This window comes from Galbibacter sp. L-19, from assembly GCF_056857615.1.
Genome location: NZ_JBSXNL010000065.1, coordinates 1 through 115,343, shown reverse-complemented (window position 1 = coordinate 115,343; position 115,343 = coordinate 1). Strand labels below are relative to the sequence as shown.

Annotated in this window: 109 protein-coding genes (1 of these 109 running past the window's edge); 76 read left to right on the top strand and 33 right to left on the bottom strand. The window is 33.7% G+C overall.

What is annotated here, in order from left to right:
• A protein-coding gene (locus tag AC13CQ_RS13125) for an outer membrane beta-barrel protein (RefSeq protein ID WP_474507064.1) crosses the window boundary here: on the top strand, positions 1-2,712 show its 3' portion. Its footprint begins 33 nt before the window's first position; only the last 2,712 of its 2,745 coding nucleotides appear in the window; the start codon falls outside the window, past its left edge; its stop codon occupies positions 2,710-2,712.
• A 305-nt stretch (positions 2,713-3,017) separates the two neighbouring features.
• On the opposite strand, the gene AC13CQ_RS13120 is transcribed toward AC13CQ_RS13125, so the two are convergent.
• The 6 genes from AC13CQ_RS13120 to AC13CQ_RS13095 all read right to left on the bottom strand — a co-directional run bounded on the left by AC13CQ_RS13120 (position 3,018) and on the right by AC13CQ_RS13095 (position 6,926).
• On the bottom strand, positions 3,018-3,566 hold the full coding sequence (locus tag AC13CQ_RS13120; RefSeq protein WP_482882934.1) for a hypothetical protein: 549 nt from the start codon (positions 3,564-3,566) through the stop codon (positions 3,018-3,020).
• A gap of 28 nt (positions 3,567-3,594) precedes the next feature.
• Positions 3,595-4,395: a TPM domain-containing protein gene (locus tag AC13CQ_RS13115; RefSeq protein ID WP_337899725.1), complete on the bottom strand. Its 801-nt coding sequence runs from the start codon at positions 4,393-4,395 to the stop codon at positions 3,595-3,597.
• Between the two features lie 6 nt (positions 4,396-4,401).
• Positions 4,402-4,845: a TPM domain-containing protein gene (locus tag AC13CQ_RS13110; protein WP_474507065.1), complete on the bottom strand. Its 444-nt coding sequence runs from the start codon at positions 4,843-4,845 to the stop codon at positions 4,402-4,404.
• A 64-nt stretch (positions 4,846-4,909) separates the two neighbouring features.
• A complete protein-coding gene (locus tag AC13CQ_RS13105; protein WP_337899724.1) occupies positions 4,910-5,512 on the bottom strand; it encodes a LemA family protein in 603 nt (200 codons plus the stop codon).
• A 107-nt stretch (positions 5,513-5,619) separates the two neighbouring features.
• Positions 5,620-5,949, bottom strand: a complete 330-nt coding sequence (locus AC13CQ_RS13100; RefSeq protein WP_008613681.1) for a MerR family transcriptional regulator — start codon at positions 5,947-5,949, stop codon at positions 5,620-5,622.
• Positions 5,949-6,926 carry a M23 family metallopeptidase gene (locus AC13CQ_RS13095; RefSeq protein WP_008613679.1) on the bottom strand — a complete coding sequence of 326 codons (978 nt, stop codon included), beginning with the start codon at positions 6,924-6,926 and terminating at the stop codon, positions 5,949-5,951. The genes AC13CQ_RS13100 and AC13CQ_RS13095 overlap by 1 nt, the downstream gene beginning before the upstream one ends.
• A 117-nt stretch (positions 6,927-7,043) precedes the next feature.
• Between AC13CQ_RS13095 and alaS the strand changes: the two genes are divergently transcribed.
• Together alaS and AC13CQ_RS13085 are read left to right on the top strand one after the other, a co-directional pair.
• On the top strand, positions 7,044-9,662 hold the full coding sequence (gene alaS / locus AC13CQ_RS13090; RefSeq protein ID WP_474507074.1) for an alanine--tRNA ligase: 2,619 nt from the start codon (positions 7,044-7,046) through the stop codon (positions 9,660-9,662).
• A gap of 145 nt (positions 9,663-9,807) precedes the next feature.
• A complete protein-coding gene (locus AC13CQ_RS13085) occupies positions 9,808-10,275 on the top strand; it encodes a hypothetical protein (RefSeq protein WP_474507066.1) in 468 nt (155 codons plus the stop codon).
• A gap of 64 nt (positions 10,276-10,339) precedes the next feature.
• Here AC13CQ_RS13085 and hemL read toward each other — a convergent pair whose 3' ends face one another.
• The 4 genes from hemL to AC13CQ_RS13065 form a co-directional block, all read right to left on the bottom strand.
• A complete protein-coding gene (gene hemL / locus AC13CQ_RS13080) occupies positions 10,340-11,623 on the bottom strand; it encodes a glutamate-1-semialdehyde 2,1-aminomutase (protein WP_008613670.1) in 1,284 nt (427 codons plus the stop codon).
• Positions 11,624-11,729: 106 nt separating this feature from the next.
• Positions 11,730-12,554: a glucosaminidase domain-containing protein gene (locus tag AC13CQ_RS13075; protein ID WP_474507067.1), complete on the bottom strand. Its 825-nt coding sequence runs from the start codon at positions 12,552-12,554 to the stop codon at positions 11,730-11,732.
• A complete protein-coding gene (locus AC13CQ_RS13070) occupies positions 12,551-13,447 on the bottom strand; it encodes a 1-aminocyclopropane-1-carboxylate deaminase/D-cysteine desulfhydrase (protein WP_474507690.1) in 897 nt (298 codons plus the stop codon). Before AC13CQ_RS13070 ends, AC13CQ_RS13075 begins: the two co-directional genes overlap by 4 nt.
• A 40-nt stretch (positions 13,448-13,487) precedes the next feature.
• On the bottom strand, positions 13,488-13,814 hold the full coding sequence (locus tag AC13CQ_RS13065; protein ID WP_335588291.1) for a hypothetical protein: 327 nt from the start codon (positions 13,812-13,814) through the stop codon (positions 13,488-13,490).
• A 146-nt stretch (positions 13,815-13,960) separates the two neighbouring features.
• On the opposite strand from AC13CQ_RS13065, the gene AC13CQ_RS13060 reads away from it, so the two are divergent.
• The 3 genes from AC13CQ_RS13060 (at position 13,961) to AC13CQ_RS13050 (ending at position 16,867) form a co-directional block, all read left to right on the top strand.
• Positions 13,961-14,113 (top strand): C1orf53 family protein, encoded by a 153-nt coding sequence (locus tag AC13CQ_RS13060; RefSeq protein WP_335588292.1) that lies wholly within the window; start codon positions 13,961-13,963, stop codon positions 14,111-14,113.
• Between the two features lie 36 nt (positions 14,114-14,149).
• Positions 14,150-16,141 carry a urocanate hydratase gene (locus tag AC13CQ_RS13055; protein WP_335588293.1) on the top strand — a complete coding sequence of 664 codons (1,992 nt, stop codon included), beginning with the start codon at positions 14,150-14,152 and terminating at the stop codon, positions 16,139-16,141.
• Positions 16,142-16,303: 162 nt separating this feature from the next.
• Positions 16,304-16,867, top strand: a complete 564-nt coding sequence (locus tag AC13CQ_RS13050; RefSeq protein WP_008613663.1) for a DUF4136 domain-containing protein — start codon at positions 16,304-16,306, stop codon at positions 16,865-16,867.
• A gap of 85 nt (positions 16,868-16,952) precedes the next feature.
• Here AC13CQ_RS13050 and AC13CQ_RS13045 read toward each other — a convergent pair whose 3' ends face one another.
• Entirely contained in the window at positions 16,953-18,497 is a 1,545-nt protein-coding gene (locus AC13CQ_RS13045; protein ID WP_474507691.1) for a sulfatase family protein, read from the bottom strand.
• Between the two features lie 178 nt (positions 18,498-18,675).
• Between AC13CQ_RS13045 and AC13CQ_RS13040 the strand changes: the two genes are divergently transcribed.
• Positions 18,676-20,430 (top strand): aromatic amino acid hydroxylase, encoded by a 1,755-nt coding sequence (locus AC13CQ_RS13040; protein WP_008613661.1) that lies wholly within the window; start codon positions 18,676-18,678, stop codon positions 20,428-20,430.
• Between the two features lie 52 nt (positions 20,431-20,482).
• Positions 20,483-22,162, top strand: a complete 1,680-nt coding sequence (locus tag AC13CQ_RS13035) for an XAC2610-related protein (RefSeq protein ID WP_474507069.1) — start codon at positions 20,483-20,485, stop codon at positions 22,160-22,162.
• On the opposite strand, the gene AC13CQ_RS13030 is transcribed toward AC13CQ_RS13035, so the two are convergent.
• The 5 genes from AC13CQ_RS13030 to AC13CQ_RS13010 form a co-directional block, all read right to left on the bottom strand.
• Positions 22,159-22,794, bottom strand: coding sequence for a DUF4230 domain-containing protein (locus AC13CQ_RS13030; protein WP_456867772.1), 636 nt, complete (start codon positions 22,792-22,794; stop codon positions 22,159-22,161). The two genes, AC13CQ_RS13035 and AC13CQ_RS13030, sit on opposite strands and share 4 nt — an antisense overlap.
• A gap of 1 nt (position 22,795) precedes the next feature.
• The gene (locus AC13CQ_RS13025; RefSeq protein ID WP_456867770.1) at positions 22,796-23,743 is read right to left on the bottom strand and encodes a GSCFA domain-containing protein; all 948 of its coding nucleotides are present in this window, start codon (positions 23,741-23,743) and stop codon (positions 22,796-22,798) included.
• Positions 23,744-23,908: 165 nt separating this feature from the next.
• Positions 23,909-25,948: a M3 family metallopeptidase gene (locus AC13CQ_RS13020; protein ID WP_456867768.1), complete on the bottom strand. Its 2,040-nt coding sequence runs from the start codon at positions 25,946-25,948 to the stop codon at positions 23,909-23,911.
• 639 nt (positions 25,949-26,587) lie between these two features.
• A complete protein-coding gene (gene purE, locus AC13CQ_RS13015) occupies positions 26,588-27,073 on the bottom strand; it encodes a 5-(carboxyamino)imidazole ribonucleotide mutase (RefSeq protein WP_008613642.1) in 486 nt (161 codons plus the stop codon).
• 86 nt (positions 27,074-27,159) lie between these two features.
• Positions 27,160-28,314 carry a 5-(carboxyamino)imidazole ribonucleotide synthase gene (locus AC13CQ_RS13010; protein WP_008613641.1) on the bottom strand — a complete coding sequence of 385 codons (1,155 nt, stop codon included), beginning with the start codon at positions 28,312-28,314 and terminating at the stop codon, positions 27,160-27,162.
• A 395-nt stretch (positions 28,315-28,709) separates the two neighbouring features.
• On the opposite strand from AC13CQ_RS13010, the gene hpt reads away from it, so the two are divergent.
• The 12 genes from hpt to AC13CQ_RS12950 all read left to right on the top strand — a co-directional run bounded on the left by hpt (position 28,710) and on the right by AC13CQ_RS12950 (position 39,808).
• Positions 28,710-29,240: a hypoxanthine phosphoribosyltransferase gene (gene hpt / locus AC13CQ_RS13005; RefSeq protein ID WP_008613640.1), complete on the top strand. Its 531-nt coding sequence runs from the start codon at positions 28,710-28,712 to the stop codon at positions 29,238-29,240.
• Positions 29,241-29,243: 3 nt separating this feature from the next.
• Positions 29,244-29,816 (top strand): adenylate kinase, encoded by a 573-nt coding sequence (locus AC13CQ_RS13000; protein ID WP_008613639.1) that lies wholly within the window; start codon positions 29,244-29,246, stop codon positions 29,814-29,816.
• A 232-nt stretch (positions 29,817-30,048) separates the two neighbouring features.
• Complete coding sequence (gene obgE / locus AC13CQ_RS12995) at positions 30,049-31,062, top strand: GTPase ObgE (protein WP_337899707.1); 1,014 nt, start codon at positions 30,049-30,051, stop codon at positions 31,060-31,062.
• A 41-nt stretch (positions 31,063-31,103) separates the two neighbouring features.
• Positions 31,104-31,625: a DUF4136 domain-containing protein gene (locus AC13CQ_RS12990; RefSeq protein WP_337899706.1), complete on the top strand. Its 522-nt coding sequence runs from the start codon at positions 31,104-31,106 to the stop codon at positions 31,623-31,625.
• Between the two features lie 13 nt (positions 31,626-31,638).
• Positions 31,639-32,535, top strand: coding sequence for a tetratricopeptide repeat protein (locus AC13CQ_RS12985; RefSeq protein WP_474507070.1), 897 nt, complete (start codon positions 31,639-31,641; stop codon positions 32,533-32,535).
• Positions 32,536-32,667: 132 nt separating this feature from the next.
• Positions 32,668-34,029 (top strand): UDP-N-acetylmuramate--L-alanine ligase, encoded by a 1,362-nt coding sequence (locus AC13CQ_RS12980; protein ID WP_456867763.1) that lies wholly within the window; start codon positions 32,668-32,670, stop codon positions 34,027-34,029.
• A gap of 194 nt (positions 34,030-34,223) precedes the next feature.
• Complete coding sequence (gene radC, locus AC13CQ_RS12975; RefSeq protein ID WP_008613625.1) at positions 34,224-34,922, top strand: RadC family protein; 699 nt, start codon at positions 34,224-34,226, stop codon at positions 34,920-34,922.
• Positions 34,923-34,924: 2 nt separating this feature from the next.
• Complete coding sequence (locus tag AC13CQ_RS12970) at positions 34,925-36,235, top strand: polysaccharide deacetylase family protein (protein WP_418887127.1); 1,311 nt, start codon at positions 34,925-34,927, stop codon at positions 36,233-36,235.
• Positions 36,219-36,914 carry a YjjG family noncanonical pyrimidine nucleotidase gene (locus AC13CQ_RS12965; protein ID WP_008613621.1) on the top strand — a complete coding sequence of 232 codons (696 nt, stop codon included), beginning with the start codon at positions 36,219-36,221 and terminating at the stop codon, positions 36,912-36,914. Before AC13CQ_RS12970 ends, AC13CQ_RS12965 begins: the two co-directional genes overlap by 17 nt.
• Positions 36,915-37,010: 96 nt before the next feature.
• On the top strand, positions 37,011-37,511 hold the full coding sequence (locus tag AC13CQ_RS12960; protein ID WP_474507071.1) for a hypothetical protein: 501 nt from the start codon (positions 37,011-37,013) through the stop codon (positions 37,509-37,511).
• The gene (locus tag AC13CQ_RS12955) at positions 37,501-38,922 is read left to right on the top strand and encodes a DUF5723 family protein (protein ID WP_474507072.1); all 1,422 of its coding nucleotides are present in this window, start codon (positions 37,501-37,503) and stop codon (positions 38,920-38,922) included. Before AC13CQ_RS12960 ends, AC13CQ_RS12955 begins: the two co-directional genes overlap by 11 nt.
• 88 nt (positions 38,923-39,010) lie before the next feature.
• Complete coding sequence (locus AC13CQ_RS12950) at positions 39,011-39,808, top strand: hypothetical protein (protein WP_474507073.1); 798 nt, start codon at positions 39,011-39,013, stop codon at positions 39,806-39,808.
• Between the two features lie 808 nt (positions 39,809-40,616).
• On the opposite strand, the gene AC13CQ_RS12945 is transcribed toward AC13CQ_RS12950, so the two are convergent.
• Complete coding sequence (locus tag AC13CQ_RS12945) at positions 40,617-41,894, bottom strand: replication-associated recombination protein A (protein ID WP_474507615.1); 1,278 nt, start codon at positions 41,892-41,894, stop codon at positions 40,617-40,619.
• Positions 41,895-42,014: 120 nt separating this feature from the next.
• Here AC13CQ_RS12945 and AC13CQ_RS12940 point away from each other — a divergent pair, with 120 nt between their 5' ends.
• Complete coding sequence (locus AC13CQ_RS12940) at positions 42,015-42,776, top strand: rhomboid family intramembrane serine protease (protein ID WP_008613609.1); 762 nt, start codon at positions 42,015-42,017, stop codon at positions 42,774-42,776.
• A 424-nt stretch (positions 42,777-43,200) separates the two neighbouring features.
• Here AC13CQ_RS12940 and rlmB read toward each other — a convergent pair whose 3' ends face one another.
• From rlmB to AC13CQ_RS12915, 5 genes are all read right to left on the bottom strand, one after another.
• Positions 43,201-43,935 (bottom strand): 23S rRNA (guanosine(2251)-2'-O)-methyltransferase RlmB, encoded by a 735-nt coding sequence (gene rlmB / locus AC13CQ_RS12935; protein WP_474506809.1) that lies wholly within the window; start codon positions 43,933-43,935, stop codon positions 43,201-43,203.
• Positions 43,936-44,126: 191 nt separating this feature from the next.
• Entirely contained in the window at positions 44,127-45,590 is a 1,464-nt protein-coding gene (locus tag AC13CQ_RS12930; protein ID WP_474506810.1) for a RagB/SusD family nutrient uptake outer membrane protein, read from the bottom strand.
• A gap of 16 nt (positions 45,591-45,606) precedes the next feature.
• Positions 45,607-48,822, bottom strand: a complete 3,216-nt coding sequence (locus AC13CQ_RS12925; RefSeq protein WP_474506811.1) for a SusC/RagA family TonB-linked outer membrane protein — start codon at positions 48,820-48,822, stop codon at positions 45,607-45,609.
• A 327-nt stretch (positions 48,823-49,149) separates the two neighbouring features.
• A complete protein-coding gene (locus AC13CQ_RS12920) occupies positions 49,150-50,592 on the bottom strand; it encodes a SusD/RagB family nutrient-binding outer membrane lipoprotein (RefSeq protein ID WP_474506812.1) in 1,443 nt (480 codons plus the stop codon).
• A 10-nt stretch (positions 50,593-50,602) separates the two neighbouring features.
• Positions 50,603-53,824 (bottom strand): SusC/RagA family TonB-linked outer membrane protein, encoded by a 3,222-nt coding sequence (locus tag AC13CQ_RS12915; RefSeq protein WP_474506813.1) that lies wholly within the window; start codon positions 53,822-53,824, stop codon positions 50,603-50,605.
• Positions 53,825-54,495: 671 nt separating this feature from the next.
• Here AC13CQ_RS12915 and rpsL point away from each other — a divergent pair.
• The 34 genes from rpsL (at position 54,496) to eno (ending at position 74,150) form a co-directional block, all read left to right on the top strand.
• Positions 54,496-54,870 (top strand): 30S ribosomal protein S12, encoded by a 375-nt coding sequence (gene rpsL, locus AC13CQ_RS12910; protein ID WP_008613603.1) that lies wholly within the window; start codon positions 54,496-54,498, stop codon positions 54,868-54,870.
• A gap of 22 nt (positions 54,871-54,892) precedes the next feature.
• On the top strand, positions 54,893-55,369 hold the full coding sequence (rpsG, locus tag AC13CQ_RS12905; RefSeq protein ID WP_008613602.1) for a 30S ribosomal protein S7: 477 nt from the start codon (positions 54,893-54,895) through the stop codon (positions 55,367-55,369).
• Positions 55,370-55,381: 12 nt separating this feature from the next.
• Positions 55,382-57,511, top strand: coding sequence for an elongation factor G (fusA, locus tag AC13CQ_RS12900; RefSeq protein WP_008613601.1), 2,130 nt, complete (start codon positions 55,382-55,384; stop codon positions 57,509-57,511).
• Positions 57,512-57,522: 11 nt separating this feature from the next.
• A complete protein-coding gene (gene rpsJ, locus AC13CQ_RS12895; RefSeq protein WP_008613600.1) occupies positions 57,523-57,828 on the top strand; it encodes a 30S ribosomal protein S10 in 306 nt (101 codons plus the stop codon).
• 191 nt (positions 57,829-58,019) lie between these two features.
• Entirely contained in the window at positions 58,020-58,637 is a 618-nt protein-coding gene (rplC, locus tag AC13CQ_RS12890; RefSeq protein ID WP_008613599.1) for a 50S ribosomal protein L3, read from the top strand.
• Positions 58,637-59,266 carry a 50S ribosomal protein L4 gene (rplD, locus tag AC13CQ_RS12885; RefSeq protein WP_008613598.1) on the top strand — a complete coding sequence of 210 codons (630 nt, stop codon included), beginning with the start codon at positions 58,637-58,639 and terminating at the stop codon, positions 59,264-59,266. The genes rplC and rplD overlap by 1 nt, the downstream gene beginning before the upstream one ends.
• A gap of 7 nt (positions 59,267-59,273) precedes the next feature.
• The gene (gene rplW, locus AC13CQ_RS12880) at positions 59,274-59,564 is read left to right on the top strand and encodes a 50S ribosomal protein L23 (protein WP_008613597.1); all 291 of its coding nucleotides are present in this window, start codon (positions 59,274-59,276) and stop codon (positions 59,562-59,564) included.
• A 13-nt stretch (positions 59,565-59,577) separates the two neighbouring features.
• Positions 59,578-60,402: a 50S ribosomal protein L2 gene (gene rplB / locus AC13CQ_RS12875; RefSeq protein ID WP_337899692.1), complete on the top strand. Its 825-nt coding sequence runs from the start codon at positions 59,578-59,580 to the stop codon at positions 60,400-60,402.
• 11 nt (positions 60,403-60,413) lie between these two features.
• The gene (gene rpsS, locus AC13CQ_RS12870) at positions 60,414-60,692 is read left to right on the top strand and encodes a 30S ribosomal protein S19 (RefSeq protein WP_008613595.1); all 279 of its coding nucleotides are present in this window, start codon (positions 60,414-60,416) and stop codon (positions 60,690-60,692) included.
• A 9-nt stretch (positions 60,693-60,701) separates the two neighbouring features.
• Positions 60,702-61,109 carry a 50S ribosomal protein L22 gene (gene rplV, locus AC13CQ_RS12865; RefSeq protein ID WP_008613594.1) on the top strand — a complete coding sequence of 136 codons (408 nt, stop codon included), beginning with the start codon at positions 60,702-60,704 and terminating at the stop codon, positions 61,107-61,109.
• Between the two features lie 8 nt (positions 61,110-61,117).
• Positions 61,118-61,843: a 30S ribosomal protein S3 gene (gene rpsC / locus AC13CQ_RS12860; RefSeq protein WP_008613593.1), complete on the top strand. Its 726-nt coding sequence runs from the start codon at positions 61,118-61,120 to the stop codon at positions 61,841-61,843.
• Between the two features lie 20 nt (positions 61,844-61,863).
• The gene (gene rplP, locus AC13CQ_RS12855; protein WP_008613592.1) at positions 61,864-62,283 is read left to right on the top strand and encodes a 50S ribosomal protein L16; all 420 of its coding nucleotides are present in this window, start codon (positions 61,864-61,866) and stop codon (positions 62,281-62,283) included.
• Between the two features lie 15 nt (positions 62,284-62,298).
• Positions 62,299-62,490 (top strand): 50S ribosomal protein L29, encoded by a 192-nt coding sequence (gene rpmC / locus AC13CQ_RS12850; RefSeq protein ID WP_008613591.1) that lies wholly within the window; start codon positions 62,299-62,301, stop codon positions 62,488-62,490.
• A 17-nt stretch (positions 62,491-62,507) separates the two neighbouring features.
• On the top strand, positions 62,508-62,765 hold the full coding sequence (gene rpsQ, locus AC13CQ_RS12845) for a 30S ribosomal protein S17 (RefSeq protein WP_008613590.1): 258 nt from the start codon (positions 62,508-62,510) through the stop codon (positions 62,763-62,765).
• A 2-nt stretch (positions 62,766-62,767) separates the two neighbouring features.
• Positions 62,768-63,136 (top strand): 50S ribosomal protein L14, encoded by a 369-nt coding sequence (gene rplN / locus AC13CQ_RS12840; RefSeq protein ID WP_008613588.1) that lies wholly within the window; start codon positions 62,768-62,770, stop codon positions 63,134-63,136.
• A gap of 11 nt (positions 63,137-63,147) precedes the next feature.
• Positions 63,148-63,462 carry a 50S ribosomal protein L24 gene (rplX, locus tag AC13CQ_RS12835; protein ID WP_008613587.1) on the top strand — a complete coding sequence of 105 codons (315 nt, stop codon included), beginning with the start codon at positions 63,148-63,150 and terminating at the stop codon, positions 63,460-63,462.
• Between the two features lie 2 nt (positions 63,463-63,464).
• Positions 63,465-64,016, top strand: coding sequence for a 50S ribosomal protein L5 (gene rplE / locus AC13CQ_RS12830; protein ID WP_008613586.1), 552 nt, complete (start codon positions 63,465-63,467; stop codon positions 64,014-64,016).
• Position 64,017: 1 nt separating this feature from the next.
• Positions 64,018-64,287, top strand: a complete 270-nt coding sequence (gene rpsN / locus AC13CQ_RS12825; protein ID WP_008613585.1) for a 30S ribosomal protein S14 — start codon at positions 64,018-64,020, stop codon at positions 64,285-64,287.
• 61 nt (positions 64,288-64,348) lie between these two features.
• The gene (rpsH, locus tag AC13CQ_RS12820) at positions 64,349-64,747 is read left to right on the top strand and encodes a 30S ribosomal protein S8 (RefSeq protein WP_008613584.1); all 399 of its coding nucleotides are present in this window, start codon (positions 64,349-64,351) and stop codon (positions 64,745-64,747) included.
• A gap of 20 nt (positions 64,748-64,767) precedes the next feature.
• A complete protein-coding gene (rplF, locus tag AC13CQ_RS12815; RefSeq protein ID WP_008613583.1) occupies positions 64,768-65,310 on the top strand; it encodes a 50S ribosomal protein L6 in 543 nt (180 codons plus the stop codon).
• 11 nt (positions 65,311-65,321) lie between these two features.
• Entirely contained in the window at positions 65,322-65,678 is a 357-nt protein-coding gene (rplR, locus tag AC13CQ_RS12810; RefSeq protein ID WP_008613582.1) for a 50S ribosomal protein L18, read from the top strand.
• A gap of 6 nt (positions 65,679-65,684) precedes the next feature.
• Positions 65,685-66,209: a 30S ribosomal protein S5 gene (rpsE, locus tag AC13CQ_RS12805; RefSeq protein ID WP_008613581.1), complete on the top strand. Its 525-nt coding sequence runs from the start codon at positions 65,685-65,687 to the stop codon at positions 66,207-66,209.
• Between the two features lie 12 nt (positions 66,210-66,221).
• A complete protein-coding gene (gene rpmD, locus AC13CQ_RS12800; RefSeq protein WP_008613580.1) occupies positions 66,222-66,401 on the top strand; it encodes a 50S ribosomal protein L30 in 180 nt (59 codons plus the stop codon).
• A gap of 13 nt (positions 66,402-66,414) precedes the next feature.
• The gene (gene rplO / locus AC13CQ_RS12795; RefSeq protein WP_008613579.1) at positions 66,415-66,867 is read left to right on the top strand and encodes a 50S ribosomal protein L15; all 453 of its coding nucleotides are present in this window, start codon (positions 66,415-66,417) and stop codon (positions 66,865-66,867) included.
• 13 nt (positions 66,868-66,880) lie between these two features.
• On the top strand, positions 66,881-68,236 hold the full coding sequence (gene secY / locus AC13CQ_RS12790; RefSeq protein ID WP_008613578.1) for a preprotein translocase subunit SecY: 1,356 nt from the start codon (positions 66,881-66,883) through the stop codon (positions 68,234-68,236).
• Positions 68,237-68,238: 2 nt separating this feature from the next.
• A complete protein-coding gene (gene infA, locus AC13CQ_RS12785; protein WP_008613577.1) occupies positions 68,239-68,454 on the top strand; it encodes a translation initiation factor IF-1 in 216 nt (71 codons plus the stop codon).
• Positions 68,455-68,459: 5 nt separating this feature from the next.
• Positions 68,460-68,576, top strand: coding sequence for a type B 50S ribosomal protein L36 (ykgO, locus tag AC13CQ_RS12780; RefSeq protein ID WP_007094966.1), 117 nt, complete (start codon positions 68,460-68,462; stop codon positions 68,574-68,576).
• 3 nt (positions 68,577-68,579) lie between these two features.
• Complete coding sequence (rpsM, locus tag AC13CQ_RS12775) at positions 68,580-68,954, top strand: 30S ribosomal protein S13 (protein WP_008613573.1); 375 nt, start codon at positions 68,580-68,582, stop codon at positions 68,952-68,954.
• Between the two features lie 14 nt (positions 68,955-68,968).
• Complete coding sequence (gene rpsK / locus AC13CQ_RS12770; protein ID WP_008613572.1) at positions 68,969-69,361, top strand: 30S ribosomal protein S11; 393 nt, start codon at positions 68,969-68,971, stop codon at positions 69,359-69,361.
• A gap of 83 nt (positions 69,362-69,444) precedes the next feature.
• Complete coding sequence (rpsD, locus tag AC13CQ_RS12765) at positions 69,445-70,050, top strand: 30S ribosomal protein S4 (RefSeq protein WP_008613570.1); 606 nt, start codon at positions 69,445-69,447, stop codon at positions 70,048-70,050.
• A 21-nt stretch (positions 70,051-70,071) separates the two neighbouring features.
• Positions 70,072-71,064 (top strand): DNA-directed RNA polymerase subunit alpha, encoded by a 993-nt coding sequence (locus AC13CQ_RS12760; RefSeq protein ID WP_040879703.1) that lies wholly within the window; start codon positions 70,072-70,074, stop codon positions 71,062-71,064.
• Between the two features lie 63 nt (positions 71,065-71,127).
• Complete coding sequence (rplQ, locus tag AC13CQ_RS12755) at positions 71,128-71,649, top strand: 50S ribosomal protein L17 (RefSeq protein ID WP_335587935.1); 522 nt, start codon at positions 71,128-71,130, stop codon at positions 71,647-71,649.
• A 93-nt stretch (positions 71,650-71,742) separates the two neighbouring features.
• Positions 71,743-72,864, top strand: a complete 1,122-nt coding sequence (carA, locus tag AC13CQ_RS12750) for a glutamine-hydrolyzing carbamoyl-phosphate synthase small subunit (protein ID WP_008613565.1) — start codon at positions 71,743-71,745, stop codon at positions 72,862-72,864.
• Positions 72,861-74,150, top strand: a complete 1,290-nt coding sequence (gene eno / locus AC13CQ_RS12745; RefSeq protein ID WP_008613564.1) for a phosphopyruvate hydratase — start codon at positions 72,861-72,863, stop codon at positions 74,148-74,150. Before carA ends, eno begins: the two co-directional genes overlap by 4 nt.
• A gap of 92 nt (positions 74,151-74,242) precedes the next feature.
• Here eno and AC13CQ_RS12740 read toward each other — a convergent pair whose 3' ends face one another.
• Genes AC13CQ_RS12740 through AC13CQ_RS12730 form a run of 3 tightly spaced genes read right to left on the bottom strand, consistent with a single transcriptional unit; the run spans position 74,243 to position 76,656 of the window.
• On the bottom strand, positions 74,243-75,106 hold the full coding sequence (locus AC13CQ_RS12740; RefSeq protein WP_474506814.1) for an ATP-binding protein: 864 nt from the start codon (positions 75,104-75,106) through the stop codon (positions 74,243-74,245).
• 42 nt (positions 75,107-75,148) lie between these two features.
• Complete coding sequence (locus AC13CQ_RS12735; protein WP_474506815.1) at positions 75,149-76,033, bottom strand: sensor histidine kinase; 885 nt, start codon at positions 76,031-76,033, stop codon at positions 75,149-75,151.
• Positions 75,949-76,656: a tetratricopeptide repeat protein gene (locus tag AC13CQ_RS12730; RefSeq protein WP_474506816.1), complete on the bottom strand. Its 708-nt coding sequence runs from the start codon at positions 76,654-76,656 to the stop codon at positions 75,949-75,951. The genes AC13CQ_RS12735 and AC13CQ_RS12730 overlap by 85 nt, the downstream gene beginning before the upstream one ends.
• A 335-nt stretch (positions 76,657-76,991) precedes the next feature.
• On the opposite strand from AC13CQ_RS12730, the gene AC13CQ_RS12725 reads away from it, so the two are divergent.
• From AC13CQ_RS12725 to AC13CQ_RS12690, 8 genes are all read left to right on the top strand, one after another.
• Entirely contained in the window at positions 76,992-78,608 is a 1,617-nt protein-coding gene (locus tag AC13CQ_RS12725) for a glycogen synthase (protein WP_008613561.1), read from the top strand.
• A gap of 768 nt (positions 78,609-79,376) precedes the next feature.
• A complete protein-coding gene (locus AC13CQ_RS12720; RefSeq protein WP_008613560.1) occupies positions 79,377-80,660 on the top strand; it encodes a citrate synthase in 1,284 nt (427 codons plus the stop codon).
• A gap of 127 nt (positions 80,661-80,787) precedes the next feature.
• Positions 80,788-81,702, top strand: a complete 915-nt coding sequence (locus AC13CQ_RS12715) for a dimethylarginine dimethylaminohydrolase family protein (RefSeq protein WP_008613559.1) — start codon at positions 80,788-80,790, stop codon at positions 81,700-81,702.
• Between the two features lie 79 nt (positions 81,703-81,781).
• Positions 81,782-82,714, top strand: coding sequence for a citrulline utilization hydrolase CtlX (gene ctlX / locus AC13CQ_RS12710; RefSeq protein WP_335587932.1), 933 nt, complete (start codon positions 81,782-81,784; stop codon positions 82,712-82,714).
• Between the two features lie 40 nt (positions 82,715-82,754).
• Complete coding sequence (locus AC13CQ_RS12705; protein WP_474506817.1) at positions 82,755-83,180, top strand: RrF2 family transcriptional regulator; 426 nt, start codon at positions 82,755-82,757, stop codon at positions 83,178-83,180.
• Positions 83,181-83,290: 110 nt separating this feature from the next.
• The gene (locus AC13CQ_RS12700) at positions 83,291-83,902 is read left to right on the top strand and encodes a phosphoadenosine phosphosulfate reductase domain-containing protein (protein WP_474506818.1); all 612 of its coding nucleotides are present in this window, start codon (positions 83,291-83,293) and stop codon (positions 83,900-83,902) included.
• 190 nt (positions 83,903-84,092) lie between these two features.
• Positions 84,093-84,749 carry an N-acetylmuramoyl-L-alanine amidase gene (locus AC13CQ_RS12695; protein WP_474506819.1) on the top strand — a complete coding sequence of 219 codons (657 nt, stop codon included), beginning with the start codon at positions 84,093-84,095 and terminating at the stop codon, positions 84,747-84,749.
• A 6-nt stretch (positions 84,750-84,755) separates the two neighbouring features.
• Positions 84,756-86,225 carry a M14 family metallopeptidase gene (locus tag AC13CQ_RS12690; RefSeq protein ID WP_474506820.1) on the top strand — a complete coding sequence of 490 codons (1,470 nt, stop codon included), beginning with the start codon at positions 84,756-84,758 and terminating at the stop codon, positions 86,223-86,225.
• 129 nt (positions 86,226-86,354) lie between these two features.
• Here AC13CQ_RS12690 and AC13CQ_RS12685 read toward each other — a convergent pair whose 3' ends face one another.
• Positions 86,355-87,839 (bottom strand): BCCT family transporter, encoded by a 1,485-nt coding sequence (locus AC13CQ_RS12685; protein ID WP_474506821.1) that lies wholly within the window; start codon positions 87,837-87,839, stop codon positions 86,355-86,357.
• A gap of 21 nt (positions 87,840-87,860) precedes the next feature.
• Positions 87,861-88,286: a hypothetical protein gene (locus tag AC13CQ_RS12680; RefSeq protein ID WP_008613535.1), complete on the bottom strand. Its 426-nt coding sequence runs from the start codon at positions 88,284-88,286 to the stop codon at positions 87,861-87,863.
• Positions 88,287-88,423: 137 nt separating this feature from the next.
• Here AC13CQ_RS12680 and argS point away from each other — a divergent pair, with 137 nt between their 5' ends.
• On the top strand, positions 88,424-90,208 hold the full coding sequence (argS, locus tag AC13CQ_RS12675; RefSeq protein WP_474506822.1) for an arginine--tRNA ligase: 1,785 nt from the start codon (positions 88,424-88,426) through the stop codon (positions 90,206-90,208).
• Between the two features lie 323 nt (positions 90,209-90,531).
• On the opposite strand, the gene AC13CQ_RS12670 is transcribed toward argS, so the two are convergent.
• A complete protein-coding gene (locus AC13CQ_RS12670) occupies positions 90,532-90,882 on the bottom strand; it encodes a DUF6686 family protein (RefSeq protein WP_008613525.1) in 351 nt (116 codons plus the stop codon).
• A 103-nt stretch (positions 90,883-90,985) separates the two neighbouring features.
• The gene (locus AC13CQ_RS12665; RefSeq protein ID WP_474506823.1) at positions 90,986-91,885 is read right to left on the bottom strand and encodes a DUF6607 family protein; all 900 of its coding nucleotides are present in this window, start codon (positions 91,883-91,885) and stop codon (positions 90,986-90,988) included.
• 111 nt (positions 91,886-91,996) lie between these two features.
• On the opposite strand from AC13CQ_RS12665, the gene AC13CQ_RS12660 reads away from it, so the two are divergent.
• From AC13CQ_RS12660 to AC13CQ_RS12630, 7 genes are all read left to right on the top strand, one after another.
• The gene (locus AC13CQ_RS12660; RefSeq protein ID WP_474506824.1) at positions 91,997-94,117 is read left to right on the top strand and encodes a TonB-dependent receptor plug domain-containing protein; all 2,121 of its coding nucleotides are present in this window, start codon (positions 91,997-91,999) and stop codon (positions 94,115-94,117) included.
• A gap of 6 nt (positions 94,118-94,123) precedes the next feature.
• Positions 94,124-95,509 (top strand): HmuY family protein, encoded by a 1,386-nt coding sequence (locus AC13CQ_RS12655; protein ID WP_474506825.1) that lies wholly within the window; start codon positions 94,124-94,126, stop codon positions 95,507-95,509.
• Between the two features lies 1 nt (position 95,510).
• The gene (locus tag AC13CQ_RS12650; protein WP_474506826.1) at positions 95,511-95,957 is read left to right on the top strand and encodes a DoxX family membrane protein; all 447 of its coding nucleotides are present in this window, start codon (positions 95,511-95,513) and stop codon (positions 95,955-95,957) included.
• Positions 95,958-96,091: 134 nt separating this feature from the next.
• The gene (locus tag AC13CQ_RS12645) at positions 96,092-96,868 is read left to right on the top strand and encodes a membrane metalloprotease (protein ID WP_456867725.1); all 777 of its coding nucleotides are present in this window, start codon (positions 96,092-96,094) and stop codon (positions 96,866-96,868) included.
• Positions 96,869-96,912: 44 nt separating this feature from the next.
• On the top strand, positions 96,913-98,277 hold the full coding sequence (locus AC13CQ_RS12640; RefSeq protein WP_335588497.1) for an MATE family efflux transporter: 1,365 nt from the start codon (positions 96,913-96,915) through the stop codon (positions 98,275-98,277).
• A 191-nt stretch (positions 98,278-98,468) separates the two neighbouring features.
• Positions 98,469-99,797 carry a signal recognition particle protein gene (ffh, locus tag AC13CQ_RS12635; RefSeq protein WP_008613515.1) on the top strand — a complete coding sequence of 443 codons (1,329 nt, stop codon included), beginning with the start codon at positions 98,469-98,471 and terminating at the stop codon, positions 99,795-99,797.
• 118 nt (positions 99,798-99,915) lie between these two features.
• On the top strand, positions 99,916-100,800 hold the full coding sequence (locus AC13CQ_RS12630) for a bifunctional 5,10-methylenetetrahydrofolate dehydrogenase/5,10-methenyltetrahydrofolate cyclohydrolase (RefSeq protein WP_456867723.1): 885 nt from the start codon (positions 99,916-99,918) through the stop codon (positions 100,798-100,800).
• A 150-nt stretch (positions 100,801-100,950) separates the two neighbouring features.
• Here the strand turns inward: AC13CQ_RS12630 and AC13CQ_RS12625 are convergent, their stop codons facing one another.
• Entirely contained in the window at positions 100,951-101,988 is a 1,038-nt protein-coding gene (locus tag AC13CQ_RS12625) for an AI-2E family transporter (RefSeq protein WP_456867721.1), read from the bottom strand.
• 189 nt (positions 101,989-102,177) lie between these two features.
• Entirely contained in the window at positions 102,178-103,110 is a 933-nt protein-coding gene (locus AC13CQ_RS12620; RefSeq protein ID WP_008613512.1) for a mechanosensitive ion channel family protein, read from the bottom strand.
• A 158-nt stretch (positions 103,111-103,268) separates the two neighbouring features.
• On the opposite strand from AC13CQ_RS12620, the gene AC13CQ_RS12615 reads away from it, so the two are divergent.
• Entirely contained in the window at positions 103,269-104,990 is a 1,722-nt protein-coding gene (locus AC13CQ_RS12615; protein ID WP_474506827.1) for a BCCT family transporter, read from the top strand.
• A 218-nt stretch (positions 104,991-105,208) separates the two neighbouring features.
• On the opposite strand, the gene rho is transcribed toward AC13CQ_RS12615, so the two are convergent.
• A complete protein-coding gene (gene rho, locus AC13CQ_RS12610) occupies positions 105,209-106,918 on the bottom strand; it encodes a transcription termination factor Rho (protein WP_474506828.1) in 1,710 nt (569 codons plus the stop codon).
• Between the two features lie 191 nt (positions 106,919-107,109).
• On the opposite strand from rho, the gene AC13CQ_RS12605 reads away from it, so the two are divergent.
• Together AC13CQ_RS12605 and AC13CQ_RS12600 are read left to right on the top strand one after the other, a co-directional pair.
• Positions 107,110-107,520: a DUF4293 domain-containing protein gene (locus tag AC13CQ_RS12605; RefSeq protein ID WP_335588500.1), complete on the top strand. Its 411-nt coding sequence runs from the start codon at positions 107,110-107,112 to the stop codon at positions 107,518-107,520.
• A 375-nt stretch (positions 107,521-107,895) separates the two neighbouring features.
• Entirely contained in the window at positions 107,896-109,779 is a 1,884-nt protein-coding gene (locus tag AC13CQ_RS12600) for a hypothetical protein (RefSeq protein WP_474506829.1), read from the top strand.
• A gap of 108 nt (positions 109,780-109,887) precedes the next feature.
• Here the strand turns inward: AC13CQ_RS12600 and AC13CQ_RS12595 are convergent, their stop codons facing one another.
• Complete coding sequence (locus AC13CQ_RS12595; RefSeq protein WP_008613506.1) at positions 109,888-111,477, bottom strand: peptide chain release factor 3; 1,590 nt, start codon at positions 111,475-111,477, stop codon at positions 109,888-109,890.
• Between the two features lie 311 nt (positions 111,478-111,788).
• Here AC13CQ_RS12595 and AC13CQ_RS12590 point away from each other — a divergent pair, with 311 nt between their 5' ends.
• Positions 111,789-114,425 (top strand): PA14 domain-containing protein, encoded by a 2,637-nt coding sequence (locus tag AC13CQ_RS12590; protein WP_008613505.1) that lies wholly within the window; start codon positions 111,789-111,791, stop codon positions 114,423-114,425.
• Between the two features lie 324 nt (positions 114,426-114,749).
• A partial coding sequence (locus tag AC13CQ_RS12585; RefSeq protein ID WP_482882928.1) for a hypothetical protein occupies positions 114,750-115,343 on the top strand: 594 nt, incomplete at its 3' end.

Genomic DNA, 115,343 nt, shown 5'->3' with positions numbered 1-115,343 from the left:
ATGAGTGCAATTTCATTTTCGCAAGAATATGAGGTTACAGGAAAAGTAATTGACGAAACTACAAAGGAGCCTCTCGAAGCTTCTACTGTTTATGCTGAAAGTATTCAAGATAGTACCATGGTGTCTTACACAATTTCCGATCAAACGGGAAACTTTGTACTAGACTTAAATTCTGCTCAAGAAAAACTTAATTTATTTATAACCTATAATGGCTATACGCCTGTTAAGAAAGTAATTACTCTTAGCAAGAAGAGCATTGCTTTAGGGGAAATTGCTCTTGCTTTACAAGCAGAGCAATTAGAAGGGGTTAGCGTAGTTGGAGAGCGTGTTCCTATTAAAATTTCTAAAGATACCTTAGAATTTAATGCTAATTCTTTTAAAACTCGTCCAGATGCTAATGTGGAGGACGTTTTGAAAAAACTTCCTGGGGTTGAGGTTGATACCGATGGTAAAATTACCGTGAATGGAAAAGAGGTTAATAAGGTATTGGTAAACGGACAAGTATTTTTTAGTGATGATCCAAAGGTTGCTACCAAAAGTTTGCCAAAAGAGATTATAGATAAAATTCAGATTTCCGATACAAAGTCCAAAACACAAGAATTTACTGGAGATGATGGGGATGGAGAAACAAAAACCATCAACATAACAATTAAAAAGGATAAGAATAAAGGCTATATGGGGCGTGCTTCATTAGGTTACGGAACAGATGAACGCTACCAAGTAAACGGTTTGCTTAATTATTTTAAAGATAAAGAACGGATTAGTTTTATAGCCAGTTCTAATAATATCAATAATGCAGGTTTTTCTTTTGACGAAATATATGATATGGTTGGGAATACTCGTGGTGGGTATGATATTGCCAATAGCAACGGACTCATAAATAATTACGGAAGAGGAATTACAACGTCATCTACCATTGGAGCAAGTTATGCCAATGCTCAAAAGGATGCTTATGAGTTGAGTGCTAATTATTTCTTTGCTTATAGCGATTCTTATAACGATCAAAAAACATCTAGAGAGAACTTATTGCCAGAGGGGAGCTTCTTTACCAATAGTGTGTCCCGATTTGATGGTTCTACAAATTCTAATAGCGGATCTGCAGATTTAGAGTTTGATATTGATGAAACGCTTCGTGTTTCTATAGAACCTTCTTTGAATGTTACTAGAGCTAACTCTATGGATACAAGTAACACAACTTCAACAAATGTGGATGGAGAACTTTCAAACAGTAACGATGTACAAACTTTAGATGATGGCTTACAAAGGAATTTTTCTAATAGCTTAAATATTATTAAGAAACTCGATACGCTTGGTAAATTTGTAAGAGTTACTTTTTCAAATAATAATTCTAAAAACGAAAATGAATCAAATTTTCAGTCTACAAGAGAGATTTTTGGAGATGATGCAAGTGTTGAGTCTGTAAACCAATTTACCACAACTAATAATAGAAATGATACATATGAAATAGGGGTTTCGTACAGACAGCCACTTGGAAATAAATTCTTCTTGGATTTCGGATATGGTTATGAAGATATGAAGCAGCGAAATGAGAATGATGTTTTAGATTTTAATGAAAATACATCGAGTTACGATAATTTTAATGATGCATTAAGTACCGATTTCGAATTTAGTAACACTCAACAAACGCCTTCTCTCGGTATCCGTAGAGATGGGGAGAAATGGCGTTGGAGAGTTGGAGCAGATTATGCATTAACCGATATAAATAATGATGATTACTTACATCAAGGAACTTTTGAAAGAAGTTATGAGAATTTGTTGCTTAATGCATCGTCATCATACAGATTTAATCAAAATATGCGTTTTCGAATAAATTATCGTACTAATATTCAAGTGCCTTCGGTTGGGCAGTTGCAACCTGTTATAAATATCAACAACCCATTAAATATTAGACAGGGTAATCCAGATCTAGATGTGTCCAAAACACATCGTTTGTCGTTAAATTTTAATAATTATAATTGGAGAGAACGCACAGGTTTGTTTTTGTATGCTGGTGGAGAAATTCAAGACGATAAAGTAGTAAGTGTAACAACTACCGATGAAAACTTTTTAAGAACTACCACCTTCACAAACGTAAACGGAAACTATAATGCGTATTTGGGCTTTGGATATTCTAAGCAAATAAAAAAAGATACTACTTATACTGTAAAACTTAATTTCCATCCGAATATTAATTATAATAAAGACGTAAGCTTTAATAACGGACAGGAATTAATTTCAAAACGGTTTAGTGTTAGTCCAAGAATTAGTACCACTTTTAATTATTTAGAGCTGGTAGAGATTGAACCAGGGTATAATATTTCTTATAATAACACAAAATATAATATTGATAGGTTTGATGATATTGAGTTTATATCGCATACAGCTTCGTTAAGAACTACAACGTATTGGCCTGGAAATGTAGTATGGGGTAATGATATCAATTATAATTATAACGGAAATGTATCTGACGATTTTGATAAAGATGCTCTTTTTTGGAACATGAGTTTAGGGTATCAATTCTTTAAAAAGAAAGCAACTTTTAAAGTATTAGCTTACGATTTGCTAAATCAAAACAATAATGTAAGCAGAAGTACTGGAGCCGATTATATTCAAGATTATCAAAGTACCGTACTAACACAATATTTTATGGCTAGTTTTAGCTATAAATTTGATCAGTTTGGAGGGAAAGCGCCAGGTAGAAGAAGAAGATAAAAAATAACTCATTCCGCCCCAAGGCGGAATGAGTTATTTTTTATCTTCTTGCCACTGCTGTTTCCTTGATTTTCAATGTTTTTAGCATAGGCCATAACCAAATCAAAAACAATGGAATTTTATTAAAACCTCAACAAATTCAGTACGTTTAAAGAAATTAATAAAAACGTTTTGGACGCTATTAATTTTGTATATTAATTAGCTTTGACAAGTGCCTTTAGATTTGTATAATAGATTTTTACATAAATTTAGAAAGAGAAAAGAAGTAAAAGTAAACTAAGGCAAGAGACATCTACTTTGAGATTTTAGTCTTTTGTGTTATATAATTCGATAGCCTTTACATAATCTTTAGCCCCCTGCGCATTTATATTATTAATAAAACCATCTAGTTCGGGGTGATTTAATTTGACCCAATTAACTAAAGAATCTCTTTCTTTTTGCCATAGCTTCCAGTTTACGTCAATACAATCTAAATTTTCTATTTTGATTATTTTTCCTGAATTAAATGCAAACTTATATTTACAGATAAGAGGATCGTTTTTTAGGAATTTAAACCTTATAGAGCTTACAGAGACAGTAGTAGTGATTGTATTATCCTGACTTTCTATGGCAACCAAATTATAAGTTGGTTTGAAGGTTGAGTCCCATTTAAAATGGTCGTAATAGTTATCTGGTGAGTAGGTCATTATATAGTCACCTTCAGTAATTATAAGTGTATCAGATACTGTACTCCGTATTTGGTTAAAGTCAGAGTTTTTAAACCCTTCATAATATTGAGATATTAGCCTAGACTTTTTATTTTCTGTACAACTGTAGGTGATGAATAAAATGAAAATGAATAATATTTTTTTCATAGAGGTAGTTTTCTTAAGCTCAGTATAGCTACCAACTACCGCCAGCGCCGCCACCACTAAAACCACCGCCGCCGAAGCCTCCACCAAATCCGCCTCCACCGAAGCCACCTCCAGAAGAACCTCCGCCGAAGCTTCCACCACCACGACCAAGATTACTAAGTATAATCATGTCCATTAAATCGAAACCGCCACCTCTACGACCACGGTTTCCACCTCCACGATTGTTTCTAGAAAGAATAATCATAATAATTATAAAGATGATAAAGAGGAAAATAAATCCGCTACCGCCACCTCCAGAAGATTTTCCACTTCTTGGCTTTGGAGTGCCTTTATAAGTACCTGCAAAAAGGTCGATAAGGGCATCTGTTCCTTTATTTAATCCGCTGTAATAATCGCCTTTTTTAAACTCTGGAATAATTATATTTCTTATAATCTCTCCATTAATTCCAGCGGTTAGCTTTTGCTCTAAACCATACCCTGGAGAAATCCATATTTTACGTTCTTTTTCAGCTAATAAAATAAAAACGCCATTATCTTCTTTGGATTGTCCTACTTTCCATTCGTGTGCCCATTTAGGAGCAAGCATACCTATATTTTCACCATTTATTGTAGGAACCGTAGCAATTACAATTTGCGTACTAGTAGTATCAGCATAATTAATAAGCTTTTGTTCTAATGCTGTTTTTTCTGAAGCAGAAAATACGTTTGCATAGTCATAAACACTAGTTTGTTTTTCGGGTAATTTTGGAATATCAAATTGAGCATATATCGATTGTAAAGAGATACATGCTAAGAAAAATAATAGAAAGGCGAATTTTTGTTTTTGCATCAAAATTTAGCTTTTGGAGATTTGGTCTGATAATTCATTTACATCGTCGTGTTGCCATGGAAAATGCTTTTGCAATTCTACTCCAGCTTTTAAAATTCCTTCAACAAGCCCATCCTTAAAATGGTTATTTCGAAAGTGTGTTTGTATAATGTCTTTGGTGCTATCCCAAAAACCGTTAGGAACTGCCTTGTCAATTCCTTTGTCTCCGTATATGGCAAAGGTTTTATCGTCTGTGGCAACATAAATCAAAACTCCATTTTCATCCTTAGTATTGTCCATTTTTAGCATATGAAAAATTTCATTGGCTCTTTTTAAAGGATCTTTTTTACTAGAAGCTTCTATATGAACACGAATTTCTCCAGAAGTTTCTTTTTCTGCTTGTCGGATGGCATCTACAATCTCTTTCTCTTCTTCGGAAGAAAGGAATGCTTCTACTTTAGATGATTTCATGTGTTAATAACTTAAATGAGTTTATTATAAAAAAGGTGCTGTTGTTACACAGCACCTAAATGTTTTATTTGTCAAAATCAAATTCAACATCAACAGGTTTTTCTGCGCCTGCTTCAGCATCAAAATATGGTTTGCCTTCAAAACCAAACCAGCCAGCTAATATAGAATTAGGGAAGGTTTTTACATGGTTGTTATAAGGCTTGATAGCTTCATTGAATCTAACTCTAGCAGTTTGAATACTGTTTTCAGTACTGGTAAGTTCGTCTTGTAATTTCAAAAAGTTTTGGTTTGCCTTTAGCTCTGGATAGCGCTCTACACTTACTAAAAGTCTACTTAAAGCACCACTCAATCCACCTTGAACTTGGTTAAATTGTTCTAGCTGTTCTGGAGTGATATTCTCTGGGTTAATATTTACTGAAGTAGCTTTTGCTCTGGCTTCAATAACATCGGTAAGTGTATTTCTTTCAAAATCTGCTGCTCCTTTTACGGTATTAACTAAATTTCCGATAAGGTCATTTCTACGTTGGTAAGCAGTTTGTACATTACCCCATGCCTCAGAAACATTTTCATTTAAATTAATGGCTTTGTTATTAAAACCTACAGCCCAGTTGTAGACTCCAAAACCTATTATAGCCAATACAATTAAACCAATAATCCACTTTTTCATTTTTCGATATTTTATTAAGTTGTTAATTTTTGTTGTAGCTGGGGATGCTCCTCTCTTAAAAAAGATTCTTCAAAATTCAGCAATAAAATCGGAATAGAGAAATAATTTTATAATTGATCTTTAATTTTAGTGAGCTCAGCTTTAACTCCTTCTAATTTACGAATAATCTCATAATTAGAAAGTGCTTTTTGTTTTTGCTCTTTTAAGTGAAGTTTTGCACCTTCCAGAGTAAAGCCTCGTTCTTTTACTAAATGGTAAATAAGACTCAAGTTTTTTAAATCTTCTTGAGTAAACTTTCTGTTTCCTTTTGCGTTTTTTTTTGGTTTTAGAATATCAAATTCTTTATCCCAAAATCTAATTAAGGAAGTGTTTACATCAAAGGCTTTTGCAACTTCTCCAATGCTGTAATATAATTTTTCTGGAAGATTTATATGCATTAGTCAAGAGATTGGTTTTCTTGTGATGCAGCATGTAATAAAGCTTCGTATTCATCCGCAGATAAACTTCCGTAGTAGAAATTAATCGGATTAATTCGGTTGCCGTCTTTCCAAACTTCATAGTGGCAATGAGGTGCTTGAGATCTTCCTGTGCTTCCAACAAGGCCAATTAAATCACCTCTTTTTACTTTTTGCCCTGGACGAACTTTATATTTACTTAAATGCCCATAAAGACTCATATAGCCAAAGCCATGGTCAATTCTAATATGTTCTCCATAACCCGAAGACCTGTTGTCTGCACGAGTTACAACCCCGTCTCCAGTTGCATAAACTGGAGTTCCTCTTGGCGCAGTAAAATCCATTCCATAATGCATTTTTCTAACTTTAGTAAATGGGTCGGAACGCCAACCATAACCAGAAGCCATTCTTGTAAGATCTTCGTTGCTTACTGGTTGAATTGCTGGAATTGCTGCCAATAGTTTTTCTTTTTCTTTAGCAAGACTAGTTATCTCATCTAAAGATTTAGATTGGATTACTAATCTCTTTTGTAATTTTTCAAGTTTCTCGGTAGCGTCTATTATTAAATCAGAATTATTAAATCCTTCTAAATTTCTATATCTATTAACTCCTCCAAAACCAGCGGTTCGTTGTTCTTTTGGAATCGGACTTGCTTCAAAGTAAAGTCTGTAAATATTATTATCTCGATCTTCAATATTTGCTAGCACTTCTTCCATTTGAGTCATTTTATTTTCTAATAGCTCAAATTGAAATTCATAATTTTTTAATTCTCTAGCTTGGGAGAGTTCTTTTGGAGTGTTTACCAAATTAGTATTTAATAGAATAAGTAAACAAATTCCACCAAATAAAAAGGCAGCGAGTACAAACAAACTAATATTTACAACCTTTTTACCTTTTTTAGGTTCAATCCTTCTGTAAGATAATGTTTCAGAATCGTAATAATATTTTACCTTCGTCATTAGTTTAAAAATTCTATTTTTGCCACATAAATTGTTGTAGCAACTAATTGTGTAACGAGCAAATATATAAATTGTTTTTCAGTTAGTGTAATTTTTAGAAAAAGTTAAGATTTTATGATGAACTCCAGAGAGATAAGAAAGCAGTTTTTGAAGTTTTTTGAAGATAAGAGTCACGAAATTGTCTCTTCTGCGCCCATGGTAATTAAGGACGATCCAACCCTGATGTTTACCAATGCGGGGATGAATCAATTTAAAGAGTATTTTTTAGGAAATAAAGTACCTAAAAATCAACGAGCTACAGATGCCCAAAAATGCCTTCGTGTAAGTGGAAAACATAACGATTTGGAAGAAGTAGGAAAAGATACCTACCACCATACTATGTTCGAAATGTTGGGGAATTGGAGTTTTGGAGATTATTTTAAAAAAGATGCTATTAAATGGGCTTGGGAATTATTAACCGAAGTTTATAAAATAGATAAGGACATTCTTTATATCACAGTTTTTGAAGGAGCTGATGCTGAAGGGCTTCCTATGGATCAAGATGCCTACGATTTTTGGAAAGAAATTGTTCCAGAAAGCCGAATTATTCTAGGGAATAAAAAGGATAATTTTTGGGAAATGGGAGATCAAGGGCCTTGTGGACCTTCATCAGAAATACATGTAGATATTCGTTCTGCAGAAGAAAAGGCTAAAATTCCAGGTGCAGATTTAGTAAATCAAGACCATCCTCAGGTTGTGGAAATTTGGAATCTAGTTTTTATGGAATTTAACCGTAAAGCAGATGGTTCTCTAGAAAAACTACCAGCACAACATGTGGATACTGGAATGGGATTTGAGCGTTTGTGTATGGTTTTACAGGATAAGAAAAGTAATTATGATACCGATGTTTTTACTCCAATTATTAGAGAAATTGAAACAATTACCAATTCCAAATACGGAGTTAAAGAGGAAATAGATATCGCTATTCGTGTAATTGCCGACCATGTTAGAGCGGTTTCTTTTGCTATTGCAGACGGACAATTACCAAGCAATACTGGAGCTGGATATGTAATACGTAGGATTTTACGTCGTGCTATTCGTTACGGATTTACATTTTTAGACCAAAAAGAAGCCTTTATTTACAAGTTGGTGGATACGCTTATTAAGCAAATGCATGAGTTTTTTCCAGAACTTAAAAAGGAAAAAAATATTATTATCAATGTTATTAGAGAAGAGGAAAATTCTTTCTTGAGAACTTTGGCGCAAGGATTAGTGTTGTTAGATAATATTATCGGGGCAAATACAGATAAGGTTATTTTTTCTGGAAGTAAAGCTTTTGAATTATACGATACTTACGGTTTTCCTATCGATTTAACAGCTCTTATTTTAGATGAAAAAGGATTTCAGTTAGATGAAAAAGGATTTCAGGAGGAGTTAGAGAAGCAGAAAAATAGATCCAGAGCAGCTACAAAAATAGAAACTGGAGATTGGGAAGTTTTAATAGACGATCCAATTGAAGAGTTTGTTGGTTATGATACGTTGGAAACTCAAGTTAGAATTACACGCTACCGCAAGGTGGAAAGTAAAAAAGATGGGGAGCTGTATCAATTAGTATTTAATATTACTCCTTTTTATGCAGAAGGAGGAGGTCAGGTTGGAGATAAAGGATATTTAGAGTCTACTAATGGAGACGTTATTTATATAATAGATACAAAGAAAGAGAATAACCTAATTATTCATTTTTCTAAGAATTTACCAAAAAATCTAAACGATCCTTTTAGAGCAGTTGTAGATGAGAAACAACGTAATAGAACTGCTGCTAATCATACCGCAACACATTTGTTGCATCAAGCATTGAGAAGTGTGTTGGGAACGCATGTAGAGCAAAAAGGAAGTATGGTGCATAGTGGGTATTTGCGTTTTGATTTTTCGCATTTTGCAAAAGTTACTTCAGAAGAACTTATGCAGGTGGAAGATTTTGTAAACGCTAGAATTCGTGAGCAATTACCATTGCAAGAAAATAGACATATGCCATATCAAGAAGCTATCAAGGAAGGTGCGGTTGCTTTATTTGGAGAGAAGTATGGAGATTTGGTGCGTGCTGTAAAGTTTGGAGAGAGCATGGAGCTTTGTGGAGGTACGCATGTAGCAAATACAGGAGATATTTGGCATTTTATTATTACTAATGAGAGTGCAGTTGCAGCAGGGGTTCGAAGAATAGAAGCAATTACTTTTGATGCTGCTAAAGAATATTTTGCAAACCAAACGGAAGCTTTTAATAAAGTAAAAGCGGTATTGAAAAATAATGCTGCCGATCCAATAAAAGCTATTACCGCTCTTCAGGAAGAAAATACTGCGATGAAAAAACAAATTGAGCAGTTGCTAAAAGATAAGGCAAAAGGCTTAAAGGGAGAATTGAAGGCGGAACTAGAAGAGGTAAACGGAGTTAGATTTTTAGCTAAAAAAGTAGATTTAGACCAAGGAAGTATAAAAGATTTAGCTTTTGAGTTAGGAAGTGAGTTTAAAAACTTATACTTATTATTTGCTTCAGAAAATGACGGAAAAGTAATACTGACTTGTTATGTTTCTAAGGAAATTGTGAAAGAAAAAGAGTTGAATGCTGGACAAATAGTGAGAGAGCTTGGAAAATTAATCCAAGGAGGCGGCGGAGGTCAGCCTTTCTTTGCAACTGCTGGGGGTAAAAATCCTGAGGGAATACCCGAGGCTTTATTAAAGGCAAAAGATTATATTGGATAGATAAGATAAGAACTAAATAAAAAAGCTCATAACAGTTTTGTTATGAGCTTTTTTTATTTCTGAATTTAGTTAAAAAACTCCCAACAATTAAACCATAGCTTTGAATTGCAGTCTTATTATTATAACAAATTAAAACAGTATAAAGATGAAAAAGACACTAAGCTTATTATTACTTGTATTTATTGTGGGAACAACATTTGCTCAAGATAGACCAAGAGAAAAACGTGGAGATCAAGATAGAAAGGAGCGAAGAGAAGATTTTAGAAAAGCATATGCAAATTTAACTCCAGATCAAATTGCGACGTTAAAGACAAAAAAAATGGCGTTGGCTTTAGACTTAACAGATACGCAACAAAAAGATATTCTTGCTATAAACAAAGATTTAGCTACAAAGCATAAAGCTAAGATGGAGTCTTTCAAAGAAATGAAAGAAAAAGAAGAGAAGCCTACAGCTGAAGAGCGTTTTGAAATGAAGAACGCTATGTTAGATGAGCAATTGGCTGTTCAGACTAAAATGAAAAATATTTTAGATGAAGATCAATATAAAATGTGGAAAAGAAGTCAGCATAAAAAGCACGGAAAACGTAATCATAGAATGGCTGCTAGAAAATAATAGGTTGGTTAGTTAGTTTTATAAAAGCCTCGAAACTTTGTTGAGTTTCGAGGCTTTTTTGGTTTTATAATGATTTGATAACCTTGGTTGCGGCATCAATAGTTTTGTCTAAATCTTCGTAAGTTAAGGCATTATTTAAGAACCAACTTTCAAAAGCGCTAGGAGGAAGGTAGATTCCTTCGTTTAACATTCCGTGGAAAAACTTTTTGAAATAGCTGTTATTCCCTTTAGCTGCAGTTTCAAAATCGTATACCTCTTCTGTAAAGTGCACAGAAATCATAGATCCTAGTCGGTTTATAGTATATGTTAATTCCGACTCTTCAAGAGCTTTTTCAAGACCTTGGTGTAAATAAGCAGTTTTATCGGCTAAGCTTTTAAAAATATCTTCATGCTCGAATAATGTTTTTAGCATTGTTAATCCAGCTGCCATAGCAAGCGGATTTCCACTTAAAGTTCCTGCTTGATAAACAGGACCTAGCGGCGCCAAATAATCCATAATTTCATTTCTAGCTGCAAAGGCCCCTACTGGAAGTCCGCCACCAATAACCTTTCCAAAAGTAACAATATCTGCTTTTATGTTTAGTAACTCTTGAGCGCCTCCTTGTGCAAGCCTAAACCCCGTCATTACTTCATCAAAAATGAGGAGTATTTTATGGTCGTCGCAAAGTTTACGCAAGCCCTCTAAGAAACCTTTTTTAGGAATAATACATCCCATATTTCCAGCAACAGGCTCGATAATAATTGCAGAAATTTCATTTTTATTTGCTTCAATTAAAGCTTTTACACTTTCTAAGTCGTTATATCTAGCAAGCAAAGTGTCTTTTGCTGTTCCTTGAGTTACTCCAGGGCTATTTGGACTTCCAAAAGTTACAGCACCGCTTCCTGCTTGGATTAAAAAAGAGTCTGAGTGTCCATGATAACAACCAGCAAATTTGATAATTTTATCTTTTCCTGTAAAACCTCTAGCCAATCTAACGGCGCTCATACAGGCTTCAGTTCCACTATTTACAAAACGAATTTTATCAACATTAGGAACCATAGAAACTGCTAGTTTAGCAATTTCTGTCTCTATTTGAGTAGGCATTCCGAAGGAAGTACCAAGTTGTGTTTTTTCAATAACCGCATTCACAACAGGCTGGAAAGCATGACCTAAAATCATTGGTCCCCAAGATGCGATATAATCTATTAATTTATTTCCGTCCTCATCATATAGATAGGCGCCTTTTGCTTGCTTCACAAAAATGGGCTCTCCACCTACAGCATTAAATGCTCTAACAGGAGAATTTACTCCTCCTGGAATGTATTTTTTGGCTTCAGCAAAAAGGGCACTACTTCTTTTATATTCCATGTTTTTTATTTTAATCCCTCATAGAGGGTTTAATTTTACCGACGCTTTGCGTCGAAATGAGTTAAATTTGTTTCGTTTGACTACCTCGGGCTTGCCCCGATGTAGTTTAATTTAGATATAATATCTGTCCAATTTTAATATTATTATTTCTTAATCCGTTTTTTCGTTTTATAGCATCTACAGAAACATTATAGCGTTTTGAAATGGAATACAGGGTGTCTCCTTTAGAAACGCGATACGTTTGTTCTGCTACTTGCTTTCTTCTAGCAGGATTTGTACCTAAAACCGCTGCATCATATCTGTAAAGTTGATATTTTTCTATTAAACTTATTAATTTATCTGGATACCGTCTATCGGTTGCATAACCTGCACTTCTAAGTCCTTTTGCCCATCCACGGTAATCGTCTTTATCTAAATCGAATAAAAAAGCATACCTACTTCTGGTGGTTAGGAATTCCGAATGGTCTTCATAGGAAAGTTCTGGGTATCTATATTTTCTAAAACATTCGCCTTTGGCATCATCATCATGGTACGCTCTTTCTCCAGTCCATCCAGTATGGCATTTTATCCCAAAATGATTATTTGCTTTTCTAACCAATTCTCCTTTTCCTGCGCCACTTTCTAAAATTCCTTGCGCTAAAATTATACTAGCTGGAATTCCGTGACTTTGCATTTGGCGTTCAGCAATCGGACTAAAAACATCAATATATTCCTCTACAGTAGCTGTATAAACTGTAGTTCTGGAAGTAGATTCTAAAGTTTCGGTAGTTCTATTATTGTTTGTTTCAATATCATTTTTGTTATGCGTAGTCCGTGTATTTGTAGTAGGATACTTTCTAGAATTTTTTTTAGACGAAGAAGCCTTTTTTTTAGCGCCACAACTTACTAAAAGTAGTATAAGAAAAGTATAAATAAGCCGTTTTATAATCATTTTATAAGGGGTAAATTCTTTTGTTTTAAGCGAATATTCATTCCAGAAATACCTTGTAGACCTCCGGTATGAATCGCTAAAATTTTTGTATTCTCTTTAAAATAACCTTTTTTTATCAAGTCTAGTATTCCAAACATCATTTTTCCAGTGTAAACTGGGTCTAAAGGAATGTCTGTTTTTTCTTTAAAGCAATTTAAGAAATTTACTAATTCTTTGTCAGCTTTTGCGTACCCGCCAAAATGATAATCTGTATGTAAATTCCAATTAACTTGATGTGCAAATTTACAAATTTCTGTTTGTAAAAAATTGCCTTTCAAAGCGGGAAACCCTAAAACTTGTTGACGGAGTTGTGAACAATTTATGAGTCCTGAAATAGTGCCTCCTGTGCCTACAGCTACACAAATGAAATCAAAATCAAAATCTTCTTTTTCCAAAATTTCTTCACAACCTTTAACAGCAAGTTCATTGGTGCCTCCTTCTGGAATTATGAATGAATTGTGGTAGGTGTTTTTTAAAGATGCTATAAAAGCAGGTTCCTCTTTCCTTCTGTAGTCGGATCGACTTACAAACTTGAAAGACATTCCGTGTTTTTTGGCAAAAGAAAGTGTAGGATTTTCTTCAACTTTATCTAAAAGTTCTTCCCCTCTAATAACTCCAATTGTTTTTAGATTGTTTTCAAAACCAGCATATGCAGTAGCAGCAATATGGTTGGAATAGGCGCCTCCAAAAGTTAATAAAGTATCATGATTTAGTCTTTTGGCTTCTGCAATATTGTATTTTAATTTCCTAAACTTGTTTCCAGAAATAAACGGATGGATTAAATCTTCACGTTTGATGAAAAGTTGAACGTTGGCATTTTTTGTTTCTTCTAGAACAATTTCTTGGTTGTACAAAACTATCTCTCTTTATAGAATTCAAAGATAAGAGGAACGTTTAAAATAGGTAGCTTAAAAAGCCCCAAAATGGTCGCTCTTTTATGTAATTTAAGTTTCGCTCATTTTGATAGGCTTCTTTTTCAAAACTTATATTTCTGTAAGCTTCATTAAAATTTCTAAATCGCATTACGCCAATAAGCCATTCTATTAGATACCAAATGTAAAAAGGGAGAATAAATAATTCTAATTGTTGCTTTAGGTGAATTCGCTCATGGTTAATAAGCACATCGTCTTCTTTTAGTCTATTTTCTTTTAAGATAATTACAGGCCAAAGTGTAAGGCCAACATATCTTTTAGGAAAAATGTATTTAAAAATTAGAATCATAAAGCAGCTTTTAGTAGAGCTGTAGTTTTCTGTTATCTTTGTAAAGATAATAGGATTTGCTGTTATAAAAATTTATAACGGTTATTTTTAATCTTAATTTAAGAAAAGCATAATTTTTATAACTTTTTTTGAGAATAGTACAATAGATGAAAAAAATTTTAAAGCCTGAAGAAGGCGATTATTATTTGTCGCCTGAGGGCTATCGGGTTTTTACAGAACAATATCATTTAAAGAGAGGATATTGTTGTGAGAATGGATGTAGGCATTGTCCGTATGGTTTTAAAAAGAATAGAAGATAACGAATTGAAAATTTCAATTTTATAAAAAATAGATTGATGATTGATACCCAAAATACTTTTGAAAACGAAATTTTAGTTGGGATTCCAGAGGTGCTTCCTGTTAAAAAGGAATATGATAAAAATGTGAATCATGCTCCAAAGCGAAAGAATATTTTAACTTCAGAAGAAAAGAAATTAGCACTTAAAAATGCATTACGATATTTTGATAAGAAGTTTCATGCAGAATTACTTCCAGAATTTAAAGAAGAGTTAGAAACTTACGGTCGTATTTACATGTATCGACTTCGTCCAGATTATAAAATGTATGCACGGCCTATTGATCAATATCCAGCAAAGTCAAAACATGCTGCTGCAATTATGTTGATGATTATGAATAATCTTGATCCAAAAGTGGCGCAGCATCCGCATGAGTTGATTACTTATGGAGGGAATGGAGCTGTTTTTCAAAATTGGGCACAATACCGATTAACGATGAAGTATTTGGCCGAAATGAATGATGAGCAAACCTTGGTAATGTATAGTGGGCACCCAATGGGGTTATTTCCGTCACATAAAAATGCGCCAAGAGTGGTGGTAACAAACGGGATGATGATTCCAAACTATTCAGCACAAGACGATTGGGAGAAATTTAACGCGCTTGGAGTTACTCAATATGGACAAATGACTGCTGGAAGTTATATGTATATTGGTCCGCAAGGAATTGTTCATGGAACAACAATTACGGTTTTAAACGGATTTAGAAAAATTAAGAAAGACCCTAAGGGAGGTGTTTTTGTAACTTCTGGCTTGGGAGGAATGAGTGGAGCTCAGCCAAAAGCAGGAAATATTGCAGGATGTATAACTGTTTGTGCAGAGGTAAATCCGAAGGCAACAGAGACAAGGCATTCTCAAGGATGGGTAGATGAAGTGATTTCTGATTTAGATGAATTAACAAAAAGAGTAAAGGAAGCACAGGTCCAAAAACAAACTGTTTCCATAGCTTATCAAGGAAATGTAGTAGATGTTTGGGAGAAATTTGATAAAGAAAATATTTATATTGATTTAGGTTCCGATCAAACTTCTTTACACAATCCATGGGCTGGAGGGTATTATCCTGTGGGATTATCTCTTGAAGAATCGCAATCCTTAATGGCAAATGATGCCGAAACCTTTAAAGCTAAAGTTCAAGAAAGTTTATGCCGACATGCAGCAGCTATAAACAGACATGCAGAAAAAGGAACGTATTTTTTTGATTATGGGAATGCTTTTTTATTAGAGGCTTCACGTGCAGGTGCAGCGGTGATGGCAAAAAATAATATCGATTTTAAATACCCAAGTTATGTGCAAGATATTATGGGGCCTATGTGTTTTGATTATGGTTTTGGTCCTTTTAGATGGGTGTGTGCTAGTGGAGATCCTCAAGATTTAAAAAAGACAGATGCTATAGCTTGTCAAGTACTGGAGCGTATAAAAGCAACAGCTCCAAAGGAAATTCAGAAACAATTAGAGGATAATATAAAATGGATTAAATCTGCTCAAGAAAATAAGCTTGTAGTTGGTTCTCAAGCACGTATTTTATATGCAGATGCAGAAGGAAGAATAGAAATTGCCAAAGCTTTTAACAAGGCAATAGCAAATAATGAAATAGGTTTTGTAATTTTAGGGAGAGATCATCACGATGTTAGTGGAACGGATTCTCCATACAGAGAAACCTCTAATATATATGATGGTTCTAGTTTTACAGCAGACATGGCTATTCATAATGTAATTGGTGATAGTTTTAGAGGTGCCAGCTGGGTGAGTATTCATAACGGTGGTGGCGTTGGATGGGGAGAAGTTATAAATGGAGGTTTTGGTATGATTCTTGATGGTACTATAGAAGCAGATAAACGTTTACAATCTATGTTATTTTGGGATGTAAATAATGGAATAGCTAGAAGAAGCTGGGCAAGAAATGAAGAAGCTGTTTTTGCAATAAAACGAGCAATGAATGCTGAGCCTAATTTAAAAGTAACACTTCCAAATTTTGTAGATGAAGATTTGCTATAGTAATTAGAATACCTTTTTTATCTAGTTTTAGATGAAATTTTTAAATAAACGAAGAACTTTAAAGTGAAATAAAATGAAACATTCATATTTAATTTAAGTCGCTTAGGAGGCTAATTATTTGGATGTTTTATGTGGCAATTAAAAACAATAAAAAAATAAACCATGAGAACAATAAAACTCCTTTCTGGAATGTTGCTTGTTACACTCCTTATGAGCGCTTGCTCTAGTGTAAGTGTTGCAACAGATTACGACCGACACGTAGATTTTAGTAAGTATAAAACTTTTGCGTTTTATAAACCTGGTATTGATAAAGCAGAAATTTCTGATCTTGATAAGAAAAGAATCTTACGCTCAATACAATACGAACTACAGAATAGAGGCTATAGATTGTCTGAGAATCCAGATATTTTAGTAAGTATTTTTACTAAAGAAGTGGATCGTGTTAGTGTTTATAATAACGTTGGTTGGGGTTGGGGTTATTACGGTTACCCATATTGGGGTGGCGGTTACAATTCTGTGTCTACGGAAACCGAAGGCTCACTTTATATTGACTTAATTGATGCTGGTAAAAAAGAATTAGTTTGGCAAGGTAAAGGAACTGGTTATTTGGTTACCAATGGAAATCTAGCTAAAAAAGAGGAACGTATAACCGAATTTGTTAAAGAAATTTTAGAACAGTTCCCTCCAGTTTCTACACAAGTAGCTGTAGTTCAAAACGGACAATAAAATAGTACTTATAAAATATTTTAAACTGAGTTAGCCTCACAATTTTGAGACTGACTCAGTTTTTTTTGGTGATTATTTTTTTAGATTAATTATATCGGATCAATTCATACTTCTCCTTTAATTCCTTTAATTTTTCTGGATATTTGCTAGCTACGTTTTCTTGCTGACCGAAATCTTCTTTTAAGTTATATAATTGATCTTCTTTAGAAATTCCAGTTTCAATTTTTACGGTTTCTATAAAAGAGGGCGCTGTGTCATTTTTTGGAATCATTACCCATTCATTTTCTCTTATAAAAGTTCCATAAGACCCTTGAAGTATGATGTCTTCTCTTCCTACTTCTGAGTTTCCTAAAAATTCAGCTAATAAGTCTACACTATCATTGGTTTTTTCACTGCTTCCAATCAACTTAGCAATCGAAGAAAAAATATCAATCTGACTTACTATTGCGTCAGAAACTCCAGGTTTTATTGTTCCTTTCCAATATGTAAAAAATGGGACTCTAGTTCCAGCTTCATAAAGGCTATATTTTCCTCCTCTTAATCCTGCTGTTACGTTATGATTTCCAATTTTTTCTTCTGCTTCATCATAATAACCATCATTTATAACAGGGCCATTATCACTAGAAAAAATAATAAGAGTGTTTTCTAATATTCCTTGTTCTTCAAGGGTTTTTACAAATTCTCCCACACACCAATCCGCTTCAAGGATAACATCTCCTCTTGGTCCCATTCCAGATTTTTCTACAAAGCGTTTATTTGGAGTTCTTGGAACATGAGGTTGTTGCAGTGCGTAGTATAGAAAAAAGGGTTTTTCTTTATGTTCTTTTACGTAATTTTTAGCTTCATTTAAAAAATTATCAGCCATATCTTCATCAATCCATTTGGCTTTTTCACCACCTTTCATAAAACCGATTCTAGGAATTCCATTTACAATACTATTATTATGTCCATGGTGCCATTTCATTTTTGTCAATTCCGGATTTTCTTTTCCTGTTGGTTCCCCATCAAAGTTTTGTTCATAACTAACTTCAATCGGGTCTTCTTTCTCTAGTCCAACTACATCTCCGTTTTTTATATAAACAGTAGGAACTCTATCTTGAGTTGCTGCCATTATATAAGAATAATCAAAGCCAACTTCATTAGGGCTGGGTTTTATTGTTTCATTCCAATCTATAATTCCTGTGCCTAATCCTAGATGCCATTTCCCTACAATTCCTGTATGATATCCTTTACTTTTAAGTATTTTAGGAAGTGTAACTTGATTTGGTTTTATAAGTAATGGCGCTGTTCCTGGTAATATTTTAGCATCTTTTTCTCGCCAAGGATATACTCCTGTTAATAAAGAATACCTACTTGGGGTACATGTTGAAGCAGCAGCATATCCATTGGTAAATATAACTCCATTATTAGCAAGTTTATCCATGTTTGGAGTGTGTATAGTTGAAGCGCCATTAAAACTAACGTCTCCATATCCTAAATCGTCCATATAAATAATTACAACATTAGGACTTTTAGTACTTTCTATTTTTTCTACTGAAGTTTCTTTTTTACAACTTATAAGAAATATAGAAATAAAAACGTAAATAAATACAGTGTTAAAAATAAGTTTTGTTCTTTTATTAGCTTTCATTTTATAAATTTTGGTAAAGTTTGATAAATGTAATAATTTTTAGATTAGGTTGAGAATTTTTTTTAACAAACTAATTTTAAGTCTAATAGCATTATATAAGTTGAAAAATATCTTTGTGTTCATTTTAAGACAACGTTTTCGTAAGGTTTTGTATTTTTAAAAATCTAAAACAAAGCATATGCAAACCGGTTATAAAAGCAATCCATTATTAGATCGTTTACCAAAACATTTAAAGCAATTTATAAAGCCTCAGAACTATAACGATTACACTTCTATAAATCAAGCGGTGTGGCGTTATGTGATGCGTAAGAATGTGAATTATTTAAGTAAGGTTGCGCATAAATCATATACAGAAGGTTTGCAAAAAACAGGGATTTCTATCGATCGAATTCCAAGTATGTATGGAATGAATAGAATATTGAAAGACATAGGATGGGCAGCCGTTGCAGTAGATGGTTTTATCCCTCCAAATGCTTTTATGGAGTTCCAAGCTTATAATGTGTTAGTAATAGCTTCGGATATTAGACAGCTTGAAAATATAGAATACACCCCTGCACCAGATATTATTCATGAAGGGGCAGGACATGCACCTATTATTGCAAATCCAGAGTATGCAGAGTATTTAAGACGTTTTGGAGAGATTGGATGTAAAGCAATTTCTAGTGCAAAAGATTATGAAATGTATGAGGCTATACGCCATCTTTCTATTATAAAAGAAGCCGATGGAACTACTGCTTCCGAAATTGAAAAAGCTGAAAAGCGAGTGGAAGATTTGCAGCAGAATATGGGAGAGCCTAGTGAAATGTCTTTAATCAGAAATTTACATTGGTGGACGGTTGAGTATGGTTTAATTGGAACATTTGATAATCCAAAAATTTATGGTGCTGGTTTATTGTCTTCTATTGGAGAAAGTAAGTGGTGTATGACGGATGCTGTAAAAAAAGTACCATATAATATGCAGGCGGCATACCAAGATTTTGATATTACAAAACCACAACCGCAGCTTTATATTACTCCAGATTTTGCATATCTAAGTTTGATTTTGGAAGAATTTGCTAATACAATGGCGCTCCGAAAAGGAGGCTTGAAAGGGATGCTAAAACTAATAAATTCTAACGCTTTAGGAACGGTGGAATTAAGTACTGGAATTCAGATTTCAGGAACTTTTTCAAATGTAATCGAGTTTGAAGGGAAGCCTATTTATTTTCAAACAGAAAAAGAGACAGCGCTTTCTTACAGAGACAAAGAATTGGTTGGGCACGGAATAGAAAAGTATCAACAAGGATTTGGGAGTCCGTTAGGAAAACTTAAGGGGATAAACCTAGCTATTGAAGATATGAGCCCTAGAGATTTAAAGGCGTATAATATTTATGAAGGACATCAAGTGGATTTGGAGTTTGAAGGCGGTGTAACTGTTTCTGGAACTATTATTACTGGAACTCGGAATTTAATGGGTAAAATTATACTTATTAGTTTTGATAATTGTACTGTAAAACATAAAGGCGAAGTTTTATTTGAACCTTCACAAGGTATTTATAATCTTGCTGTTGGGAAAGAAGCAATCTCCGCTTATAATGGCCCCGCAGATGTAAATAGTTTTGATTTAATAACACATAGCCATTCTGAAGAAACAAAAAAGCAAAAAAATAATAATACCAAGATGCTTGAAACGTTATATTTACAAGTGCGCGAATATAGGGAAGGGGAAAATAAAACGATTTCAAGACATAAGGTTTTTGAGCAATTACAAGAATTTTATCCAGAGGACTGGTTGTTGTCTGTTGAGCTTTATGAACTTGCAAAAAATAATGGAGATGATGATTTTTCTGAGGAAATTCTGAATCATCTCGAGTCGGTAAAAAGAAACCGACCTACAGTAGGGCATTTAATAGACGATGGGATTTCATTAGTAAACGATGCATTGGTGAAATAGGTCGCTTTAAAAAGATTTTATATTTTTATCCAAATTCAATTACTTATTCAGTTTGAAAAAATACTTATTTATTATCGGTTTCATTTTGGCTAATGTAGCATGTAAAAATGATGACACTCATAAAACTAGACTGGCTACAGAAGCCGATTCTCTAAGACTTCTTCAAAAGAAAGAACGAGTAATTACAGATGAGCAGCGGGTTAAAGATATGTTGAGAGCTAAGAATAACCAACTCTCAACAGAAGACTCTATTTACTATCTGGCAAAAATAAAAAGACCAAAAGATTCTGCTTTTATAGTGATGAATCTCTACGGAAAAGTAAAACATTTAGGAAAATTACAAGAGTTTAAACAAACTGCTATTATTAAGGATAATAAAACAATTACTTCTCGAATTGATGGAAATGTTTTTAGAATAGATAAATCTTCTAAGAATCGTTATAAAATATACACACACAGTGTAACAAATGCTAATTTTAGTGCCTACGATATTGATTTTGGAGACACCCCAATTTCTATAAGAAAAGCAACACGCACCGCAAATTTTTACTACGATTTGTTACCAAAAAAAGAATTTAAATATACTGTAGAGAATAAGAATAAGTTTTTTACCATTAGAAAAGATAGGTTAATTAAAGGAGATTCTATTTTAGATACCTTGGCTAGCGGCGCTAGAATTTATCGTTCAAATGGGTTGTTAGATATACAAGATGCTACTGCTTTAAACACCTATTATTTTGTGGACAGTACTAGTGTGCTCGAAAAATTAATTATTCAAGATACTGTAAGTGTATTAACTAATATTACGCTTAGTGGAAAAAGTGAATCTATAGATAAAACTACCAAATATTCTAGTGCATTTGTCAATGATTCGGTTTTTAAAACTTTTGAAGTTTCAGAAAAACAAGACAAAAATTCTAAGCATGTAGTGGCATATAACATAGATTCAATAATTAAGCAATATCATTATAATAAGGACTTTAAATTTACGCTAAAAGCAATAGATTCTTTTAACCTTGAAAACACCTATCCTCAGTATTATAGGTCTTTAATAGATACTACATTTTTTGTTTATAGTAAGCCTTTTTCTATTAATAAAATGGATACTAAATGGCGATATTCGGTCCGGTATACGCGAAAAACAAATGCCAATCCAACTACTATTGAAGTTTCTGTGTCAAAGAAGGAATTGATAAAGGTTGAAGATACTACTTTTGTTTTTGAAGCTCCTCTTTCGCCTATTAAAAAGCCAATTAATATTGGCGATTTATCTGAGCAAGATTATAAGGTTTCCGATTTCGATATAAACTTTGATGGGTATACAGATTTGAGTTTTCCAGAAGGGTTTGATTTAAATAGAAATGCTACGTATGCTGTTTATTTGTACAATCCTGAGTCGAATACTTTTGTCAAAAATGAAGCTTTTACAGGTCCTTCAATGGCACCGTATATTTTAATTGATAAAGATAATAAGTCGGCTATTTATACTTCTAAAACTGGAGGAGGTAATTATAGTGCCCGAATTGTTAAAATTGGAGATAACGGCATGATTTTATACAAAGAAACCTACTGGAGTACCTCTTCTGACGGAAAAATTAGTATTCATTATCAGAAAACCGAAAATAATTCGGTTGTAGAAAAGAGTAATGATATGGCTAAAGGAAAATCTTGGGATGTAAAAGATTTTAAAAACGAATTTTTGAATTGGGTGAAGGAAAGAATCAAAAATTAATTTTCAATTCTTTGTGAATTTATCTCGAGGGAGTTAATTTGTTGAGGTTCTGTAATTGTTTGTTTATTGTAAACCAATTTCCATCCTAAAGAATTTGTGAGAACATAGAAGCGAGATAATTCGCTAATTAATCTGTTTTCAGCATTTTCTTTTAGGTTAGAATTATCAATTCTTTTTCCAATGGCAATATGGACTTCATCTTTTATTTTATTAAAATCGTTTGCGTTAAACGGATTCAAATAATCTCCAGAAATATCGTAGTATTTTAAGTCGGGGAAAATTTTAATTTCAGGAGCTGGGATGTCGGTAATATAAAGAGTTTGATGTTCTTCATCTACATCAAAATTTATTTTACTGAGGTCGTAAGCAACAGTTACTTCTGCATTTACTACTACCAATGCCTTTTTTTCGGTAGTTAATAAATTAGCAAATATTTTTTCTGATTGTTTGTAATTATATACTTGTGAAAAGTGTCCTTCAGTAACAATTAATTTGCTAACATTTTTTATTTCTTGCTGAATTAAAGCGGTATTTTCTTTTAGGTATTTAGAACGTTCATCATAGCGTTTGTACAATTGATACGTCCATAAAATAAGTAAAGTGATGATGATTCCGAAAAGAACTTTTCGCATGTTAGAATGTTATATGTGGATGTTTTTCTGAAAGATACACAATTTTCTGCTGAAGTTTTTCTTGAAATTTTTTAAATTCATCACTTTCCGTATTGAAAGGACGATGTGATAATCCGCTTTGAATTTTTTCAACCTCCTTCATCGTATTTGTACAAGAAGAAGCAACGGCTGTTTCTTTAAACTTTTCCCAAATGTAATTTATGGCCGTTTTGTTAGGATGTATCATGTCTTCTGCATAAAAACGATAATCTCGTAATTCATCCATCATAATTTCGTAAGAAGGAAAGTAAGAAATGGAAGTATCCTTTTCTATAATTTGGTGAACTGCAGTTATTAAATGCGCTTTACTACGTTGATTTTCTATAAAACCGTCTTTAAGGTGTCTCACTGGAGAAACCGTAAATAGTATAGCAGCTTTAGGGTTGATTTCTTTTATTAAACGGGTAATTACTTTAAGAGATGCTTCAATCTCAATTGCATTAAAAAGTACTTTATTAAAGTTTTTTTGCGGTACCTTATGGCAGTTAGCAACTAAATTAGCACTTTCTTTATTCTCATAACCCCAAGCAGTACCCAAAGTAAAAACTATATGAGAGGCTGTTTTTAAAAAAGAAAATGACTCTTCTAGAATTTCATTGAGCTTGTTTAAAAATATTTCTTCGGATGGATTACTCAATACTGAATGAACTTCAAAACAGTGCCAGCGTTCATTTAAAAAGAAAACATCTTCTTTGGTGAACTTTTTTTGCTGAATTATTCTGGAAATTAAATTTTCAATCGCTTTTGGATGAAAAATAATTCCAAATGAATTGACAAGCGATTGAAATTTATAATACGAAAATTTTTTTCCAATATTCTCTACAAAACAAGATCCCATTAAAAACACTTTAGCATTATAATCTATTGAGTTTTCTAGTGGTTTTAATGGAATTTGTGTTTGTAGTTTCATGCGAATTATTCTATGATAAATAATTGATTTTTAATATCTTATATAGTTATGTGAGAAATCAGAACCTTTTAACACCTTTGCTTTATTGATCCACTCATGTGGAAGTGATTTTTAGCTAAGCTAAACACAGGCTATGCTCATAATAAAATCCCTCAATGAGGGGCTTTATTTTTTCTCAATCAATCCTGCTCTACGTAATAAAGCTTCTGGTTGTGGCTCTTTTCCTCTAAAACGTTTGTACAACTCCATTGGGTTTTCTGTCCCTCCTTGAGAAAGTACATTTTCTTTAAATTTCTGAGCTACTTCTTTGCTAAAAATACCTTTTTCTTTAAAAAACTCAAAAGCATCGGCATCTAAAACTTCTGCCCATTTGTAGCTGTAATACCCTGCAGAATAACCACCTTGAAAGATGTGTGAAAAAGCTGTACTCATACATGTTTCTGGAGTTTCTGGATATAAACTCGTTGCTTCAAAAACCTTACTTTCATGCGCCTTTACATCTTCAATAGTACTTGGGTCAATACCGTGCCAACTCATGTCTAGCATTCCAAAACTTAATTGGCGTAGCGTTTGCATTCCTTCCATAAAAGTAGCCGATTCCTTTATTTTTGTAACAAATTCCATTGGAATAACCTCATTAGTTTGGTAATGTCTTGCAAAAATTTCTAAAGCCTCTTTTTCATAACACCAGTTTTCTAAAACTTGGCTAGGAAGTTCTACAAAATCCCAATAAACACTAGTTCCACTTAGGCTAGGATAGGTGGTATTTGCTAGCATTCCATGTAAGGCGTGTCCAAATTCATGAAATAATGTAGTTACTTCGTTAAAAGTAAGTAATGAAGGTTTAGAAGTGGTAGGTTTAGTAAAATTGCAAACAATAGAAATATGAGGACGAGAGTTGTCGTTATTTTTCTTCCATTGCGATTTATAAACGGTCATCCAAGCGCCATTTCTTTTTCCAGGACGTGGGTGGAAATCCGCATAAAAAATAGCGGTTAATTCGCCGTTTTCGTCTAAAACTTTGTACGTTTTTACGTCTTTATGATAGGTGTCTACTTCCTTAGTTTCTTCAAATTGAAGACCATATAATTTTTCAGCAACCGTAAAAACACCATCAATAACATTTTCTAATTTAAAATAAGGCTTGAGTTTTTCATCATCTAAATTAAAAAGCTTTTGTTTTAGCTTTTCTGTATAAAAAGCCCCGTCCCATTTTTCGAGCTTTTCAAGTCCGTTTTCTTCTTTGGCAAAGTTTTCTAATTGTTTAAATTCTCGTTGCGCCGCAGGCTTTGCTTTTTCTAAAAGCTCTTCTAAAAAAGTAGTTACTTTTTCTGGAGATTTTGCCATGCGTTCTTCCAAAATAAAATGCGCATGGGTTTTATAACCTAATAATGCTGCTCTTTGCTGTCTTAATCGAACAATTTGTTTTACATTTTCTCGGTTGTCATACTCGTTCCCTTGAAATGCTTTGCTTCCAAATGCTAACGACATTTTTTTGCGGAGTTCTCTGTTTTCAGCATACGTCATTAAAGGAATATAGCTAGGGTAATTGAGTGTAAAAACCCATCCATCTTTATTGCGAGATTTAGCTTCGTCGGCAGCTGCTTCCAACGTACTTTCTGGAAGTCCTTTTAATTCTTCTTCATTAGTAATATGAAGTTCAAAAGCATTGGTTTCTGCTAGTACATTTTCGCCAAATTTTAGACTTAGTTGGGATAATTTCTTATCGATATCTCTTAAAATGGATTTCTTTTCTTCAGGGAGATTTGCTCCATTTCTAGAAAAACCTTTATACGTTTTTTCCAAAAGCATTTGCTGTTCTTTAGAAAGCGTAAGTTCTTTACGAGCTTCCCAAACCGCTTTTACTCTTTTAAAAAGTTGTTCGTTTAAACGGATGTCATTTCCAAATTCCGATAAAAGAGGAGAGATTTCTTGTGCTAATTTCTGAATTTCCTCATTGGTTTCGGCGCTGTTCAAGTTAAAAAAGATGGAAGTAACTCTATCTAATTGAGCTCCCGAAAATTCAAGAGCTTCAATAGTATTTTCAAAAGTAGGAGTTTCCGAATTTGATGTAATCTCATCAATTTCGGATTTTGTTTTTTTAATCTCTTCTTGAATTGCAGGAAGAAAATCTTCGTTTTTTATTGCTGAAAAAGGAGCCGTTTGATAAGGCGTTGTAAATGTATGATTAAGCAAATTTGCCATGTTCTAATTTTTATAAGATAATTGAATTCCTCATAGAGGATTTTTATTTTCCCAAAGTCCGTCCAGAGTTAACCAATGTACTCTACCTCGAAATGGGTTAAATTTGTTCTGTTTGAATACCCCCATGTGCTTGCACCGAGGTTCTTTTATTTACAAAGTAATAAACTTTCTCTAAAATAGAGAGGTCGCTTAAAGAATGATTAACATTTTTTAAAACAACAAAATATAAAATTTTGAATACTTTAAAAGTAATTAAAGTTGTTTTGTAGGACTCTCTCTTCAAGGGAACTAAGTTATAAATCTGAATATCCGAGTAAAAATACAAGACCACTTCGCTATAAGAAAAAAGACTAAATATTATAAAATTAGCAGTTTAAAAAAAAAGTATTACTAAAATCCTCTTTTTATCCATTTTCATCATTACAACGTATTAATTAAGACATAATCGATTTTAGTGAAACTTTTTTCAAATAAAAAAACCATAAGAAATACAGCTTCGTAGGTGAGGTTGTTGAAGAGGAATTTAAAGTTAAAATAATAATATAAGATACACACCAAACCTACTTTTAATACGCTGTGTAAATCCCCTAAACAGTAATGTATTGGATTTTTAAAAAAAAATAGGCTTACCCTCAGAGCCTATTTTTTTATTTCTTCTGCACCTTTTATAACTTTCTCTTTTAAAGATTCTTTGTAGGCTACTATGTTGTTTTGAACAGAAAGGTCTGCAGAGCCTATAATTTGAGCGGCTAGAATACCAGCATTTTTAGCTCCATTAAGCGCTACAGTGGCAACAGGAACGCCTCCAGGCATTTGAAGTATAGAAAGCACAGAATCCCATCCGTCGATAGAGTTACTACTTTTTACAGGAACCCCAATTACAGGAAGCGGAGATAGCGAAGCTACCATTCCTGGTAAATGCGCAGCACCACCAGCACCAGCAATAATTACAGAAATCCCATTTTTATGAGCATTCTTACCGAAGTCGTACATTTTTTCTGGCGTGCGGTGTGCAGAAACTATATCTACCGTTACTTCAATTCCTAATTCTTTTAAAACATCTATTGCGTCTTGCATTACTGGGAGGTCACTCGTGCTCCCCATGATAACTGCTACTTTTGCCATTTTTTAAAATTTGTATTCTTAATTTAAAATTATAAATTGCCTATTGCCTATTGCCTATTGCCTACTGCCTATCGTCTAAAATAATTTTATTCAGCAATAACCCTAATACTTTTCTTTACCTGTTCTGCTATTTCTCTAGCTTTGGCTATATCTTTATTTACAATAGTTACGTGTCCCATTTTTCTAAACGGACGTGTTTCTCGTTTTCCGTAAATATGTGGTGTAACCCCTTCCATTGCCATAATTTTTTCAATGTTTTTGTATACAACAGAACCAGTATAGTTTTCATCCCCTACCAAATTAACCATAATACCTGCTACCTTACTTTCTGTGTTGCCCAATGGAAGTCCTAAAATAGCACGAATTTGTTGTTCAAATTGATTGGTATAGCTGGCTTCAATACTGTAATGTCCACTGTTATGAGGGCGTGGAGCTACTTCATTTACTAAGATTTCATCGTTTTCTGTTTGAAACATTTCAACAGCCAAAAGTCCCACATGTTCATAAGCTTTAGAAACTTTTAAAGCAATAAGTTGTGCTTTTTTTGCAACTTCTTCACTAATACGAGCTGGACAAATTACATATTCCACTTGGTTGGCTTCTGGATGAAACTCCATTTCTACTACTGGATATGTTTTTACATTCCCTTTGCTATCACGTGCCACAATTACTGCCAATTCATTTTTAAAAGGAATCATTTTTTCAGCAATACACTCACCCTCTGGTAAACCTTCCAAATCAGAATAAGTTCTAATTACTTTTACACCCTGACCATCATAACCAAAACGAGCGCTTTTCCATACAAAAGGAAAGGCTAGAGATTCGTTTTTAACGGCATTTAGTATTTCATCAGGATAAGCAAAGCGTTTAAAATCGGCTGTTGGAATTTGGTGATCAACATAAAACAGCTTTTGTGTAGCTTTATTATTGATGGTTTTTAATGTTTTAGCAGAAGGAAAAACAGTTTTTCCTTCTTTTTCTAATTGTGCTAGTGCGTCAACGTTTACATTTTCAATTTCAAAAGTTAAAACATCTACTTTTTTTCCGAACTCATAAACTGTGTCGTAATCCATTAAATCGCCTTGGAAAAATTCATTACAAGCTATTCTAGAAGGAGCATCATTACTTGGATCTAGCACAAGGGTTTGGATATCATACTTTCTTGTTTCGTAAAGCATCATTTTACCAAGTTGTCCACCGCCTAAAATACCAAGTTTAAAATCTGATGAAAAGTAGTTCATGTTCTTATATTTTTAAAACTGACTGTATGTTTCTGCTACAAATTGTAAATACAAATTTGATTTTGCAAAAGTATGGCTAAATATGAAATCTACATAATTAATCCCTCACAGAGGGTTTAATTCTCCGATTTGCTGTGTCTAAATAAATTAAGGTTGTTTTGTCTGATACCTCATGGGCTTGCCCTGAAGTAGTTCATTAGAGCGTAAGAATACATTTTTGTTTGAGAGGCTTTTAAAAATTAAGTTTTAAGCAATTAAATGCTAACTATTTGGTTATAACTATATAAAAGAGCGATTTTTTTGTGAAAAAAGTGTAATTATTGCTGAAAACGATTAAATTTAAAGGAAAACAAAAATCTAAATGGTATCTTTGCAACTTTATAATTTTTAGGAGATTGATTAAGCTTCACGATAAATATTTTGAACCTTTTATTTCTGCAGAAGAAATAGATGCTGCCATAAAAAAGATGGTGGAAAAGGTAAAAGCCGATTTTAAAGATGAGACACCTATTTTTATATGTGTGTTAAATGGTGCTTTTATGTTTGCCTCAGACTTTATGAAGCATTACGACCAAGATTGTGAGATTACTTTTGTTAAATTAAGTTCTTACCGAGGGATGTCGTCTACAGGAATAGTAAAAACACTTTTAGATGTTCCAGATACTGTAGAGGAAAGAAGTGTTGTTATTTTAGAGGATGTTATTGACACTGGAAATACCGTAAAAGAACTGGTCTCTATGTTTTCTCAAATTAATGTAAAGAGGTTTAAAATAGCATCTATGTTTTACAAACCAGAAATATATAGCGGGGAGTATAATATTGATTATGTTGGGATTGAAATTCCCGACAAGTTTATTGTAGGTTATGGGCTTGATTATGACGAATTAGGAAGAAATTTACCAGAAGTATATAAAATAAAAGAATAAAATATGATCAATTTAGTACTGTTCGGAAAACCAGGAGCAGGTAAAGGTACACAAGCTAATTTTTTAAAAGAGAAATACAATTTAAAGCATATATCTACCGGCGATGTTTTCAGATTTAATATTAAAAACGGCACTGAATTAGGTACACTAGCTAAGTCATATATTGACAAGGGAGAGTTGGTTCCAGATGAAGTAACTATTAACATGCTTAAGGCTGAAGTAGAGAAAAATCCGGACGCTAGTGGTTTTATTTTTGACGGTTTTCCAAGAACAAATGCACAGGCAGAAGCTCTAGACGATTTGTTGGAAGAAAAAGAAATGAAAATTGATGCAACAATAGCGTTAGAGGCAGATGATGAAGTTTTAATCCAACGCCTATTAGAACGTGGGAAAGTAAGCGGAAGAAGTGATGATCAAGACGAAAGTAAAATTAGAAATCGTTTTGACGAATACAACGAGAAAACAGCTCCTTTGATGCAGTATTATAAGAAGCAAGATAAATTCCATAGTGTAAACGGAATTGGATCTATTGAAGATATTACAGAGCGTTTGAGTAAAGTTATTGCTACGCTTTAATGATTGTAACTACCTTGAGTTTGTTTAAACGAGGTTGACTAAATAAGTCATGAGGTATTATAATATTACATCAAAATGTAAACTCCTTCAAAGAGTTTATTAAGCTTTATATATAGTGAGCGCTCTCTGAATTTAAGAATTATGAGAGCGTATTTTTTTGAAAAACTTAGTGAAGAATTTTTAGTATAAAATTGGACAGCTAATCAATTTTACAATACAAAAACATATTTAAATGACAGAAGGGAATTTTACAGATTATGTAAAGATTAGAGTGACATCTGGTAAAGGTGGGCAGGGATCCGCACATTTACGCAGGGAAAAATATGTAGCTTATGGTGGGCCAGATGGTGGAGATGGTGGTCGTGGAGGTCATGTAATAATTCAGGGAGATAAAAATCTTTGGACACTTTTTCATTTTAAATTTAAAAGAGTGTACCAAGCAGGGCATGGAGAACATGGGAGTAAACAAACCAGTACAGGTGCCGATGGAGCAGACGTTTATATGAAAGTTCCTCTGGGGACTCAAGTAAAGGATGCCGAAACTAATGAGGTTTTGTTTGAAATTACCGAAGATGGGGAAGAAAGAATCATCGCTAAAGGTGGAAAAGGTGGTTTAGGTAATAATCATTTTAAATCGGCTACCAATCAAACCCCTCGATATGCTCAGACGGGCTTGCCTGGAGAAGAGCGAGAAATTTTATTAGAGCTAAAATTATTAGCCGATGTTGGTTTAGTTGGTTTTCCAAATGCAGGAAAATCTACCTTACTTTCTGTAATTACTTCAGCAAAACCAAAAATTGCAGACTATGAGTTTACCACGCTAAAACCTAATTTAGGAATTGTTCAGTATAGAGATTTTAGGACTTTTGTAATGGCAGATATCCCTGGAATTATAGAAGGAGCTTCCGAAGGAAAAGGTTTAGGGTATTACTTTTTAAGGCATATTGAGCGGAATTCAACCTTGTTATTCTTGGTTCCAGCAGATGCAAAAGATATCTATAAAGAGTATGAAATTCTTTTAAACGAACTTCAAAAATACAATCCAGAATTACTAGATAAGGAACGTTTGGTAGCTATTTCAAAATCGGATATGTTAGATGATGAGTTAAAAGCAGAAATGAAAATAGAACTCGATAAAAATTTTAAAGAAATAGATTATATGTTTATTTCTTCTGTAGCTCAACAAGGGATTCAGCAATTAAAAGATAAATTGTGGATTATGTTGAATAAAAATGAAGAAGACTAGATACAAGTTTTTTTTGCTTAATTTTAGCAAAAAAGAAGGCTATGTATTTCAAATCTTTAGGATTTTTTTGTTGCTTGATCTTGTGTGCTTGTGGAAGCGTTCAAGTAGCGTATGATTACGATAAGAAAAAAGATTTTTCCAATTATAAAAGCTACGATTATTACCCAGAAATGGAAAGTGGCTTAAGCGATCTAGATAATAAACGACTGTTTAGACATATAGATAGTTTATTGCAAACACGTGGTTTTGAGTATTCTACAACGCCAGATATTTATATCAATATTAAAACTTCAACCCGACCAAAACCTAGCAATAGTTCGGTAGGAATTGGGATTGGAGGTACAGGAAGAAATATTGGTGGAGGCGTTTCTGTAGGACTTCCCGTTGGTGGTGCCGAGCAGTATAGAGAAATTATATTTGATATAGTAGATGCCACTGAAGACGAGTTAATTTGGCAAGCAGTAAGTGAAGGAACTATTTCTGAACAAATGACTCCAGAAATACGTGATGCCAAACTAAAAGCAGTTGTAGATAAAGTGTTTTCTAATTACCCTCCACAGTAATAATTTCTTACAAATGATTGTTAACAATAAATCCTTAGGACTACTTTTTTTATTGATTGGATTTATTGTTTCTGCTCAGCAGTCGAGTTTGGAGAAGGCAAATTCTTTTATAAAGTCTAATAAAATTGCTCAAGCAAAAGAAGTATTGCTTTTAGCTTCCCAAAAAAATCCAGACCCGAAAATAACAGAGCGTTTAGGCGATGTCTATGGAATTGAAAAAGATTGGGATGCTGCAGCAAAGTATTATAAGATTTTAGTTGATAAAGATCCTAAAAATGCCAACTACCATTTTAAGTATGGCGGTGTTTTAGGGATGATTTCTTTGGAAAGTAAAATAAGAGCGTTAACACTTCTTGATGATGTAAAGGAGCATTTTAAGATTGCTTGTGCGTTGGATGAAGAGCACCTTGATGTGCGTTGGGCTTCTATAGATTTATACCTTAAGCTTCCAGGAATATTAGGCGGGAGTAATAATAAGGCGTATCAATATTCTGAAGAATTATCTGCAATTGCTCCTATAGAAGGCTATTTATCTAAAGGCTTTATTGAAGCTGAACGGAATAATGAAAAATTGGCTACAACCTATTATCAAAGAGCTTTGGATGTGGTGGCAAAAAATAGTTTTCCTGATAAAAATTATAGAAGAAAAGATATTCATTATCAAATAGGAGATATTGCTTATCAATATAAGTATCAAATAAAAACTGGAATTGACCATATGTTGGTATATAAAAATCTTCATACCCCAGAAAGTATAATTCCGTTAGAAGATGTTTATTATAGGTTGGCTGTGCTGTACCGTTACCAAAAAAATAAGGACAAAGCCAATTATTATATTGAAGAAGCTATAGTGCGAAACCCAAATTCAAAAGATTTTATTTCAGAAAATAAAAAAATTAAAGCCCTGTAATTTTTAAGCTGATTTATATTTTTACTCGGATATTAATGGTTTTAAATGAATTAATATATTCTGCTGAAGGTTTGTCTATAGCAAATTGTCCTTTTATCTTTACAGTCTGAATACGATTTAAAAATTACTACATTGAAAATACATTTCATTGCCATTGGTGGAAGTGCTATGCACAACTTGGCACTTGCTTTACATAACAAAGGATATAAAATAACTGGAAGTGACGATGTTATTTTTGAACCTTCCAAATCTCGTTTGGAGGCTAAAGATTTATGTCCAGAAAGTTTTGGTTGGTTTCCAGAAAAAATTACAGCAGATTTAGATGCTGTAATTCTTGGAATGCATGCAAAAGCAGACAATCCAGAGCTGGAGAAAGCAAAGGAAATGGGATTGAAAATATATTCGTATCCAGAATTTATTTACGAGCAGAGTAAATACAAAACCCGAGTTGTAATAGGTGGGAGTCACGGAAAAACCACTATAACTTCTATGATTTTGCATGTGTTGCATTATCATGATATTGATGTGGATTACATGGTAGGAGCTCAACTTGAAGGTTTTGATACCATGGTGAAACTTACCGAAGAAAATGATTTTATTGTATTAGAAGGAGATGAGTATTTGTCTTCTCCAATAGATAGGCGACCAAAATTTCATCTTTATCAACCAAATATAGCGTTGTTAAGCGGGATTGCTTGGGACCATATTAATGTGTTTCCAACTTTTGAGAATTATGTAGAGCAGTTTAAAATTTTTGTTGATTCAATTGTTGAAGGGGGAAGTATTACCTATAATGAAGAAGACGCTGAGGTGGTAAACGTAGTGGAAGCTTCTGAAAATCAAATTCGAAAAATTCCATATTCTACTCCAGAGTTTACTGTTGAAGACGGTGTAACCTATTTAGAAACTCCAGAAGGCGCTATGCCGATTGAGGTTTTTGGAAGGCATAATTTAAATAATTTGGCAGGAGCCAAATGGCTTTGTCAGCACATGGGGGTAGATGAAGACGATTTTTATGAGGCTATTGCAAGTTTTAAAGGAGCATCTAAACGTTTAGATAAATTAGCAGAAAAAGGAGACAGTGTTATTTATAAGGATTTTGCCCATGCTCCAAGTAAGGTTGTGGCTACTTTAACTGCTGTTAGAGAGCAATTTCCAGAGAGAAAAGTGGTTGCTTGTTTAGAGTTACATACTTACAGTAGCTTAAATGCAACATTTTTAAAAGAATATAAAAATACACTTGATAATGCAGATATAGCAGTGGTGTTTTTCTCCCCAGAAGCTGTTAAAATTAAACAATTAGAAGAAGTTTCTGCGTCTCAAATTGAAGAGGCTTTTAACCGAGAAGATTTAATTGTCTACACAAATCCTGCTAGTTTTAAAGAGTATTTATTTAATCTGAAATTAGAAAATTCAGCTTTATTGCTAATGAGTAGCGGAAATTATGGAGGTCTTGATTTAGAAGAAGTTAAGGCTTTAGTACATCCGCTTTAGCTTCTAAAACTTATTATACGCCACGAATACACGAATATATATTGGTTTGCATTTTAAAATCATATGTGTATTCGTGGCAAAACAGACTTTCAGGCTATATCAAACCTATGGACTTTGAGTCCATAGTGGTTTAGTTTATAGTATTATTATTCATTATAAGTTACATTTTTGAGATAATTTACTATATTTAATTCATGAAAGAAAAACCCTCTTCCTTTTCGATTAAAAACTGGAGTGTAGACGATCGACCTAGAGAGAAGTTGCTCTCTAAAGGAAGGCAAGCACTATCCGATGCCGAGTTGATAGCTATATTAATAGGAAGCGGAAGTAGAGATGAGAGTGCAGTACAGTTGTCCAAGAGAATTTTAGCTTCGGTAGCTAATAATTTAAATCAATTAGGTCGGTTAAATGTTAATCAGCTTATGAAATTTAAAGGAATAGGAGAGGCCAAAGCTGTAAGTATTGTTGCATGTTTGGAATTAGGAAGGAGAAGGAGGGGAGAAGAGGTACAAGAAATTAAAAAGATTAAAAGCAGTAAACATGTTTTTGAATTAATGCAACCCAAAATAGGAGAGCTTCAACATGAAGAATTCTGGATTTTATATTTAAATAATTCAAACGCTATAATTCAAACATTGCAGTTAAGTAAAGGTGGAATTACTGGAACTTTAGTGGATGTGAGGCTCACTCTTAAAAAAGCTTTGGAACTTAATGCTACCGCTTTGATATTGGTTCATAATCATCCGTCGGGAACGTTAATAGCTAGTGAAGCAGATAAAGAAATTACTAATAAAATAAAAAATGCGGGTGCAGGAATGGATATTAAGCTCTTAGACCATCTTATTGTAACTGAAAAATCTTACTTTAGCTTTGCAGACGAAGGACTTTTATAAAAATGCTACTAGTTTACACCTACAAAGTTACACCGAGATTGACTTATATTATGAGGCACATTTTTACAAAAATGTTGTTGATAGATATAAGTATCACAACCAAAGTGGAAGATTTTATAGCCCACAAAGGGCCTAAGATTACGTATACAAAACAACCACTACAAAGCGAATTTTTTATTAAAAGTCATGAGTTATTATTCGATCAAGGAATCTCTGACGTGGAAATTAACATCCATAAATGGGATGGAATTCCGAGTTTCTTTCCTACAAATGACAAGTGTGCAATTCCATTTGATATTTTTGCAGCGAGTTTTTATTTGTTAAGTAGGTACGAAGAGTATTTGCCGCATGTAAAAGATGAGCATGGGAGGTTTCCGGTGGAGGAAAGTTTGGCTTTTCAGCAAGGATTTTTAGAAATTCCAGTAGTAGATTTGTGGGTTAAGAAATTAAAAGAAGCCCTTCAAGAGAAATTTCCAGAAATTAATTTCCCTAAAAAAAGCTATAACCAAACCTCTATAATGGATATTGCTGTTGCATATGCCTATTTAAAAAAGGGATTTGTAAGAACAATGGGAGGGACATTGTTGGATCTTGTAAACCTTAGATTAAAAAAGCTAGTGGAAAGATATTTGGTGCTTTTGCGTTTCCGAAGAGATCCATATGATTTCTTTGATGATGTAACCTTACTTCATAAAAAATATAAAGTTCCTGCTATATTTTTCTTTTTAATGGCAGATTATTCTACCTACGATAAAAATATATCTGTTATCAACCCTACGTTTCGGTCTTTGGTAAAATCTGTAGCCGATTATAGTATTGTTTCTTTAATGGCTTCTTACAAATCGTTGTCAGATTTGACAACTTTAAAAAAAGAGCGAAAAAGACTTATAAATTTTATTAACAGACCAGTAAAAAGAGTACGTCAACGCTTTAATAGGTTGAATATTCCAGATGCATATAGACTCATGGTGGATGCTGGTTTTAATGAGGATTATTCCATGGGATACACTGGAAAAACTGGATTTAGAGCTGGTACTTGTAGTCCTTTTTATTTTTACGATATTAGCTTTGAAGAACAAATACCTATTCAGATAAATTCATTTTGTATTCAGTATACAGCCTTATATAAGTTTAAAAATATTTCTCAAGTAGAAGAAAAGATAATAGAACTTTCCAATAGAATTAGAGAAGTTGATGGCGATTTTAATATTGTTTTTTCTAATGAAGTATTAAATCTGAATGAAAGAAATGCCTGGAAAGAATTATATGTTAATTACCTAAAAATGAGTGCTAAAAATGATATTGAAGAATGAAGGGATTACAGATGTTTTCTTTGATTTAGATCACACCTTATGGGATTTTGAAAAGAATTCTGAACTTACTTATAAAAAAATATTTTCTGAAAATAAATTAGAAATCGACCTCGTAGATTTTTTTAAACTATATGTGCCGTATAATATTGAACTTTGGAAACTTTATCAAGAAGATAAAATCTCCAAAGAAGATTTGCGTTACAAGCGTTTAAAAACAATTTTTGACCAATTGAATATAAAAGTTGATGAGGAGATGATTCATAAACTCAGCGACGATTATATTGAAAACTTAGCAACATTTAATCACCTTTTTGTAGATACTATAGAGATCTTAGATTATTTAAAGCCTAACTATAAACTACATATTATAACTAACGGGTTTGCAGAAGTGCAGCTAAAAAAACTCAAAAATTCTAAAATTGATCATTATTTTCAAGTAATTATGGATTCTGAAACTGCTGGCGTAAAAAAGCCTAATGCCATAATATTTGAGAAAGCATTGGAGCAAGCAAATGCAAAGCCCGAAGTTTCTGTAATGATTGGCGATAGTTATGAAGCAGATATTTTAGGAGCTAAAAATATAGGAATGCATACTCTTTTTTATACTCCAAAAGAAGATTATGTAAAAGTTAAGTCTCATAAAATTAACAAATTAAAGCAAATAAAAAACTATCTTTAAAGGGCAATAGTTTCTTGTTTATTTCGTTTTAATTAAATGCTACTACTAACCAAAAAATATAGCCCTTATTTTTTATTTATCCTCAGTAGCTTTTTTATGCTTTCTTGTGTTAAGGATGTAGATTTTGATCAGGCTGAAACTCTAAAAATAGAACCTGTTGTAGACGTAAGTTTACTTTATTTTGATTTGCAGGCTTCACAAGTTGGGTTTATACCTAACAATGATGTAAATCCATATAGTGTTCAAGACACTACCAAATTAGAAATATTCTCAAAGCCTTTTTTAGAGGAAAACTTAAAGGAAGCTACATTTGATTTTGAGTTTTTAAATTCTATTCCGCGTATTTTTAATGCTAAAATTGTGTTGTATGATAATGCATACAATGAATTGGACGAAATAGAAATTTTAGTGGATTCACCAAAAACAACAAATACTACATCTTATAATGAAACAGAAATCCAAAAGATAAAAAATATGGCGTATATGGGAATTGAGTTAATGCTCATGCCTGGAACTCCTATGCTCGACCCAAACTCAAGTGGAGAGTTATTGTTAAAATCTTCTGGAACCTTTTTTATGTCTATAGATGCGGATTAATCAGGTAATACTATACCTGTTATTATTTTTAGGCGTTTTTATAAATGCTCAGAACAAGCAATTACTTTATAATTTTACAGACATTCCGCAGTCTTTAATGGTGAATCCTGGGGCTACTATTCAAAATAGAGCCTATTTTGGAATTCCTGCATTGTCTGGGATTTATGCAAATGTTGGGACTAGTGAGATTTCTCTTTATGACCTTTTTTCTGATGATGGAGTTGACTTCAATGCCAAAGTTCGGAATGCTGTGTATAGTTTAAATAATAACGATATTCAACGTGTAAATGAACAAGTTGAAATTTTAAATGTAGGTTTTAAAATAGGAGGTTTATTTAGTAAAAACTATGTGAGTTTTGGAGTTTATCAAGAGTTAAATGTATTTAATTATTGGCCAGAAGACCTCGCTTTTTTGGCTTATGAAGGGAATTCTACAAATATTGGTCGCCCTTTTAATTTATCTCATTTAAACGTTAAAGGAGAATTATTAACTGTTTTCCATATAGGTTTTCATAGAAAAGTGAATGAATATTTTAGCTACGGAATACGAGGGAAATTATATTCAGGAATTATAGATATTTCTTCCACTAAAAATAGCGGGTACTTTGTTACTTCAGAAGGAACAAATAATATTTACACACACACCTTGCTTTCCGATGTAAAGGTGCAAACATCGGGTTATTCAGGGTTGCGCGAGGAAGATGTAGACGGTGCCGCCGATGTTTTGAATATTTTAAAAAACAGAGCGCTGCTCGGTGGGAATATAGGTTTAGGGGTTGATTTTGGGATAACATATACACCGAGTGATCAATGGACACATACAGCCAGTATTCAAGATTTAGGTTATATAGCGCAAAAGAAAGATGTGGAAACCTACACCTTAAATGGGGCTTATTCTTTGGAAGGAATAAACCTACCATTTGATGCTATTATAACAGGAGGCGGCTTGTCTGATAATTGGCAAGAATTGATTGATGAAATAGAAGCAGCCTTTCCCCGAGATACAATTTATAATTCATATACCACAATGCGTCCAGTAAAGCTCAATGCCGCTACTATGTATAATTTTGGTACTAAAAGAAGAAGCAATGACTGTAATTGTACTTCAGGGAAAAACGATTATGTAAATTCTGTAGGATTGCAGCTTTTTGCTGAAAGTCATTCTAGATACCCTCAAGCTGCGCTTACAGCCTTTTATTACAGAAAATTAGGCAGTGCTTTACGTGTAAAAACAACCTACACCGTTGATAAATTTTCGAAAACCAACATCGGACTTGGATTATCAACACATTTTGCTAACTTTAACTTCTATTTACTAGCTGATAATTTGCTGGAATATTATAATTTAGCGGATGCTAATAATGCATCTTTACAGTTTGGATTTAATTATATATTTCCGATTAAAGATTAACGTATTCAAGGTAATATCCACTATATAATTTACTAAAGGAAAAGTGATAGGGATGTTTCATTTGACAACATAAAACAAATATAAACACATGAAAAAATTATTATTTCTGGGATTGTTTTTAATAGCAATTTCTATGTCTGCTCAAGAAAATGTAAACAATTATAAATATATAATAGTTCCTAAAAAATTTGATTTCTTAAAAGAAGAGAATCAATATCGAGTAAATACATTTACTAAATTTTTATTCGAAAAACAAGGTTTTACTGCAATATATGATGATCAAAAGCCAGCCGATCTTCAGGCGAATCCTTGTTTGGGACTAAAAGCAAATATTCTTGATAATTCAAATTTGTTTACCACAAAACTTAATGTTACTCTAGAAAATTGCCAAGGAACTATAGTTTATACATCCGATGAAGGAAAGAGTAAAGAAAAGGATTACGAAAAAGCATACCAAGAAGCTATAGAAAATGCTTTTGTGTCTGTAAGAGGGTTAAATTATAAATATGAGCCTGTTGCTAACACACAAGTACAAATGCCAACTCAAGTTGCAACAGTTCCTGCGGCCGCGGCTACTACCTCTGTGGCGGTGGCTTCTTCGAGTGTGAATTCTACTGTAAATCAGGCTCAAGAGCAAGTTACTCCAGTAGCTGCAACTACTGTAGACACAGATGCTAAAACCTTATTTGCACAACCAACTGCAATAGGATTTCAATTAGTAGATATGACTCCAAAAGTTGTTTTTAAAATTACTAAAACAACGCAACCTAACTATTATCTTATTAAAGATAAGAACGGATTTCTTTATCAAAAAGATGGAAAGTGGATTGCAGAATATTATGAAGGGGATGTGCTAAAACAAGAAACTTTAAATATTAAGTTTTAATCTTTCTGCAAATTGTTTTATGTAATATAAATTTTAGCCACAAATTCACGGATAAATCATTGCCTTCTCTTGAAAGAGTTATTTTATAGACAGAGTGTAAGAGAAATATTTGTGAATTCGTGGCAAACGAACTTTGTTTTTCGAGTGTTGTGTTATACATAAAATGTTGTATTGACTCAGCCTGACAAACACAATACCCAAAAGTAAGTACAGCATATTCCTAGTAATTATAGTTTTTAAAAATTCAGCAATAAATTCACGGATAAATCACTGCCTTCTCTTGAAGGAGTTATTTTATAGATAGGTATAAGAGAAACATTTGTGAATTCGTGGCAAACGAACTTTGTTTTTCGAGTGTTGTGTTATATATAAAATGTTGTATTGGTTCAGCCTGACAAACGCAATACCCAAAAGTAAGTACAACATATCTCTAGCAATTATAGTTTTTAAAATTTTAGCAATAAATTCACGAATAAATCATTGCCTTCTCTTGAAGGAGTTATTTTATAGATAGGGATTAGATAAACATTTGTGAATTCGTGGCAAACGAACTTTGTTTTTCAAGTGTTGTGTTATAAAATGTTGTATTGGCTCAGCCTTACAAACGCAATACCAAAAAGTAAGTACAGCATATTTCTAGTTACTATAGTTTTTAAAATTTTAGCCACAAATTCACGAATAAATCATTGCCTTCTCTTGAAGGAGTTATTTTATGGATAGGGATTAGAGAAATATTTGTGAATTCGTGGCAAATAGACTTTCAGTTAAATAGAAATTTGTGCTTCTTTACATAAAAATTTAGTCTGTTTTAATAATTGTATTTTCCGGACCATCTGTTTTTTAAGAATTCTCTCAAGGCATTTTCTCTTTGATTATTTCCTGGAGTATAAAAAGTATTGTTTTCTAAGGAATTTGGAAGAAACTCTTGCTGTACAAAATTATTAGGGTAGGAGTGAGAATACTTGTAGTCTTCTCCGTAGCCTAAATCTTTCATTAATTTTGTAGGTGCATTTCGTAAATGTATCGGCACCGATAAGTCGCCAGTTTGTTTTACAACCGAAATAGCCTTATTAATAGCTTCGTAAGAAGCATTGCTTTTTGCGGAAGTAGCCAAATAAATAGCACACTGACTTAAAATTATACGAGCTTCTGGATATCCAATAGTAGTAACACTTTGGAAAGTATTGTTTGCAATAACTAGGGCTGTAGGATTTGCGTTTCCAATATCTTCAGAGGCAGAAATAATCATTCTCCGAGCAATAAATTTAACATCTTCTCCACCTTCAATCATTCTGGCAAGCCAATATACCGCACCGTTTGGGTCGCTTCCTCTAATAGATTTTATAAAAGCTGAAATAATATCATAGTGTTGCTCGCCAGTTTTGTCATATAAAACAGTGTTTTTCTGCACTTTCTTCATTACCAAATCGTTTGTAATAACAACGGTATCGGTAGCTTCAGAATTTATAACTAGCTCAAAGATATTGAGTAGTTTTCTCCCGTCTCCGCCAGAAAGACGGAGTAAGGCCTCTGTTTCTTTTAATTCAATATTTTTTTTTGAAAGAAGAGAATCTTCTTTCAATGCTCGATGTAATAATGCTTCTAAATCATTTTTATCAAAGGCATTTAAAATGTAAACCTGACATCTAGAAAGTAGGGCAGGAATAACCTCAAAACTCGGATTTTCTGTAGTAGCACCAACCAAGGTAATCCAACCTTTTTCTACAGCAGCTAAAAGAGAATCTTGTTGCGATTTACTAAATCTATGGATCTCGTCAATAAATAAAATAGGATTTTTAGCAGTAAAAAGTCCACCGCTTTGCTTTGCCTTTTCAATAACCTCCCTAATGTCTTTAACCCCACTGTTAATAGCGCTTAAAGTGTAAAACGGACGCTTGCTTTCATTGGCTATAATGTTTGCTAATGTTGTTTTTCCAGTCCCTGGAGGTCCCCATAAAATTAAGGACGGGATGGTTCCTCTTTTTATTTGAGCCGTTAAAGAGCCATCATCTCCAATAAGATGTTTTTGACTTATGTATTGCTCTAAGTTTTTAGGACGGATACGTTCTGCTAAAGGTTCATTCATGCCTCAAAATTACAAAATTTATACTGCTCAATTGTTCAATTTTATGCCAGATTGTTTTTTCTTTCTTCTGACAAATTATCAGTACTTTTAGTTTGGAGTTAATTTTGATGAAGCCTTACTATGCAAAAAAACGATTCTTTAGATTTTTCTCTTTGGATGCTTATCTATCCATTGTTTTTTGGATTGACTATCTGGACTGTATATTGGTTTGAGCTAACTTTCGGTCATGATTTTAAAGAATTTGGTATCTATCCTCGCACTTTTAGTGGTTTAAAAGGTGTTATATGTAGTCCTTTTATACACAGTAACGTAGAGCATTTATATAGCAATACGCTCCCGTTAATGTTTTTGAGCGCTGCTCTATTTTATTTTTATAATAAGATTAGTTGGAAAGTATTAGTGTTAGGAATCTTATTTAGCGGTTTTTTCACCTGGTTAATAGGTCGTCCAGCCTACCATATAGGTGCTAGCGGACTTATATATGTATTAGTTAGCTTTATATTTTTTAAAGGTGTTTTTACTAAAAATAGACGCTTAGTAGCACTTTCCTTAGTTACTGTTTTTGTCTACGGAAGTATGTTTTGGTTTATTTTTCCAGTCGAAAATAAAATTTCTTGGGAAGGACATCTATCAGGGTTTATAGTTGGGCTTGTATTGGCATTGGTTTTTAAAACTGAAGTGCTTCGCAAAGAAAAATATGAATGGGAGCGCCCAGATTATAATGAAGCAGAAGATCCTTTTTTACAACATTTTGATGAAAATGGAAATTTTATTGAAAAACTCCCAGAAGAAGATACCTCTGAAGCAGAAATGCATCCACTAGAAATAAAATACCATTATTACGAAACTAAAAGAAATCCTTCATCTGGAGAAAAAGCCTAGAAATAGTTATTCGAGTAAAAATACAAGATCGCTTTGCAATAAGAAAAAAGAACAAAGACTAAATCTTAACTATCATAAAGTAAGTAGTTAAAAGAAATAGAAAATCTGCTAAATAATATTGCATTCTTTTTTCTCGTAGCGCAGTGACGCAGCGTTTCGGTTACGGTTTTTCGACCCCGTTGTTAAAAAAAAAATCATTAGATAAGGCGTCTTTTTCTTTGTTTCGTTACTTTTGGGCGAGCAAAAGAAATGAAAAACATGAAGTCACTATATTTTGAATTGATATTGAAGCCAGCAAATAATCAACGTAATTTTAAACTAGAGCCTTATGTTTTTGTAAGTGTCTTATTTACATAAAGTTAAATATTATGTCCTTGTTCTCGTAGCGTAGCGGTCTAATATCTTTATTTTTGGGGAATTAATTTTACATTCGTTGCCTAACAACTTCATATAAAAAAGCACCACAAGCTACCGATACATTTAAAGACTGGATTTCTCCCAATAATGGAAGCTTCGCTTTTTGATCTACAACCTTCAAGATGGAAGGGGAGATTCCTACATCTTCAGATCCCATAATGATTGCTGTAGGCAATGTAAAATCGGCATCGTATAAGGTGTTTTCGGTTTTTTCAGTAGCAGCAACCACTTGAATTCCGGAAGCTTGCATATGGAATACAGCATCTTTTATATGGTGAACTTTACAAATAGGAACTTTAAAAGCAGCACCAGCCGAAGTTTTTACAGTATCTGCAGTTACAGGAGCAGCTCCTTTTTTCTGAATAATGATTCCGCTTACGCCTGTGCATTCTGCAGTTCTAATAATTGCTCCAAAATTTCGGACATCAGATAGTTGGTCTAATAGCAAAAATAGTGGCTTAGCTTCAGATTCCAATACATTAGAAATAAGGGTTTCTATTTCGTGAAACTCTATTGGAGAAATATTTGCAACTACCCCTTGATGGTTATTTTTTGTGAGTCTATTTAGCTTTTCAACCGGAACATAAGAAGTGTTTATTTGTTCTTTTCTTAAAAGGGTATCAAGCTCTTGAAATAAGCTTCCTTTTAAGCCTTTTTGAATAAATACTTTGTCAATAGTTTTTCCTGCTTGAACCGCTTCAATAATAGCTCTGATTCCAAATATTTGGTAGTTGTTTTCCATGTTGCAAAAGTACATGAATTTTTTTATTGAATGCTTAGGAGTTAACCCAATTAAATAAAATCTTCTGCTTTATTGAAGTAAAATTAAAATTTATACTTTTTGGAATTGAATTATAGTTCTACAGAAGAATGGAGTATAAAAAAACCACCTCGAAGGGAGGTGGTTTATTGTTTTATAATATCAATAATTTATTAGTTGATATTAGGGTTGTTTTGGATTTCCAATTGAGGGATTTCAAGGGTTAATCTATCATCATCATATGAAAACGATTGCCCTGGAAACGATAAGTGGTTAGGACCTCTAGTAATAGTTGCTTTATTACGTTTCATAGCCAAATAACTTTTACCTTCTCCCCAAAGTTCAATTCTAGTTTGTAGGTAAATTTCATCTAACAATGCTTGTCCAGATAATGCATCAACATATGAAGCATCCTCAACTCTTTCGTTAAGAAGTACTTTTAACATTGTGATAGCGTTTCCTTCATCTCCTGTTTTTGCAGAAGCTTCAGCGTTTAATAAGTACATTTCAGCAATTCTCATATAAACATAATCTGTTTCGATGTAACGTTGCCCTTGGATTTCTCTAGCTGGATCATAAAATTTACCAGTAGGAGCTTTTTGTCCTATTTCATATACATCTGTAAATTGTTCTCTACGAATATCATCCTCGCGCATTGCGTCGTAAAGGTCATTGTCAATAGACTTTACATCTCCAACAGATGCATAGCTATAGGTGTAAACATCAACCTGTCCCCACCAAGAAACAAGATCAAGACCATTATCAAGAGTTAAATCCATACCCCACATCCAACCTGGTTGTGTAATGTTGTTGAATCCTCCTAAAGCCTCTTCTGCAGTAGCGATAGGGAACTTTCCTGTGTCGATAATTTCTTTAGTGATTGTTTTTACTTTATCATTATCACCTATTGCGGCATAAGCATATGCTAGTAACCCTTTGGCAATATCCTGATCGATTTCACTTTTATCGGTACGAGAAAAAGTGTTTAATAGGCTAACAGCATCTTCTAAATCACCTATAACTAAATCATATACATCCGATGCAGGGGAAAGCGGTTGGTTTGGTGCTTCTGTATCCGTATAAATTGGTAGAATTGGAGTGGAAGCCTCATACCCTTCAGAATATAAGTTTGCTAAATAAAAGTATGCATAAGCACGCATAGCTTTGGCTTGTCCCATAAAGTGTTTTGCTTCATCAGTTTCTGGAACAACATCGTTTCCTCCAAAAGCAGTAATTACATTATTTGCACCAAAAATAATTCTATAATAATACCTCCAAGGCTTATAATTGTCGGTATCTGTAAAGTCAATTGTTGATTGTAATTGTGCAATACCAGAGTACCAACCGTAATTTAATGCACCTAAAACCATATCTCCAGATAACATATCTGAATAGATATCATATCCTTTTTGACCGAAATCATCATGATCTAGATCTGTTCCGCCAGATCCAGTGGTGTACATTGTTGAGTACAAACCAGCAACATTGGCAGCTTGTAACCCTGGGTTTAATTCAGAAGCATCAGCAATTTGATCTGAAGAGATGAACTCGGTAGGCTCTGTCTCTAAAAAGTCATCGCTACAACTTGCAAGAGTAATCACACCTGCAAGTGCTGTTAAATATATTTTAGATTTCATTTTCATCATTTTTTAATTAAAATTTAGCTCTAATACCAAATGTTACAGTAGATAATGGTGCGTATTGATACCAACCTGTTCCACCGTCTTCACTAGCAGTTGGATTGAATCCGTCACGTTCAGAGAATAAGAATAAGTTGTCTCCACTTATCCAAAATTCCATGTCTGCAAGACCTATTTGATCAATGTAGTTTCTAGGAATTTGGTATCCTAAACGGATATTATTTAGACTTAAGTAATCTGCTTTTGTTAAGAATCTTGTTGAAGCAGAGGCGAAGTTTGTATCTCCATCTGCATTACTAGACAATCTAGGGACATTAGTTATATCACCAGGTTGTTGCCATCTGTCTAAGATATCAACATGATAATTAGCATTACCTATTTGGTCATTGCTCATTAATTGAGAATAAACGAAGTCATAAGAATAACCACCAATACCATATAAGAATTGTGCGCTTAAACTAAATCCTTTGTATCCTGTTGATAATCTGAAGGCTCCACGTACATCTGGAATAGCCGATTTGCCAATGTATTTTTGAGTAGAATTTTGGTAAACGGTAGTAGTCGTTTTCCCAATAGCATTAGCTCTATCCGGATTTGCAGCTAAATAATCAGTCATAGAGTTGATTGTTTCTTCATCTGCTTGTAACTGACCGTCGCCGTTTGCATCATAAAAATATTGATTCCACATTGCAGATCCTGTATCTGGATCAACACCAGCCCATTCTCTCATATAAAAATCGTATATAGAGTGTCCTTGAGATTGTCCAAAATAACCGTCAATATTCAATACTTTTTCTTGTCCTGTAGCAGGATCGATAGGCATCTGTGTTAACTCATTGGTTAATACCTCACCGTTTACGCCAAAGTCTAAGTAAAAATCTTTTGTTTGAACAATATGTGCTTGTACATCAAATTCTAAACCACTGTTTCTTAATTGACCATCGTTTACTTTAATAGTAGCATACCCTAGAGAAGGTCCAACTCTTCTATCAAATATTAAATCGTCTGTATTTTTTACATAGTAATCAACAGCTACGTCAAGGAAGTTTCCAATACCCATTTCAACACCTGTTTGGAACATTTTAGATGTTTCCCAAGTTAAATCTGGATTCCCTTTAGAGTCAAAAGATAATGAAATGTTGCCATTTAAATTGCTAGACTCATATAAGTCGTACCCAGGGTAGAAACCTACACCACCTTGCTCACCAATGATACCGTAACTAGTTTTTACTTTTAGGTTGTTAAATACATTTTGGTTTTGCATGAATTCTTCGTTTGATAAAACCCATGCTGCACCAATAGACCCAAAAGTTCCCCATTTATCGTTTAAGAATCTAGAAGATCCATCTCTACGAATTGTACCAGAAATAAAGTATTTCTTATCAAAGTCATAATTAATCTGACCGAAATAACTTTCTAAAGTATAGTCGTCTGTATATGAAGTTGGAGGATTGGATCCTACTGCATTGTTAAATTCATTTCCATCAGGGTCAACTAAATTAAATTTAGACGCTGAAAGGTATTTACGCTCCCAAGAGTTAGCTTCATGAGCTATTAAAGCTTGAAAACTATGATTACCCCATTTATTTTGGTAACGTAGTAAATTTAAAATATTGTAACTAAAAAATTCAGTTTTAGATTTGAATATAGATCCATTTTGACTAGCACTAGATCCATAAAAAGGGTTTCCTAGACTGTCATAACCACTGTTGTAATACTGAAGTCCTAAACGATTTTCAAATGTTAAATGATCTGAAAATTTAAAATCTAAATTTGCACTACCATTAATTTCATGACGTTTAGTTTTACTAGTGCTATAGTATGAATCTGCAATTGCATTTGTTAATGCTCCAAATCCACGACCATCTTCACCGTAATCATATTGAGGTCCGCCATAGATAGGATCTTGAACGATGTTTCCATTTCCATCTCTTAAAAATAAAGGGTATATAGAAGGAATGTTATCTACAAACCAGAATATACTTCCAGAATCTTCCGATTGCCCATTGTTGTTTGCATCTGTAATTGCATATCCTAAATTTACAGATCCAGATAACCAATCGCGTACTTGGTGAGTTAAATTTAAACGAGTAGAGATACGTTCAAAATCTGAATTGATTGAATAACCTTGATCTTTTAAGTATCCAAAAGAAGTATAGTAACTTGTTTTATCATTACCACCACCTATTTTTAAATTTGCTTCGATACGGTTAGCAGGTTGAAACGCATAATCTTCCCAGTTTTCTGGGTTGTATTTTCTTGTAACGCCTTCTCTTACTTGTCTGGTAGCGGGGTCTATTAATTCTCCCCCATCAGCAACATTCCACATATTATAAAATGGAGAAATACCATTGTTACTAAATAAATTAGCATTAGCATAAGCCTCAGGATCAACTCCATTTATATTTCCTTTATTGTAAAGACCTTCCCATGCAAGACCGATGTATTGCTCTGGAGATTCAATGGTTTTAGCACGAGGGATTAAGCTCATGTTTTGGCCAGTTTTAGTTTCTACTTCAATATAAGAATCTTCACCTCTACCATTTTGCGTTGTAATTACAACAACTCCATTTGCTCCTCTTGCACCATAAATAGCAGTTGCAGATGCATCCTTCAGAATAGTGGTAGATTTAATATCTGCTGGATTTATAGAACTAATATTTCCAACATAAGGAACTCCATCAACAATATATAATGGATCTCTATTCCCGTTCACAGAACCATATCCACGAATACGAATTGTAGCCGCTTGACCTGGTTGTCCAGTAGTGTTAATAACTCTTACCCCTGCAGCTTCTCCTGCAAGTGCTTGTGAGATATTAGAGACACTTTTTTTGTCGATTGATTCGGCGTCTATTGTGGTTGCTGTACCAGTAAAAGACTCTTTTGTTGATGTACTATATCCAACAACTATTACTTCTTCTAGAGCTTGGGAATCTTGTTCTAATACAATATTAATTGTGTTGGAGCTACCTACTTTTCTTTCTTCTGTTTTTTGACCAACATAAGAGAAAACTAAGGTGTTTCCTGCTTCACTAGAAATTGAATAATTTCCGTCAAAATCTGTTTGTGTACCTGTTGAAGTCCCCTTAACAGTTACATTTGCTCCTGGCAATGGTAAACCATCTTGGTCTGTTATAACCCCTGTAATGGTTTTTTCTTGCGCAAAAGTAATTTGTACTATTAGCGCAAATATTAGCGCTAAGTACCCATTGTACTTTTTTCTCATTTTAATAAATTATTTGAATTAGCATGTGCGAAAGTGATAATTTAATGTTAATTACACAACTACAGGCGTAGACTGGATTCTACGTAATTTTTTATTGAAATAATATATATTTAACTTTTTAAGTTAATTAATGAAGATAGTATTAAGATGTATTTTTATGTATGAATTTAACTACACGTTTTTTTTAAAAAAATTAGTTATTTATTATTGTGTTAAATGTTGTTTTTCTTAATTTTTTTATAATGATTTTAATGTATTCTCTGATTTTAGGGTATAAAAAAACCACCTCGAAGTGAGGTGGTTTTATATATTTTAAAATAAGAATTATTAATTCGAAGGAGAGTCGTTAACGTCCCAGAAAATTTTAGTAGTTTGTTCGTCTCCACCAATTGCTTCAGATGCAGCTTCCCAGTTAGTACCGTTAAGTGTTAACTCATTAATTGGATATGTATAACGTGTTGGAACAGGGTTTCCTGTATCTTCTGGAAGGTTAAGTATTGGAGTGTCATATTTTCTCCAAACAGTCCATGCTTCAAATCCTCTGTTGTACATTGCTAACCAGAACTGAGAACCGATTTTTTCTCTCCAATCTGCTCCTGGAGCTGTAGCATATGCAACCTCTGGTTTAGCAAGGTATGTAGCAACATCTGCAACATCCCAGTATTCAAAAGATGCAGTTATACCATTGTTATAATGTTCTTCAACTGTGCCTGTAACAGCGTAAGATCTAGCAGCTGCTTCAGCTAAATAGAAGGATACTTCTGAATAGTCAAGAAGGATTCCTGGAAATGTAGGTTGGTGTAGGAGATCTCCAATATGTGTATAGTTAGAGAATGTATTACTAGCTCCATAAATACCTCCAACATACGTGTCTGCACCCATATTGTCATCGAAATATACAGCTCTACGAGGGTCTTCTAGATCGTTCATGAAATCTACTAATGTATTAGCAGGAACAAAATCAGATCTTCCAGACTGAACTAAATCTACCCATAAAGGGTTTGTGTTTGGAGTAGCTCCTTGATATTCAAAAGTAGCATTATCATCATTAGATGTAAATACACCTCCAGCAACAGCTGATTCAACAGTTGATTGAGATAGGGTAGGGTTAACATCTGATAAACGAATACCAATTCTTAATTTTATAGAATTAGCAAACTTAGTCCATGCAGCCATATTTCCTCCGTAGATATTGTCAATTGAAAAACCAGAACCTGTTAAGTTAGGTGTTGCTGCATCTATTCTTGCAATTAAATCAGAATAAATTGTTGCAGCATCGTCATAAGCAGGTAAAGGAAATCCTTCAGCATCAAGAGATTCTGCATAAGGAATGTTGCCATAAGTATCTACTAATTGTTGGTAAGTATATACCATTAATACTTCTGCTTGTGCTACTCTAGCCGCTATTTCTCCTGCACTTAGCTCTGGATCTGCTTCTGCAACTTCTTTAGCAGTTTTTAAATCTAACAATACATCTCTATACATTTCAGACCAATGTGCCTGTGGAATATTTCTGTTTGTTAAATCATAGTTGGCCTCGTCAATATATGTAGTTTCAGTCCAGTGCTGTCCTAATAGTCTAAATACATTTGAGTTAACGTTTGTGCTTGTCATTTGGTCAACCAAGCTCTTTTGAGCATTGTTGAATAAGAAGTCCGCATCAACTTGAGTTGGATTCTTTGGGTCTCTATTGTAGTTCTCATACTTGTCGTCTGATTGACAAGAGATTAGAGTTACTAGAGATATAATTGTTAATACTATTTTTTTCATAATTATTTTTTTAGAACTGTAATTTAAGACTTGCTCCTATTTCTCTAATACTTGGGTATGTTCCTGATTGATATCCTTGAACATTACCAGAACTTAAACCTGCTTCAGGGTCTGAAAATGGAACATTTTTATCAATAATCCATAAGTTTCTTCCGATTAAAGAGAAAGAAGCTGCTGTGAATGGAAGTTGTTCTAGAACTTTATCACTTAACTTATAAGTAATGTTAGCTTCACGTAATTTAATATATCCAGCATCATATACGTGTGCTGAATTCGTTGCTCTTGCATATCCCCATGGGTTAGCGTATGTTGATGCATTTGCTCTGACATCATTTGGCGTACCATCTTCTTTAACACCTGGTAAAATAACACCACCACTAGTAGCGTCATTAGTTACAGGATTTCTTACAGGGTTTCCTAAATCATTTGAACCAGCAGTGAAGTCATATAGACCTGTTGCGTAACCATACCATGTGTCTAGAGAGAATAAATCACCTCCTTTTTGCATGTCTATTAAGAATCCTAAACTAATGTTTTTGTAAGAGAAAGTGTTGTATAAACCTGCTTTCCAGTCTGGGTTGATATCTCCGATAATAGAGTTGCTGGCAGATGTAAGGTAATATCCATTACTTCCTACAACACGATTACCATTGTCATCATATACATAGTCTGTACCTCTAATAACTCCCATTGGTTCTCCAACAGCAGCGTTCACAGATACTCCACCTTGTAAGGAAGCTAATTGTAAGTTTTCGATACCATCTGCTAGAGAAAGTACTTCACTTCTGTTTTGAGACCAGTTCAATATAAAGTTCCATCTAAAGTTTTCACTTTGAATTGGAGTTGCATTTAATTGAACTTCAACCCCTTTATTCTGAATAGTACCTGCATTTAATAAAGCAGACGTATATCCAGTAGAGTTTGATACAGGAACGCTTGTAATTTGGTCTTTATTTTTAGTATCGTAGTAGGATACATCAAAACCTAGACGTCTATTAAGGATGAACATTTCAAGACCAACCTCCCAGTTTTCTTGTTCTTCTGGCTTTAGTTCAAGATTTTGTTTTGTAGAGTTGTTTGATGCTAAACCACCATTAAATGGAGTTCCAACTGTGTAAGTGTTAAATACTCTATAAGGATCTGTGTCAGAACCTACAGTTGCATAATTTGCTCTTACTTTACCAAAAGATAACCAGCTACTATCGAATAGCTCAGAAAAAATTAAGTTTCCAGTTACCGACCAGTAGAAGTATCTGTTGTCTGACTTAGGAAGTGCAGAAGAACGGTCTGTTCTAGCTGTACCTTCAATATATACAGTGTCGTCATAACCAAAACTAGCTCTTGCGTAAGCACCATCTACCATTTTTACAGCTTCATATTCTGTTGGAGCCTCAAGAGGGTTAACGCTATTTGATAGGCTGTAAAATCCTGCTAGGTTTAAGCCACCATTAGTTTCTGCAAAAATAGAACTCCACTCATTTCTTCTTAAGTTAAATCCAATGTTACCATCCAAATTTAATTTCTCAGTTAAATCTTTATTAAAATTTAACATTAAGTCATAGTTGTATTCTGCAGTATTATTATTGAATCTACTGTATTTAGAAACATCTGCACTACCAACGTTAATTCTTTCTTCCTGTAGACTCGAAGAAGTATCGTAAGTAAATCTTCCTAAAACACTTAACCAATCATTAATTTGGTAGTTTAAAGCCGCATTTCCGTAGAATCTATTACGAGTATCTGTTTGATAGTTCTCAAAGAATGTCCAGTATGGATTATCAGAATAAATAGGAGATAAATCACTTGAAGAATTTGGATTCCAAGTAATATTCTCGCCTGTAGCAAAATATGCTTCCTTCTGTTCTTTAACATCTACATTTGTTTGAAACCATTGTCTAAACTGTTGCATTGGGTTTAAAGAAGAGTATCCTGTTCCGTATCGTCCTTTACCATCTGTTTTAACAAAATTGAAAGTAGTTGTAGCTGTTAGCTTATCGGTTAGATTCAAAGACCCTGAAAAATTTAATGAGTTTCTTTTAATCTGGCTGTTTGGTAAGTTACCTTCTTGATCAAGATTAGTGTATCCCATTCTGAAAGTTCCTTTGTCAGAACCACCATCTAGAGATACAGAGTTTACCATTGTGCCGGCTGCGCTCCAGATATAATTAGGGTCGTTTTCAGCAGCAACCCATGGAGTGGCTTTTTGGTAAGTATCTCCTAATTGTGGGTAGATACTATTCCATTGGTACACCATTTTGTTAGGGTCAAAAGGAGCTCCGTATGAAGCATCTTCAGTGAAAGGAGTTGTTAAATCATCAATTCCGTCACCGTTAATGTCGTCTAATAAAAAGAAACCATCAGCAGAGTCATAATATGGTCCATAACCAGCACCATATTTTTTCTGATATGTAGGAAGTGTAGTTTTGTCAGCAGTACCCATGGTAAAGCTGGAACTTACAGTAACTCCAATTCCTTTTTGTTTTCTACCTTTTTTGGTAGTAATCATTACAACTCCATTAGAAGCTCTAGATCCATAAAGAGCTGTTGCGGCAGCACCTTTAAGTACGTTGATGCTTTCAATATCATCTGGGTTAACATCAGAGGCAGCGTTACCATAATCATAACCACCACGACCAGCTTGTTGATCTGCAGTATTGTTGTTGTCATTGTTAATTGGTACTCCATCTACAACGAATAAAGCCTGATTGTTTCCAGCAATTGAGCTGTTACCTCTAATTACAACTTGTGTAGAACCACCCATTGTACCAGAAGGCTTAATGTTTAAACCAGCAACTTTACCAGATAAAGAGTTTACAAAGTTTTGACTTTTTACAGTAGAAACTGCCTCTCCTTTTACCTCTTGAGTTGCATACCCTAATGCTTTCTTTTCTCTTTTAATCCCCAGAGCTGTTACAACAACTTCATCAAGAGCTTGTGCATCTTGTTGAAGGCTAACATCAATGGCGTTAGAAGCGCCAACTGTTCGCTCTTCAGTTTTTTGTCCAACAAAAGAATATACTAATATGTCTCCTGTGTTGGCTTGGATGGAATAATTTCCATCAAAATCAGTTTGAGTACCATTGGCGGTACCTTTAACTACTACATTTGCGCCAGGTAGCGGCAGGCCATCCTGGTCTGTAATCACACCTGTTACGGTTTTTTCTTGTGCAAAAGTTATTTGCACAATTAACGCTAGGATTAGCGTCAAAAATCCACTAAACTTTGTTCTCATTTTATAAATTTATTTGAATTAGCTGCTGCGAAAATGATAAAATAACGTTAAGATTGCAACTTTTCTGTCATAAATTTTAAGAGAATGTTAAGCTTTTTGTGGTTTTTTACATAATTCTTATTAAATATAACACCTTATTAATAATACAGTATTTTTAGTGTAGTCTTTTTTTAATTCTGTAATCATTAATGTTCAAGTAAAAATACAAGACTGCTTCGCTATAAGAAAAAAGAACAAGGGCTAAGTCTTAACTATCATGTAATTAGCAGTTTAAATAAAGGCGTTGCTAAAATCTATTTTTTATTCATTTTTATTAATAGCAATAAGTCTATTTTGAAAGTCTCATTTTTGACCTTGATATAAGTGGATTCCTGTAAATTCCATTAACTTTTATCGGACAACAATAATTTGTAATTTTTATTTTTCTGAAGTCATTGTAGTTCTGTAAGAATTAACAAAACTATTCCTTTGCATTACTATGTGGCGGTTGTGTTGTTTTTTATGTGGTAGGTGGATTTTGTTGAAAATTAATTAATTAAGGTTTGATTTATTGATAATTTTTTATACCTTTGCCACCCTTTTAAACGAGAGGTGTGTTCTTTTACGAACTGAATCTCAGGATTTTAAAGGGAAATTTAATTAAATAAAACATAATTATTGTTTAGTAGATTATGCCAACAATTTCACAATTAGTACGAAAAGGAAGAGTCACAATTACTAAGAAGAGTAAATCGGCTGCTTTAGATTCGTGTCCTCAAAGAAGAGGGGTTTGTACGCGTGTTTATACTACTACGCCTAAAAAGCCAAACTCTGCTATGCGTAAAGTAGCAAGGGTTCGTCTTACAAATGGTAAAGAGGTAAATGCATACATCCCTGGAGAAGGTCACAACTTACAAGAGCACTCGATAGTATTAGTAAGAGGTGGAAGAGTAAAAGATTTACCGGGGGTAAGGTATCACATCGTTCGTGGTGCTTTAGATACAGCTGGTGTTCAAGGAAGAACGCAACGTAGGTCAAAATACGGTGCAAAGCGCCCTAAGAAGTAATTAAAACTTTTAACAAGAAGAAATGAGAAAAAGACAGGCCAAAAAAAGACCTCTTTTACCAGATCCAAGATTTAATGATCAGTTAGTGACGCGTTTCGTTAACATGATGATGTGGGATGGTAAAAAGTCTGTAGCTTTTAAAGTTTTCTATGATGCAATTGATATCGTAGAAGAGAAAAAACAAGACGAAGAAAAAACTGCTTTAGAGATTTGGAAAGATGCATTATCAAATGTAATGCCACACGTAGAGGTTAGGAGCCGTCGTGTAGGTGGAGCTACATTCCAAATTCCTATGCAGATTAGACCAGATAGAAAAGTATCTATGGCTATGAAGTGGTTGATTAGTTATTCTCGTAAGAGAAATGAAAAATCAATGGCTCAAAAATTAGCTGGCGAAGTTCTTGCAGCTGCAAAAGAAGAAGGTGCAGCAGTTAAGAAAAGAGTTGATACTCATAAAATGGCTGAAGCAAATAAAGCATTCTCTCACTTTAGATTTTAGTAAAAAAATAAAATGGCACAAAGAGATTTAAAATATACAAGAAATATAGGAATTGCGGCTCATATTGATGCTGGTAAAACAACAACAACAGAGCGTGTTCTTTTTTACACAGGAGTTTCTCATAAAATTGGAGAGGTGCATGATGGTGCTGCTACAATGGACTGGATGGAGCAAGAGCAAGAAAGAGGTATTACAATTACTTCTGCTGCTACAACTTGTACTTGGCAGTTCCCTATGGAGAATGCACAGCCAACTCCTGAAACTAAAGGATATCACTTTAATATTATCGATACTCCTGGCCACGTTGACTTTACCGTAGAGGTAAACCGTTCTTTACGTGTTCTTGATGGATTGGTTTTCTTGTTTAGTGCGGTTGATGGTGTTGAGCCTCAGTCTGAAACTAACTGGAGATTAGCAGATAATTATGGTGTTCCTAGAATTGGTTTTGTTAACAAAATGGACCGTCAAGGGTCTAACTTCTTAGCTGTTTCAAAGCAGGTTAAAGAGATGTTGGGTTCTAATGCAGTTCCAATTGTATTGCCTATTGGTGATGAAGCTGATTTTAAAGGAATTGTAGATTTAGTAAAAAATAGAGCTATTGTATGGCACGAAGATAATTTCGGTTCTACTTTTGATGTAGTAGATATTCCTGAAGATATGAAGGAAGAAGTTCGTGAGTACCGTGCAAAACTTATCGAAGAGGTTGCTGAGTATGATGAAAATCTACTTGAGAAATTCTTTGAAGATGAGAGTTCTATAACTGAAGAAGAAATTCACGCTGCTTTAAGAGCTGCGGTAATGGATAGAGCAATCATTCCTATGATTTGTGGTTCTTCATTTAAAAATAAAGGGGTTCAGTTCTTATTAGATGCTGTTTGTCGTTATTTACCTTCACCGGTAGATAAAGACGGAGTTGTAGGAACAAATCCTGATACAGGTGCTGAAGAGAGACGTAAGCCAGATGTGGATGCGCCTTTTGCTGCTTTAGCATTTAAAATTGCTACCGATCCTTTTGTAGGTCGTTTAGCATTCTTCCGTGCATATTCTGGTAGATTAGATGCTGGATCTTATGTTTTAAATAACAGATCTGGTAAAAAAGAGCGTATTTCTCGTATCTATCAAATGCACTCAAACAAGCAAAATGCAATTGAGTATATAGAGGCTGGAGATATTGGGGCTGCTGTTGGGTTTAAAGACATCAAAACAGGAGATACTTTATCAGATGAAAAAGCACCTATTGTACTTGAGAGTATGGATTTCCCAGATCCAGTAATTGGTATTGCTGTGGAGCCTAAAACAAAAGCAGATGTTGATAAAATGGGGATGGCTTTAGCTAAGTTAGCTGAAGAGGATCCAACATTTACAGCTAGAACTGATGAGGCTTCAGGACAAACAATTATTTCTGGTATGGGTGAGCTTCACTTAGATATTATTGTTGACCGTCTTAGACGTGAGTTTAAGGTTGAAGTTAACCAAGGTCAGCCTCAGGTTGAGTATAAAGAATCGATTACGCAAAAAGCGGATCACAGAGAGGTTTATAAAAAACAATCTGGTGGACGTGGTAAATTTGCTGATATCGTATTTACACTTGAGCCAGCTGAAGAAGGTAAACTTGGTCTTGAATTCGAATCTGTAATTAAAGGTGGTAACGTTCCTAAGGAATTTGTTCCTTCTATTGAGAAAGGTTTCAGAGAAGCAATGAAAAATGGTCCGTTAGCGGGTTATGAAGTAGATGCTATGAAAGTTACTTTGACTGATGGTTCTTATCACGATGTGGATTCCGATCAACTTTCGTTCGAATTGGCTGCTAAACTAGGATTTAAAGCTGCTGCAAAAGCTGCAAAAGCTGTGATCATGGAGCCAATTATGAAATTAGAAGTGTTAACTCCTGAGGAAAGTATGGGAGATATTGTAGGTGACCTTAACCGTCGTCGTGGTCAAATTAACAACATGAGCGACAGAGCGGGTGCAAAAGTAATTAAAGCAAGTGTTCCATTATCTGAAATGTTTGGATATGTAACCTCTTTACGTACTTTATCATCTGGTAGAGCAACATCTACTATGGAATTTTCACATTATGCTGAAACACCTTCAAATATATCTGAAGCTGTAATTAAGGAAGCAAAAGGAGTTGAAGCTTAAATCTAAAGAAAATGAGTCAAAAAATCAGAATAAAACTTAAATCATACGATTATAATTTAGTTGATAAATCAGCTGAAAAAATCGTTAAGACAGTAAAAACTACTGGTGCTGTAGTAACTGGACCAATTCCGTTACCAACACACAAAAAAATATTTACTGTACTACGTTCTCCACACGTAAATAAAAAGTCTAGAGAGCAATTTCAATTAAGCTCTTACAAAAGACTTCTTGATATTTACAGTTCTTCATCAAAAACAATTGATGCTTTGATGAAACTGGAATTACCAAGTGGTGTTGAAGTAGAAATCAAGGTTTAATTCCTTGAACTAATCATGGAATTTGATTAGTACATGTCCTAAGCCTTTGGCGAAGGAAAAACGGAAAAAATACATTCAGAGCTGAAAGTATTTTTCAGCTCTGAAGTTTTTTAGATAAATAACAATTAGTAATAACAATTTGGTGGAAGGTTTGTAATAGTTACAAATTGTACATCGTAAATTAAATTAGAATGTCTGGGTTAATAGGAAAAAAGATTGGTATGACCAGCATCTTCGACGAAAATGGAAAGAACATTCCATGTACAGTGATCGAAGCTGGACCATGCGTAGTTACCCAAGTCAGAACCGCAGAGGTTGACGGGTATGAAGCTCTTCAGCTTGGTTTCGATGACAAGGCAGAAAAACATGCTAATAAAGCTGAGCAAGGTCACGCTAAAAAAGCAGGTGTTTCTCCTAAAAAGAAAGTTGTCGAGTTCCAAGATTTTAAAGGAGATTTCAAATTAGGTGATACTGTAACAGTAGAGCAATTTGTAGAAGGAGAATTTATTGATGTTACTGGTACGTCAAAAGGAAAAGGATTTCAGGGTGTTGTAAAACGTCATGGTTTCGGTGGTGTAGGTCAGTCTACTCACGGTCAGCATAACCGTTTAAGAGCTCCTGGTTCTATTGGTGCTGCATCATATCCTGCTCGTGTATTTAAGGGTATGCGTATGGCTGGACAGATGGGTGCAGAAAGAGTAACAGTACAAAACTTAAGAGTATTGAAAGTGGTTGCAGAGAAAAATCTTTTAGTAGTTAAAGGATGTGTACCTGGTCACAAAAATGCTTATGTAATCGTTCAGAAGTAATGGAAGTAGCAGTTTTAGATATCAACGGAAAAGAAACTGGAAGAAAAGTTAGTCTTTCTAAGTCAGTTTTTGGTGTAGAGCCTAGTACTCACGCTGTATATTTAGATGTTAAGCAGTATTTGGCTAATCAACGTCAAGGTACGCATAAATCTAAAGAAAGAGCGGAGATTGCAGGTAGTACACGTAAGATAAAAAAGCAAAAGGGTACAGGTACTGCAAGAGCAGGAAGTATCAAGTCTCCAATTTTTAAAGGAGGTGGTAGAATTTTTGGTCCTAGACCAAAAGATTATACTCAGAAGCTAAATAAAAATGTGAAGCGTCTTGCGAGACGTTCAGCATTGACAATCAAAGCACAAGAGAAATCAATTATTGTTTTAGAAGACTTCGATTTTGAAGCTCCAAAAACTAAAAATTTCACTAATGTTTTGAAAGCTTTAGGGTTAGAAAATAAAAAGTCCCTCTTTGTGTTGGGTGATTCAAATAATAATGTATATTTGTCGTCACGCAATTTAAAGACCTCTGAAGTTGTAACTAACTCAGAATTAAGTACTTATAGAATTGTTAATGCAAATAACATAGTGCTTTTAGAAGGATCTATAGAAGGAATTGAGTCGAATTTAAGTAAATAAGGAACCAATGAGTGTGTTAATAAAACCTATTATTACCGAAAAAGCAACCGCAGATAGCGAGTTGAATAATCGTTATGGTTTCATTGTAGATACTAAGGCAAACAAGTTGCAAATTAAGGATGCCGTGGAAGCTACTTATGGAGTTTCTGTTGAAAAAGTTCGCACAATGAATTACGGACCAAAAAGAAGTACTCGCTACACAAAAACAGGTATTCAGCATGGTAAAACCAATGCTATTAAGAAAGCTGTTATTCAAGTAGCTGAAGGGGATATTATTGATTTTTATAATAATATATAAGTAAAGACAAGAAATGTCAGTAAGAAAATTAAAACCAGTAACTCCTGGGCAGCGATTTAGAGTAGTAAACGGATTTGACGCGATTACTACTGACAAGCCGGAGAAGAGTTTACTCGCTCCGTTAAAAAAGTCGGGAGGTAGAAACAGTCAAGGAAAAATGACCATGCGCTATTTAGGTGGTGGTCATAAGAAGAAGTATCGTGTGGTTGATTTTAAAAGAGTGAAAACTAACGTTGAAGCTACAGTAGAATCAATACAATACGATCCAAACAGAACTGCGTTTATTGCATTAATTACATACAAAGACGGAGAGAAGAGTTATATTATTGCTCAAAACGGTTTGCAAGTAGGTCAAACTGTAGTCTCTGGATCTGGTGTAGCTCCTGAAATAGGAAATGCAATGCCTTTAAGTGAGGTTCCATTAGGTACTATTATATCTTGTATTGAATTACGTCCTGGTCAAGGAGCTGTTATGGCTCGTTCGGCTGGTGCTTTTGCTCAGTTAATGGCAAGAGAAGGTAAATATGCTACTGTGAAACTTCCTTCTGGTGAAACTAGATTGGTATTAGCAAATTGTTTAGCTACAATTGGAGCGGTATCAAATTCAGATCATCAGTTAGTAGTTTCTGGTAAAGCAGGTAGAAAACGTTGGTTAGGAAGAAGACCTAGAACTAGACCGGTTGTAATGAACCCAGTAGATCACCCAATGGGTGGTGGGGAAGGCCGTGCTTCTGGAGGACATCCAAGATCAAGAAACGGAATACCTGCTAAAGGATTTAGAACAAGAACTAAATCTAAAGCGAGTAATAAGTATATTATAGAACGTAGAAAGAAATAAAGTATTAAGAGATGGCACGTTCACTAAAAAAAGGACCTTACGTTCACTATAGTTTAGAGAAAAAAGTTCAACAAAATGTTGAGTCTGGTAAGAAGACAGTTATTAAAACCTGGTCTAGAGCATCTATGATTACTCCAGATTTCGTTGGTCAAACAATAGCTGTACATAATGGTCGCCAATTTGTTCCTGTGTATGTAACAGAGAACATGGTAGGTCATAAGTTAGGAGAATTTTCACCAACAAGATCTTTTAGAGGTCATGCAGGTGCAAAAAATAAAGGAAAAAAATAATAAGTAGCCATGGGAGTTCGTAAAAGAGAAAGAGCAGAGCAAATAAAAGAAGCTAAGAAAAGTTTAGCGTTTGCAAAGTTGAATAACTGCCCAACTTCACCAAGAAAAATGAGGTTAGTAGCCGATTTAGTTCGTGGGGAAAAAGTTGAGAAGGCACTTGCTATTTTGAAATTTAACCAAAAAGAAGCATCTCGTCGTTTAGAGAAGTTGTTAGTTTCTGCAATAGCAAACTGGCAGTCTAAAAATGAAGATGCAAACTTAGAGGAGGCAGATTTATTTGTTCAAGAAATTCGCGTAGATGGTGGGGCAATGTTGAAAAGACTTCGTCCAGCACCTCAAGGTCGCGCACATAGAATTAGAAAACGTTCTAACCACGTTACAATAGTGGTTGGTGCTAAAAATAATACACAAAGTTAAGATAGAGTATGGGACAGAAAACAAATCCGATCGGAAATCGCCTTGGTATCATTAGAGGATGGGAATCCAACTGGTATGGAGGTAATGACTATGGAGATAAACTTGCTGAAGACGATAAAATCAGAAAGTATATCCATGCTCGTTTATCTAAAGCTAGTGTATCTAGAGTAATTATTGAGCGTACGCTTAAGCTTGTAACCGTTACTATCACTACGGCTCGCCCAGGAATCATTATTGGTAAGGGTGGTCAAGAGGTAGACAAGCTAAAAGAAGAGCTTAAGAAAATTACCGACAAAGAAGTTCAAATTAACATCTTTGAAATTAAGAGACCAGAATTAGATGCTAATCTTGTTGCTGCAAGTGTTGCTCGTCAAATTGAGAATAGAATTTCTTACAGACGTGCAATCAAAATGGCTATCGCTGCAGCGATGAGAATGAACGCCGAAGGTATCAAAATTCAAATCTCTGGACGTTTAAACGGGGCTGAAATGGCACGTTCTGAAGCGTATAAAGATGGTAGAATTCCTTTGTCAACATTTAGAGCTGACATTGATTATGCATTACATGAGGCTCATACTACTTATGGTAGATTGGGAATCAAAGTGTGGATCATGAAAGGTGAGGTTTATGGAAAGAGAGAGCTTTCTCCGCTTGTTGGAATGTCTAAGAAGCAAGGGAAAGGCGGCAATAATAATGCCGGTGGTGGAGCTAGAAAATCTCGTCGTAGAAAGTAATTTTTTAAAGTAAAAGAAAAATGTTACAGCCGAAAAGAACAAAATACCGTAAGCAGCAGAAAGGCCGAATGAAAGGTCTTTCTCAAAGAGGGCATGAACTTTCAAATGGTATGTTTGGTATAAAATCAATGGATTCATCATTCATCACAGCGCGTCAAATTGAGGCTGCTCGTGTTGCTGCTACTCGTTTTATGAAAAGAGAAGGGCAGTTATGGATCAAAATTTTTCCAGACAAGCCAATTACAAAGAAGCCACTTGAGGTGCGTATGGGTAAAGGTAAAGGTGCTCCAGAATATTGGGCAGCTGTAGTTAAACCAGGTAGAATTATGTTTGAAATAGGTGGAGTGCCTATGGACGTTGCAAAAGAAGCTTTAAGGCTTGCAGCTCAGAAACTACCGGTTAAAACAAAGTTTATTGTAGCTAGAGATTATTCAGCTTAATTAATTAAGAAGATTATGAAACAATCAGAGATTAGAGAATTTTCTACTGCTGAGCTACAAGAACAGCTTGGTATTGTTAAGAAACAATATGCAGATTTAAAATTAGCTCATACAATTACACCTTTGGAGAATCCACTTCAGTTGAGATATACTAGAAGAACGGTGGCTAGATTGGCAACAGAGCTTACTAAAAGAGAATTACAATAATTCGATTCTGCTAGAAGATGGAAAATAGAAATTTAAGAAAAGAAAGAATAGGGGTTGTTACAAGTAACAAAATGCAGAAATCAATTGTGGTTTCTGAAGTAAAACGAGTAAAACACCCTATGTACGGTAAGTTCGTGTTAAAAACAAAGAAATATGTTGCGCACGACGAAAAAGACGATTGCAATATTGGTGATACAGTAAAGATCATGGAAACAAGACCTTTAAGTAAAACTAAATGTTGGAGATTAGTTGAAATCATTGAAAGAGCTAAATAATTATGGTACAACAGGAATCAAGATTAAAAGTAGCAGACAACACGGGAGCTAAAGAAGTTCTTACTATCCGTGTATTAGGAGGTACTAAAAGAAGATATGCTTCTGTTGGTGACAAAATAGTTGTTACCGTAAAAGATGCAACTCCAAACGGAAACGTTAAAAAGGGGCAAGTATCTACAGCAGTAGTAGTTCGTACTAGAAAAGAAGTAAGAAGACCAGATGGTTCTTACATTCGTTTTGATGATAATGCTTGTGTACTTCTTAACCCTGCAGGGGAGATGCGCGGAACTCGTGTATTTGGACCAGTAGCTAGAGAATTGCGTGATAAGCAGTTTATGAAAATTGTATCATTAGCTCCAGAGGTGCTTTAATACATTAAGAAATGATAAAACTAAAGATAAAATCAGGAGATACTGTAAGAGTAATTGCAGGAGAACATAAAGGTTCAGAAGGGCAAGTGCTTAAAGTAAATCGTGAAAAGAATAAAGCGATAGTTGAGGGAGTTAATCTTGTGTCTAAACACGAGAAGCCAAGTGCTAAAAACCCTCAAGGTGGTATCGTTAAGAAAGAAGCTCTTATTCATATATCTAATTTGTCGTTAATAGATCCTAAATCAGGAGAAACTACGAGAGTAGGTTACGAAGAAAGAGATGGTAAGAAAGTGAGATTTTCTAAAAAATCTAATGAAGTAATTTAATTATGGCTTACATTCCAAGATTAAAACAAGAGTATAAAGAAAGAATAGTTTCTGCTCTTACAGGAGAGTTTGGTTACACCAATGTTATGCAGGTGCCTAAACTGGAAAAGATTGTTATTAGCCGTGGAGTTGGTGCAGCAGTTGCAGATAAAAAGCTAATCGACTACGCAGTAGACGAATTAAGTAGAATTTCTGGACAAAAAGCAGTAGCTACAATATCTAAAAAGGATGTTGCGTCTTTTAAACTTCGTAAAGGAATGCCAATTGGGGCAAAAGTAACTTTACGTGGAGAAATGATGTACGAGTTTTTAGATAGATTAGTTACTTCAGCACTTCCTCGAGTTAGAGATTTTAATGGAATCAAAGCGAATGGTTTTGATGGACGTGGGAATTATAACCTTGGGGTAACCGAGCAGATTATCTTTCCAGAGATCAATATCGATAGAGTAAACAAAGTAGCAGGTATGGATATTACCTTTGTTACTTCTGCGGATACCGATAAAGAAGCAAAATCATTATTAAGCGAATTAGGATTACCTTTTAAAAAGAACTAGTATGGCTAAAGAATCAATGAAAGCCCGTGAGGTTAAAAGACAAAAATTGGTAGATAAGTATGCTGAGAAAAGAAAAGCTTTAAAAGAAGCTGGAGATTACGAAGCATTACAAAAATTACCAAAAAACTCTTCACCAGTACGTTTACACAATCGTTGTAAACTAACAGGAAGACCTAGAGGTTATATGCGTACTTTTGGAATTTCTCGTGTAACATTCAGAGAAATGGCAAACAACGGATTAATCCCAGGGGTTAAGAAAGCAAGTTGGTAACAAAAATTAACTGGTAGTAAGTTCGGATTTACCCGAAAACTATTACCGCAAATAGATATAGATGTATACAGATCCTATAGCAGATTATTTAACAAGAATTAGAAACGCAAACAGCGCTGGGCACAGAGTGGTAGAAATACCTTCTTCTAATTTGAAAAAAGACATGACTAAAATTTTATTCGATCAAGGATATATTTTAAGTTATAAATTTGAAGACAACTCAGTACAAGGAACTATTAAGATAGCTTTGAAATATGATAAGCTAACTAAAGAGCCTGTTATTAAAAGACTGAAGCGTGTAAGTACACCTGGATTACGTAAGTATGTAGGTAAAGATGAACTTCCTAGAGTTCTAAATGGACTTGGTATTGCAATTGTTTCTACTTCTCATGGAGTAATGACAAGTAAGCAAGCAAAGTTAGAGAGCGTAGGTGGAGAAGTATTGTGTTACGTTTACTAATATATTAAAGACAAGAAGAAATGTCAAGAATAGGTAATAGTCCAATAGTAATTCCTGAGGGAGTTACTGTAGATATTAAAGAAGACGAAGTTACCGTAAAAGGTAAACTTGGAGAATTAAAGCAGACTTTTTCTGATGTTACTGTAAAGGTAGAAGAAGGAAATGTTATTGTTGAGCGTTCTTCAGAGATAAAAAATGTTAAAGCTAAACACGGTCTTTACAGATCATTAATCAATAACATGATTGAAGGTGTTTCTAATGGCTTTACTAAACAGTTAGAATTAGTTGGTGTAGGTTACAGAGCTAGCAACCAAGGTCAGAAATTAGATTTGGCTGTAGGTTTTTCGCATAACATTGTTATCGATTTAGCTCCTGAGGTTAAGATTGAAACAATCTCAGAAAAAGGTAAAAACCCAATCGTAAAACTAACATCATACGATAAGCAATTAGTTGGTCAAGTAGCAGCTAAGATCCGTTCTTTCCGTAAGCCAGAGCCTTACAAAGGAAAAGGAATCAAGTTTGTTGGTGAGCAATTAAGAAGAAAAGCAGGTAAATCAGCTTAATAATTAGCACTATGGCATTATCAAAGACTGAAAGAAGACAGAGAATCAAAAACAGAATCCGCAAGGTTGTTTCTGGAACAGAAGCAAGACCTAGATTGGCTGTTTTTAGAAGTAATAAAGAAATTTATGCTCAATTGATAGATGATGTAACAGGGAAAACTCTGTTAGCAGCATCTTCAAGAGATAAAGAAATTAGTTCTGCAAAAGGTACTAAAACTGAAATAGCAGCCTTAGTAGGTAAAGCTATTGCAGAGAAAGCAAAAAGCGCTGGATATGAGTTAATCTCTTTTGATAGAGGTGGTTATTTATATCACGGTAGAGTAAAATCATTAGCAGATGGTGCTAGAGAAGCAGGACTTAAATTCTAAGAAGATATGTATCAAGATTATAAAAACGTAGAATTAGTAAAACCTGGTGGACTTGAATTGAAAGATCGTTTAGTAGGTGTACAAAGAGTTACTAAAGTTACTAAAGGAGGTAGAGCCTTCGGATTTTCTGCAATTGTTGTTGTAGGAGACGAGAATGGTGTAGTTGGTCACGGATTAGGAAAATCTAAAGAGGTAGCAGATGCTATTTCTAAAGCAGTAGAAGATGCTAAGAAAAACCTAGTACGTATCCCTCTTAACAAAGGTACATTACCTCATGAGCAAAAAGGGAAATACGGTGGTGCAAGAGTTTACATTCAGCCAGCTTCACACGGTACCGGGGTTATTGCAGGAGGTGCAGTACGTGCGGTATTAGAAGCAGTTGGAGTACATGATGTACTATCTAAATCTCAAGGTTCTTCTAACCCTCACAACGTTGTAAAAGCAACTTTTGATGCTTTACTACGTTTAAGAGACGCTAGAACAATCGCTAAGCAAAGAGGAATTTCTTTAGAAAAAGTTTTTAAAGGATAAACCAAGGATAAGATGAAAAAAGTAAAAGTTACGCAAGTAAAAAGCAGCATAAAACGTACTGAAAGACAAAAAAGAACGTTAAAAGCACTAGGCCTAAGAGGAATTGGTCAAGTTGTGGAGCATGATGCAACACCAAACATCCTTGGTATGGTAAAAAAAGTAGAACACTTAGTTTCTTTTGAAGAAGCTTAATAACAATATAGTTATGAATTTAAGTAACTTACAACCAGCTGAAGGTTCAGTACATAGAGACGGAAAAAGAGTAGGACGTGGTCAAGGTTCTGGCAAAGGTGGTACTGCCACTAGAGGTCATAAAGGAGCTAAATCCCGTTCAGGATACTCTAAGAAAATTGGTTTTGAAGGAGGGCAAATGCCACTTCAAAGACGTGTACCTAAATTTGGTTTTAATAACATCAATAGAAAGGAATACACAGGAATCAATTTAAACAAGTTACAAGAATTGGTTGATAAAGGTGTTGTTAAAGACACTGTAGATTTAGAAGTTTTAGTTAGCAACGGAGTTGTTAAATCTAACGAGCTAGTTAAAATACTAGGAGGTGGAGAACTAAAAGCTAAATTAAAAATATCAGTACATAAATTTACCGCCAGTGCAAAAGCAGCTATCGAAGCAGCCGGAGGTGAAGCAGTAAGTTTATAACCAACAAGTAACCATGAAGAAATTTATTGAGACATTAAGCAATATTTGGAAAATTGAAGAACTAAAGGGTAGAATTTTAATTACCCTTGGTCTTCTATTAGTGTATCGTTTTGGTGCACAAGTAGTATTACCAGGTATTGATACACAACAATTGGCAGAATTATCATCTAGAACAGATGGTGGAGGATTATTAGGTATCTTAAATGCATTTACAGGTGGAGCGTTTGCAAATGCTTCTTTCTTTGCTTTAGGTATTATGCCTTATATTTCTGCATCAATCGTAGTTCAATTAATGGGATTAGCTATTCCTTACCTTCAGAAGTTACAAAAAGAAGGGGAGAGTGGGCGTAAAACATTAAATCAAATTACCCGTTGGTTAACAATAGGTATTTGTTTGGTACAAGCACCAGCGTATCTTTATTCATTAGGATCTTTAGGTGTTCCAGATAGTGCTTTTATCTTAGGTAAAGGACTTGATTTTATGATTCCTGCAGTTTTAATTTTAGTTACAGGAACCATTTTTGCTATGTGGTTAGGAGAAAAAATTACCGATAAAGGTATTGGTAACGGAATCTCTTTACTTATTATGGTAGGAATTATTGCTAGAATGCCACAGTCATTCGTGCAAGAATTTGTTTCTAGAACATCAGGTTCAAACGGAGGATTAATGTTGATATTGATTGAATTGATTTTATGGTTTGTAGTTATACTAGCATGTATTATGTTGGTTATGGCAACAAGACAAATTCCAGTTCAGTATGCTCGTAGAACGGCTTCTGGTGGTTATGAGAAAAATGTTTTTGGATCTAGACAGTATATTCCTTTAAAGTTAAATGCATCTGGAGTAATGCCAATTATATTTGCTCAAGCAATCATGTTTGCTCCTGCATATGTAGGTAGAATAGGAGCTTTGAAAGATACAGGTGCTGGTCAATGGTTGCAAACTGAGTTTAGCAATATCTTTGGATTATGGTACAATTTAGTTTTTGCGTTATTAATCATAATATTTACGTATTTTTACACCGCAATTACTGTACCGACAAATAAAATGGCTGATGATCTAAAAAGAAGTGGTGGATTTATACCAGGAATTCGTCCAGGAAAAGAAACCTCAGATTATTTAGATAAAATAATGTCTTTAATTACATTCCCAGGATCTTTATTTTTAGCAGTAATAGCTGTATTACCAGCAATTGTTGTTAAGATAATGGGTGTACAACAAGGTTGGGCGTTGTTTTATGGTGGTACATCACTATTAATTTTAGTGGGTGTTGCTATAGATACAATGCAACAAGTAAACTCATATTTGTTGAACAGGCATTATGATGGCTTGATGAAAACAGGTAAAAATAGAAAAGTTGTAGCTTAATTATGGCAAAGCAGCCCGCAATAGAACAAGATGGAAGTATAATCGAAGCATTGTCTAATGCAATGTTTCGAGTAGAATTAGAAAATGGTCACGTTGTTACGGCTCATATTTCTGGTAAGATGCGTATGCATTATATTAAATTATTACCAGGAGACAAGGTAAAACTTGAGATGAGTCCATATGACCTTACTAAAGCAAGAATTACTTATAGATATTAAAAGAGATGAAAGTAAGAGCATCAATAAAAAAGAGAAGTCCCGAGTGCAAGATTGTGCGTAGAAAGGGGAGATTGTATGTAATTAATAAAAAGAATCCTAGATTTAAACAAAGACAAGGATAAGTTATGGCTAGAATCGCAGGAGTAGATTTACCAAAGCATAAAAGAGGAGTTATAGGTTTAACTTACATCTTTGGTATTGGAAAAAGTAGAGCTAAAGAGATCTTAGAGAAAGCTCAGGTTAGCGAAGACACAAAAGTTAACGACTGGGCAGACGAAGATATCGCTGGTATTAGAGAGGCTATTGCTTCTTACAAAATAGAAGGTGAGTTACGCTCGGAAGTTCAATTGAACATTAAGCGTTTAATGGACATCGGTTGTCAAAGAGGTATTCGTCATAGAGCAGGTCTTCCATTAAGAGGACAACGCACTAAGAATAACTCTAGAACAAGAAAAGGTAAAAGAAAAACTGTTGCTAACAAGAAGAAGGCAACTAAATAATTCGTAGCTTAATTATGGCAAAGTCAAATACAAAAACTGCTAAGAAACGCAAGGTTATAGTAGAATCTGTAGGTGAAGCTCATATTGCTGCATCATTTAATAACGTAATTATCTCTTTGACAAATAAAAAGGGTGATGTTATTTCTTGGTCTTCAGCAGGGAAAATGGGATTCAGAGGTTCTAAGAAAAACACTCCTTACGCTGCTCAAATTGCTGCTGAAGATGCATCAAAAGTAGCTCAAGAGGCAGGTCTTAGAAAAGTAAAAGTGTACGTTAAAGGTCCAGGATCAGGGAGAGAATCTGCTATCCGTTCTATCCATAATGCAGGGATTGAAGTAACAGAAATTATTGATGTTACTCCATTACCACACAATGGATGTCGTCCACCAAAAAGAAGAAGAGTTTAATAACATTTATGTTTAAAAGAAGGTTTTTACGATTATCGAAGGATTAGCCTTAATTCATAATCACCTTCAAAATATTACAAAACATGGCAAGATATACAGGTCCAAAGACTAAAATAGCCCGTAAATTCGGAGAAGCAATATTTGGAGACGATAAATCTTTTGAAAAAAGAAATTATCCTCCAGGACAACACGGAAACAACCGTAGAAGAGGTAAAAAATCAGAATATGCTATCCAGTTAATGGAGAAGCAAAAAGCTAAATACTCTTACGGTATCCTTGAGAAACAATTTAGAAACTTATTTGAAAAAGCAAACCGTAGCAAAGGAGTTACTGGGGAAGTGCTTTTACAACTTTGTGAGTCTCGTTTAGACAATGTAGTTTTTAGAATGGGAGTTTCTCCTTCAAGAAGAGGAGCGAGACAATTAGTTTCTCACCGTCACATTACAGTAAACGGAGAATTAGTAAACATTCCTTCTTACCAGTTAAAAGCAGGTGATGTAGTAGGAGTAAGAGAGAAATCAAAATCTTTAGAAGCTATCGAAAGATCGTTAGCTAATAATAGTAGTGTTTACGAATGGATTACTTGGAATAACGAGAAAAAGGAAGGTACTTTTGTTGCTGTTCCAGAACGTTTACAAATTCCAGAAAATATTAAAGAGCAATTAATCGTCGAGTTATACTCTAAATAATAATTAGACAGCAGTCGTACTATGGCAATACTAAATTTTCAGAAGCCCGATAAAGTTATAATGATCGATTCTACCGATTTCGAAGGTAAGTTTGAATTCAGACCTTTGGAACCAGGATATGGATTGACCGTTGGTAACGCATTACGAAGAGTTCTTTTATCTTCATTAGAAGGTTTTGCAATTACATCAACTAGAATCGATAAAGTAGAACACGAATTTTCTGCAATCGAAGGTGTAGTTGAGGACGTTACAGAAATCATTTTGAACCTGAAACAAGTGCGTTTCAAAAGACAAATTGAAGATATTGATAACGAAACCGTTTCTATTTCGATTTCAGGTAAAGAACAAATAACTGCTGGAGATTTCCAAAAGTTTATATCAGGTTTTCAGGTATTAAATCCAGATTTAGTGATCTGTAATTTAGACCCGAAAGTAACTATAAACATGGAAGTTACAATCGAAAAAGGTAGAGGGTATGTTCCTGCTGAAGAAAACAAGAAAGCAAATGCTCCTCTTGGAACTATCTTCACAGATGCAATATATACACCTATCAAAAATGTTAAATTTAGCATTGAAAATTATCGTGTAGAGCAAAAAACAGATTACGAGAAATTAGTTTTCGAAATCATTTCAGATGGTTCTATACATCCAAAAGATGCTTTAACTGAAGCTGCAAAAATACTTATCCACCACTTTATGTTATTCTCTGATGAGCGTATCACTCTGGAGGCGGATGAAATTGCACAAACAGAAACTTATGATGAGGAATCTCTTCATATGCGTCAATTATTGAAAACCAAGTTAGTAGACATGGATCTTTCAGTAAGAGCATTAAACTGTTTGAAAGCTGCTGAAGTAGATACATTAGGAGACTTAGTATCTTTTAATAAGAACGATTTAATGAAATTCAGAAACTTTGGTAAAAAATCGTTGACAGAATTAGAAGAACTTGTAAATAACAAGGGACTTAGTTTTGGAATGGATTTATCAAAGTATAAATTAGATAAAGACTAACAAAATCATCATATTTTGCTCCTCAAAATGGGTAGAGCAAGATGTTGATTTAAAACAATTGTCATGAGACACGGAAAGAAATTTAACCATTTAGGTAGAAAAACAGCTCATAGAAAAGCAATGCTTGCTAATATGGCATGTTCATTAATAGAGCACAAGCGTATTAATACAACTTTAGCAAAAGCTAAAGCTTTAAAGCAGTTTGTTGAGCCTTTAGTTACAAAATCTAAAGAGGATACAACACACAACAGACGTGTTGTTTTTAGTAAATTAAGAGACAAATACGCTGTTACTGAGCTTTTCAGAGATGTTGCTGTTAAGGTAGGTGATAGACCAGGAGGTTACACTAGAATTATTAAACTAGGTAACAGACTTGGAGATAACGCAGACATGGCGATGATTGAGCTAGTTGATTACAACGAAACTTACAATGTAGCTGATAAGCCTGCTAAGAAAAAATCGACTAGAAGAGGTAGAAGTAAAAAAGCTACCGAGGCTGCTACTGTTGAAGCTCCTCAAGCTAAAGAAGCTCCTGCAGCTAAAGAAGATTCTGACAATGAAAAACCAGAAACTTCACAAGAATAGTGATTAATGTTATCATAACATATCAAAAAGGATAAACGTTTTAGTTTATCCTTTTTTTTGTGTTATTTTGTAAAACTTTTGCAACGTACAAAAATGAAGTATCAATCTAGAAAACAAGCAATGATTTTATTGGCAGACGGTACCATATTTTATGGTAAAGCCGTTGCAAATAAAGAAGGAAGTGCTTTTGGCGAAGTCTGTTTCAACACAGGAATGACAGGCTATCAAGAAATTTTTACAGATCCATCTTACTATGGACAATTAATGGTAACTACTAATGCCCATATTGGGAATTATGGAGTTAAAAATGATGAAGAGGAATCGGATTCAGTTAAAATAGCAGGTCTTATATGTAAGAACTTTAGCTATGTTCCATCGCGAGTTGGGAAGTCAGATTCTCTTGAGAACTTTTTAAATGAAAATAATATACTTGCAATCTCTGATGTTGATACCAGAGCTCTTGTGAGTTATATTCGAGACCATGGTGCAATGAATGCTGTAATATCTACAGAAGTAGATAAAATAGATGAATTGAAGAAGCAACTAAACGAGACACCAGATATGGTAGGTTTAGAGCTTGCATCAAAGGTTTCAACCAAAGAAGCTTATTTTTATGGAGATGAAAATGCTACCTACAAAATAGCAGCGTTGGATTTAGGAATCAAGAAGAATATCCTTAGAAATTTAGCAAAACGCGATTGTTATATAAAGGTATTTCCATACAATGCCACTTTTAAGGAAATGGAAGCTTTTAATCCAGACGGATATTTCTTGTCTAATGGCCCTGGAGATCCAGAACCTTTAGAATGCGCTATTACTTTGGCTAAAGAAATTATAGAAAAGGACCTACCTTTATTCGGAATTTGTTTAGGACATCAAATAATTGCACTTTCAGAAGGAGTATCTACTTTTAAGATGTATAATGGACATAGAGGGATTAATCATCCTGTTATAAATCATCTTACAGGGAAAGGGGAGATTACTTCTCAAAACCACGGTTTTGCAATCAACAGAAAAGAAACAGAAAGCAATGCTAATTTCGAAATTACACATTCTCATTTAAATGATAATGAAGTAATGGGAATTAGACATACTAAAAAGAACTGTTTCTCGGTACAATACCATCCAGAAGCTGGTCCAGGACCAAATGATGCTACGTATTTATTTGATCAATTTATAGAAAACATTAAACAACAAAAACTAGAAACAGTATGAGTATAATTATAAGTGTACACGCACGTCAGATATTAGATTCAAGAGGAAATCCAACCGTAGAAGTAGATGTAGTAACCGAAAACGGTATTTTAGGTAGAGCAGCAGTTCCATCTGGAGCGTCTACAGGAGAGCATGAAGCAGTTGAGCTTAGAGATGGAGGAAAATCTTACATGGGTAAAGGGGTTTCTGAAGCTGTAAACAACGTAAACACTACCATTGCAGAAGAACTTATAGGGGCTTCTGTATTTGAGCAAAATTTAATAGATCAAACAATGATCGATTTAGATGGGACTCCAAATAAATCTAAATTAGGAGCTAATGCTATTTTAGGGGTATCGCTTGCAGTTGCTAAAGCTGCGGCAAACGAATTAGGAATGCCATTATATAGATACGTAGGTGGAGTAAGTGCAAATACGCTTCCTGTACCAATGATGAACATTATTAATGGAGGATCACATTCAGATGCACCTATTGCTTTCCAAGAGTTTATGGTAATGCCAGTAAAGGCTAAAAACTTTACGCATGCAATGCAAATGGGGACTGAGATTTTCCATAACCTTAAAAAAGTATTGCACGATAGAGGTTTAAGTACAGCTGTAGGAGATGAAGGTGGTTTTGCACCAACTTTAGATGGTACAGAAGATGCTTTGGATACCATTTCAAAAGCAGTTGAAAAAGCTGGATATAAAATGGGAGATGAAGTAATGATTGCTTTAGATTGTGCTGCAGCAGAATTTTATGTTGATGGAAAATATGACTATACTAAATTTGAAGGAGATAAAGGTGCTGTAAGAACTTCTGAAGAGCAAGCTCAGTATTTGGCAGATCTTTCTGCTAAATATCCAATTATCTCTATTGAAGATGGGATGGATGAGAACGACTGGGATGGATGGAAAGCACTTACTGAAAAAGTAGGAGACAAAGTTCAGTTAGTAGGAGATGATTTATTTGTAACTAATGTAGAGCGTCTTTCTAAAGGAATTGAAAATGGTATTGCAAATTCAATTTTAATTAAAGTTAACCAAATAGGTACACTTACAGAAACTATTGCAGCAGTAAACATGGCTAAAAATGCTGGTTATACTTCTGTAATGTCTCACCGCTCAGGAGAAACAGAAGATAATACAATTGCAGACTTAGCAGTTGCATTAAATACAGGTCAGATTAAAACAGGATCTGCATCTCGTAGTGATCGTATGGCAAAATACAATCAATTGCTAAGAATTGAGGAAGAATTAGGAGCTGTTGCTTTTTATCCTCAGGAAAAAGCATTTAAAATAAAATAAGAATTTTGCACTTGCAGTTGTAAGTCAATTTAAATATTAATACTCTAGGTAATTTAATTTTTATCTAGAGTATTTTTTTAGGCTAAAAACGCCTATAAATTGGTGAGGTATTTATAAATAGTTTCTCTTAGTTTTTTAAGGTTTATAGGTTTTTCAAGATACTCGCTTATTCCAACAGAAATACTCTTTTCTCGGTTTTCTACAGCACTTCCAGCACTTAATGCTAGTATAGGAATTGTAGCATTATATTTCCGCCTTATAATTTTAGTAGCCTCTAAACCATTTAAAACAGGCATTTGGATGTCCATTAAGATAATATTAGGCTGTTCTTTGCTATATAGTTCAACTCCCATTTTTCCATCATAAGCTTCATAGATAAGGGCGTTTTTGTAAAGAGAGGATAATAGTTTTTTTGTAATTAGAAGGTTTACTTTGTTGTCTTCAACAATAAGCACCTTAAATATTTTATTTTCAATCTCATTTGCTAAGTTTTGAATGGGATTGGAATCCACTTTTTCTTCAGAACTATTTGTAAAAGTGAGTTTAAAATAGAATTTACTTCCTTTATTTACTTCACTTTCAAATTGTAATATTCCTCCAAGTGCTTCAACAATTTTATACGAAATAGAGAGACCTAATCCTATTCCTCCATGTTCTCGAGTATAGTCTGATTCTTCTTGATAAAATTCTTCGAATATTTTGTTTTGGTTTTTAGTCTTTATTCCTTTTCCTGTATCATCAATAGAAAATTTAATTTCAGTAGTTTTCTCATATACATTAACCAATATTACATTTAAAGTAACACTACCTTTGGAGGTGTATTTTATGGCGTTATCTAGCAAAGAGTATACTACTCGACGAATTTTTAAATCGTCTATTAAAAGAGTTTTCGGAATGTTTGGGCTGGTATTGAGGAAGAACGACAGATTTTTTTCTTGAGCCCTAATTTTAAACATTTCAAAAATTTCGTTGGCTAAGGCTCCTAGGTCGGTAGGGTTTTATTTTATACTAATTTTGTTTTTGTCATAGCGGTTAAAATCAAAAATATCTTCGGCCATATATAAAAGAGACTCCCCAGAAGATTTAATGATGTTGATATGATTATTTTGAACACTTGTAAGGTCTTTAAATTTAAGAAGTAAATCTGCATAACCAATTATTGCATTTAAAGGTGTTTTTACTTCATGTGTCATTTTGGTTAAGAAGTTGGATTTTATTTCATTGGAAATAGTTAGTCTTTTGTTTATTCTAGCTAATTTAATTCTGCTAAAATAGATAAGCATGGTTACAATAATAAAAGAGATAAACCCCCCAATAATTATATATTTATTTTTTTTCACTTTTAAATCGTTCAACTCTTTTTCCTTTTGTATGGATAATTCTTTTAAATCCAATTTTAGGCGTTCTTTTAATAGTGTGTTTTGGACTTTATTAAGTTGTAAACTGTTACGATATGTGTAGCCAATTTGAGAAAATTTCAGTGCATTTTTATAGTCTTCTTTTTGCTCATATGGATTAGATAGTAAATTAGCTGTTTCGATTGAGTTTGCATAGACTTGATGTTTTTCTGCCGTTTCAAAAGCCTTTAGAGCATAATCAAGCGCTTTTTCATCATCTCCTAATTTACGAAGAATTTTAGCTAAACTCATATAACAATCTTCCCTAATAATATTGTTGTTTATTTGGTTTAATAAAAGAAGAGCATATTCAAACTCCTCTTTAGCTTTGGTTAGATTTTCAGATTCATAATATAAATTTCCAATATACATTTGTGTAAGCAGCTTCCTAAAAGTGTAGCCTAGAGAGTCTTCATAACGGTATACTTTTTTAAGTGCAGAAAGGGTGGGTGCAGGAAGCCCTTTGTAGGAGTTAATAAACGCCAAGTTTTTTGGATAGAGACAATTCCATATTGGTCATTATTTTTTTTGTGTATAACTAACGCACTATCTAATAGCTCAATAGAAGTATCATATTCATTAACTAATGTATATAGAATAGAAATATTTTTTAAGCATTCTGCTATTTGTGATGTATTGTTTAGTTCTTTACTTATGGCTATTGCCTTGTTGTAATATTTTAAAGCTTCGTAATGATTACTTTTAAACCTATGCACTTTTCCAAGGTGGTTGTATATAGAAGGTTTTATAGTGTTTAGATTGTTGTTTTCGGCAATTTCAAGTCCTTTATTTAAATAATCAATAGCGCTATTATGATTAGATAGATATACATTTGAGGCGCCTATAATGTTGTATGCCGTTGCAATTCCTAGGAGATTGGAATTTTTTTCTGAAAGTAGCAAGAGTTTTTCAGAAAGTAAAATAGCTTCATTTGGGTCGATGTTCGTAGTTATTTCTGCAATCTCACTATATAAAGCTATAGAGTCAATAGCGGTAGGTGCATTTTTTAACTTGGTATATAGACTGTCTATTTCTATATTTTGTGTATACCCTAATGAGAAGATCAATAGTGTGAGGAAAGTTAGGATATTAACTGTTTTTCCCTTCATATATATTCGAATTAAATAAACTTAATTAATGTAAGGGGGCAAAGTCAAGCACAAAAACAGGTGGAAATATAGTACGAAATTTGTTAATTAAATGCTTGATTCGTAATTATTAGTGGGTCTAGCTATGATAATTTAACAAGTTAATAAAGAAAGTAAGGTAATACTGTCAATATATAAATATAAAGTCCTTCAATTATAGAAGGGCTTTTTTTATAAATGAAAATAATGTCATATTAACATTCATTTAATAAGGAAAATTTTCATTATGTCAATATAATTATTTAATTTAAAGTTAATTATGAAAAGCTTTTAGTAACCGAAAAAATTCTACCATTGTGAAAACTAACTTTCTTTTTGTTTGCGCTGAAAATGACGGAATCCCAAACTGTAAAGCAGGAGGAATGGGAGATGTTGTTAGGGATGTTCCACGCCAAATAGCAATTAATGGAGATACGTCTCATATTATTACCCCGTCTTATGGAAGGTTACATTCTAATGGAGAATTTCTTAGTAAATTAAGTTTTAATTATAGAGGTATTCCACAGGAAGCGCATTTATATGAAGTTCCTGGAAAGAAATTGAATGAAAATATTAAGCATTATGTAATAGATCATCCAGAAATTACCTCGGGAGATATAGCTCATATTTATTTTAATGATCCAGAACAGCCTTTTTATACAGACGCTTGTATGTTTTCTCTTTTTTGTATAGCTGTGGCAGAGGCAGTAAAACAAAATTTATTTGGAGCACTTCAAATTATACATCTACATGATTGGCATACAAGTTTATTATTATTTTTAAAAGAATACCATCCTTCTTATTCAGTTTTAAAAACTAGCAGGTTTGTTTATTCTATACATAATTTGGCTATACAAGGAATCCGCCCTTTTCAAGCTAATTATTCTTCTTTAAAAGAATTTTATCCTGAAATTGATATAGATGAAGAAAAACTAAAAGATCCGAGATATCACGACTGTATAAATTTAATGTCATTAGGAATTCGTTTTGCAGATGCTGTGCATACGGTTTCTCCTTCCTACAAAGAAGATATACAGAAAGCTAGTAATCCGCCTACATTTATTGGAGGAGAAGGCTTAGAAGATGATTTGAAAAAGGCGAATGAAGAGGGACGTTTATTTGGGATTTTAAATGGTTGTAACTATAAAAACATTAACCGAGTTAAGAAAAATGAATTATGTAAACATAGTTTAAAAGCTATTTTTAAATGGATACAAGAACCAAATAAAAAATATAAAGCAGATTTTTTAGCACATACAGGTAATAAAATTTATGCTTTAACAAGTAGTAAACCTAGCTTTGTTTGCGCAAGTGTAGCCCGTCTAACGGAACAAAAATTCTTTTTCTTTAAGAATAATCCCCAACTTCTTAGGGATATTATAGATTTGTTAGCAAAAAGAAATGGAGTTTATATTGTTTTAGGAACAGGAGCTCCAGAGTACGAAAGATTACTACGACAAGTAAGCTACGAAAAAGAAAATTTTATTTTCATAAATGGACAATCGGAAGAGGTTATCGATTCGTTGTACTATGAGTCCGATTTGTATTTAATGCCAAGTTTGTTTGAGCCCTGCGGAATTAGTCAGATGTTGGCTATGCGCAACGGGCAACCCTGCCTTGTTCATGCAACGGGAGGTTTAATAGATACTGTAGAGCATCTTAAATCTGGTTTTAGTTTTTCTGGAGAGACTTTAGAAGAGAAAAACGAGAATTTTTTAAGAGTATTTGAAAGTACCTTGGATTTGTTTTTTGAAGATCAAGAAATCTGGAAGCATATAAGTAAAGTAGCAAAGAGTAAAAGATTTAGTTGGGAGAAATCTGTAAAAGAATATTATGAACAATTGTATCTTTTAGAAACTTCGACAAAAAATAAGCTTACCCCAAGAATAAAAAATAGTAGAAACAAATCGGGAGTTATAATTTATGACAAATAAAGAATTCCCTTTTCTTCAGCAATTAAAACAATTATAGAAAGTAGTTTTTTATACGGTGCTGAATTAATAATTTTTTATACTTGGTATTGGAGGTTCTCAATATCAAGTATTATTTTTTTTAAACTACATATTTTATGATAGTTAAGATTTAGTCTTTGTTCTTATAGCGAAGCGGTCTTGTATTTTTACATGGATATTAATAATTTTTTTAAATTACATATTTTATGATAGCTAAGATTTAGTCTTTGTTCTTTTTTCTTATAGCGAAGCGGTCTTGTGTTTTTACACAGACATTAATAATTTTTTTAAACTACATATTTTTTTGTGATAGTTAAGATTTAGTCTTTGTTCTTATAGCGAAGCGGTCTTGTATTTTTACATGGATATTAATAATTTTTTTAAACTACATATTTTATGATAGCTAAGATTTAGTCTTTGTTCTTTTTTCTTATAGCGAAGCGGTCTTGTATTTTTACACGGACATTAATAATCAAGTATTAAAAAATAACAATTTAATAAAGAATTGAGTTGTTTTTTAAGATTGTATAATTATTTTTTCAAATTAGAAATTTTCAACATAAAAAAATGCGAAATATTCATTTTCAAGCATTTTGATTGAAAGAAACAAAATCTACATTTTTCAGAAATAAATTTTGGCATCATTTTAACCTTTGAAACTAGTAAAAAGACTGCTGATTAACCGTAATTTAACACATTATTTCGTATTTTCGCAACACTTGTAAAAATTTAAATAAACTAAAATATATTATGTCAGATACGGCTACTATTGAGTATAAAGGTAAAAAAATAGAATTTCCAGTTGTTGAAGGTACAGAAAATGAATTAGCAATAGATATTAAAACGCTAAGAGCTTCAGCAGGTATTATTACTTTAGATCCAGGATACAAAAACACAGGTTCTTGTGAAAGTGCAATAACTTATTTAGATGGAGAAAAAGGTATTTTAAGGTATCGGGGTTATGCTATTGAAGACCTAGCCGAGAAAGCTGACTTCCTTGAAGTTGCTTATTTATTAATTTTTGGAGAGCTTCCTAATAAAACACAGTTAGAGAAATTCCATAATGATATCAAAGCAAATTCTGAGGTAGATGAAGACGTTAAGAAAATTGTAGATAGTTTTCCAAGAACTGCACATCCAATGGGGGTGTTATCTTCCTTAACTAGTGCATTGACTGCATTTAACCCTTCTTGTGTTGATATAAATTCTGAAGAAGATATGTATCAGGCCATCGTTAAAATTATGGGTAAATTTCCTGTTTTAGCAGCATGGACATTACGTAGAAGAAATGCTAAGCCTTATGATTACGGGAATGCTTCTCTTGGTTATGTGGAGAACATGCTTTATATGATGTTTAAAAAACCAAACGAAGAGTATAAATTAAATCCTGTTGTGGTTGAAGCATTAGATAAATTATTAATTCTTCATGCAGATCATGAGCAAAATTGTTCTACATCTACAGTAAGAATTGTAGGTTCATCTCATGCAGGATTATTCGCATCTCTTTCTGCAGGTGTTTCTGCATTATGGGGGCCTCTTCATGGTGGAGCAAACCAAGCGGTTATTGAAATGTTGGAAGGAATTAAAGAAGACGGAGGTGATACAGCAAAATACATGGAAAAAGCTAAGGATAAAGAAGATCCTTTCCGTTTAATGGGATTTGGGCATAGAGTATATAAAAACTTTGATCCACGTGCTAAAATTATCAAGAAATCTGCAGATGAAGTTTTAGGAGATTTAGGCGTTGAAGATCCAGTTTTATCAATTGCCAAAGGATTAGAAAAACAAGCATTAGAAGACGATTATTTCGTAAAAAGAAAATTATATCCTAACGTAGATTTTTACTCAGGAATTATATACAGAGCTTTAGGAATTCCTACAGAAATGTTTACTGTAATGTTTGCTTTAGGGAGATTACCAGGTTGGATTGCTCAATGGAGAGAGATGAGATTGAAAAAAGAACCAATTGGTAGACCACGTCAAGTATATGTTGGTGAGAATTTAAGACCTTTTGTAGAAGTAGAAAAAAGGTAAATAAAAAACCATATAAAATTTTTAAAGGGTATGTTAATCTATAACATGCCCTTTTTAATTGATTGTATGTCGATTATTAATGATATTTTTGATCTTCATCTAGAAATGCTAGTTTAAAAAGATATTTATGTTAAAACTTCATGTAGAAAATGAGACTTCTAAACTTGAAGCAGTAGTTTTAGGAACTGCAAAAAGTAATGGGCCTACACCAACTATAGAAGATGCATACGACCCAAAGTCGTTGGAATTTATAAAAGCAGGAACCTATCCTGTAGAAGCAGATATGATTCCAGAAATGGAAGCTTTTAATACTGTTTTTGAAAAGTATGATGTAAAAGTATACAGACCAGAATTAATAGAAAATTGCAATCAAATCTTCTCAAGAGATATCGCTTTTGTTATTGACGATTTCTTTATAAAATCGAATATATTGCCAGATCGAGAAAAAGAACTGGAAGCTATTCAGTATGTAATAAATCAAATAGAGCCTTCAAAAGTGATAACACCTCCAAAAGAAGTGCATATAGAAGGTGGCGATGTTATGCTTTGGAATGACCATATTTTTATAGGAACCTACAAAGGAGCCGATTATCCAGATCTTATTACAGCTAGAACAAATATGCATGGGGTTAATTTTATTAAAGAAATGTTTCCTAATAAAATTGTGAAAGAATTTGATTTAAGTAAATCAAATACCATTGCTAGAGACAATGCTTTGCATTTGGATTGTTGTTTTCAGCCAGTAGGAACGAGCAAAGGAATTATTCATAAGGAAGGTTTTAGAAAGGAAGCAGACTATAATTATTTAGTGGATTTATTTGGGGAGGAAAACTTATTTCATATTACAAAAGATGAGATGTATTATATGTTTAGCAATGTGTTTTCAATCTCTCCAGAAGTAGTAGTTTCAGAAAAAAACTTTAAGCGACTTAATAATTGGCTTCGCGAAAATAAATTTACAGTTGAAGAGATTCCTTATAGTGAAATATCTAAACAGGAAGGACTTTTACGTTGTTCAACTATGCCATTAATTCGTGCATAAAATCTTAATCAAAGCAAGTTGTTTTATGCATACTGTCTAACTTTCTTTGTAGCTTTGCGCGATTAAAATTTAGAAGGATATGAGTCAGGTTACGAATACAATTTTAATGGTTCGTCCAATTAGTTTTAGAATGAACGAGCAAACAGCCGTTAATAATTATTTTCAGGAAGATATCGATATGATGAACGAGGCAATAAATGCCAAAGCTCAAAAAGAGTTTGATACTTTTGTGGAAAAAATTAGGGCTGCCGGGATTCAAGTTATTACGGTTCAAGACACCCTAAAACCAGATACTCCAGATTCTATTTTTCCTAATAATTGGATTTCTACACATGAGGATGGAACTGTAACGCTTTACCCAATGTTTGCAGAAAACAGAAGAAATGAGCGGAGAGAAGATATATTGGATGTATTGGAGGCAAACAATTTTTGTGTTGAAAATGTAATGGATTATACCTCTGCTGAAGAAGAAGGGATTTTTTTGGAAGGAACTGGAAGTATAATTTTAGACCGTGTACATAGAAAAGCATATTGCGCACTTTCTCCAAGAGCAGATGAGGATTTATTTATAGAATTTTGTGAAGACTTTGAATATTTCCCTGTTATTTTTACTGCCAATCAAGATGTTGATGGAGTAAGAAAACCTATTTATCATACCAATGTAATGATGTGTGTTGGAGATAATTTTGCGGTTGTTTGTTTAGATACTATTGACGATAAGAAGGAGCGCAAAAACTTAGTAGATCATCTTAAAAAAGATGGAAAAGAAATTATTGTAATTTCTGAAACTCAAATGAGCAATTTTGCAGGAAACATGCTACAAGCTCAATCAGAAACAGGAGAAAAATATTTAATAATGAGTAATTCTGCTCATGAAAGTTTGCATTCTAATCAGATAAAATCTATAGAAAAATACGCTACAATTTTATCGAGCAATTTAGAAACTATAGAAACATGCGGAGGAGGAAGTGCCCGTTGTATGATGGCAGAAATATTTCTCCCAAAAAAATAGTATATTTAAAGACCTAGCGATATAGATTTTAAAATAACTTATGCTTTCAAAGAAAACAAAATATGGTTTAAAGGCACTTACTTACATGGCCAAAAAAGAAAGTAAGAGTCCTGTGCTCATTTCAGAAATTGCAGAGCAAGAAAATATCTCCAAAAAATTTCTGGAAATTATTTTACTTCAACTAAAAAATAGCGGTTTTTTAGGGTCGAAAAAAGGAAAGGGAGGTGGCTATTACCTCATTCGGGATCCCGAAAAAATAACTGTAGCTTCTCTAATTAGAGTACTAGAAGGCCCTATAGCAATGCTTCCTTGTGTAAGTCTTAATTTTTACGAAAAATGTGATGATTGTAAAAATGAAGAAGCTTGCTCGCTAAGTAGGTTAATGATAGAGGTTAGAGATAGTACCTTAAAAGTATTAGAAAATAAAACTTTGGCAGATTTAACTAGATCTACTTTAACCACTTAAGATGCTTATTTTTAGTTAGTTGAAAAATTATTCTGTGATTTTTTTGTTAAAAACCTAGTAATTAACTAGACTATTGATATCTTTGCTTTTTAGTATAGAAATAAAGAGTTATGGATTTAGTAGAAATAAATAAAAAATTAAAAGATAAATCTCCTTCGGAAATTGTAAAATGGGCATTGACTCAAGGTCAAAATCCTGTTGTAACCACAAATTTCCGTCCGTATGAAGCAGCTATTTTACACGCTACCACTTCAGAAAAAAAAGAGCTTCCTGTAATTTGGTGTGATACAGGTTACAATACCAATAAAACTTATTTACATGCAGAGCGTTTAATAAAATCTTTGGCATTAAATATTAAATTATATGTTCCTAAACAAACGGTAGCACACAGAAATATGGTAATGGGAATTCCTAGTATTGAAGACCCTTTGCATAAAGTGTTTACAGAACAGGTTAAGTTAGAGCCATTTAAGAGAGCAATGGCAGAAAATAAACCGGATATATGGTTTACAAACCTTAGAAAAGGACAAACTGCATTTAGAGATAGTTTGGATATTGTAACCAAAGGAAATGATGGTGTTTTAAAAGTGAGTCCATTTTATTATTATTCAGATGAAGAGTTAGATGTTTATTTGGAGGCTCATAATCTAGAAAACGAATTTAATTATTTTGACCCTACCAAGGTTTTAGAGAATAGGGAGTGTGGCTTACATGTAAGCTAAAAAAAATAGTTTAAGATATTCTGGAAGGGGATTGCTAGCAGCAATCCCCTTTTTTGGTTTAATCCCTAATAGAGAATTTAATTTGTTTATAAGCTAAGTGTTTAAGTAAAGTCGGATTTTATGTAAATTAAATTCTACATTAGGAATTATAATTGATAAGATATTCTTATTTTTAAGGAAAATAAAAGTGATGAAAAAGAAAGTAGCATATTTATACGTTATCATAATAGTTGGATGTTTTTCTTGTGGTCCAAAAATAATTCAAGAGCCTATTGTTTTTGACGAGGAAAGGAGTAATTTAACCTTGAGTTATATGGAAGAACATTATGGAATAAGGCAAGAAGAGCCAACTATTATTCCTAAAATGATAGTGGTTCATTGGACAGAAATTCCCACGTTTCAAAAAACGGTTGATGCTTTTTATGAAGCTAATTTGCCAGAGCATAGAAATGCTATTGCAGGCGCAGGAAGCTTGAATGTTTCCTCTCAGTTTGTAGTGGATCAAGATGGAATTATTTATAATTTAATGCCAGAAACTACTATGGCTCGCCATGTAATAGGTTTAAATCATTGTGCTATTGGGATAGAAAATGTAGGAGGTTCAGATTTACCCTTAACAGATGCACAGTTGAGAGCCAATGTAAAGTTGATAAAATATTTGAAAAAGAAGTATCCAATTGATTATGTTATTGGTCATTATGAATATCAATTATTTGAGAAAACCGACTTATGGCTTGAAAAAGACGATAGTTATAGAACTGTGAAAACAGACCCGAATAAAGAGTTTATGGAAGAAATAAGAAAGAGAATTAAAAAATTAGATATAAAACCATTACCTAAAGGATAAGTACCAATGAATAAGAATATAAGAAAAATTATACTCTCGATATTTTTTATAGGAAGCTTTTTATCGATTTCAGCACAAGGCTTTTACAATGAACTATTTGAAAAATACGATAGCTATAAAGAGGAAAGTATTACAATTAGAAGGTTTACGCACAGTAAAATAATGCCTTTAATTGAAGAATTAAAACCTGATTCTTTTTTTGAAGTGAATAAAGTAGGAACTTCCATAAAAGGGAAGAGTTTAAATTTAATAAGCTTTGGAGAAGGAGAGGTGGATGTTTTTCTTTGGTCGCAAATGCATGGCGATGAATCTACTGCTACCATGGCGATTTTTGATATTATGAACTTTTTTAAATCAACAGATTTTCAGAAGGAAAAAGAAGAGATGCTGTCCAATTTAAGGATTCATTTCTTGCCCATGTTAAACCCAGATGGAGCCGAATTGTTTACCAGAAGAAATGCTTTAGGAGTAGATATAAATAGAGATGCTGTTAGATTACAATCTCCAGAAAGTAAAACATTAAAGCGGGTTCGAGATAGTTTGGAAGCCGATTTTGGTTTTAATTTACACGATCAAAGTACGTATTACAATGCTAATAGAACTCCAAAGCCAGCAACTATTTCTTATTTAGCGCCTGCATATAATTATGAAAAGGAGGTGAATAATGTTAGGGAAAATGCCATGAAACTTATTGGGTATATGAATGGAATTCTTCAAAAATATGCACCAGGACAAGTAGGGAGGTATAATGATGATTTTGAGCCGCGTGCATTTGGAGATAATATTCAGAAATGGGGAACAAGTGTTGTTTTAATAGAGTCTGGTGGATATCCAAACGACCCTGAAAAGCAATTTATCAGAAAGTTGAATTTCGTAACTATTTTATCTGCAATTAGAGCAATTGCAACCAAAGAGTATGAGAAATCATCTAAAGAAGAATATTTTAAAATCCCTGAAAACGACAGGAAATTATTCGACTTAAAACTAATAGGGGTTCAGTACGAATTATTAGGAAATACGTATACCGTAGATTTAGGAATAGATAGTAGGGAGGTGTCTGCTCATACCGAATCTGGTTATTATTACAAAGCAGGAGTATCGGATATGGGAGATTTATCTACGTATTATGGGTATAAAGAGTTTGAAGCATCTGCTTACGCAGTAGTTGCTCCAAAGGTATATCCGGAGACATTCTCAACTATAAATGCTGTTGTAGAAAAAGGGGTTTCTTCATTTTTAAAAGAAGGGTTTGCTTACGTAAAAGTGGAACACCTTCCTGAAGATAAAGATGCTATAAATATTCCTTTACACGTTATTTCAGATAAAAAAAATACAGCTGTGAATTTATATGTGGGCGCTAATCCAACTTTTTTCTTGAAGAAGAATGATTCCTTAGAATATTTAATTATTAATGGAAATTTAGTGGATTTAAAAAAACCAGAACAAGATTTTAGTAATGCACTAATTTATAAATAAGCTATTATTCTATTATGAATAAACCTGAGTTATATGGTTTATAGTGAGGTATTTAATGAAGTTGAATGAAAATATGAAACTTATTTATTCCTTTTGTAGAGTGGATTTTCTTGGCTATAATTAATCCTTCTATGAGGGTTTCTTCTGAATTAATTCTTTAAGAAAGGAAAAACTCATTATAGGAATAAAAAGGGCAAAAGGTAGGGAGGTAATAATTAATAGTTTCTGAAGCGCAATAAGGACATCAATTTCTTTTTTGGCATTTCCTAGAATTAGCATTGCAATACTAAAAATAGCAATTACGAAAGACCAAACTATGCGGTGCGATTTTTTAGGTTTTGGATTGCCTTTATCACTAAACATACTTAATACAAAAATAGCAGAATCTACAGAGGTTAATAAAAAGCCAATGAGGAGTATTACAATGGTGGAGTTTATTATAAATTGAAGGGGATATTGTTTGAAAAAGATAAAAATAGAAGTAAATACATCCCCAAATTCATTATTATAATTGTTCCAACCCTCAATTAGAAGGAAGGCATTTTCGCCAAAAGCTGTAAACCATAAGAAAGAACCTAAAGAAGGAATAATCATTACGCCAAGGAGCATTTCTCTTAATGTTCTTCCTTTAGAAATCCGTGCTATAAAAACCCCAGTAAAAGGTGCCCAAGCTAACCAAAAAGCCCAATAATAGTAGGTCCAATCTGTAAGAAATTGCTTTCCAGGATTATATTTTCCTAGTGCCAAACTAAGTGGAATAAAATCTTTTAGATACTGAAATAGAGCATTTATAAACTGTTTTAGAATTAATAGAATATCGCTTTGCGATAAAACAAAAACTAGCAGTAAGAGCGTAATAAAGATGTTTACTTTAGAGATGTTTTTTATGCCTTTATTTATTCCTTTCCATGCAGATAAAAAGGCAAATCCGCAGATAATTATTGTCAATATAATAGCTGAGGTAACGTCTAAATTTATCTTTAGTAAATGTTGAAGTCCGCCATTAATTTGTGTAGTCCCTAGGCCAACGGCACCTACAAGTCCAAAAACGGTAGCGAGCATAACTAAAATGTCTATTCCATTTAAAACTCCTGAATTTTTAAAATTAGGAGCTACAGTACTACTAATTAATGCCTGTTTGTTTTTTGTAAATAAATAATGCCCAATAACCAATGCAAAAAGTCCATAAAAAGCCCATGCAGTAAAGCCCCATTGGTAAAAGGTGTATTCAAGTGCAATTGTTTGTTTGCTAGCGTCGGTTTGTATGGGCGGGTTTAAGTACATATAGACAGGCTCCTGTACTGCACGAAGTAAAATTCCAGCTCCCATTCCAGCACTATAAAGCATTGAGATCCATGCCCAGCGAGAATATTCTGGTCTGTCGTTAGTATTACCTAAACGTAATTTTCCTAATGGAGAGATTGCAATTCCAAGTAAAAATAGCACACAAAAAAGACCTAAATACAGATAGAAATTCCCAAACCAGTTGCGTATCCAAATGGATATATTTTCAATAGAAGTATAGCTAAGAGAAGGGAAAATAAAGATAAGAATAGCCAGAAAGACTAAAATGCTTACCGATATTACTAATAATCTATTTTTAAAAATTTCCAAAAAATTATTTTGATTAAGATATTAAATATTGCCGCTTAGATTAGATAAATGTTTGATTTTGTAGGAAGAGATATTCTTTATAAAGTTATGAATCTCTTTTGTTTTAGCAACAATTCTTATAAAATGGTGGTCTTTATGGAAGGTATATTCTTGAGGAGCACTTTTATATAAAGAAAGTTTGTAAAATGGAATCAACAATCCATAAGTATCTGTTAGCGCTATAAATTTAATAACAATCCCTTTTGTTCTAATTTCGATGTTGCAAGTATCTATATTGTTATTGAGAATTAATAAGTTTTTAATCTGAATACTGGTAGTTGTAATAAATAAGTTAGGGGAATGACTTTTGCCTATTTCAACTCTTTCTTTTAGAGGAAGAACATTACCTACTTCATTTAGAAGTATTTCTTTCTGAAAAGAATTTGTATTAGAAAAATTGATTAGCATTCTTTAAAGATAGATTTTTATCGGCGTTCAGCAGAAATAAAAATCATTTTTTCGATGTAAAGATTTGTTTTTATCCTTGCTTCAAGGGTAATAACTTTTTCAAAATCCGTATCTTTGCACCCAAATTTTTCATAAAAATGAACATTCAGGATATTATAATTACCAAAGTTAAAGAAGCAATACATTCTATTTTTGATAAAGAATTAGAAACCGTTGAATTACAGGCTACTCGTAAGGAGTTTGAAGGGGATATTACGGTAGTTATTTTTCCTATGTTGCGTACTATAAAAGGAAATCCGCAACTTATAGGAGAACAAATAGGAACTTATTTGGAGGCTAATGTTACTGAGATTGAAAAATTTAATGTGGTAAAAGGTTTTTTAAACCTTGTAATTTCAGATTCATATTTTCTTCAATTTTTTAGTGATATAAAAAATGATGAGGTGTATGGTTTTGAAACTCCTAAAGAAGGAGATAAAGCTATTATGGTAGAATATTCTTCTCCAAACACTAATAAACCTTTGCACTTAGGACATATTAGAAATAATTTATTAGGGTATTCTGTTGCTGAAATTATTAAAGCATCTGGAAAAAAAGTATATAAGACTCAAATTATAAACGACCGTGGAATCCATATTTGTAAGTCAATGTTGGCCTGGCAAAAATTTGGAAATGGAGAGACTCCAGCATCCACTGGATTAAAAGGAGATAAGCTCGTTGGGAATTATTATGTAGCTTTTGATAAAGCTTATAAGGCTGAAATTGAAGAATTAATAGCTAATGGAGTAGATAAAAAAGTAGCAGAAAAAGAAGCGCCAATTTTACTGGAAGCTCAAAATATGCTTAGAAAATGGGAAGCTGGAGATGAAGAAGTTGTAAAGCTTTGGGAAACCATGAATGGTTGGGTTTACGACGGATTTGCTATTACCTATAAAAATTTAGGAGTCGATTTTGACCAATTATATTACGAGAGTAATACCTATTTATTAGGAAAGGATGTGGTTGCCGATGGTTTGGAAAGAGGTGTTTTCTTTAAAAAAGAAGATGGATCTGTTTGGATTGATTTAACAGAAGATGGCTTGGACGAAAAAATTGTTTTAAGAGCCGATGGAACTGCTGTGTACATGACGCAAGATATTGGAACTGCAATCCAACGTATTAAAGATTATCCAGATGTTGGAGGTTTGGTTTATACAGTAGGGAACGAACAGGATTATCATTTTCAAGTATTGTTTTTAATTCTGAAAAAACTCGGATTTGAATGGGCACAGCATTTGTATCATCTAAGTTATGGAATGGTAGATTTGCCTAGCGGTAAAATGAAAAGTAGAGAAGGTACGGTTGTAGATGCAGATGATTTAATTACCGAAATGGCAAGCACTGCAGGAGAGATTTCTTCAGAATTAGGAAAATTAGAAGGCTTTACGGAAGAAGAAAAGCAAGAACTTTATAAAACTATTGGGCTTGGAGCCTTAAAATATTACATTCTAAAAGTAGATCCTAAAAAACGTATCCTTTTTGATCCTAAAGAATCAATAGATTTTCAAGGAAATACGGGGCCTTTTATTCAGTATACTTATGCTAGAATTCAATCTATTTTAAGAAAGGCGGATTTTGATTTTTCAGGGGAAGCTGTAGTGATGGATTACAAACTTCATGAGAAAGAAAAATCTCTTATTAAACAAGTTCAATTATTTCCAGAAATTATTCAGAATGCTTCCGCTAATTTTAGCCCAGCTATCATAGCAAATTACACCTATGATTTGGTAAAAGAGTTCAATTCTTTTTATCAGAATGTGTCTATATTAGGAGCAGAAGTAACTTCAGAAAAAATATTTAGAGTACAGCTTTCTAGTAAAGTAGCAGAAATAATTGCAAACGCTTTAAAATTACTAGGAATTTCAGTTCCAGAACGAATGTAAAAAACATAGAATTTGTATAAAATTTCATTAATGTTCGAGTAAAAATACAAGACCGCTTCGCTATAAGAAAAAGACTAATAAATACCACAAAATAAGTAGTTTAAAGAGATGGCATTTCAAAAATCCTCTTTTTATTCATTCTTATTAATAGCAAGGGGTCTATTTTGAAAACCCCATTTGAACCTTGATGTAAGTGGAGTTCAATAAATTCCGTCAACTTTTATCGGACAACAACAATAAAATTTAAAAACCCCGAAAAAAAATTTCGGGGTTTTTTGCTGAAAATTCAGCCTCGAAACTAACAAACTCAAACAATTAAATGGCTAATTCGGGTATAGTTTGTATTCAATATCGCATAAGCTTAGCAAATCGTATTTTTTTGGACGTAGCTTTATTAGCGCAGCAAGTTCTTCAACTTCTTGTTTATTTAGTAAAATAAGTAAGTTAGATTGGATGGTTGGAATTGGAATCCTTTTATCATAAATAGAATATTTGTATTCTTCCTCCCAATAATCTACTTCAATATTGTGTAAGTAATTATGGAAACTCTCAAATTCAACTTCAGTAAAATTAAAGTTGAGGTTGTTGTAAAGTAATTGATACATATTGTTGTGTTTACAATAAATCAAAATACCATTTTTAGACCTGTTTAATACTTTAAGATTTTTACACATAATCACTGTTTTTAAATCCCTCATGGAGGGTTTTATTCCCCCAGAGCCTGTCCTAAGTTTACCGAAGGGCTCTAGGTCGAAATAGATTAAATATTGCGGTAATTTATTTCACAATAAAGCTGTCAATTACTGCTTCAATTTCTTTTTTACTACTGTTTGCAGGCATTGCAAATAAATGCGCAAATAAAGGTTTGTTGTCAACGCTTTTTTGTAACTCAATATCTTTGTTTTGCTCAAATAAGTCTTGCCATTTATTTCTTACAATTTTCCAGAAAGCTTCATTTTCTTTCCACCAATCTTGTGCTGCTTTACATTTTTCATCAGCTACTTTTGTATAGGTGTCGTAGCCTTTTTCTTGAGCTAATACAAAATCATTTCCTTTATCGTCTCTAATAATTTTATCATTATCCTGTTCATGCAACCAACCGTAATCTGTAATGGCATGTATGTTTCTACGCTTCATAACATTATAATCGTCTCGAACGGTGTGTTCTCTTCTTGGTAAAGGAGCATCGGTGGTGTTTACCCAATAATTTTTCCCGTCAACATGTACCCAACTTGCGGTGCCTTCATAACGCGGACTATCATCTACTTGATACACTTTTTGTGTCCATTGCCCTTTTACATCTTCTTTTGCCAATTTTTCAAACTTCCATGTTTTGTCTTTATAAAACTGATATAAATTGGTGTTTTCATACAACCAATCTTGCCTCCAATGTTTAATAATCATGGTGTCGTTGGCAATTAATAAATGCTGCATTACAATTTTATTGGGTTTGTCTTCTACCAATTGTACCCATTCTAAAGCGCCTACTTGTTTTACTTTGGAAGCTTGGTAGGTAGAATCTTTTGCGTTGTTAAATGTTTCGGCAAAATTGAAACGTACTTCATAACAGCCACACATGTCTTTAATGTTTTTTTGATCCGCACTTTTATCGTGCTTTTGAGCTGTTACAGCAAGGCTCGCCATTGTTAAGCCTATAAAAATTGATAATTTTTTCATTGTTGATATAATTAGTTTTTCATTTCTGATGGAACAAAAATATAAAATTTATTTAGATTGAATAAAAATAACTATATATTTGTCAAAAATTATTCAGAATCAATCTAAATAATGAAACAACTAACATACCTAATATTATTTTTAACTGTAAGCTTTGGTTTTGCTCAAAAGGTTCAAATAATGGATTCTTTAGTAGTAAACGATTTGGAGGAAGTAGTAGTTACTGGACAGTACAATCCGCAGTCGGTAAAAAAATCGGTTTATGAGGTTACTGTAATCAGTCAAGCAGACATAAATCGTCAAGCAGGAAACAATTTGGCAGATGTTTTAAATCAGACTTTAAATATTTCAATTCTTCCAAATGCTTCCACTGGAAAATCAAGTATAAAAATGTTTGGTTTAGACGGTCAATATGTCAAAATTTTGGTAGATAATATTCCGCTAGTAAACGATGAAGGTTTTGGAAATAATACTGATTTAACCCAAATTAATTTAGATGATATTGAACAGATTGAAATTGTTGAGGGCGCCATGGGAGTTCAGTATGGAGCAGATGCCGTTGCGGGTGTTATTAACATTATTACCAAAAAATCGGCTAATTACAAATGGCAAATAAGACCCTATTTACAAGAAGAAACCATTGGAGATGAGTATGGGTGGTTTGATAAAGGAAGGCATATTCAATCGTTAAGTGTTTCTAATAATATATCTGAAAAGTTATATGCTAATATTACTGCCACACGAAACGATTTTGCAGGATTATGGGGAGATAAGCAGGGAGAAAGTTATCAATATAACGATGGAAAGCGTGGCTATGAGTGGCTTCCTAAATTGCAATACAACACAAAAGGGATGTTGAGCTATCAAGCTGAAAACATGAAAATGTTTTACAAGTTTGAATATTTTAATGAAAAAGTTTCTCGTTACGATTCCGTAGTAAGAGAAAATTACAACCCTTCCACACAAACACGAAACCCTATTTCTTCGGACGAAATATTTACTTCCCAAAGATTTATGCATCATTTAAATGCAAACGGAAGTTTTAATAGCGGAATTTTATACAATGTTTCGCTTTCTTTTCAGCAGCAAAAGAAAAATGCAGAAACGTATAACTATAGAATTTTAGAAGAAGAAAAGTTTGATGTAGCAGAATTTGAATACGAATCGCGGAGCATATACTATTCCAAAGGGACGTTTAGTAATTTTTTAAATGAAAATGCCTTTGATTTTCAAGTTGGTTATGAGATTAGTCAAAATGAAGGGTATGCCTCTTCTATCTCTGGAGATTATGATGGAGAGAATATCCGTAGAAAAATAGGCTCTTATGATGTGTTTGCATCTGCAGAATACGTACCAAATAGTAGGCTTTCATTCCGACCAGGAGCTCGGGTTTTCTTTTCAAACAAATTTGATACGCAAACCGCTTTAGAATTGTCTTCTAAATACCTTTTTAAAAATAAGATGGAGGTTAGAGCGGTTGTAGGTACAGCGCCAAGAATGCCAAATTTTACAGAGCTGTATTCTTATTTCGTAGATGCCAATCATGATGTACGAGGTAATGAAGACTTAAAACCAGAAGAGGGGATTTCTGCTTTTATTCATGCTAAAAAAATCTTCGAGTTTCAGAATAATTTCAGCTTAAGGAGCAAATTATCTGTTGGATATATAGATGTAGACGACCGTATTGAACTCATCATTGTAAATAGTTCTCCTTTAGCATATCAGTATACTAATATTGACAAATATAAAACATGGAATGTATCGTTTTCTAATGGATTTATGTATCAAAATATTAGTGGAAATTTAGGAATTTCCTACTCGGGAGTTTCTAAAGTTTTAGAAGGGAGAAATTATGATGACGATTATTTAAAGGCATTACAGCTAAATGCAAGTTTGTCTTATAGTGTTCCTCAATGGAATACCACTTTTTCAACATATTTTAAACACAACGGACCCGAATATCAGTTTTTGCAAGATCAAGATGAAAATGGAGAAACGATATTAATTAGAGGAAAACAAGATGCGTATAGTTGGTGGGATGCGTCGATAAGAAAGGCATTTTACAACAACAAACTTCAGCTAACTCTTGGTGCAAGAAATTTATTAGATGTTACTAGGGTAAACAACACATCTGTGAGTGGCGGGGTGCATTCGGGACCTCCCTCTAATGTGCTCTTGGGGTACGGAAGATCCTACTTTATAAAACTATTATATAATTTAAATTTTAACTAGACAATCATGAAAAACAAGTTTTTAATCTTAAACCTCTTTGTTTTATTTATACTCGCATCCTGTAGTGATGACGATACTAAAACTACGCAAGAATTTGTAGTAGCTTTCGAAAATCCTTCGGTAAGTTTAACTACGGAAGAAGAAACAAAGGAAGTTAAGTTAGTGTTTTCTAGAAACGCAGCAGAAAACGGTACGGCTACAATTACCTACACAACGGTAAATGCAGAATATGGCACACATTTTACAACCAATCCAGCATCGGAAGAGGGTACTATTACAGTTCCTGTAACCGCTGGGAGTAATTCGGCGACTTTTACCCTTAATAAATTACAAAACCCAATTGAAGGAACCGAAATGTCGGTTACTTTTAAGTTAGCTTCTATTTCAAATCCAGAAAGTAGCATACAAGGAAATACTTCGTTAGCGGTTAGTTTTACAGAAAGCGCTGCTCTTGGTGGGGTAATTGCCCCAGAGACTGGTGGAGCAGATCAACCAAATCAAGTCTATATAGATTTAAGCTCACAAACACAAACAACTGCTAAGAGAGATACTTGGGAGTTAGGTTTTTATAGTGGGGAAAATTTTAGAGTAGTTTTAAATGGGTCACTTTTAATGGCTGCAACACCATTGGAAGCTACTGATATTGATGTGGTTAAAGAGGCTGATGTAGCTGATTTGAAAACTCAAGTGGCTGTTGGAACATTTAATCCTGAAAATACTAAATACATAGATGCTCCTTCGGGAAATATTCAAGAGACGGTTATTGCGGAGGTGTCTGAAAACGATTCTGATAACAAGGTGTATCTGGTAAATCTTGGTATTAATATTGGTGGAAGTATACATGTTCCAGGAGGTGCACGTGGTTGGAAAAAAATTAGAGTGCTACGTGAGGGAAATGATTATGTCTTGCAGTATGCAGATTTGGATGCTACTACTCATAAAGAAGTGGTGATAAATAAAGCTGAGGAATACAATTTTACGTTTTTTAGTTTTATTTCTGAAGGGGAAACTTCTGTAGAGCCAATGAAAGATAAGTGGGATTTAAATTATACAGTATTTACAAACATTATTCCAGGTTCGGGATCTTATGTTTACTCTGACTTTGTGGCTTCAAACTCTAAAGCAGGAGTGGAAGTATATCAAGTTTCTACCTCTGATTTTACCTACGAAGATTTCACAGCAGAAAATATTATTGAAGAAAACCTTTCGGTTGATCAAAGAGGTATTGGAGGTAATTGGAGAGTTTTATCTCAAACCTCCACTTCACTTAAAGATGATGTGTTTTTTGTTCTCAAAGACCCCGATGGAAATTATTATAAAATCCGTTTTACTGCTTTGTTAAGTGAAAGTGGAGAACGTGGATATCCTAAATTTGAATATAATTTGTTGTAAGATGAAAGCAGTTAGTATTTTATTCATAATCCTTCGATTGTTTTTAGGCGGACTCATGATTTATGGAGGAATTCATAAGTTTGAACAACCAAGTCCTACCCCAATTGAAGTGTTTCAGAAAGCCGAAAAATTCTCATCTCCAGAGAAGGAAAGTACCCTTCAAAAAATACTTTATATAAGTGGCGCAAAGCAAACAGGCTACTTTTGGCAGGTATTGAGAATTTGTGAGATTTTATTCGGACTCTTATTAATTATCCAAGGAACAAGTTTTATAGGAGCTATTTTTTTACTTCCTATAACCCTACATATTTTTCTGTTTCATTATTTTTTGGAAAGGGAAGAAACAGGAGAATTACTAAAAACCTTAGCCTTTTTTGCCATCAATCTTGCTTTAGTTCTTAAGGAATATAAAAAATGGAAACCTCTAGTTTGGATAAAACCAATTTAGAGAGAAGAAATTTAATTGACTTTTAGTCAGTTAGATAATTAGTTATTCATTAATTCATGTGGTTAGAGGCGCTTTTTAAAGAGAGCGCCTCTTTTTTTATTGAATATTAATATATTGCATAAAAAAACGAACGAATGTTAAAACATACCTTTCGCTATTTTTTAGTAGCTAGCTTCATCTTTTTTGTGTCTTGTGCTAAGGATGACGATTCACAGGAAACAAATAATCCCACAAAATCTGCTAATAGACAGGGTACAGGAGATTCAGCTAACGATTTTTTATCCGAAGATAATTTTACAGATTTAGTTATTGAAGTGGTGTATGTTGAAGGATTTGAGCCTTCGCAAAGCTCCTTAGATAATTTAGTTTCTTTTATCAATCAGCGTTGTTACAAATCTGGAGGTGTGGAAATAAATAAGCGTTCTATAGTTTCTCCTAATAAGGAATTATTTACCATTGAGGAGATAGATAGTATTGAGAAGGAAATAAGAACACACTATAATTCTGGAAGTAGATTAGCATTATTTGCTTTTTTTGTGGATGGAGAATACAAGGACAACGATGAGAATTCGGTAGTTCTAGGAGTGGCATATAGAAATACATCATTTGTTATTTTTGAAGAAACCATACAAAAGTTTAGTAATGATTTTACAGAACCTAGTCGTGTGCTATTGGAATCTACCGTTTATAGACATGAGTTTTCTCATCTTTTAGGGCTTGTAGATTTGGGTTCCGAAATGCAAACAGACCATCTTGATACAGAAAACGGACATCATTGTGATGTTGAAACTTGTTTGATGAATTACCGTGTGGAGTCTGGTATTAATGTAGGGGGAATGATTTCAGAAGAAAATATTCCCAAATTAGATAGTCAATGTTTAGCCGATCTTCGTGCCAATGGAGGAAGGTAGTTTCCTATAAATAGTTTAACTTTAAGCTATATTACAATTAGTGGATGGAAAAAGAAAATAATTTAGTTAAAGGTAATATTCTTAATTCACTTTTAGGATTGGCCTTTCCAATTATTATGGCTAATATACTACAAACTATGTATCAATTAATTGATACATTTTGGTTGGGGAGATTGGGGGCAAATGCAGTAGCAAGTGTAAGTTTAAGTTTTCCTATTTTGTTTTTAGTATTATCATTGGGAGGTGGATTAACACTTGGAGGTACGGTTATAGTATCTCAGCACAAGGGAGCAGGAGACCAAAAAATGGTAAATTATTCTGCTTCTCAAACTGTAATTGTAATTTTTTTTATTTCTATTTTCTTAGCCTTTTTAGGCTACTATTTAGCCGATCCACTTATGAGATTAGTGGGAGCAGGTCCAGAAATATTAAACGATTCTGTTACCTATTTTAAGGTTTCTTCATGGGGATTTATTTTTCTATTTATGTTTTTCGTATACCAATCGCTAATGCGTGGAATTGGTAATGTTTTAATTCCGATGTATATCGTTTTAGCTACCGTTATTCTTAACCTTATTTTGGATCCTCTGTTTATATTTGGTTACGGTTCTATCCCTGGTTATGGAGTTGCGGGTGCTGCTATTGCAAGTATAATTACACAAGGAATTTCTGCTATGGCAGGAATGTGGATTCTCTTCCGAGGAAAAAGGGGGATTAAAATTAAGTTTTCCCATATGAAATTCGATTTTAAATGGGTTAAAAACTTGTTTGTTATTGGAATTCCTTCCAGTTTAGATCAATCCAGTAGAGCAACTGCAATGACAGCAATGGTTATGCTAGTTACAAGTTTTAGTAGTGATGTGGTGGCTGCCTATGGAATTGGTGCTAGAATATTGAGTTTAGTAATTGTTCCCGCTTTGGGATTATCTATTGCAACCACTAGTTTGGTGGGGCAAAATATTGGAGCAGGGAGGATTGATAGAGCAGAAAAAGTAGGAGATTTAAGTGCGTTAATTGCCGCAATAGGACTTACTTTTCTAGGGATGTTGTTGTTCTTTTTTGCTGAACCCTTAACTCGATTTTTTGTTCCAGACGATGAAAATGTGATTCAAATAGGAGCTAAATTCATTAAAATAATGTCGCCTAGCTTTGGTCTGTTAGGAGTGCAACAAGTTTTAAATGGGGTATTTAATGGAGCTGGTTTTACTAAAGTTTCCATGTTAATTTCCATTATAGCTTTATGGGTGGTTCGGTTTCCTGTTGGCTTTATGTTATCCAATAAAACACCTTTGGATTATGAAGGGATTTGGTGGGCTTTTCCTATTTCCAACGCCCTCGCTGCAATTATAGCGTTTGTATATTATAAAAGAGGAGCGTGGAAATATAAAGATTCAATACTACAAATATAATTTGATGCCTTTTGTAGTCTAAAGAAGTAAAAAAGGCTAGAAATTGTAGTAGAAATAACTCAAATATTACAAAATATAACATTTCTGATAAACTATACACTAAGAAGTCTAAAATAAGCTTCCAACTTCTAATCCAAATTCTTAAATTTGCACTTCCCAAAGAATGAGGGGCTAAAAAGAAGGAAAACAATATGTTCGATAATTTAAGCGATAAGTTAGATAAGGCGTTTCATGTATTAAAAGGACATGGACAAATTACAGAGGTAAACGTAGCAGAAACACTTAAAGAAGTACGTCGTGCGTTGCTTGATGCCGATGTTAACTTTAAAACAGCTAAAGAGTTTACTAATACTGTAAAGGAAAAAGCTTTAGGGCAAGATGTATTAACTACATTGAAGCCAGGACAATTGATGGTGAAACTCGTTAAAGATGAGTTGATTGAGTTAATGGGAGGAGAAGCTGCTGGAGTTGACCTTTCTGGAAGTCCATCAGTTATTTTAATGGCAGGGTTACAAGGTTCGGGTAAAACTACCTTTTCTGGTAAACTAGCAAACTTTCTAAAAACTAAAAAAACTAAGAAACCTCTTTTAGTAGCTTGTGATGTGTATCGTCCTGCTGCGATTGATCAGCTTCATGTTGTAGGAGATCAAATAGGAGTGGAAGTTTTTTCTGATAAAGGAAATTCAGATCCTGTTGCAATTGCAAAAGCAGGGATTGAGCATGCTAAAGCAAATGGACATAATGTAGTTATTGTCGATACCGCTGGACGTTTGGCAGTAGATGAGGAAATGATGAATGAAATTTCTAATATTCACACTGCAATTACACCAAATGAAACTTTATTTGTGGTAGATTCTATGACGGGGCAAGATGCTGTAAATACTGCAAAAGCATTTAACGATGTATTGGATTTTAATGGGGTAATTCTTACCAAATTAGATGGTGATACTCGTGGTGGAGCAGCGTTGTCAATTAAATCTGTTGTTAATAAGCCAATTAAATTTATTGGTACAGGGGAGAAGATGGATGCAATAGATGTTTTCTATCCTTCTCGTATGGCAGATCGAATCCTTGGAATGGGAGATGTGGTTTCTTTAGTTGAAAGAGCTCAAGAGCAATATGACGAAGAAGAGGCTAGAAAACTTCATAAAAAAATTGCTAAAAATCAGTTTGGTTTTGATGACTTCCTAAGTCAGATTCAACAAATAAAAAAGATGGGAAGCATGAAGGATTTACTAGGAATGATTCCTGGTGCCGGAAAAGCTTTAAAAGGAATGGATATAGATGACGACGCTTTTAAGGGAGTGGAAGCCATTATACATTCTATGACTCCAAGTGAGCGTTCTAATCCTTCTCTTTTAAACGGAAGTAGAAAAAAACGTATTGCCAAAGGGAGTGGAACATCTATTCAAGAAGTGAATCAGTTGTTGAAGCAATTCAATCAAATGAGTAAAATGATGAAGATGATGCAAGGCGGTGGTGGCCGTAAGATGATGCAGATGATGCAAGGAATGAAATAGATTGTTTGTATCTGAAGCTTTAAACTTTAAAGCTTTTATGGCAACAATTAAGTATTTTGAAGGCTTGAAATTTTCAAAGTAGAGACCTTAAATCTTGAACCAAATAATAAAATAAATAATGGAAATTTTAGACGGGAAAAAAATATCCAACCAAATAAAAGACGAAATAGCTGTTGAGGTTGATAAAATAAAAAAGAAAGGGGAAAAAGTTCCTCATTTAGCTGCTATTATTGTTGGGAATGATGGTGCTAGTCTTACGTATGTAGGAAGTAAAGTAAAAGCTTGTGAGCGTGTTGGATTTGAGTCTACATTAGTAAAAATGCCAAGCACAACAAGTGAGTTGGAATTGCTTAAAAAAATTGAAGAGCTTAATAAAGATGAAAATATAGACGGATTTATTGTACAGCTTCCTCTTCCAGAGCAAATTAACGAGCAAAAAGTACTAATGGCTGTAGATCCAGATAAAGATGTAGATGGTTTTCATCCAATGAATTTTGGTAAAATGGCTCTGGATATGAGTACTTTTATCCCAGCTACTCCTTTTGGAATTTTAGAGCTTCTAGAAAGATATAATGTAGAAACTAAAGGAAAACATACGGTAGTTATTGGTCGTTCTCATATTGTTGGACGCCCAATGAGTATTTTAATGGGGAGAAAAGGGTTCCCTGGAAATTCTACAGTTACTTTAACTCACAGTCATACTAAAAATATAACGCAAATAACGTCTCAAGCAGATATTATCATTACTGCTTTAGGACAACCAAATTATTTAAAAGCAGAAATGGTAAAAGATGATGTAGTTGTAATTGACGTTGGAATTACCCGTGTTCCAGATGAAGATGCGCCTCGTGGATATAAAATTACAGGAGATGTAGATTTTGAAAATGTTAGTAAAAAAGCAAGTTACATTACTCCAGTGCCAGGTGGTGTTGGGCCGATGACTATTGCAATGCTATTGAAAAATACATTGTTAGCGCGTGAGCGCCATAGAGCTAGAAACTAATTGGGTGTAAAATAATAATAAGAGCCTTGAATCCTTCATTGAGGGGTTTTACCCCAGAGTCTGTTCTGAGTATATCAAAGTGTTCTACGTAGAAATGGATTAAATTATTATCCTTTGAATACCTCGTAGGCTTGCCTCGAGGTAGTTTATTTATAAATCAGGGCTCTTTTTTGTTTCCTTTTTTCCGTATTCATTTTTATAAATCTTCACCAGTAGTAAAAATAAACTTACTAATAAAGGTCCAAAAATCAATCCTATAAATCCGAATAGAGGAACTCCAATAACTACCCCAATTAGGGTTATTAATGGATGTAGATTGGCTAGTTTGTTTTGAACAATTATTCTGAAAACATTGTCAGTAGATCCAACTACTACAGCTCCATATATTAACAATCCAATTGCTTGCCAACTCTCCCCTTGAGAGAAAAGCAAAAGAGTTACTGGAAGAATTCCTAAGGCGGTTCCTACAAAAGGAATCATGGAACCTACAACAGTAATTACAAACCAAAACAAAGGATTTTCAACACCAAAAATATAATAACCAATTAAGGCTACAATTCCTTGCATTATGGCTACTAAAGGAATCCCAATAGCGTTAGATTTTACAATGTCGTTACTCTCTTTAGAAATAGCTTTAATATTATCATCATTTAAAGGAATATAAGCTAGTATCATTTTTTGTAGATTCTTTGTATTTATCAGCATAAAGTATAATAAAAAATACATAATCCCGAAGGCAATAACAGTATCAAAAGTAGTGCCCGCCAAGCCTTGTATTTGCTCTGATACCCATCCAGAAACATCTTTTGCATTTACTTGAGAAAGTATATCAACCCCAACGTAGTCTTCTATTTGCCCTAGTTTTGACTTTACAATGGTGGTAAGTTCTTCGGAGTTTTGTACTGCCTTTTGTATTTTAGAAGAAAGTAATAAAATGATAAGTGTTACTGGAATGATGATGATAAAGATTGACAAAACAATAATTATAGTGGCTGCCAGCCAAGGCTTTAATCCTTTGTTTAAAAGCTTACTCATAAAGTTTTTAAACAGTACATATACCGTAATTGCTCCAAGTATTCCAGAGAGATAAGGAGTCATTTCTTTAGTAATAAGATAGCCGAGAGCAATAATTGCAAACAGCATAAATAATTGGCGTATTAACGCAGGACTCAAACGATCTTTACTCATATCTTAAGGTTGGCTTTAGTTTTAAAGTTACTTAAAGTTATGATATAAGTTGTTAATGTAGATATAAATTTCCTTTCTGAAAGAGATTTGAATACTTTGTAACTTGTTATAAGGTTGGCTAAACTTGCCTGTTAAAATACTTCTAGAACCCCTGCTAAAGCCCTCTGTTCTTGTTTTGAGGAGGACTATTTAATCTTTATTCTTAACAGATATGAAGTCTTTAACTTGAACTCGTGTTTTAGGAAAGCTTTCAGGATAATTTGTTTGGATATATGTTATTAATTTTTCTCTTACAAATACCCGTAAATCCCATGCTTTTGGGGAACTACTGGCACTCATGAGGGCTCTTATTTCTACGTAGTTTTCTTTTGCGTCTGTAACTTGAAGTACGTTTGCTTTTCCGTCCCATAAATTGGTGCTATTGAGTAAGCGGGTAAGTTCGTCTCGTAACTTGTCAAAAGGAACGTTGTAATCGGTATAAATAAAGACGGTGCCAAGGATGTCGGAGTTATTCCGGGTCCAATTCTGAAAAGGTTTTTCGATAAAATAGGTGGTTGGGAGTATCAATCGGCGTTTATCCCAGATTCTTACAACTACAAATGTTAACGAAATTTCTTCTACCCATCCCCATTCTCCTTCTACAACTAAAACATCGTCTAAACGAATAGGTTGTGAAATTGCTATTTGAAGTCCCGCAAGAATGGTTCCAATTACTTTTTGAGCAGCTAAACCTAAAATAATACCGGCAATACCAGCAGAGGCAAATAAGCTTAGTCCTATTTTTCGGACGCTTTCAAAAAGCATTAAAGTAACTGCCACCGCAATAATAATGATGATAAATATTATAATTCGCTCTAAAATATTAAACTGTGTATAGAGTTTTCTAGCGTTGAGGTTGTTTTCACTATTAATATCATATCTACGTAAGTATCTTGCTTTTAAGACTCTTAAAATAACTATGAGAGTCCAGGCTACACTAATTATTAAAAGTATGGAGCTTAGCTTTCCTACAATTAGAGAAGTTTCTTCGTTAAAATTTAAAAAGGTGTTTGCACCCGATTTAAAAAATATGGAGAGTGCAAATAGTAAGATTGGTGTAATGAATCGTTTTAACTGCTTCATCTGAGTTGGTTTTCATTCAAAATATAAAAACTTTTTTTAATAATCCATTCATTAACAAGCTTATAACCTAAAACGTTGTAGTTTTTATTCCTATTTAAGGAAGGAGAAATGATAAGAAATAAGTAACTTGATGTTAATTATAGAAGAACTTACATACTATGAAGGAAAAAGAGACTAATGAAATTGTAAATCCAGAAGTGCAGCTAGAGATAGATTCGATGGTTGAAGAATATGAAATTGAGCTGCGGAAAGAACTAGACTTATCTAAAGCAAATTCATATAAAGAAATAGAAAGAAAAAAACGGACTTTTAAAGCACGAATTATTGAAAATGAATTGGAAGATATCCGAAGAGATGTTAAAGAAATTAGAGATGAGGAGAAGTCTATAATTGGAATTAATTTCTGGATTAGCCTTTTTGTTACAGTCTTAGTAATGATTTTTGCATTTAGTGCTGGAGAGGATCTTGCAGATTTTGCTCAATGGATAGCTGGTTTTGTAACTAAATATTTAAATTGGTTTTATGTGTTAGTTGCTTCTGGATTCTTAATTTTTCTATTGTTTTTGGCTTCTGGAAGGTTTGGTTCTGTTGTGCTAGGACATCCAGATGAGCGCCCAGAGTTTTCTAACTTTTCGTGGTACTCTATGCTATTTTCTGCAGGAATGGGGGTTGGAATATTATTTTACGGGAGCGCAGAGCCTATGAGTCATTTTTTAAATTCTCCTGTAGATCCTTCAGGAAGTGCAGCCGCAGCTACATCTGCAATGACGTATTCTGCATTTCATTGGGGACTTCATGCGTGGGGTATTTATACCGTTTGCGCTGTAGGAATTGCCTATTATGGATTTAGAAAACGAAAGCGTTATTTGGTCTCCTCGAGTATTTTAAATTTTACTTCTAATAAAAAATTACAAACAGTTGTAAAATCTACGACCGATTTAATATCTATTCTTGCAGTTATTTTCGGGGTAAGTACCTCGTTAGGGGTGGGGGTTTTGCAAATAAGCAAAGGATTAAATCATGTGTTTGACATGGGAACTTCCAATTTTATGGGGTATGCTGTTATTATTTCAATTATTACATTAGTTTTTATTATTTCGTCTTCCACAGGTTTAAAAAAAGGAATTAGAATCTTATCTAATTTGAATATGATTATTGCCATTCTTTTATTGTTATTTGTTTTTATAGTTGGGAATACATTATTCGATTTGAAAGTTTTTGTTAACTCTATTGGTCAGTATCTTCAGGAGTTACCAGCGTTGAGTTTTAGATTAAATCCATATGATGCTAATTACGAAAATTGGATGGGAGACTGGACGCTTAGTTACTTTACATGGTGGATTGCATGGGCTCCTTTTGTAGGTATTTTTATTGCGAGAATTTCTAAAGGAAGAACAGTAAGAGAGCTTATTGTAGGGTGCTTATTAGTGCCTGCAATTTTTAGTTTGTTTTGGTTTTCTGTTTTTGGAGGAACCGCTATTCATCTAGAAATGATTGATAAAATTCCAATAGGAGGAGCGATGTTGAAAGAGATTAGTGTAGGGACATTTTTATTGTTTGAACAACTTCCGTTGTCAAGTGTAACTTCAGTGACAGCCTTATTTTTATTGTTTACATTTTTGGTTACATCTGCCGATTCTGCAACTTTTGTAATTAGTATGATGACATCGGAAGGCGACTTAGATCCCACCATGCGCATGAAAATTACATGGGGAATTGTCTTGGGAGTATTGAGCTTGGTTCTTTTAGCTGGTGGTGGAATTAAAGCTTTGCAAGCAGCTACTTTAATATTTGCTTTTCCGTTTTCATTTGTATTGATAATGATTGCACGGTCTCTTTATTTTAGATTGTCCATACAGGTGAAGAAAAAACGATCTTAACGTTGAAGTTTTATAGCAATTAAAATAATTTATACTGAAGTTGGTCTGCCCACATATAAAAAAAGTGGCTTTTTAAAAAGTATCTAAACTCTAAATGTCATCCTGAGTATGTCGAAGGATTCTTTTGGAGTGTTAATTGTTAAAACTTCAACAAGCTTTTACAACTTCAAATTACTTTTTAAAAAGCCACTATTTTATAAAACAGAAGAATTAAAAAACTACTGATTCATAGTCATTAAAAATTCTTCATTATTTTTTGTCATTTTTATACGTTGCTCCATAAATTCCATGGCTTCAATAGGATTCATATCTGATAAATACTTGCGTAAAATCCAAATACGTTGAATCGAATTTTCATCTAATAACAAGTCATCACGGCGCGTAGAAGAAGAAATAAGATCGATAGCAGGGAAAATACGTTTGTTAGAGATACGTCTATCCAATTGTAGCTCCATGTTTCCAGTTCCTTTAAATTCTTCAAAGATAACTTCATCCATTTTAGAACCTGTATCTGTAAGTGCAGTAGCAATAATTGTAAGAGATCCACCTCCTTCAATATTTCTTGCAGCACCAAAGAATCTTTTTGGTTTGTGTAACGCATTGGCATCTACACCGCCACTAAGTACTTTACCACTAGCAGGTTGTACGGTATTGTAAGCACGTGCTAAACGTGTAATAGAATCTAAAAGAATAACTACATCATGACCGCATTCTACCAAGCGTTTTGCTTTTTCTAATACAATATTAGCCACTTTTACGTGTCTGTCTGCTGGTTCATCAAAAGTAGAAGCAATAACTTCTCCACGTACATGGCGTTGCATATCTGTAACCTCCTCTGGACGTTCATCAATCAATAAAATTAATTGATACACTTCAGGATGATTAGCGGCAATGGCATTTGCAATGTCTTTTAATAACATTGTTTTACCAGTTTTAGGTTGCGAAACTATCATTCCACGTTGTCCTTTTCCAATAGGAGAGAATAAGTCTACAATACGTGTAGACATAGTACTTTGTCTTTCTGCTAATCTAAATTTTTCCGTAGGAAATAATGGTGTTAAGTGTTCAAAAGAAACACGATCTCTAACCACTTGAGGGTCTAAACCATTAATAAGATTAACCTTTATAAGTGGGAAGTATTTTTCTCCTTCTTTTGGAGGACGTACAGTTCCTTTAACAGTATCACCAGTTTTTAATCCGAATAAACGAATTTGAGATTGAGATACATAAATATCATCTGGAGACGACAAGTAGTTGTAATCACTACTTCTTAAAAAGCCATATCCGTCTTGCATGATGTCTAAAACACCTTCACTCTCTACAATTCCATCAAATTCAAAATCAGGATCTCTATAGCGACTTTTCTTTTCCTTGTCATAATTATCTTTATCCTTTGGAGGATTGTTGTTTTTATTATGATGAGGTTTGTTGTTACGCTGTTGCGGATTATTATTATTATTATTATCCTTACGCGCTTTAGGATTCTTATTATCGTTATTATTGTTTTTTGGAGCATTGGTGTGCTTCCTTGAATCCTCTGTTTTAGCCTCTTCTTTTACAGGAGCTTTCTCTTTTGGAGTAGCTGCTTTTGTATTAGAAGGCTCATTTTTTTTAATTTCAGAGTTAGAATCCGAAGTTTTTTGAGGTGTATTTTGAGTTTCTTTTTGAGGAGCGTTAGAAGGTTTCTTTGTAGTTCGGGTTCTTTTTCTTGGGGTAGAAGTTGGTGCAGTTTTGTTACTCTCCTCAGGAGTATTCTTGGCTTGTGCCTTTTCTTTTGCTACTGCCTCTGGACTTGCTGCTTGTACATCTAAGATTTGATATACTAAATCGTTCTTCTTAAGAGATTTGTATTTAGGAATACCAGCCACTTTGGCAATCTCATGCAACTCAGCAAGTTTTTTTGCTTTTAAATCTGAAATTTCAAACATTGATTAAATAAATAATTTATTATTGGTTTGAGGTGAAAATGATTGTTTTCTTGAAAATAATTATAGAAGTTCAAATTGGAACGTAGTAAAGTACTCGTTTCGAATTGACTACGCAATATTACAAATTTATTTTAATAAACAAGCATATTTTTTCGAAAAGAACGTTATTTTTGCCTAACAAATAAGAAAACGTGTTACAACGCATACAGAGCATATATTTATTTTTAGTAGTTATAATCAGTGGGGTTTTGCCTTTCTGGGTGTATTTATGGACAGATAATGCAGGTGAAGCAGTCTATGCAGAGAGCGATATTTTATATTCTGCTTTATTTATTGCTTCGGCCATTTTAGCATTTATTACTATTTTCTTATTCAAAAAACGAAAAAATCAATTTGTCTTGAATAGATTGAACATGATACTTAATCTTTTTTTACTAGGATTTTTCGTTTATCGATCACTAGTGTTATCCGGAGAAACTAATGTTTCGGAGAAGGGTATTGGGATGCTTCTTCCTATTATTTCTATCGTTTTTTTAGTGTTGGCAAATAGAGCCATTAAAAAGGACGAAGATCTTGTAAAATCTGTAGATCGGTTACGATAAACCTAACATCTTAGTATATTAGTGCGTCAAGCCCAGATGAAGATCTGGGCTTTTTTTTTCTCGTTTTTCTTCATTTATAATTAGTAGTTCCATTTTAGTTTAATCCCTTATTGAGAGTTTTATTGCCTCAGAGCTTGTTCTGAGTATATCAAAGGGCTCTATGTAGGAGTGGATTAAATTATTTTCCTTTGAATTCCTCGTAGACTTGCCTCGAGGGAGTTGATTTTTTTTGAAGTGCCTAAGCATAAATTGGGGTGTACTAAATACACCACACTATAAATGCTGTTTACAACATTTAGTTTTCTTTTAAAATCAATATAAGTAGTTTAGCTAGCAATGTAAATACATCTTGTAATTCCCCCTAAACCTATTAAAATGCCTTTTAAACTAGTGCGTAATAAGTTTCGTTTTTCAATTGTAAAACTTGTTATTCTTCTTTGTGTACTGAGTGTTATAAACTCCATATACAGTTTTTCAAAAAAATATTTTCATACTAAAAAATACATTTCCACAGAGGTTCTTGTAGATACAGATGGAGATGGTTTAACAGATGATATTGATAAAGATGATGATAATGATGGAATTCCAGATCTTATGGAAGATGAATGCGAATTTTCTGAAAGTTATGCTACCCCTCCACCTTCAGTTATTTCCGACAATAGTGTAACTGCTATTTATTCTGATTTTAAGGGGTATTGGAGTTCCAAAACAAGTAGTGTTAATCCAACTGCTTTTGATGGTCATTCTACACTTTTAGCTTTTGAATCGATGGGGAAAACATATGCTACAGGGGTTGTAAATTCTAGAATGATAGATATTGATAATAATGGTAGATACGACGGGATAGATACAGATGGAGACGGGGTAAAGGATGTCAATATAGAGGAAACAACTTGGGTTGCAGTTAAACCAGTAACAAGAATTACCAAAGGAATTCGTTTAGAAGCTAGAGCCTTAGATGGGAATTTAACAAATGCATCGGGGCCATTATTAACCTCTGGTGGGATTCCTTTTAATCCTTATTTATATGAAGGAGAAAGAGGTTTGGACATGGCATATACTATTGCTAATATAGGAAATACTTGGTCTTTTAGGTTAGGAGGAAGTACTGCTGCTGCATATAATGATGGGGTTATGGATATTCTATTAACCCAAGGAGCTAAATTAACAGCAGGATCTAATTATAACCGACTAAATTTATTGGATGCTAATGGAAATTATCTTGGAAATGGGTTGGAGATTATTTGGGATAATATTCCTATTGTTGGAGAATCAATAGTAGATCAATACAATCCAGATGATAGTAAACATGCAGCCAATGAACGTAAGGGATTACGCTTTGCAGCTGTAGAATTATCTGAGTTTAATCTTACATCAGCAGAAATAAGTAAAGCAGTTGCATTTAGGTTAGAAATATCGAGTGGTGCAGATCCTGTTTTCTTTGCGGTTAATGAAAGTAGTTTTACGCCAGGTTGCGTTTCTGTTGATACAGATGGTGATGGGATTCCAAATAGCTTGGATTTAGATAGTGATAATGATGGAATATTTGATGCTGTGGAAGCAGGTCATGGAAAAAGTATAGATTCTGAAGGAAAAGTTATTGGAGCTGTAGGTGCAGATGGAATTCCAAATAGCGTACAGGCAACTGGGCAATTTGATAGTGGAAATATTAATTACAGCATAGCAGATTCTAATGAAGATAATGTGCTCGATTATATGTCGCTCGACAGCGATTCGGATGGTTGTAATGATGTTATAGAAGCTGGATTTTTAGATGAAGATAACGATGGGATTTTAGGAAAGACCCCAGTTTCTGTAAACTCCTTAGGGATTATAATTGAGCAAGGAGGTTATACAACCCCAAGAGATGGCGATGCAGATGGGGTGTTTGATTTCAGAAAAAAAAGTAGCCAGCCTACTATTTCATTTAAGCTCCAAAATAAGACGCTGTTTGATGGCCATGCTTCAAATATTACGATTCTAGCAGACAATGTAACCAATTACCGTTGGCAGTTAAGTACAGATGCTGGTAATAGTTTTGTAGACCTTGTAGATAACGATGTATATGCGGGAGTGAATTCTAAGACCCTTACTATTAAAAAAGCAGAGTTTTCTATGGAAGGTTATAGATATAGAGTTTTACTAGAAAATACGGGTTATTTATGTAGTCCTTACAATTCTTCAACAGAAGTGACAGTTAAAGTGAGGGTTAAAACTGTAATTATGAATAGGAATAGAGCCTATCGTGTGATTAAGTAAATACCATATTTAACTCACGTTATTTACTTAATCACAGTTATTGACTTTTTCTTTGCGTTTATATGTTTTTTGCTATTCTTTTTATGCTCAATAAACTATTAAGATAGTTTACTTATACTCCGAAACAAAATGAAGTATTACATTCGGATACTTTTGTTGAGTCATTTGTATTGAAAAAGAAGAATCTGCTAAGAAAACCAATTGTCCTTGTTTATCCTTGGCTAGGAATTTTTGTTTTACACGCTTAAATTCTTTGAATTCTTCACTATTAGCATCTTTAGGTTCTACCCAGCAAGCTTTGTGTACTGGTAAGTTTTCATAAGTACATTTTGCTCCATATTCATGCTCCAATCGGTATTGAATAACCTCATATTGTAGGGCTCCAACAGTACCAATAATTTTTCGATTATTCATTTCTAAAGTGAATAACTGAGCAACCCCTTCATCCATTAACTGACTAATTCCTTTGTCTAGTTGTTTAGCCTTCATTGGGTCTGCATTATTAATATAGCGGAAGTGTTCAGGAGAAAAACTAGGTACGCCTTTAAAGTTGAGCGCTTCCCCTTGCGTTAAAGTGTCACCAATTTTAAAATTCCCTGTATCGTGTAACCCAACAATATCTCCAGCATAAGAAATATCTACAATCTCTTTCTTTTCAGCAAAAAAGGCATTAGGACTAGAGAATTTTAATTTTTTATTATTTCTAACATGTAAGTATGGCGTATTTCTTTCAAAAGTACCAGAAACTATTTTTATAAAAGCCAATCGATCTCGGTGTTTAGGATCCATATTAGCATGGATTTTAAAAACAAAACCAGAAAATTCTTTTTCATTAGGATCAACCAAGCGTTCTTCTGCTTTTTTTGGAAGCGGTGTAGGGGCAATATCAACAAAGCAATCTAAGAGTTCTCTAACTCCAAAATTATTTAAAGCAGAGCCAAAAAACACAGGTTGTAAATCGCCTTTTAAATATTCTTCACGGTTAAAATCTGGATATACCTCATAAACCAATTCTAGGTTTTCTCGTAAATCTTTAGCAGATTTTTCGCCAATTATTTTATCTAAATCGGGGTTAGTAACATCATCAAAAGCAATGGTTTCTTCGATGTTCTTTTTACTGTCGCCACTAAAAAGATTGATGTTTTTTTCCCAAACATTATAAATTCCTTTAAAATCGTATCCCATTCCGATAGGAAAACTAAGCGGAGTAACTTTTAAATTAAGTTTTTGTTCTACTTCATCTAAAAGATCAAAGGCATCCTTTCCTTCACGGTCTAATTTGTTTATAAAAACAATCATTGGAATGTTGCGCATGCGGCAAACTTCAACCAATTTCTCGGTTTGTTCCTCCACCCCTTTAGCAACATCTATTACTACAATAACACTGTCTACTGCGGTAAGCGTTCTAAAAGTATCTTCAGCAAAATCCTTATGTCCAGGGGTGTCAAGAATATTAATTTTTTTATTCTGATAGTTAAAAGCTAATACAGAAGTAGCTACAGAAATCCCTCTCTGGCGCTCAATCTCCATAAAATCGCTTGTAGCTCCTTTTTTTATTTTATTGCTTTTAACAGCCCCAGCTTCTTGAATAGCGCCACCAAAAAGCAAAAGCTTTTCGGTTAATGTTGTTTTACCAGCATCTGGGTGAGAAATAATCCCAAATGTTCTCCTTCTTTTAATTTCTTCTTCTAAACGCATGCTTACCTTTTTTTAAGGACTGCAAAAATAAATTAATAAAGATCAAATGCCACTATTTAGTTCAATATTTTATAAATGAATGTTTTAAGACTAAAACGTTTAACTAAAACAATAGAATATAGGTGATTATAACCTTTATGTATTTCATCGATAGATTAGTGTGTATAGTCTTTTTTATTTTCAATATAGTATGCAAGCATAATATATTTGTAGGGTGATTTTCGCTTTAACAAAATATTAACAAGAACCAAATTAGAAAAATTACTTGAATTGTTTCAAAATATTAAATTAACCTACACCCCTCAATCCTAATGAATAAACTTTGTTTTTTAGTATACTTACTTTTGTTTCCAATCCTTATTTACGGCCAAACTCCGCCATGCTCTGGGGTGTTGGATTATGAATTTTATGAAGGTGTCCCTTCTGGGAATACAGTAGATAATATTCCTACTTCTGGTTCATTAGGAATGGGGCAGATAGGAAACTTTGACGTTGGAGCTCTTCAGAACACTATAGACCCTGGTGATGCAGATACATATTCCATACGTTACCGAGGATATATTAATATTACTACGGCTGGTAATTACACTTTTTATACTACTTCCGATGATGGTTCTAAACTATATATAAATGGCACTCAAGTTGTAAGTAATGATGGGAATCATGGGAGTCAAGAGCGGTCAGGTGGAGTTTGGTTACCGTCTGGGAAACATTCGATACAAATATTATTTTATGAAAATGGAGGAAGCAGTAATCTTTCTGTTTCTTATGCTGGTCCAAGTATAAATAAAAGACCATTACCTTTTTCAATACTTTCTGGTTTATGTAACGATTTGGACAAAGATGGCGTGAAAGATAATACAGATAAGGATGTAGATGGAGATGGAATATTAAATGATGTAGAGTGTAAATCTGTAGGATATGTTCAAGAGGCTAAGAATATCCAATACTTTTACAATGTTGCTAACGTTGAAGGATTTCCAGGAACAACATATGCAAATAATGCTGTAGGTAATTATGAAGGGCAGTCTAATCTTTTCCTGAAATTCCCTCAAGTATTGCCAATAGGTTCAACAATATCATTAGTTGTAGAAGCTGATCCTTCAGTTAGTGGTTCTGATTTTAATATAGAAAAAACCAACTCAACTGGAGTAAGTAACGAGGGGTATGTAGGTCAAGGAGTAGCAAGGCCAACCAAATCAACATTAAATATAGTTACAAAATCTTCTTTACAATATGTAAAAATTATAGCTTACCAAATTGGATTTAGAATTTATGGTGCAACTTATACTTTGCCAAGTAACGATTGTTCCACAGTAGACACAGATAATGATGGGATTCCCGATTATAAAGATCTTGATAGTGATGGTGATGGAATTCCTGATAATGTAGAAGCTCAAACCACCTTAGGTTATATTGCACCTTCTGGAAACAGAACAAACGGGGTGGATAATGCATATGGAGCGAATGGAATTATTCCTGTAGATACTGATGGTGATGGAACTCCAGATTTTTTAGATATTAATAGTGATGATCAAGGCAATAATGATGCCCTTGAAGCTGGATTAACACTTAGTAATGCAGATAGTGATAATGATGGTTTAGATAATAGTACAGATACATCCGTTGGATATGCAGATCCTGGTGGAACAATAGATAACCCTTTAACAGGGGCTGTAGTTTTGCCAGATATGGATTCGGATGTTAATTCTGGAGGGGATGTTGATTTTAGAGATGCTAATGATGGAATTGATAACAATCCGCCAGAAATTAATGCGGTTGGAAATCTTATTCATTGTATAGGTGGTTCTACCCCAATAGTGGAGAGCGTTAGTATAACCGACGATCAAGACAGTCTCGAAAAGGTATTTATTCAAATTTCAGAAAATTATGATGATGGAGATTTATTGAGTTATAATAATTCGATTACTGGAATTACTTCAAGTTGGAATCCAACAGAAGGGAAGCTTACTCTTACAGGTCCTGCTACACTTGAAGCTTTTGAGCAAGCAGTTTTAGCGGTTCGTTATAGTTCTACTGCGGTTTTAAATGATGCTACTAAAGATATTTCCATTGTTTTATCGGAATTAAATTTCTTAGAATCTTCTGGTCATTACTATGAATATATCCCTTCTGAAGGAATTACATGGACAGTAGCTAAAGCAGCAGCCGAAGCCAGAAATTTTTATGGCGTACAAGGATATTTAGCTACTATAACTTCAGCAGATGAAGCTGCTTTATTAGGCGAGCAATCGCCAGGGGCTGGCTGGATTGGAGCAAGTGATGCTGCTGTTGAAGGGGAATGGAAATGGGTAACTGGACCAGAAGCTGGTCAGCAATTTTGGCAGGGTACTGGAGGAGGAACTGTAGTAAATGGAATGTATGCTAATTGGAATACCGGAGAGCCAAACCAATCGGGAGATGAAGATTATGCGCATATCAACGCCCCAGGAACTGGTTTTGATGGTTCATGGAATGACCTCTCAAATACTGGAGCTACTAGTGGAGCATACCAACCTAAAGGATATTTGGTTGAGTATGGGGGACTTAATTCAGGGGAAACTTTTCCTGATGTTTCGGCCGTTACAAAAATTACTCCATTTGTAATTAACGAAGGAAATCAACCTGAGGATCAAACGGTATTTGTGGGGAATAATGCTAGTTTTTCGGTTACTGCTAAAAACGTAAACACCTATCAATGGCAAGAAAGTACAGATGGAGGTACTACTTTCTCAGATATTACAGATGCTATAAATTATAGTGGATACACTACAGCGAGTTTAGAAGTGTTAAATCCAGAAATCGAAAAAGAAGGATATGTATACAGATTAGTAATTAATAACACAGAAGGTGGATGTGAGTATGTTTCTGAAAATGCAAAATTATTTGTTCGTGTTCAAACAGTCATAACAAATAGAAATAAAACCTACCGTGTAAACAAAAATTAATGTAGTTAATCTGTAAAAAATACTGTTAATCGACCATACAACATAATAGCTTTATTACACATCATTTTTTTTATTAAGCTTTTGTTTTACAGTAGTTTTGAAGATTGAAAATAAAAAGAAAACCTATTTCAAACCTCATATAAAAATGAAAACCAACTACTCTCAAATAAATGAGTTTTACATCTTAAAGATCTAATTTTTTTAGAAAGGATGTAGCTAAAAAATACACCAAAATTTATTAAATAAAATTTAATGTTGTTTAGACAGCAGTGGAATTTGCTGTTTAAATTTTAAGATAATTATTGTTAAGAAATTAAATTAAGAATGAAAAACGGAATTATAATTATTGTATTGCTTATTTCTGGGTTTGCGTTTTCTCAAACAACCATAAACCTTGAAAATCAATGTAATTGTGAGGTAATTAAAGGTACGGATGTAACAGCACCTGGAGTTACCTTCTATCCAGCAGATCTTGGAGATATTTATATAAATACCGATACTGGAATTTTATATTTCTGGGATGGAGATTCTTGGGAATTAACATCTGGGAATATAGTAACAAACAAAGAATTTGAAGTAGATACAGAGAACAAGCAATTAGTTATTACCGATAGTGATGGAGGACAAGTTCATGTATCTTTTGATGAAATTGCTGATGCAATAGATAAGGATGAGCAAGATTTAGCAAATGTATTAGGAGAAGGAGCAGATGCAAATGGAATTGTGATTACTAATTTAGGAATTCCAACAGCAAATCAAGATGCAGCAACGAAGAGTTATGTGGATGGAGCAATTACAGCATCAAATCAAACAATTGTAAGTGGCGATGATGATAATGATGTAGAAGTAGGATCAGATGGGGGTGCATTTTATGATGATGCAGTTTTGCAGTCAGGAGTTGCAGCTAATACAACAAAT

Excerpts from the sequence above, each read along its gene's own strand:
- radC (WP_008613625.1), top strand. The coding sequence starts at position 34,224 with ATGAAAGAAAAACCCTCTTCCTTTTCGATTAAAAACTGGAGTGTAGAC.
- rplX (WP_008613587.1), top strand. The coding sequence starts at position 63,148 with ATGATAAAACTAAAGATAAAATCAGGAGATACTGTAAGAGTAATTGCA.
- obgE (WP_337899707.1), top strand. The coding sequence starts at position 30,049 with ATGACAGAAGGGAATTTTACAGATTATGTAAAGATTAGAGTGACATCT.
- AC13CQ_RS13100 (WP_008613681.1), bottom strand. The coding sequence starts at position 5,949 with ATGCATATAAATCTTCCAGAAAAATTATATTACAGCATTGGAGAAGTT.
- AC13CQ_RS12615 (WP_474506827.1), top strand. The coding sequence starts at position 103,269 with ATGAAGGAAAAAGAGACTAATGAAATTGTAAATCCAGAAGTGCAGCTA.
- AC13CQ_RS12985 (WP_474507070.1), top strand. The coding sequence starts at position 31,639 with ATGATTGTTAACAATAAATCCTTAGGACTACTTTTTTTATTGATTGGA.
- rpsM (WP_008613573.1), top strand. The coding sequence starts at position 68,580 with ATGGCTAGAATCGCAGGAGTAGATTTACCAAAGCATAAAAGAGGAGTT.
- rplW (WP_008613597.1), top strand. The coding sequence starts at position 59,274 with ATGAGTGTGTTAATAAAACCTATTATTACCGAAAAAGCAACCGCAGAT.
- AC13CQ_RS12680 (WP_008613535.1), bottom strand. The coding sequence starts at position 88,286 with ATGCTAATCAATTTTTCTAATACAAATTCTTTTCAGAAAGAAATACTT.
- AC13CQ_RS12600 (WP_474506829.1), top strand. The coding sequence starts at position 107,896 with ATGCCTTTTAAACTAGTGCGTAATAAGTTTCGTTTTTCAATTGTAAAA.
- rplB (WP_337899692.1), top strand. The coding sequence starts at position 59,578 with ATGTCAGTAAGAAAATTAAAACCAGTAACTCCTGGGCAGCGATTTAGA.
- AC13CQ_RS13010 (WP_008613641.1), bottom strand. The coding sequence starts at position 28,314 with ATGAACTACTTTTCATCAGATTTTAAACTTGGTATTTTAGGCGGTGGA.
- infA (WP_008613577.1), top strand. The coding sequence starts at position 68,239 with ATGGCAAAGCAGCCCGCAATAGAACAAGATGGAAGTATAATCGAAGCA.
- rpsH (WP_008613584.1), top strand. The coding sequence starts at position 64,349 with ATGTATACAGATCCTATAGCAGATTATTTAACAAGAATTAGAAACGCA.
- AC13CQ_RS13065 (WP_335588291.1), bottom strand. The coding sequence starts at position 13,814 with ATGATTCTAATTTTTAAATACATTTTTCCTAAAAGATATGTTGGCCTT.
- AC13CQ_RS12625 (WP_456867721.1), bottom strand. The coding sequence starts at position 101,988 with ATGAGTAAAGATCGTTTGAGTCCTGCGTTAATACGCCAATTATTTATG.
- argS (WP_474506822.1), top strand. The coding sequence starts at position 88,424 with ATGAACATTCAGGATATTATAATTACCAAAGTTAAAGAAGCAATACAT.
- AC13CQ_RS13120 (WP_482882934.1), bottom strand. The coding sequence starts at position 3,566 with ATGAAAAAAATATTATTCATTTTCATTTTATTCATCACCTACAGTTGT.
- fusA (WP_008613601.1), top strand. The coding sequence starts at position 55,382 with ATGGCACAAAGAGATTTAAAATATACAAGAAATATAGGAATTGCGGCT.
- AC13CQ_RS12665 (WP_474506823.1), bottom strand. The coding sequence starts at position 91,885 with ATGAAAAAATTATCAATTTTTATAGGCTTAACAATGGCGAGCCTTGCT.
- rplE (WP_008613586.1), top strand. The coding sequence starts at position 63,465 with ATGGCTTACATTCCAAGATTAAAACAAGAGTATAAAGAAAGAATAGTT.
- alaS (WP_474507074.1), top strand. The coding sequence starts at position 7,044 with ATGAACTCCAGAGAGATAAGAAAGCAGTTTTTGAAGTTTTTTGAAGAT.
- AC13CQ_RS12970 (WP_418887127.1), top strand. The coding sequence starts at position 34,925 with ATGCTACTAGTTTACACCTACAAAGTTACACCGAGATTGACTTATATT.
- AC13CQ_RS12645 (WP_456867725.1), top strand. The coding sequence starts at position 96,092 with ATGTTAAAACATACCTTTCGCTATTTTTTAGTAGCTAGCTTCATCTTT.
- rplV (WP_008613594.1), top strand. The coding sequence starts at position 60,702 with ATGGGAGTTCGTAAAAGAGAAAGAGCAGAGCAAATAAAAGAAGCTAAG.
- rpsG (WP_008613602.1), top strand. The coding sequence starts at position 54,893 with ATGAGAAAAAGACAGGCCAAAAAAAGACCTCTTTTACCAGATCCAAGA.
- AC13CQ_RS12930 (WP_474506810.1), bottom strand. The coding sequence starts at position 45,590 with ATGAAATCTAAAATATATTTAACAGCACTTGCAGGTGTGATTACTCTT.
- AC13CQ_RS13040 (WP_008613661.1), top strand. The coding sequence starts at position 18,676 with ATGCAAACCGGTTATAAAAGCAATCCATTATTAGATCGTTTACCAAAA.
- AC13CQ_RS13115 (WP_337899725.1), bottom strand. The coding sequence starts at position 4,395 with ATGCAAAAACAAAAATTCGCCTTTCTATTATTTTTCTTAGCATGTATC.
- AC13CQ_RS12700 (WP_474506818.1), top strand. The coding sequence starts at position 83,291 with ATGGATTTAGTAGAAATAAATAAAAAATTAAAAGATAAATCTCCTTCG.
- AC13CQ_RS12920 (WP_474506812.1), bottom strand. The coding sequence starts at position 50,592 with ATGAAAAAAATAGTATTAACAATTATATCTCTAGTAACTCTAATCTCT.
- AC13CQ_RS12720 (WP_008613560.1), top strand. The coding sequence starts at position 79,377 with ATGTCAGATACGGCTACTATTGAGTATAAAGGTAAAAAAATAGAATTT.
- AC13CQ_RS12945 (WP_474507615.1), bottom strand. The coding sequence starts at position 41,894 with ATGAATGAACCTTTAGCAGAACGTATCCGTCCTAAAAACTTAGAGCAA.
- hemL (WP_008613670.1), bottom strand. The coding sequence starts at position 11,623 with ATGGAATATAAAAGAAGTAGTGCCCTTTTTGCTGAAGCCAAAAAATAC.
- eno (WP_008613564.1), top strand. The coding sequence starts at position 72,861 with ATGAGTATAATTATAAGTGTACACGCACGTCAGATATTAGATTCAAGA.
- AC13CQ_RS12760 (WP_040879703.1), top strand. The coding sequence starts at position 70,072 with ATGGCAATACTAAATTTTCAGAAGCCCGATAAAGTTATAATGATCGAT.
- AC13CQ_RS13000 (WP_008613639.1), top strand. The coding sequence starts at position 29,244 with ATGATCAATTTAGTACTGTTCGGAAAACCAGGAGCAGGTAAAGGTACA.
- AC13CQ_RS13105 (WP_337899724.1), bottom strand. The coding sequence starts at position 5,512 with ATGAAAAAGTGGATTATTGGTTTAATTGTATTGGCTATAATAGGTTTT.
- rplP (WP_008613592.1), top strand. The coding sequence starts at position 61,864 with ATGTTACAGCCGAAAAGAACAAAATACCGTAAGCAGCAGAAAGGCCGA.
- rpsJ (WP_008613600.1), top strand. The coding sequence starts at position 57,523 with ATGAGTCAAAAAATCAGAATAAAACTTAAATCATACGATTATAATTTA.
- AC13CQ_RS12620 (WP_008613512.1), bottom strand. The coding sequence starts at position 103,110 with ATGAAGCAGTTAAAACGATTCATTACACCAATCTTACTATTTGCACTC.
- AC13CQ_RS12715 (WP_008613559.1), top strand. The coding sequence starts at position 80,788 with ATGTTAAAACTTCATGTAGAAAATGAGACTTCTAAACTTGAAGCAGTA.
- rpsQ (WP_008613590.1), top strand. The coding sequence starts at position 62,508 with ATGGAAAATAGAAATTTAAGAAAAGAAAGAATAGGGGTTGTTACAAGT.
- AC13CQ_RS12730 (WP_474506816.1), bottom strand. The coding sequence starts at position 76,656 with ATGAAGGGAAAAACAGTTAATATCCTAACTTTCCTCACACTATTGATC.
- AC13CQ_RS12990 (WP_337899706.1), top strand. The coding sequence starts at position 31,104 with ATGTATTTCAAATCTTTAGGATTTTTTTGTTGCTTGATCTTGTGTGCT.
- rho (WP_474506828.1), bottom strand. The coding sequence starts at position 106,918 with ATGTTTGAAATTTCAGATTTAAAAGCAAAAAAACTTGCTGAGTTGCAT.
- rplF (WP_008613583.1), top strand. The coding sequence starts at position 64,768 with ATGTCAAGAATAGGTAATAGTCCAATAGTAATTCCTGAGGGAGTTACT.
- AC13CQ_RS13050 (WP_008613663.1), top strand. The coding sequence starts at position 16,304 with ATGAGAACAATAAAACTCCTTTCTGGAATGTTGCTTGTTACACTCCTT.
- rplD (WP_008613598.1), top strand. The coding sequence starts at position 58,637 with ATGGAAGTAGCAGTTTTAGATATCAACGGAAAAGAAACTGGAAGAAAA.
- rpsD (WP_008613570.1), top strand. The coding sequence starts at position 69,445 with ATGGCAAGATATACAGGTCCAAAGACTAAAATAGCCCGTAAATTCGGA.
- AC13CQ_RS13045 (WP_474507691.1), bottom strand. The coding sequence starts at position 18,497 with ATGAAAGCTAATAAAAGAACAAAACTTATTTTTAACACTGTATTTATT.
- AC13CQ_RS13060 (WP_335588292.1), top strand. The coding sequence starts at position 13,961 with ATGAAAAAAATTTTAAAGCCTGAAGAAGGCGATTATTATTTGTCGCCT.
- rplQ (WP_335587935.1), top strand. The coding sequence starts at position 71,128 with ATGAGACACGGAAAGAAATTTAACCATTTAGGTAGAAAAACAGCTCAT.
- AC13CQ_RS12965 (WP_008613621.1), top strand. The coding sequence starts at position 36,219 with ATGATATTGAAGAATGAAGGGATTACAGATGTTTTCTTTGATTTAGAT.
- rplR (WP_008613582.1), top strand. The coding sequence starts at position 65,322 with ATGGCATTATCAAAGACTGAAAGAAGACAGAGAATCAAAAACAGAATC.
- AC13CQ_RS12640 (WP_335588497.1), top strand. The coding sequence starts at position 96,913 with ATGGAAAAAGAAAATAATTTAGTTAAAGGTAATATTCTTAATTCACTT.
- AC13CQ_RS12740 (WP_474506814.1), bottom strand. The coding sequence starts at position 75,106 with ATGTTTAAAATTAGGGCTCAAGAAAAAAATCTGTCGTTCTTCCTCAAT.
- AC13CQ_RS12915 (WP_474506813.1), bottom strand. The coding sequence starts at position 53,824 with ATGAGAACAAAGTTTAGTGGATTTTTGACGCTAATCCTAGCGTTAATT.
- rpmC (WP_008613591.1), top strand. The coding sequence starts at position 62,299 with ATGAAACAATCAGAGATTAGAGAATTTTCTACTGCTGAGCTACAAGAA.
- rpsL (WP_008613603.1), top strand. The coding sequence starts at position 54,496 with ATGCCAACAATTTCACAATTAGTACGAAAAGGAAGAGTCACAATTACT.
- purE (WP_008613642.1), bottom strand. The coding sequence starts at position 27,073 with ATGGCAAAAGTAGCAGTTATCATGGGGAGCACGAGTGACCTCCCAGTA.
- AC13CQ_RS12660 (WP_474506824.1), top strand. The coding sequence starts at position 91,997 with ATGAAACAACTAACATACCTAATATTATTTTTAACTGTAAGCTTTGGT.
- rpsC (WP_008613593.1), top strand. The coding sequence starts at position 61,118 with ATGGGACAGAAAACAAATCCGATCGGAAATCGCCTTGGTATCATTAGA.
- secY (WP_008613578.1), top strand. The coding sequence starts at position 66,881 with ATGAAGAAATTTATTGAGACATTAAGCAATATTTGGAAAATTGAAGAA.
- AC13CQ_RS12950 (WP_474507073.1), top strand. The coding sequence starts at position 39,011 with ATGAAAAAATTATTATTTCTGGGATTGTTTTTAATAGCAATTTCTATG.
- ffh (WP_008613515.1), top strand. The coding sequence starts at position 98,469 with ATGTTCGATAATTTAAGCGATAAGTTAGATAAGGCGTTTCATGTATTA.
- AC13CQ_RS12690 (WP_474506820.1), top strand. The coding sequence starts at position 84,756 with ATGAATAAGAATATAAGAAAAATTATACTCTCGATATTTTTTATAGGA.
- rlmB (WP_474506809.1), bottom strand. The coding sequence starts at position 43,935 with ATGGAAAACAACTACCAAATATTTGGAATCAGAGCTATTATTGAAGCG.
- ykgO (WP_007094966.1), top strand. The coding sequence starts at position 68,460 with ATGAAAGTAAGAGCATCAATAAAAAAGAGAAGTCCCGAGTGCAAGATT.
- carA (WP_008613565.1), top strand. The coding sequence starts at position 71,743 with ATGAAGTATCAATCTAGAAAACAAGCAATGATTTTATTGGCAGACGGT.
- AC13CQ_RS13030 (WP_456867772.1), bottom strand. The coding sequence starts at position 22,794 with ATGCGAAAAGTTCTTTTCGGAATCATCATCACTTTACTTATTTTATGG.
- rplN (WP_008613588.1), top strand. The coding sequence starts at position 62,768 with ATGGTACAACAGGAATCAAGATTAAAAGTAGCAGACAACACGGGAGCT.
- rpsN (WP_008613585.1), top strand. The coding sequence starts at position 64,018 with ATGGCTAAAGAATCAATGAAAGCCCGTGAGGTTAAAAGACAAAAATTG.
- AC13CQ_RS13085 (WP_474507066.1), top strand. The coding sequence starts at position 9,808 with ATGAAAAAGACACTAAGCTTATTATTACTTGTATTTATTGTGGGAACA.
- AC13CQ_RS12630 (WP_456867723.1), top strand. The coding sequence starts at position 99,916 with ATGGAAATTTTAGACGGGAAAAAAATATCCAACCAAATAAAAGACGAA.
- rpsK (WP_008613572.1), top strand. The coding sequence starts at position 68,969 with ATGGCAAAGTCAAATACAAAAACTGCTAAGAAACGCAAGGTTATAGTA.
- AC13CQ_RS12670 (WP_008613525.1), bottom strand. The coding sequence starts at position 90,882 with ATGTGTAAAAATCTTAAAGTATTAAACAGGTCTAAAAATGGTATTTTG.
- rpsS (WP_008613595.1), top strand. The coding sequence starts at position 60,414 with ATGGCACGTTCACTAAAAAAAGGACCTTACGTTCACTATAGTTTAGAG.
- AC13CQ_RS13095 (WP_008613679.1), bottom strand. The coding sequence starts at position 6,926 with ATGACGAAGGTAAAATATTATTACGATTCTGAAACATTATCTTACAGA.
- AC13CQ_RS12595 (WP_008613506.1), bottom strand. The coding sequence starts at position 111,477 with ATGCGTTTAGAAGAAGAAATTAAAAGAAGGAGAACATTTGGGATTATT.
- AC13CQ_RS13110 (WP_474507065.1), bottom strand. The coding sequence starts at position 4,845 with ATGAAATCATCTAAAGTAGAAGCATTCCTTTCTTCCGAAGAAGAGAAA.
- AC13CQ_RS12705 (WP_474506817.1), top strand. The coding sequence starts at position 82,755 with ATGCTTTCAAAGAAAACAAAATATGGTTTAAAGGCACTTACTTACATG.
- AC13CQ_RS13075 (WP_474507067.1), bottom strand. The coding sequence starts at position 12,554 with ATGATTATAAAACGGCTTATTTATACTTTTCTTATACTACTTTTAGTA.
- AC13CQ_RS12955 (WP_474507072.1), top strand. The coding sequence starts at position 37,501 with ATGCGGATTAATCAGGTAATACTATACCTGTTATTATTTTTAGGCGTT.
- rpsE (WP_008613581.1), top strand. The coding sequence starts at position 65,685 with ATGTATCAAGATTATAAAAACGTAGAATTAGTAAAACCTGGTGGACTT.
- ctlX (WP_335587932.1), top strand. The coding sequence starts at position 81,782 with ATGAGTCAGGTTACGAATACAATTTTAATGGTTCGTCCAATTAGTTTT.
- AC13CQ_RS12590 (WP_008613505.1), top strand. The coding sequence starts at position 111,789 with ATGAATAAACTTTGTTTTTTAGTATACTTACTTTTGTTTCCAATCCTT.
- AC13CQ_RS12650 (WP_474506826.1), top strand. The coding sequence starts at position 95,511 with ATGAAAGCAGTTAGTATTTTATTCATAATCCTTCGATTGTTTTTAGGC.
- AC13CQ_RS12655 (WP_474506825.1), top strand. The coding sequence starts at position 94,124 with ATGAAAAACAAGTTTTTAATCTTAAACCTCTTTGTTTTATTTATACTC.
- AC13CQ_RS13020 (WP_456867768.1), bottom strand. The coding sequence starts at position 25,948 with ATGGCAAATTTGCTTAATCATACATTTACAACGCCTTATCAAACGGCT.
- AC13CQ_RS12960 (WP_474507071.1), top strand. The coding sequence starts at position 37,011 with ATGCTTTCTTGTGTTAAGGATGTAGATTTTGATCAGGCTGAAACTCTA.
- rpmD (WP_008613580.1), top strand. The coding sequence starts at position 66,222 with ATGAAAAAAGTAAAAGTTACGCAAGTAAAAAGCAGCATAAAACGTACT.
- AC13CQ_RS12695 (WP_474506819.1), top strand. The coding sequence starts at position 84,093 with ATGAAAAAGAAAGTAGCATATTTATACGTTATCATAATAGTTGGATGT.
- rplC (WP_008613599.1), top strand. The coding sequence starts at position 58,020 with ATGTCTGGGTTAATAGGAAAAAAGATTGGTATGACCAGCATCTTCGAC.
- AC13CQ_RS13025 (WP_456867770.1), bottom strand. The coding sequence starts at position 23,743 with ATGAAACTACAAACACAAATTCCATTAAAACCACTAGAAAACTCAATA.
- rplO (WP_008613579.1), top strand. The coding sequence starts at position 66,415 with ATGAATTTAAGTAACTTACAACCAGCTGAAGGTTCAGTACATAGAGAC.
- AC13CQ_RS12925 (WP_474506811.1), bottom strand. The coding sequence starts at position 48,822 with ATGAGAAAAAAGTACAATGGGTACTTAGCGCTAATATTTGCGCTAATA.
- AC13CQ_RS13055 (WP_335588293.1), top strand. The coding sequence starts at position 14,150 with ATGATTGATACCCAAAATACTTTTGAAAACGAAATTTTAGTTGGGATT.
- AC13CQ_RS12940 (WP_008613609.1), top strand. The coding sequence starts at position 42,015 with ATGCAAAAAAACGATTCTTTAGATTTTTCTCTTTGGATGCTTATCTAT.